The following is a 115,343-nucleotide window of genomic DNA, read 5'->3' on the forward strand; positions in this document are numbered from 1 at the left end:
ATTTTGGAATTGAAAAACAAGTTTCTAAACTAACACAAACCGATGGTTTCTACAAAAATGAATTGGTTAAAATTTTATTACCAGAAGAATTACAAAAGGTAGACAAAGGCTTAAGAGATATAGGTTTAAGCAAATTAGCAGACGAAGGCTTAAAAGCACTAAATAGAGCTGCAGAAGATGCTGTAAAAGAAGCTACACCCATTTTTGTTGATGCTGTAAAAGAGATAACATTTGCCGATGCTAAAAACATTTTATTAGGTAACGATAATGCTGCAACACAATATTTGAATAGCAAAACACAAACTGCTTTGTATGCTAAATTTAACCCTGTAATTAAAAATTCATTTAGTAAAGTTGGAGCCGATGAGATTTGGAAAAATCTAATTACCAAATACAACGCCATACCTTTTACTACAGATGTGAACCCAGATTTAACAGATTATGTTACAGGTGAAGCTTTAAAAGGCGTTTACACCATGATAGCTGTTGAAGAAAAAGATATTCGTAATAATTTAGCTTCTAGAACTACCGATTTATTGAAGAAAGTGTTTGCTCTTCAAGATTAATTATATTGAATTTTGGATTTAACAAAAATTAAAAATCTTACTGATGAACAACTCATTTCTCTTTTTAGAAATCCAACTATAACTGAAGAAATTAAAAAAAGAGTTTTAGAAGAAATAAAATTAAGAGAACTTAAAGAATTAAAATCTGTTGTTTCTAAAGACGAAATTGAGTTTTCTAAAAAAGAAATTCTTAAGTTAATATTTTTACCGTTTTCATATAGATTACATAGAAAGAACTTATTTGAAAAATCTTGGTCTGTAAAACGAGACAAACAATTTTGGAATTATATAACTTTGGGAATTGCTCTTTATACTATTCTATTATTTATTGTTTTATTTTTAAAAAATAACATATAATAATCATATTTTAAATTCAACTTTGACCAGATATTTATAAGATTCATTGAAGAAAGTGTTTGCTCTTCAAGATTAAAATCAATTGATTTTCACACTTGTTGAAAAAAATAGTTGAAAATTTTTCACATTTCTGAATAAAAAATGTATATTTAAATACTTGTTATTCAGTTATATACTATGAGTGTAAATGATATCATAAAAAATCGCCAAAACAAACTCAATGAGCGATACAAAGAGCTGATGGAGCAAGCCTACAACTTCCGTCAAACAGATTCTGAACTGAGTGATTTAGCTGAATTTCGCGCCATGCGACTGCTTAACAAATTAAACACGCTTCGTTATTTCTCAAGAAATCAATCAAAAATTTAATTTTTTATTGATTCTTTAACGGTTTCCTTACATCTAAAAAACCCAAACTCACGTACTTTATATAAAAACAAGTTATGAGTACACATTTTTGTAGAGTGGGAAAAATTAAACCCAACCTTAGTAAACTAATTAGCTTAAAAGAGTTTGAAACAATAATTTCAAACTTTGTAGATGACATTACTAAAGTTGATTATCCTAAAAATGTAATTTAAAGCACTATTTAGTTAAAATAGCTTGCATTTCTTGCTGAAGTTCTGTTGCTTTTTGCGCAGCTACTTCTGCAAAATCTTCATTATTTGATGCATAAATAATGCCTCTGGATGAATTTATAAGCAAGCCAACATTATCTGTCATTCCATATTTGCAAACGTCTTGCAAATTGCCACCTTGAGCACCAACACCTGGCACTAATAAAAAACTATTAGGTATTATTTTCCGAATATCGGCTAAATATTCTGCTTTTGTAGCACCTACAACATACATTAAATTTTCAGCGTTTTTCCAAGTTTTAGAGGTTTCTAAAACCTGTTTGTATAGCTCTTTGCCCTCAACGGTTTTTGTTTGAAAATCGAATGCTCCTTGGTTAGACGTTAATGCCAATAAGATGGTATGTTTATTTTCAAAAGCCAAAAAAGGTTCAACCGAATCTTTACCCATGTATGGCGCAACAGTAACCGAATCGAAGGCTAAATCTTCAAAAAAAGCTTTTGCATACATAGTGCTTGTATTACCAATATCACCACGTTTTGCATCGGCAATTGTGAAAATTTCTGGATGGTTTTCGTTTAAATAGTTGATTGTTTTTTCCAACGCTTTCCAACCTTTTAAACCATAAGCTTCATAAAACGCTGTATTGGGTTTATAAGAAACACACAAATGATGTGTTGCATCAATTATAGCTTTATTAAATGCAAAAATTGGGTCTTCCTCTTTTAAAAGATGTTGTGGTATTTTATTTAAATCGACATCCAACCCAATGCATAAAAAGGATTGTTTTTTCTTGATTTCAGTTATTAGTTGGGTTGTTGTCATATTTTACTGTGCCACGAATTCACGAATTTTCAATTGGTTTAATATATAGATTCCTGCTTTCGCAGGAATTTAAATCACATCACTATTAGCTTTCAATTTTTCGGTGTTTTCAGCTAATTGTAATTCGTCAATAATTCTTTGTATATCGCCATTTACTATGTTCGATAAATCGTATAGTGTTAAACCAATTCTGTGGTCGGTTACACGTCCTTGTGGGTAATTATAGGTTCTAATTTTCGCACTTCTATCACCCGACGAAACCATTGAACCACGTTTTGCAGCATCTGCTTCATTTTTCTTAGCCAATTCCATTTCGTATAAACGCGAACGTAATACTCTAAAAGCTTTTTCTTTATTTTTATGCTGGGATTTTTGGTCTTGACATTGTGCTACCAAACCTGTTGGTAAATGTGTTAAACGCACTGCTGAATAGGTTGTATTTACCGATTGCCCACCAGGTCCAGACGAACAGAAAAAGTCTATTCTTACTTCTTTTGGGTTAATTTCCACATCAAACTCTTCAGCTTCAGGAAATACCATTACGGTTGCTGCACTGGTATGTACACGACCTTGTGTTTCGGTTTGTGGAACACGTTGTACACGGTGAACGCCAGCTTCAAACTTTAAAGTTCCATACACATCTTCACCTGTAACTTCAAACTGGATTTCTTTAAAACCACCGTTTGTACCTTCACTAAAATCTACCGTATCAACTTTCCAGCCTTTACTTTCGCAATATTTGGTGTACATTCTAAACAAATCGCCTGCAAAAATACTGGCTTCATCACCGCCTGTACCTGCTCGCAATTCTACTACCGCATTTTTAGTATCTTCTGGATCTTTTGGTATTAAAAGAAATTTAATTTCGTCTTCTAATTTTGGTATGCGTTCTTTGGCTTCTTCATACTGCATTTTAGCCATATCTACCATTTCTGGATCGCCACCTTCTGAGATAATATCTTCAGCTTCTGCTAAATTGTTGGTAACTTCAATATACTCATCGCGTTTACCAATAAGCACTTTAAGGTCTTTATATTCTTTATTTAACGCAATGTAGCGTTTTTGGTCGGTCATAATATCTGGTTGGATAATTAAATCGCTAACCTCATCAAAACGCTGTTTTACTATTTGTAATTTATCTAACATCTGCCTTTTTAAATTGTGGGGCAAAAATACGATAATTTATGAAATTTCAATAGCTGAAAGTTTCCTAATGAGAAGTATGTTGAGAATGTGATTTAAACTAAAATTTAGCGCGTTTTATAAGTTATAAAATTTGACTTTGTAAGAAAAAATAAATAACTTCGTTTGGCTGTTGAAATAAAACATTAAAACTATTTAATATCATTAAAGTTAGCATTAATTAAAAAATGACATACAGAATAAAAGGAAAACTATCTGAATTTTGGAAAAAATTGTCTGAATTTGAGATAAAGGCAGACGATATTATAAAAACTCAAAATATTTCAAAAACAGAATCAGAAAAATGGGTTGACCAAATTATTGCGTTTGTCTCTGAAAAAATTAATCCAATTCCTGAGAGTATAATTGAAAAATTTAAATATTCTCACGATGAACAAGCTGATATGTTTTTTCAAATCGGAGGTTTTACAGATAAAACTGAAGAAGACATTATAAGGCATAGAATAAATCAATTCAAGTTTAAATTGAATGAATTTAGAAAGCTTCGTGATTATTTATCTGTTATAAATAGTCTGCAAGACAACAAAGAAAATGTGCCTATCGAAATAAATTCAATCAAAGAAAAATTGGACTTTATTCTGGAGAAACTCTATATCCTATATGGAGATAATTATTACTCTGTTACTATACTATTAGAAACAAATAACATTGAAACAAGAGAAGATGAACCAATTGAAATTTGTAATAGCTTAGACAAAAAAGGCTATATAATTAGAGAACAAACATACTCAAATAAAGATTCTATTAAATTATCGCTTAAAGGAGCAGAATATGTTGAACGAAAAAAGAGATTAAATAAAAATAAACAGAAAAAGAAAACTAATTTAAAAACGAATGAAAAAATTGACAAAGTTTTAAAAAAATTAGAAGAATTAGGTTTTGGTCAAGAAATTATATTTAACGAAATAGAAGAATTGAGAGGTCTTTCTAAAAAACTGAATAAAAAAACTTGGTCTCAAGTAATAAAAGGAAAAGTAATGGATTTGGCCTTATCAGAACTTATAAGCAAAGATATAGCTACTTTTATTTATGAATCTTTAGTTGATGAAAAAATTAAACTTTTGAAATAATAACTAATGCTAGCACCCGCTTCGCAAAGTCTCCCGACTTAGCGGAATAATATAAAAAGCAATTAAAAGTAGAAATTAAAACTAAAAAATAGAAAGCCGCAAAGTCAGGAGACTTTGCGAAGCTATATTTACTTAGCATAAGCTTAAAACAAAAAAGGAAGCCAACTTAAAAAATCAGCTTCCTTTTTTTAATATTATAAAAATGGTTATCCACATTTAGAAGAACCACAATCTTTACAAGTTAAGCAACCTTCTTGGTATATTAAATTTTCAGATTTACAGTTATCACATTCATAACCTTTGGCTTGTGTACCATCTTCAACATAACGTTTTAGAGCACGACCAACACCGTTTTTCCATGAGTTTATAAACGCACTATCTAGCTGTAAACTATTAATTAAATCTACAACTTTATCAATTGGCATACCATGACGTAGTGTGCTTGATATAAGTTTGGCGTAGTTCCAGAATTCTGGATTAAATTTATGCGATAAACCTTCAATGGTGGTTTTGTAACCTCGCGTGTTTTTATATTGAAAATCGTAACGCGATGTGCCATCTTCATTTCTGTTTTTAATAATTACACCTTCATTAACCCAACGTGGTATTAAAATACCATCTTCATCATCGGCTAATCCTGTAAAAATCTCATAAGGTTTACCATCTATTAAACCTATAAAAGCAATCCACTTTTCTTTGCTGTTTTGAAAACGAACTACATCTGCCTCTAGGGTTTGTGGTCGCTTAATAGGAAATGCCGTTAAACCGTCTTGTTGCTTTTCTTCTTTTTCATCATTGGCAATTAAAACACCTGAACGTGAACCATCACGATATACGGTTACGCCTTTACAACCTACTTCCCAAGCTTTTAAATACAAATCTCCTACCAAATCTTCACTTACATCGTTAGGCAAATTAATAGTTACACTAATAGAGTGATCTACCCATTTTTGAATAGCCCCTTGCATGCTTACTTTGCTCATCCAATCTACATCATTGGATGTTGCTTTGTGGTAAGGCGATTTTTTAATGAGTTTATCAATTTCTTTTTGTGAATAGTTTTTTGTTGTATCAATACCACTTACTTCCATCCATTGTTTAAAACGGTGGTGAAACACTACGTATTCTTCCCAAGAATCACCTACTTCATCAACAAAATCTACACGTGCTTCCTTATCATTTGGGTTTACTTTGCGTCTACGTTTGTAAACTGGTAAAAACACAGGTTCTATACCCGATGTTGTTTGCGTCATTAAACTAGTTGTTCCTGTTGGTGCAATGGTTAATAGGGCAATGTTTCTTCTGCCATATTCCAACATTTCGTAATATAGCTGGCTATCAGCCTCTTTTATACGTTGAATAAACGGATTGTTTTTTTCGCGTTCAGCATCAAAAACTAAAAACGAACCGCGCTCTTTTGCTAAATGTACCGAACCTCTATAAGCTTCAATAGCAATGGTTTTATGCACTTCCAAAGAAAATGCATTACCTGCTTCACTACCATATTTAATACCTAAAGCCGCTAGCATATCGCCTTCGGCAGTAATACCAACACCTGTACGTCTGCCTTCTTCAGCTTTCTGTTTTATGTTAATCCATAAATTGCGCTCGGTTGCTTTTACCTCATCCAATTCTGGATCTTCATTAATTTTAAGAAGAATATTGTCAATTTTTTCTAATTCTAAATCGATGATATTGTCCATAATACGTTGCGCTGCTGCTACATGTTTTTTGAACAATTCGAAATTAAACTTAGCGTTTTCAGTGAATGGATTTTCAACATACGAAAACAAATTGATTGCTAACAAGCGACAAGAATCATAAGGACATAACGGAATTTCACCACATGGATTTGTTGAAACGGTTTTGTAACCTAAATCGGCATAACAATCTGGCACAGACTCATTGATAATTGTATCCCAAAACAAGATACCTGGTTCGGCAGATTTCCAAGCGTTATGAACTATTTTTTTCCACAAGCCGTTTGCATCTATCGTTTTTGAAACTTTTGGGTTACTACTAAAAATTGGATATTTTTGAGTGTATTCGGTTCCATTTTTAACAGCTTTCATAAATTCATCATCAATTCGAACCGACACATTTGCACCTGTAACTTTACCTTGTTCTAATTTCGCATTAATAAAATCTTCAGAATCTGGATGATTGATGGAAACCGATAACATTAATGCACCACGACGACCATCTTGCGCAACTTCTCTGGTAGAATTTGAATATCGCTCCATAAAAGGCACAATACCTGTAGAAGTTAATGCAGAATTTTTAACAGCAGAACCTTTTGGACGAATGTGCGACAAATCGTGACCAACACCTCCACGACGCTTCATTAATTGCACTTGTTCTTGATCAATTTTCATGATGCCACCATACGAATCGGAATCGCCAGCATTTCCTATAACAAAGCAATTTGAAAGCGATGCTATTTGATACGGGTTGCCAATTCCTGCCATTGGACTACCTTGCGGCACAATGTATTTGAAGTCTTTTATTAAATCGAAAATAGTTTCTTCAGAAAGAGGATTTGCATATTTTTTTTCAATCCTTGCTAATTCTTTAGCAATTCTGCGATGCATATCGTTGGGTGTTAGCTCATAAATATTACCTTCAGAATCTTTTAGCGCATACTTATTTAACCAAACACGTGCAGCAAGGTCATCTTGATTAAAATAGTTTAAAGAAGCTTTAAAAGCTTCGTCTTGTGTATAGGTTTTTGGATGTGTTTTGGTAAGTTCAGGATTCATTTGTTATTTTTATTTATGGTAATTGGATTGAAACCATAAAATAACAAAAAAAATAACACTTAAAACATGATAAAAATCATAAAGTTTACACTAAAAACAGGTTAAAAAATTGATTTTCAGTATTTTAAAAATTTATCAACATAAAAAAGTTAACAAATTTATTTAACAACAAGAGAAGTAATTAATTAAAAATCTACAGCAAAACCAATACCTAAAAATTGTTTCCATTGTACTTTTGCACCTGCTTCATCAAACTCGCCATCAATTGTAGTTGATGGTTTTGTTGTTTTCACATCGTCATCATATCTTAAATGAGACCCAAGTGTTGCTTTCACAAAACTATTCACTTTAAAATCAAAATCTAATCTCCAATCAACATCAACATTTCCAAAATTATGTACATAATCTGAATACAAACTAACTTGTTGTTTTACTTTAATATTGGTTGCAACTTCCATTTCGTAAGTGTTGTTTATTAAAATACCTAGTTCTTTTCTAACACGATCTCCAGGTGTTATAATATTTCCTGCATCATCGTAAACTGCTGGCGTTACCCCAAATTTACCTGCATTTGCTAAATCTTCATCCAAAACAAAAGTGGCTTTTAATGTTAACGGTGAGAAATAAAAAGACAGTTTATCTATATTCTTCCCATACTCCATACCGCCACCAAAAAACAAATAACCAGGTGCTAACAGTCTGGAAATAGGCGTACTTTTATCAGGATATTTATAACCATTAGCCATTTGGGTTCTAAAATTAAGTTTTGCAGAATAAAACCAATTGGTAATGCTATCTGGTTTAAAACCTATATCAGAGTTTAATTCAAACAAATCATCGGTTTTTCGCAATTCTCTATCTTGCTGTTTATTAACACCGTAACGAATTAATACATTATTTCGCCATGTAAAATATTTATCGGTATAATTAGCTGAAGATTCCATTCCTAAAAGTCCTGAAATAGAATTACTACCACCTGAATTCCAGTTAACAAAAGCAACTTCGTTTAAATTTACAGAAGCTTTATTTTTTTGAATCCATTCAGGACCATCATATTTTGGTGCTTTTGTTTTTAAAAATAGCGTATCTGGTTGCGCTTGTGTGAATTGAAAAAAGAAACAAACAATTAGTAAAGCAACATACTTCATAATTACGTAAGGTTGGTTTTAATAAATTACATTTTTAATCAACAATCGTTCCATTTAAACGAAAATGATGAAAATTTAATAACTAAACTCTCCAAACTCACTTTTTATTGTAAGCTTTTTAGTTTTTGATGCTTCAACGCGACCTATTATTTTAGCATTTACGTTGAAAGATTGCGATATTTTAATAATGTTTTCTGCTATTTCTGGTGAAACATACAATTCCATTCTATGACCACAATTAAATACTTGATACATTTCTTTCCAATCGGTTTGACTTTGCTCTTGTATTAATTTAAAAAGTGGTGGAATTGGAAACATATTATCTTTTACAATATGAAATTCATCAACAAAATGAAGAATTTTAGTTTGTGCACCACCAGAACAATGAACCATACCATGAATTTGCTCACTTGTATATTCTGATAGTATTTTTTTTATGATTGGTGCATAAGTACGCGTTGGCGACAATACTAATTTACCAGCATCTATTGGAGAATCTTTTACAGCATCGGTTAATTTTACATTTCCAGAATACACTAAATCTTCTGGTACCGACGCATCAAAACTTTCAGGGTATTTATGTGCTAAATAGGTATTAAACACATCGTGACGCGCCGAAGTAAGGCCGTTACTACCCATACCGCCATTATAACTTTTTTCATAAGTAGCTTGACCAAAACTTTCTAAACCTACAATAACATCGCCTACTTTAATATTAGCATTATCAATAACATCGCTACGTTTCATTCGTGCAGTAACTGTAGAATCGACTATAATGGTTCGCACTAAATCGCCCACATCGGCAGTTTCACCACCTGTAGAATGAATGGTTACACCGAAATTTTTTAATTCTGAAATCAATTCTTCAGTTCCATTTATGATAGCTGAAAGCACTTCACCAGGGATTAAATTTTTATTTCGTCCGATAGTTGAAGACAGCATGATATTATTAGTAGCGCCAACACACAACAAATCGTCAATATTCATTATTAAAGCATCTTGCGCTATGCCTTTCCAAACGGAAATATCGCCAGTTTCTTTCCAATACATATAGGCTAGTGACGATTTTGTTCCTGCACCATCGGCATGCATTATTAAGCAGTAATCATCATCATTTGTTAAATAATCTGGAACTATTTTACAAAATGCTTTAGGAAATAATCCTTTATCAATGTTTTTTATAGCGTTGTGTACATCTTCTTTTGATGCTGAAACACCACGTTGCGCATAGCGTTTAGAAACTTCTTGACTCATAGTATTGTATTGTGGTGCAAAGTTAAGGATTTACGATTAACGATTAACGAATTTTGATTAACGAATTTGAAAAACTCAGACTATGACTATCACTGAAACTTATTTACCTTGTAAAAAGAAGCTCTCTGTATTTTGTTAATGGCCAAATTTCATCATCTACAAGCAACTCCAATTTATCGCAATGCCTTCTAATATCATCAAACAAAGGTTTAACGTTGTTGCAGTATGCAAGTGCCTTTTGTTCTAAATCTTCAATGGTATTTGCTTTTCTACGTGCATCGGTCATTTTAGTTACATTGGCGTTTATACCTTCAATATGACCTGAAATTTCTTCGATTAAGATAATTTGTTCTTGAGAAACCGTTTTGTATTTAGCTTCAAAAATTTCTTTTAAACCTTTAACATTTTCAATTAAAATGTTTTGATATTTAACAGCTGTTGGCACAATGTGATTGCGAGCTATATCTCCTAATACACGTCCTTCAATTTGAATGTGCATTATGTAAGCTTCCATTTCAATTTCGTAACGTGCTTGCGATTCAATTTTACTCATCACATTCATGTCTTCAAACAATGCAATAGATTTTTTTGAAATTTTAGCTTTTAAAGCTTCTGGTGTTGTTTTGTTATTACTCAATCCGCGTTTTTTAGCTTCATCTTCCCAAGCTTTTCCATACCCATTACCTTCAAATAAAATAGCTTTGGTAGATTTTATATATTCTCGCAACACATTAAAAACCGCTTCATCTTTTTTTAAGCCTTTTTTATCAATTAGAAGATCTACTTCCTTTTTAAAATCTATTAATTGTTTTGCTACAATAGTATTTAAAACCGTCATTGGATTTCCGCAATTTGCTAAAGAACCAACAGCTCTAAACTCAAATTTATTACCTGTGAAGGCAAATGGCGAGGTTCTATTTCTATCGGTATTATCAAGTAACACATCTGGAATTTTACCAACTACATTAAGTTTAAGTTCTGTTTTTTCTTCTGGCGACAGTTTCCCTTTGGTTACACCTTCTAGCTCTTCCAAAACCTTGGTTAGTTGCTCGCCAATAAATACGGACATGATAGCTGGTGGCGCTTCGTTTGCACCCAATCTGTGGTCGTTACTTGCAGAAGCTATTGAAGCGCGAAGCAACTCCTCATTTTCGCGCACTGCTTTTATAGTATTAATGAAAAACGTTAAAAACTGAAGGTTGCTCATTGGTGTTTTTCCAGGTGATAATAAATTTACACCTGTATCTGTAGAAAGCGACCAATTATTATGTTTACCAGAACCATTTATACCCGCAAATGGTTTTTCGTGTAATAGCACTTTAAAGTTATGTCGCGATGCAACTCTACCCATAATATCCATTAATAAAGAGTTGTGATCTACAGCTAAATTAGCTTCTTCAAAAATAGGTGCTAATTCAAATTGGTTAGGCGCAACTTCATTATGACGTGTTTTCACCGGAATACCCAAAAGCATACACTCGGTTTCTAATTCTCGCATAAAATTTAATGCTCTATTAGGTATCGAACCAAAGTAATGATCGTCTAATTGTTGTCCTTTTGCAGATGAATGCCCTAGTAACGTTCTACCCGTTAAGGTAATATCTGGTCTACTAGCAGCTAACAACTTATCAATTAAAAAATATTCTTGTTCCCAACCTAAAGACGAGGTTACTTTTTTTACGTTTTTATCAAAATATTTACAAACATCGGTAGCAGCATTATCAACCGCATTTAAAGCCCTTAAAAGTGGTGTTTTATAATCCAACGCTTCACCTGTATACGCTACAAATATGGTTGGTATACAAAGTGTTGTACCATAAATAAATGCTGGCGATGTTGGATCCCAAGCGGTATAACCCCTTGCTTCAAACGTATTTCTAATACCACCACTAGGAAAACTAGATGCATCAGGTTCTTGCTGCACCAATTGGCTACCACCAAACTTTTCAATTGCCATACCATTTCCTATAGTTTCAAAAAAGGCATCGTGTTTTTCAGCAGTTGTTCCTGTTAATGGTTGAAACCAGTGTGTATAATGTGTAACGCCTTTTGATAACGCCCAATCTTTCATGGAAGATGACACTTGATCTGCAATATTTCTGTCAATTTTTTTACCAAATTGAATAGCATTCATAACACCTACAAAAGCATCTTTAGTAAAGTATTGACGCATGGTATTTTCATTAAAAACATTTTTACCAAAAAGATCTGAACGACGTTCTTTTTCCTCAACTAAAATGGGTTTGTTGGTAAATGATTCTTTGATTGCGTGAAATCTTAAAGTGGACATTGGCTGTAGATAGTTAAGTTGTTATTTTTTTTTACAAAAGTAACAATTCTAGGAATAATCTGTTTTATTTTAACATTAGCATTTTTTCAATATTTATATAAAATAATATACTTTTTTTAATATATACCCTAAAAAATTGGGGGATAAATAAAAATATGTTGCGTTTTTATATAATCACCCTAGCAAATACGTAGTGTGTAAATAAAAATATATATTTGTTGGAATATTATTAATTCTTTTATTTATAAAATATTTATTATGGCAAAAATTAAATTAGAATACATTTGGTTAGATGGGTATTTCCCAACTCAAAATATGAGAAGCAAAACCAAAGTTGAAGAGCATGAAAACTTTAAAGGTACGCTTGAAGAAATTGGAAATTGGTCTTTTGATGGGTCTTCTACAAGACAAGCTGAAGGAGGTTCTTCAGATTGTTTATTAGTACCTGTTGCTATTTATCCAGATCCAGAGCGCATAAACGGATGGTTAGTAATGACTGAAGTTATGAATGCTGATGGAACACCTCACGTATCTAATGGTAGAGCTACTATTGATGATTCTGATGATGATTTCTGGTTTGGTTTTGAGCAAGAATATTTTATAATGGATACAGCAACACAATTACCATTAGGTTTCCCTGTTGGTGGTTACCCTGCTCCACAAGGTATGTACTACTGCTCGGTTGGTGGAAAAAACACACACGGTAGAGATTTAGTTGAAGAGCATGCTGATTTATGTATTCAAGCAGGTTTAAACTTTGAAGGTATAAACCAAGAAGTTGCTTGTGGACAATGGGAATTCCAATTATTCGCAAAAGGCGCTAAATTAGCTGGTGATGAATTATGGATTGCTAGATATTTACTTGACAGATTAACTGAAAAATACGGATATTATATTGAATACCACCCAAAACCACTTGGAAAAGATATGGATTGGAATGGTTCTGGTATGCATGCTAACTTCTCTAATTCAACTTTAAGAACTTGTGGAGATAAAGCTACTTACGAAAAAATATGTGAAGCATTCCGTCCTGTTGTAAAAGAGCATATTGCGGTTTATGGTGAGTTTAACGATCAACGTTTAACTGGTAAACATGAAACAGCTTCAATTAACGATTTCTCTTATGGTGTTTCAGATAGAGGTGCTTCTATACGTATTCCATTAATCGCTGTTACTAAAGGCTGGAAAGGCTGGTTAGAAGATAGACGTCCTGCTTCAAATGGTGATCCATACAAAATTGCAGCAAGAATTATCAAAACTGTTAAATCTGCTAAGATTTAACACTACATAATTTGTTCATAATAAAAAAGGGTTTGCAATTTGCAAACCCTTTTTTATTTGTGTTTAAGCAAAACTACTTACCATTTGTGAATAATAACGCCATAAATATGCCATAACAAAAAACTAGCAAAAAACCTTTAGCTCTATTTATCTCAAACTTTTTACCAAAAAATACTAATGGAAATAATATAAATGCAAAACCTAACATCCAAAAAATATCACTTGTTAATATTGTAGGTTCGGTTACAGGAATAGGCTTTATTATGGCTGTTAAACCTAAAACCGAAGCAATATTAAAAATATTAGATCCTATTAAATTACCTAATGAAATGGCTTTTTCTTGTTTTGCAGCAGCAATAACCGATGCTGCCAATTCTGGAACACTTGTACCAATAGCTATTAATGACACACCTATTACAGCTTCGCTTACCCCAATTGAAAGTGCTATGTCTTTTGCACCCATTACCAACCATTCACTACCAAAATACAATGCTGCTGCACCAATAAGTAACCACAAACCAATTTTAAAATTAGAAACAACCGCCAAAGTTTCATCAACTTCTTCAACTACCGTATCTTTTTTGGTGTTTTTTATTAAAATGATTAAAAATACTATGATGCCTAAAAATAGAATAGCGCCTTCAAAAACAGAAAGCATATTATCGTTTTTAAGAAAATAATATAATACTATTGAAAACACCATCATTACTGGCCAATTTAGTTTATAAAAGGCTTTATCTACCGCAATAGTACCAACCATTGCCGTAATGCCTAATACCAAACCTATATTGGCAATGTTTGAGCCTACTACATTGGTAATTGCTATAGCTGGCGAACCTGATAATGCTGCTTGAAGACTTACCAATAATTCGGGTGCAGAAGTTGCGAATGAAACCACCGTCATTCCAATTACCATTTTAGATATGTTAAACTTAAATGATAATGCTACAGATGAACGCACAAGAAACTCACCTCCTATTACCAACAATGCAAATCCTAAAACTACCCAAATAATACTCATATTTATTTTATTTTTTGCGAAGATAAATGAAAGTTAAAGGTTAAAAAGTTAAAAATTAAAAGTTTTTGTTTTAGCTATAAAAGCCTTTGTGTCTTTTTGAACAAAAACTTAAATTTAAGTTAAATAACTAAATACATAGTTGTATAACTATAAAAATAGTTATATGTTTGTTTTGCGTTAGGGGTTGCAGTGAAAAGCCCACAGCGAGGTACGAGCGAGGACTTGTAACGTAAAACCCGACCCTTGTGGTAACGCCCAAAATGATAAAAGAGATGGAAAAATTAACAAACAAAGAAGAAGAAATAATGCACATTTTATGGAAGCTTGAAAAGGCTTTTGTGAAAGATGTGTTGGCTGAAATAACGGATGAAAAACCACACTATAACACACTTTCTACCATTATAAGAAACCTTGAAGAGAAAGCCTACGTAAGTTATAATGCTTACGGAAAAACGCATCAATACTACCCTATTGTGAGTAAGGAAGATTACAAAAAACGGTTTATGACGGCGGCAATTGACAACTATTTTAATAATTCGTACAAAAACGTAGTATCCTTTTTTGCGAAGGAAGAAAAGATAAGTGTTGACGATTTAAAAGAGATAATTGCTTTAATTGAAAACGGAAAATAACCATGGAACATTTACTAAAAACTAGTGTTATTATTGCCATTTTTTATGTGTGCTACAAACTATTTTTACAACGCGAAACTTTTTTTGAGCAGAATAGATGGTTTTTACTAGCTGGTTTAATAACGGCATTTTTATTGCCTTATGTGGTTATTCCTATATATGTTGAAGCAACACCTTTAAACTTAGATAATTTGGTTTTTAATACTACCATTCCTGTTGAAAATATAGAAAAACCATTTAGTATATTAGATTATTTACCAATAATATATGGCATTGGTATTGGTATATTTTTTATAAGGTTTTTAATTCAGTTTGCTTCATTGGGTTTGGTTATTTTTAAAAATAAAGGTGAAAAAGTTGGTGGTTATACTTTTATTAAAACAAGTGATGCTATTTCGCCATTTTCATTTTTTAATTGGATAGTTTATAACCCTAACCAGTTTAGCGATACTGAATTAAACCAAATTATTACACACGAAAAAGTACATGCTAGCCAAAAACACTCATTCGATATTTTATTAACACATATAAGTTGTATTCTGCTTTGGTTTAACCCTTTTGTATGGTTTTACAATAAAGATTTAAAGCAAAATTTAGAATTTATAGCCGATAAAGTTACCGCCAACAAATCGGATTGTAAAAAAAGTTATCAATACACATTACTTAAAACAAGTATGCCATCTCATCAAATGGCTTTAAGTAATCCTTTTTATAATTCATTAATCAAAAAACGAATCGTTATGTTACACAAATCAAAATCAAACAAAATCAATTTAATTAAGTATGCTTTAGTAATACCTGTTTTGGGCTTATTTTTAATGAGCTTTAATACAGAAACAGTTTATGTTAGTAAAAATACAACTCAAGAAACACTGGCTAAAAAAGACATTATTGTAGTAGTTATTACTAAAATTTTTAGCGAAAACGACTTTGATAAACTAAAAACAAAACTCGAAACAGAAGGTTATACTGCTAAATTTAAAGGCATTAAAAGAAATTCTGAAAATGAAATTATTGCTATCAAGATTGAAGTAACCTCAAAAACATCCAATGCTAATTTTAATTTAGATGGCGATGAAGCAATAAGCCCTATTAAAATAGCTATTGAAGATGGCGAAATTTCTATAAGCAATAGCAGTTCTTCAAAAGAAAAACATGTCGTTTTTATAACCAAAGATGGGGAAACACATACTATGAATAATTCTAATTCTGAAAGTAATGTGCTAATTTTTAAATCAGGTGATAGTGATATTACTTCTGAAGAAAAAATTATTATAAAAAATGGCGATACTCTTCATGTTGAAAAAAGCTTAAACAAAAAGGCTGTAATTCTTGATATAGATGATGAAGGTAAAAAAGTACATAAAGTTGTAAAAATTAGAAATAATGCAACTAATAATAATGCTTCATGGATATCATCGGATAAAGAAGATGAAAAAGTAGTTTTTAGCAGTAAAACTGGCTCTAAAGTAAAAATAATTTCAACCGACGAGAAAGCTCCTCTAATTATACTTGATGGTAAAGAAATTGATAATGATGAAATGAATAGCATAAACCCAAATACAATTGAAAAAGTTGATGTTTTAAAAGGTGAAAATGCTATAAGAATACATGGTGATAAAGGGAAAAATGGTGTTATTTTAATTACTTCTAAAAATGATTCATCAAAATATACTGTTAAATTAAGTGGTGAAGCATTATACAAAATAGATGGAAAAGAAGTTAAAAAAGAAGATGTTGATAAGCTAAACCCAGACGATATTGCATCTATAAATGTTTTAAAAGATGAAACTGCTACCAAAAATTACGGTGAAAAAGGTAAAAACGGTGTTATAGAAATAACAACTAAAAAGAAAATGTAACCTATTTTTTATAAAACTAAAAACCCAAACATAACTTTTATGTTTGGGCTTTTTTTATGAATTAATTTTTAATTAATTACAATTTTTTCTGTTTTTGTATTGCCTTCATAATTTACCCGAAGCAAATACAAACCACTTGACACATTCAAATTTATTTCAGAATTTTCATTCAATAAAAAGCTCTTAATTTTTCTACCTTCAATAGTAAATACTTCTAAAGTAGCTTTATTATTAAGTCCGTTTACAAAAATTTTACCTGTTGTTGGGTTAGGAAAAACTTTAATTGCCAGCATGCTATTCTGCTGTGTTGTTAATGGTTGGTTCCAAATTTGCCCTACCATGTTTCCCCATAAATATTCAACCAAATCTGGGTAATCAATAAACGGGTTTCTATTAAATTGCCAAGTGTAAACAATGTTATTTCTGTTCATTTCAAAATCGTCTGGCGGATCATTTCTATGCCAATTTAAAAGTGTTGCCAAATCGCCAAATTGCCCAACAGTAGTTTCTGGGTAACCGTTAACAACATCTAAACCATTATAACGTACTGCCATATAAAAAATGCTTCTCGCAACATCACCTTTAAACTTACCTAAAGTACCTGATGGTCCATTATATTGCCCATAAAACAAGTTACCTCTACTACTATTTTCTGGTCCATCTGCAGCTCGCAATGCATGTGCATCAGAATTTCCATGACGTAGAGAATCTTTAGTAGTATTCCAAAATATATCTTTTCCGTTAGCAGTATCATCAGCTTTTATACTATTAAAACCACCTCTAGAACGCGGAAACGTATGTTCTCTATTCCATTTACCTATATTACTAGAAGTTATTTGGTAATCAAGCTTTGCACGTCCAATTTCTTTATACACTAACCAAACCTGATTGCTATTTGCAGGGTTTTGGTCGGCTTCTTTTAAAATATCGATAATATCTGCATAGGTTTGCGCCCTAACAACACCTTCTTCTGCTATAATATCTTGCATAGCTTGTTTTAACGACGCATTTGATTTTGCATCAAGACTGTTATAATAACCAACAGGTTGTGTGCTATTTACATTGCCGTAGGTTGGATTTATTGGTGTTCCAAAAGGTGCAATTTGAAAATCATTATCAACAACTCTAATCTTTAAATTATTATTTAATGAATAATTTGGTGATACTAAACCCGTTAATTTGATTAGCATTTCCTCATCACCTTCATCAAAAGTATCGTCAACTAAAGTAATGGTAGTTGATGCTGTTTTTGTACCGTTAGGAATGGTTATTGAAGTGTTTCCTGTAAAATCGGATGTATTAAACGTTCCGTTATTGAGTGTTAATGTAAAATTTAAATCTGTTGTTACATTTTGTTCTGAAGTGAAATTAATATCAAACGCATCACCCTCATCATAACTTGTTTGAGCAATTGTTATTGAAATTCCGTTTAAAACAACACCGCTACCATCATTTAATTGTCTTGGGGTTGGTGGTTTTACAGTATAAGTGCCGTCGTTATTTCTTTGAATTGAGTTTGTATTATTGGTTGTTCCTTCAGTAATAATTTGAATACTTGGGTTGAATGCTGAAAAAATAGGAACAAATTCTGTACCATCCGATTGTGTGGTTCTGTAAATTAAAACATCAACAAGTGTATCATCAACATGAGCTTTTACAGGTTCTTCAAAATCTAAATCATCTGCTCTATAAATTGCTATAGCATCAACGCCATTTTGTATAATATTTGAAGGTATAATATATTGAGGAAATGGTGATACATTAACACTTCCAATTAATAATATACCGTTAATATCGGTTTCATAACCATCTAAATCTAATGCCAAATAACTAGTATGCTGACCGTTGGTTGAACCATTGAAAAATACTAAAACATATCCATCTAAAGGAAAATTTGGTGTTTCAGATAATAGTTCAACAAATTCTAAATCATCTGTTCCAGCCGTATCACAATCTAATTCGTTAATAACAATTTGACTGGAAACTATTTGAAAGACTAAAAAGAACAGACATAAAATTGTATTTTTCCTCATAAAAACTACATTTTTTACAAATGTACCGTTCTCAAATTGTTTTTGCTGTTATTAGCTAAAACTTTAACGAAACTTAATATTGAGGTTGCACATTATCGATAAAATGGCGCATAAACTTATTAAAACACCGTTTAAACTAAGTTTATTACTTTTGTATAATGAAAAAACAATTTTTTAAATTTTTAGCAAAACTGAATAAAATTATGCTTCCAAGTTATTCTAAACAACAGTTAGATTTAACAAAAGCAAGCAAACTACAAATGGCCATTATTGGTTGGAGATGGCTTGTTACAAAAAATGCTTTAGACTAATTTAGTGTATAAAAAAAGACTTTCAATTGCTTGAAAGTCTTTTTTGTTTTTGTGACCTCGACTGAGGTCTGTTCCAAAAAATTCTATATTTTCTTAATAAGAACTGTTTTATGAAAGGCCATTCTACTTTGCCCCGTCCTGAATAAAGGCTACATAATTTTAAACATTATTTATAAAACGATACGACACAGAAAGTTGATTGAAATAATAATAAAAAACGGACGGACTGGATTAGTGCTCCGTTGATAGGGCGGTGCAGTTTGAAAGGAATTTATTTTGTTTTTTCTCCCCCAGCGCAAAGACAAAGAAACTTCACCGCACAAAACAGCACATTTGCAAACCCCACTAGCCAACTCGCAAACCAAAGTTTGCAAAAGAACTGTTTTTTCCAACACGACATAGTCAACTGGTTTTTTATTAATTTGGGCTTTTTTATTTTTATGCACTTGTGATGACTAGGACTAAACTTCAAATATTACTTATATGCTGTCTTTTTTCAAGCATTTCTTCTATCGCTCAATCGTTAGTAAATACTGAATACAAAAACACAAAGCAACTACCAGTTGCACAGATATTTCGAACTTTTCAGGATTCCGAGGGTTTTTTGTGGTATGGAACTCAGGGAGGTGGATTGTGTAGGGATGATGGTTATTCTGTCAAAATTTTCCGTTCGGATTGTAATACACCTGATTTATTAAAAAGCAATTGGATTACTTGTATTTCAGAAGATTTACATCATAAAATCTGGTTTGGCACAAAACGAGGTTTATATGTTTTAGATAAAACCACCTATGAAATTCATCAAATAAAAGACCCTGACATTCAAAACTGGAGTATTGATGCTTTATGGGCATCTACAGAAGGTAATATATGGGTATCAACAGCAGATTTGGTCATTAAATATGATTTATTTGAGCAAAAACTAGACACATACCATTCATTGTGGAAAGGTGAATCAAAAAGTGTTTCTCAAATTTATGAAGACCGTGATAAGAATATTTGGACTGTTCAATGGAACGGTGGGATACATAAATATAATCCAGCAACAAATGAATTTATTCCAATTCCATGGGAATTTGAAGAAAGCCCAACGAGTATAATTCAAGATACCGACTTAAAGAAATATTGGATTTCAACATGGGGGCAAGGTATAGTAGAGTTTAATCCCAATATTACAGGACAGACATGTTTTACGTTACACAATTCCACAAAGGGAAGTCGGGATGATTCAAAAAGATATATTTTAAATTTAACAACAGACACTGTTTTAAATTACATTTGGGCAGCTACTGTAGATAACATTTATGCATACAGCAAGAGTCAAGACCGCCAATTAACCAATATTAATATTGACAAGTACTTACCCTCAGGTAAGTTATTAGTGAACCAAATAATAACTGACAAACAAGGGAATATAAAAATATCAACCGATTATCCTCATTCTTTCACTCTATCGTTTAGACAAAAAAACTTTCTGGCAGAAAGCATTAACCAAGATGTAAACACTTTTGGCTTACCAATTGCTCCTGTCGTTTTTTCTAACAGCAAAAATAATTATTGGTTTTGGCAAAAACGCCAAGGACTCTTTCTTTATAACACAAAAATTGGCAAACTAATATCACTATCTGGATTACCAGGGCTGAATGGTAGAAAGAAATCCATCCTTATAAAAAAGGCAACGGATGATGATGGCATATACACTGTATTAGATGATACAGTTGTCGTAAAACTTCATCCATCAGGAGCAGGTAACGTAACATTGGAAAATGTTATCGAAATTCCTTCTTCAGAACGGATTCATAGCCTCTATCAAGACCAAAAACATAACTTATTGATTGGGACACAAAACACCCTGTTTTATTACAACTTTGCCATCCGAAAATTAACAAAGAGTTCTATAAACGTTGGTGTTATTAATGACATAACAACAAGCAATGGATTAGTATTCTTAGCAACAGAACAATCAGGATTGTGCATGATTGATACAACCGGTAGCATTCATGAAATTGTTATGGACAAAAATTTTTCGTCAATTGCAAATGCTTCCAATCGGCTTATATGTTCTGGAACTGAGCAAGGCGAAGTGTTTTTCTATGATGTTTTAAATAATAAAATATCACAGATAAAGGAACTTTTAGGCTTAAACGGTGATGCAATCATTGATTTAGAAGTTGACAGCTCAGGTTTAATATGGATTTTAACCAACCAAAAAGTTATTATTTACAATCCTGAACAAAAAACAACAAATTCCTATTACAGTTCTGAAGCTGATATTTCAATGAATAATTTTTATTCATTAGGCAAAGATGCAAAAGGTCAGATTATTATTGGCGGCATGGGTGGTTTTCGTCGTTTTGTATCACATAGTAGTTTGAAAAATGAATCAAAAACACAACACGTAAAGCTTACTTCATATTCAATTAATGGGAATCATAAACTAGTTGGAATTGAAAATAATAGAATAGAATTACAACCGAATGAACTAAATTTAGTACTAAATTTTTCCACATTTGACCATCTTTATACTGGGAAAATACGTTTCGCTTACCGTTTTAAAAATCAACACAGTAATTGGCAATACTTGCCTGATGGCATTAATAGCTTGTCATTAACCGGACTCTCGAAAGGATTATATCAGTTGGAGGTAAAAGCAACAAATGCAACAGGTCAGTGGAGCAACAAAACATCATTTTTTACATTAAAAGTTTTACCATACTGGTACGAATCAATTATAGCTTATATCGTTTATTTGCTACTGCTAATTGCATTCATCGCATTATCCATTCATATCTACTTAAACCGTAATAAGCAAAAGTTAGCCAATGAGCAAATTCGAAATAGTGCTTTAGATTTAAGAGATTGGTTGTATCAATTATCTGGTGAAATGGTTTCATCTGAATCTTCAGAACCTAATTTAAAATCTTTGCTTTTAGATATCAAAAAACAGCTTCAGAATCAAAAAACAGATAATAAGGGTAATGAGCAACAAGCCTCCACTTCTAATCTTTCAGCCTCCGATGAAAAATTCATCCAAAAAGCACTTCATTTTGTTGAGTCGAATATCGATTCTACTAACTATTCGGTAGAACAGTTAAGCAAAGATTTAGGAATGGACAGGACAGGCTTATACCGGAAACTTATAAGTATTATTGGTAAATCTCCTACCGACCTTATTAAATCCACTCGATTAAAACGTGCGAAAAAACTATTGAAAGAAGGTTATACAGTATCAGAAACAGCCGACTTGGTAGGATTTGGCACTGCCAGCTATTTTAGCAAATGCTTTAAAGATGAATTTGGGGTAAAACCTTCGAGATATATTGACAACCAAAACAATACATAAAGCATATAACAAATCAAAATCAACCATTTTACAGTTTTTTTCAACCATTTTACACGACTAGCGAGTCTACATTATATTGTTTTGTAATCGATATTATTAACAATATAAAACTTGGAAAAAGCAATGCAAAAAAGAGTTTGTTTTTTAATGATGACCGCAATAGTTTTATTCTTTCAATGGAGCTGTTCGCATAAATCATCTAAGAAAGAGCTATCCGAAAATGAGATGAAAGCCTACTTGCTGGTTTACTTTAAGGATAGCGACCATGCTTTACATATGGCACTCAGTTCTGATGGGTATTCATTTACCGATATAAATAATGGCAATCCGGTTATATCCGGAGATACTATTTCTATGCAAAAAGGTATTCGTGACCCACATATTATGCGAGGTCCCGATAACCTATTTTACATGACAATGACCGACCTGCATATTTATGCCCATCGGGAAGGATTGCGAAATACAGAGTGGGAGCGCCCCAGAAACGAGTTTGGTTGGGGTAATAACAGGGGATTTGTTCTAATGAAATCTACTGATTTAATTAATTGGTCGCACACCACAGCTGCAATCGATGAAACCTTTGCTGGTTATGATTCTATCGGTTGTGCCTGGGCTCCTCAAACAATTTGGGATGATAAAGAAGGGAAACCAATGTTGTATTATAGCATGCGCTTTTATGACGGAACAATTCGTTTGTTTTTTAGCTATACAAATATTGAGTTTTCAAAATTGGAGACAGAACCTAAACTTCTTTTTCAATATCCCAAAGACCAGACATACATTGATGGAGATATTACCAAAGCAAACGATAAATTTCATCTTTTCTATGTAGCCCATGATGGCACACCGGGCATTAAACAGGCTGTTTCTTCATCCATTAACGAGGGGTATTCATATGATTCTGTTTGGTATGATTCAGAAGCAGTAAAATGCGAAGCACCTAATATTTGGAAACGTATTGGTGAAGATAAATGGGTACTAATGTACGATATCTATGGATTAAAGCCTGCCAATTTTGGATTCAGAGAAACCTCCGATTTCAAAATATTCACCGATTTAGGACGCTTCAACGAAGGTGTTATGAAAGCAACCAATTTTCAAATACCCAAACATGGCACCGTAATACAACTTACTAAAAAAGAAGCTGAGAAGTTGGCCAAATACTGGCAATTAGAAATGACATTTGATAAACTTTAAAAGATTGGAATTATGAAACGAGCTATAAACGCACCTTTTCTTACAAATGATAATGACGACTGGCGAGTTCCATATGGCAATTAAAAACATTTTAGATATATGAAAAACATATTAATCATACTATTATTATTAGTGTTTAAGACAGGACTTATTCTTGCACAAAACTATCCACAGGTAATCCTTCGTGGCGATTACCCCGACCCAACTATTATCCGTGATGGAAGCGATTATTATATGACGCACTCAAGTTTTGTTTACAATCCGGGATTCCTGATTTGGCATTCAACGGACTTAATTAACTGGGAACCAATAGCCAGAACTATGACAATAATTAAAGGTTCGGCATATGCTCCCGATTTGGTAAAATACAATGGAAAGTATTACATCTATTATCCATCTGCCGGTACAAATTGGGTTATCTGGGCAGATGATATCAGAGGCCCTTGGAGTAATCCCATTGATTTAAAAGTGGAAAGAATTGACCCCGGACATGTTGTCGATAAAAAAGGGAACCGATTTTTACATTTAAGCAAAGGTATTGTTGTACCATTAACAAAAGATGGACTTGCTACTAAAGGTGACGTTACCCAAACGTATGATGGATGGGAATATCCCAAAGAATGGGCAACAGAGTGTTTTTGTCTTGAATCACCCAAATTAAATTATAAGGATGGTTATTATTACCTTACCAGTGCCCAAGGTGGAACGGCTGGTCCGGCAACCAGCCATATGGTTGTGTCAGCTCGCTCTAAAACACCTGTCGGTCCTTGGGAGAATTCTCCTTACAACCCCATTGTGCATACATGGTCGGCATCTGAAAAGTGGTGGTCAAAGGGTCATGGTACTCTCATTGATGATACTGCTGGTAACTGGTGGATTGTTTATCATGCATATGAAAACGGGGCTTATACATTAGGTCGTCAGACATTAATAGACCCTATAAAGTGGACAGATGACGGATGGTATAAGTTAGACGAAAACCGGAAATCTCTTCCATCAAAAAATCCTCAAATAGGTATGAAACTTTCCGATTCTTTCTCAACGAATAAACTTGACATTCAGTGGACAACATGGGGTGGTTATAATGACGATGATATCTCGTTTTCCAATAGCAGCCTGTTTTTAAAAGGGAAAGGTGATACTCCGGGATATGGTCGTAAACTGCTCATAACTATACCTGACAAAAATTACCAAATAGAAAGTGAAATCACGCTAAATGAAGGTGGTTCTGGAGGTTTAATTTTATTTTATCGTGAAAATGCTTTTGCCAGTATTACCTCTAATGGGGAGTCTTTTACAATAAACGATAGGAATAAAGAAGTTGAAAACATAGTTTCTGAATTTGGCGACCATTTTTTTCTAAGAATTATTAACCAAGCCGATTTGTGTACCATTCAGGCAAGTAAAGATGGAAAAATATGGAAAACATTAAAGGAACATCTTGATGTTTCAGGTCTGCACCATAATAATTATAGAGGATTTTATGCTTTAAGAGCTGGTTTAGTAGCAACACACAATGCAAAAGTAGAGTTCAAATATTTTAATTATACTGCCGGTAAATTAGCTCCAAAGCCAGTATTTCGTGACCCAGTTTACGATGGTGCTGCTGACCCGGTTGTAATTTGGAATCCATTGGTTCGCAAGTGGTGGATGTTTTACACCAATCGTAGGGCTACTGAAACTGAATTGCCAGGTTATAGTTGGGTGTTTAAGACACCTATCGGGATTGCAGAATCTGCCGATGGTGCCAATTGGGATTACGTAGGAATTGCGAATTTTCCAAATCTTCCACCAGAAGCAGGTGGCGATAGTGCAACATTATGGGCACCGGATGTTATTTACGGTGAAGATGGTAATTGGCACATGTTTTTAAGTATTCAAGCTGGTATTGCCGAACATTGGGGTAAAGTACCAGGGTATATCGACCACCTAACAAGCTATAACCTTCGGGATTGGCAATATAAAAAACGCTTCAATCTTCCGGTTGGTAGCTACGATGCCGATGTAATTAAAATGCCTGACGGTAAATGGCGTATGTATTTCAAAGACCCTTCTAACCATTCATCAACCTTCTATTATCTTGAAAGTACCGATTTAAACAACTGGTCAGACCCTATAAAAGTGATGTCAACCAAAGGTGAAGGGCCAGCCGTTTTTTATTGGAAAGATTATTACTGGATGATAATTTGTGACGGAATGGGTTTCAAAACATTTCGATCAAAAGATGCTACCGAATGGGAATATCAACCAGGAGGCCCTTTAATGCCCGAAGGTTCTGGAACTGGTGCAGACGATGTTGCAACCGCACGCCATGGTGATGTTGTTATTAGCAATGGTAGAGCATATTTTTATTATTTTACCCATCCCGGTCAGGTTGGAGAAAACAGAAAAAAAGATGGATTTGACCAACGTCGCTCATCCATACATGTTGTTGAATTCAAATTACAAAATGGATGGATAATAGCAAATCGAGATGAACCAACTTTTATTCAATTGGAAAATCCTTAATAAAGATTGCCACGTCTATTTGTAAGCACATTGGCAAGTCTAGACTTGATACAAAAAAATTGGACAATTAATTGCGAGATTTAAGATGCTAGATTTTGGTTATACATTTCCATTTCAAATTCGTTAATAGTTTTATACCCTATAGTTGAGTGTATTCTTCTTTTGTTGTACCAAGTTTCTATCCAAGAAAAGATGGATAGTTCTGCTAATTATATTTATGTAGGTACACTCATTCAGTTTTTAAGCTCTTAAAAAAAGATTCTGCTACGGCATTGTCCCAACAGTTCCCCTTTCTACTCATGCTTTGTATTACTAATCCATTATAGTTTTTGATAATATCAGTAAACAAATAGCTGGCATACTGAGAACCTCTATCGAAATGGAAGATAAGTTCTTCCGTAATTACATTGGATTTTACTGCCATATTCCATGCATCTAATATAGTATCCTGCGTTGTTAAATTATCTCTCTTAGACCAGCCTATTACCTTTCGGTTATATAAATCAATAATTACCGTTAAATACATCCAGTCTTACTTGGTTTCAATATAAGTGATCTCGGATACCCAAACTTGATTTACTCTAGATACTTTAAAATTTTGATTTAAGATATTATCGGGAATACGATATTAGTGGTTACTATCTGTTGTTGTTCTAAACTTGTGTTTCCTTCTGGCAAATAAACCATATACCTTTATAAGTTTCTCCACACGTGGTTTGGAAACATAATATCCTAGTTTTTCCAATGCTTTTTTTATACTTTTCGCACCATAACTTTCATAGCTATCTTTAAAAATAGTTTAATCAACTCAGACAATTTTTGATTATACAGCCAAAACTTTGAGAGCTTAGCTTTTAACCAATTATAATAACTACTGGAATTAACTTTTTAAACTTTACACATTTTCTCGACTGAAAACTTAAATTTATGATGTTTTATAAACCTCAATTTTTCTTGTCGCCCTTAGAGATTTGATATTAAAAGGAGAAAACACTGTTTTCGGGTATTTGGCTCACCACCTTTTTTAATATCTCATATTCCTCCGATATATCCTTTAATTGTTTCTTTAATAGGGCGCTATTTCTTTTTGTCCATATGTTAATTTTGGAACGCCTCTACCTGGAAAACTGTTCTTACCATAATCTTGGGATTCACGTCGCCAACGATGTAATAGGAGTAAGTAATGTCAATTCTTCACAAACTTATTTAACATGACCTCGGGTATAGCTTAATTCTACTGCCTTTAGCTTAAATGATGCTCTATAATTTCTGTTTCTTTTTTTCATAATTCAAAGTTTATTTATGTAACTCTAAATCTCACAACTTTTTGTTCAGTACAATATAGTAACTCCAAACCAAAAAACGCTCGAAATTACTCCAGTTAAATAAAATTAAGGTTTGCAGAAATGTGAGCCTTTTTTTAACTCATATATTTAGTGAGTAAAGCCACAGATAAACCACTATAAATAATGCGAGCCTAAAAATAGGCTAATTCTTAAAAAGTGGGCAAATTGTGGGCAAATGATAAAAACAAAAAGGGCTTCAATCTCTTGAAACCCTTGTAAACATTAGTGACCTCGACTGGATTCAAACCAGTAACCTCTTGAGCCGTAATCAAGTGCGCTATTCAGTTGCGCCACGAGGCCATTTTTGTGGGTGCAAATATAGTATTTTTATTAAAACTTCACCAATTTTTTTTAAAATTTGTAATTCATTACTTTTACAACCTCTAAGCTAATTATTTACACATAAATAAGCATGAATTATCTTTTAAATCCATGGCCATGGTATGTTTCTGGACCACTAATCACGCTTGTTATGGCGTTATTACTTTATTATGGTAAAACTTTCGGAATGTCTTCAAATTTAAGAACTATGTGTACCATAGCAGGAGCTGGTAAAGTTTCCGATTTTTTTAAATTTAACTGGAAAGAAAACTCTTGGAATTTAGTTGTAGTGGTTGGTGCTATTCTGGGTGGCTTTATTGGTAGTCATTACTTATCAAATGATAGTGTTACAAACTTGAACCCTAAAACCGTTGAAGAAATTAAAAACCTAGGCTTTAATAATATAGGTGCACATTTAGTGCCAACAGAAATCTATAACTGGGAAGTTGTTTTTTCTATAAAAGGCTTATTAATATTACTAGTTGGTGGATTTCTAGTTGGGTTTGGAACGCGTTATGCTGATGGTTGTACTTCCGGACATGCCATTAGCGGACTTAGTAGCCTACAAAAACCATCGTTAATGGCCGTTATTGGTTTTTTTCTTGGTGGATTACTAATGACTAACTTTATTTTACCTCTCATTTTTTAACTATGAAATATTTAAAATTTTTACTAGTTGGTATTTTTTTCGGAATAATCTTAGTGAAATCTGAAGCAGTTTCTTGGTATCGTATTTACGAAATGTTTCGATTTCAATCGTTTCATATGTACGGCATTATAGGAACTGCTATTATAACTGGAATTATATTTCTTCAAATTTCAAAAAGAGGCATCATAAAAGGCTTTGAAGGTGCCGAAATATTTGTTCCTAAAAAAGAAAATGGCTTTGTTCGTTACATTATAGGTGGCACTATTTTTGGGCTTGGTTGGGCGTTAATAGGCGCTTGCCCTGGTCCGTTATATATATTATTAGGCACTGGCGTTTTTAGTATGCTTATCGTTATTGCAGCCGCTATGTTAGGAACGTTTGTTTATGGTATTTTAAGAAAAAAACTTCCTCATTAATTGATTTCCATAGAACTTAATTTTACGAATGTGACAAAAGTCACAAAACAACATATTTTGATTTTGTAATTTTGAAATTACAGATTGTTTAAACTAAAAATTGGGTTTTATGAAAAAAAACATGGGTTCTACCGATAAAGGTATTCGAGTAATTATTGCAGTAGTTTTAGCATTATTATATTATTTTAATATAGTTGAAGGTACTTTTGCCTATATACTTATGGCATTCGCTATTGTGTTTTTACTAACTAGTTTTATTAGCTTTTGTCCACTTTATGCACCTTTTGGAATAAATACTTGCAAAACAAAAAAATGAATACAATACTAGTAATTCAAAATTTAAAATGCCATGGTTGTGCTAATACCATAACTAATAAATTATCAAATTTAGAAGGCATTAGTGATATTGTAGTAAATAATGAAACCGATAGTGTTTCCTTTAATTATGAAAATGAAGCATGCTTATTAGAAGCAAAAACATTACTTCATAATTTAGGATATCCTGTAAATGGCGAAAAAAATGCTTTAACTACCAAAGCAAAATCGTTTGTTAGTTGTGCCATTGGAAGAATGAATGGTTAAACTATTTCAGCACTTAAACCTGCTTCTAGTAACATACTGCAACGTGGTTTTAAGTCGTCTAGCAAACCTGTTTTAACAGTACATTTTCCTTTGTAATGCACAAGTAAAGCACATTGTTCAGCTTGTTCTGCTGTATGCTCGCATGCATAGATAAGTGTATTTATAACATGGTCGAAGGTGTTAATATCATCATTATGTAACACAATTTCATTTTGAGTAAGTACTTCTTCTTGAAGTAGTACTTCTTCAGATGTTTTTTCTCTAGTACTCATTTGCAAAAGTTTTTTACTAATTTAAAAATTTTAAAGCAACCCAATGGTTTCTTTCCAATTTTTCATCAAATTTTAACAAATACTTTTCGCACACGTCTTGTATAACAGGAATATCATCGTTGTAAAATCCGCTTAAAAACAAAAGTCCTTTTTGGTTTAAACAAGACACATAAGTTTCCATATCGTTTAGCAAAATATTACGATTAATGTTTGCTATAATAATATCATATTTTCTACCAGACAAAACACTGGCATCACCTTCAATAACTGTTATGTTTTTGCAATTATTGCGTTCTACATTTTCAATACTGTTTAAATAGCACCAGTTATCATAATCTACAGCATCAATAGGTTTTGCGCCTTTCATTTCTGCTAAAATGGCTAAAACACCTGTACCACAACCCATATCTAAAACCGATTTATTTGTGAAATCATTTTTTAGAATATGTTGAATCATCATGTGAGTGGTTTCATGATGCCCAGTACCAAAACTCATTTTTGGTTCGATGATGATATCGTATTGGGTATTTGGTTTTTCATGAAATGACGCGCGCACCGAACATACATCATCAACAATTATAGGATTGAAATTCTTTTCCCATTCTTCGTTCCAGTTGGTTTGTTCTATTTCGTTGAACTCATATGCTATTTTGAATTCTTCGGAATTTAGAATTTGAACATCATCAAGTAGCGATTCATTCCATTCGTCTTTTTGAATGTATGCTGTCACGCCTTCTTCGGTTTCCACAAAGCTTTCAAAACCTGCATAACCGAGTTCTGCTATAAGAATTTCAACGCCTGGTTGTAATGGTGTTACTTTAAATTCGTAACCTATATAAATGATGTTTGACATGGTAACTATGAAATTATAATTGTAATCGCCATTCATAAGTGCGTTAGCGATAGAAACGGCATCCTTTTTGGCACCCTAAAGTGCCAAAAAGATACAGTGTATAGCGCGACCCTTGTGGTAACGCCAAAAAAATTATGTTATTAAAATGCGTTTACAATCGCAAAAAAGTCGTCTGCATTAAGTGCTGCACCTCCAATTAAACCACCATCTACATCTGGTTTTCCAAAAATTTCCTGTGCATTGTTTGGTTTAACGCTACCACCGTATAAAATGGATACGCTGTTTGCTACATCGGCACCGTATTTATTGCTTAGGGTTTTGCGGATGAAGGCGTGCATATCTTGCGCTTGCTCTGGACTTGCGGTTTCGCCAGTTCCAATGGCCCAAACAGGTTCGTAAGCCAACACAATGTTTTTAAAGGCTGAAGCTTCTAAATGAAACAAGGCGTTTTTTATTTGGCTTTCTACTACGGCTTCGTGGTTTCCAGATTTTCTATCGGCCAACACTTCTCCAAAACAGAAGATAACACGTAATTCGTTTGCCAAAGCTGCATCTACTTTTTTAGCTAAAATTTGATCGGTTTCACCAAAATATTCACGACGCTCGCTGTGTCCCAATATAACGGTTTCAACACCCACACTTTTAAGCATACTTGCACTGATTTCGCCTGTGTAAGCGCCATTGGCAGCAAAGTGCATATTTTGTGCTATTACTTCAATTTTGCTATCCTTTAATGCTTGGTATGCTTGAAATAAATTTGTAAATGTTGGCGCAATCATTACTTCTGCATTAGATGTTTTTGTTTGCGATTTTAAAGATGTAATTAATGATTCAGTTTGTGCTAAATCGTTATTCATTTTCCAGTTTCCGGCTACTATTTGTTTTCTCATTTTTTTAATTTACCCTTTTTTAATGAAGGGATTTTTATTAAATTTTTAATATGTTTTTTATGTTTTTATCGTCTGCTTCAATAGCTTTAAATAATTTTATTTCTCCATTTTCATCAACCACCATGTATCTTGGTATCCAATCTAATTGAATGAATTCCCCAAAAGGACCTTTCCAACCAGATTCCATAAAGTAATTTTGACCGTTTACATTATATTTTTCAATACCTCTTTTCCAAGCATCTTGCGTTTTATCTAGCGACAAAAACACATATGTTGCATTTGGAAATTTATTTTGCAATGCTTTTACTTTTGGCATACCGCCAATGCAATCTTTACACCACGAAGCCCAAACATCAATCACAATAGTTTTACCTTTATTTGCTTCCAAAATGGCTTTGAATGTTATTGGTTTTCCTTCAAGTGTTACAAACGTATCATTTAATGCTGCTTTTGAAAATTGTGTTGGTGCATCTTGCGCTTTACAACTTAAGATGCCTAGAAACAAGATTTCTATATACTTTATTTTCATTTGTTTAAAATTTTATTTCTTAGAAACCGCAAATTTACTGAAGTTTTACTTTAGGGTCTAACCAAACATAAATTATATCTACAAAAATATTGATAATGATGAATAACAAGGCGATTATTAAAACGGAACCCATAATTACAGGTAAGTCTAGTGTATTTAAGGCGTTTACAATTTCTTTACCTAAACCATTCCAACCAAAAATATACTCTACAAAAACCGCACCTGCAAGCATGGAAGCAAACCAACCCGAAATAGCTGTTACTACTGGATTCAAGGCGTTTTTTAAAGCATGTTTTTTTATAATTTGAAACTCACTTAAGCCTTTTGCTCTGGCGGTACGAATATAATCTTGATTAAAAACTTCTAATAACGAATTTCGCATTAATTGGATAACAACTGCCAACGGACGAATACCTAAAACGATTGCTGGAAGTATGAGATTTTTTAGTTTTAAGTGATTTGATTCTCCAAAATTATCCAATTCATAAAGACTTCCTGTCATTTCTAAATTTGTGTATTTATGCAATACAAAACCAAAAAACCACGCGAATAAAATGGCACTGAAAAACGATGGTATACTCATTCCAAAGGTGCTGAAAATTTGGATGGTTTTATCAAGCCATTGGTCTTTATACAATGCAGAAACAATGCCTAAAACAATACCTATAAACATGGCTATTATAATGGCTGAAACTGCCAACACAAAGGTATTTGGCAAGGTTTCACCCAAAACATCGCTCACTTTTTTTCCTTGTTTGGTGAACGATTCGCGTAAATAGGGCACTTTTAAAACGGTTGTGGTATTTCCTATTGAAAATAGTTGTACTGCTGAATATTTTCCTTTTTTCAAAAAGGTATAATCGGTTTCAGTTTTTGAATGAAAAGATAGCGGCAATAAATCATTCAAATAGTAAAAATACTGTGTGCTAACAGGTTTATCAAAACCATATTTTTTTTTTACTATGGCTAATTGCTCGCTGCCTTCGTTTTGCCCTAACATCATTTGTGCTGGATCGCCAGGAAGCACATTGAATAAAAAGAATATAACAGTTACCACCCCAAATAATGTGAGTAATGCGTATGTGATTTTATTTAGGATATAGCTTATCAAATAATTTTTTTGATTTTTGGGTTATAGTTGATTGTTAAAGCTACTTTTAACTTTTAACTTCTAACTTTTAACTTTTAACTTTTAACTTCTAACTTTTAACTTTTTTACTTTATAACTTCAATTCGTCAATATCATTCCAATGTACTTTTTGTTTGATAGTACCTTTATCTAATTCTAAAATTCCAGGATTAGAACGAACTATTGTTTTTAGTGCTTTTTCATCACACAAGTAAAAGTCGAAATTTAATTGATATTGTTTCTTTGTTTTTTGTTTTACATCTTCAGCAGAAGCTGTTAAACCAATTACTTTATAGCCTTTTTTTAATGCCGCATCAGACATGGTTTTTAATTTCTTTGCGCCTTCTTTTTCCATTGTTTCTAAATTGTATGCTACAACAATAATTAGGTTTTCTTCTGAAAGAAATTGTTGCGTTAAATCATCACCATCAGAACTTTCTATAGAAAAATCGACTACTGGTGGTTTATAACCTTCATCTATAACTTTGGTATCAACACTTACAAAATCGCCTGCAACATCAGGATACGAACCATTGGTGGTAATTATTTTTTCTTCACCATTAACTTTAAATTTCCAATAATATTCAACAACTGGTTTTGCTGCATTTTCTGGAATAGACATGCCTTCTAAAATGTTATTTCCTATTTTATAAGCCCTAAAATCTACCACTGGTAAATGCATAAGTACATGATAGGCTAACCAAAAACTAAAAATAAAACTTAAAAGTGCTAAAATGGTGGTTTGCAAATTACTGAATACTGGCTTTATGTGTTTTACACCTACAAATAATATGAGGATTAAAACTAGCAATACAACATCTTTTGTAAAACTTTCCCATGGTGTTAGTTTTAATGCATCTCCAAAACAGCCGCAATCTTTAACTTTATCGAAATATGCTGAATAGAATGTTAAGAATGTGAAAAACACAATCATAGCCAACAAGCTCCAAACAGTAAATTTTGGTTTGTAACCAATAATTAAGAATACACCCAAAACCACTTCAAAAACAACTACTAATACAGAAATTATTAAAGCATAAGGTTCTAAAAAGGGTATATTTAAAACATCTGGACTAAAGTATTCTTGTAATTTATACGAAAACCCAAGTGGATCGTTTAGCTTTATTAATCCGGAAATAATGAATAAAATACCTACTAAAATTCTTGATATACTTACTAATATTTTCATCTTATTTACTTAAATGTATCATTGCAAAAACTGCATAGTTAATCATGTCTTGATAATTGGCATCAATTCCTTCACTTACTAGCGTTTTGCCTTTATTGTCTTCAATTTGTTTTACGCGCAATAGTTTTTGTAAAATCAAATCGGTTAAACTACTTACACGCATATCGCGCCATGCTTCGCCATAATCGTGGTTTTTATCTTCCATCAATTTTTTGGTAATAGCTACATGTTTTTCGTATAATTTGGTAGCTTCATCATTAGATAAGTCTGGTTGTTCAACAACACCTTTTTCCAATTGAATTAACGCCATAATACTATAATTTATAATGCCAATAAACTCACTTTCTTCACCTTCATTTACTTTTCTAACAGCGTTTTGTTGTAATCCGCGAATGCGTTGTGCCTTAATAAAAATTTGGTCGGTAAGCGATGGTAAGCGTAAAATGCGCCATGCACAACCGTAATCGGACATTTTTTTTATGAATAAACTTTTACAGGTAGCTATAACGGCATCGTATTGTTTGGAGGTATCTTGCATGAAAACTGGTAATTTTGTGTAAATTTCGCTTAAATTGTTCAAAGTTCAAAGTTCAAAGTTCAAATGTTTTTCAAAGTTACCACCAATACACAAATAATTGTTTTTATAACTCAAAATTGACTTTGAATAACTAATTTTGAAATGTTTATTCTTTATTAAAGAAACAAAAAATATTTAGTGTATTAGTGGTTAAAAAATTATGACTATAAACTGCAAAGGCAACCTCATCAATTTATCATCACCCAAAGTAATGGGTATTTTAAACATTACTCCTGATTCTTTTTTTGATGGTGGTAAACATAAAAATGACGCTTCTATTTTAAAACATGTTGAATTAATGCTTAATGAAGGTGCTACTTTCATTGATATTGGAGCTTATAGTTCAAGACCAAATGCAGAGCATGTTTCGGAAGCTGAAGAATTGCAACGCATTTTACCTATTGTAAGTTTGATTTTAAAAGCATTTCCTGAAACATTAATATCTATTGACACCTTTAGAAGCAACGTTGCAAAACAAACCATTGAAGCTGGCGCAGCTTTAATTAATGATATTTCAGCAGGAAAACTAGATGAAAACATGCTACCAACCATTGCCAATTTGCAAGTACCTTATATAATGATGCACATGAAAGGCACGCCACAAACCATGCAGCAACGCACTGATTATAAAAACATTACAAAAGATATTCTACTATATTTCTCTGAAAGAATTGCCTCTGCAAAAGCTTTAGGTATTATTGATACAATTATAGATCCTGGTTTTGGTTTTGCTAAAACGTTGGAACAAAATTATGAATTATTAAATCATTTGGAATTATTTAAAATGATTGAAAAACCTCTTTTAGTTGGTGTTTCAAGAAAGTCTATGATTTATAAAAAACTTGAAACTACAGCCAACAACGCTTTAAATGGCACAACCGTTTTAAACACTGTTGCGTTACAAAAAGGCGCTTCTATTTTACGAGTACACGATGTAAAAGAAGCTATGGAAACCATCACATTAGTAGAATCGTTAAAAGCTTAACAATGAAATTTATATCATTATTACTGGTATCATTATTTATTTTTTCCTGCGGAACGGATAAAGTTATTCAGCTTCCTGAAATTAGTCATTCCGATATTTCAGAAATTAATGATGTTTCTGCTGCCTATTTATTTTATGATGAAACCCAACCTGATAGTTTAGAACTTAATAGAAAAAACTTAATTAGCACCACAAATTGGCTTGTTAATGTTGATAAACGTTTAACCTTAAAACAAGCTATTCCTAAAATAAAATTTCTTCAAGACAAAAAGCGTAATGCCGAAATGCATAAAAATGAAAATGCTAAAAATTATTTTACTTGTAATGATTTAAGTAGAAAAAATTTAGGATTTATTGAGTTTACAAATATTTTTTATCATCAAAACAAAAATCCTTTACTACGCACAGAAGGTAAACTTTTAAAAATAAATTTTTTTAGCATAAATGATATTTCCATAACCACTCCTTATGAAACTATTTCAAAGTTAAATAAAGCTAATTTTATAACTGTTTTAAAAAAAGCTACAAATAAAACTGAAAAAACATTAATATGTTGTTTCAAAGAACATCTAACTTTTCAAGATTACATAACATTAAAATCATTGCTTTTAAATTCAAATTTAAAGAATGTTCTAATAGCTAAAGATGAATTCATTTTTAATTAACCATATTTTACTAAATTTACCAAAACCCATGTTACCTTGGAAATTTTTAATGACCTTTTAAAATTCTCAGTAGTTGATGTTATAGATGTTATTCTTGTAGCACTCCTACTCTACTACATTTATAAACTTGTAAAAGGCACTGTTGCCATTAACATTTTTATTGGCATCATTATTATTTATTTGGTTTGGCAACTTACCAATTTTTTAAACATGGAATTGCTTTCAGGCATTTTTGGTGGGTTTATGAAAGTAGGGATTATTGCTTTAATAGTCGTTTTTCAACCAGAAATCAGGAAGTTTTTACTCATGGTTGGTTCAACCAATTTTAGTAAACGCGGTAAACTTTTCAAACAATTTAAATTTTTAAAAACCGAAACTACTGATGAAACCAATGTAGATGCCATTTTATCGGCGTGTATAAAAATGGGAAATACAAAAACGGGCGCTTTAATTGTTTTGGAGCGTAACAATAACTTAGATTTTTTAAGTACTACGGGTGATGAAATGAATATAAAAGTAACCCAACCCATTATTGAAAGTATCTTTTTTAAAAATAGTCCGTTGCACGATGGTGCTATTATTGTAAGCAATAATATAGTTAAAGCAACACGCGTAATTTTACCTGTAAACAACGAAAAAACCATACCAAAACGTTTTGGTTTACGCCATAGAGCCGCTATTGGTGTTACTGAAAAAACAGATTCTTTAGCTTTGGTTGTTAGTGAAGAAACAGGCCATATATCATATTTTAAAGATGGTGAATTTGTTGTTTTTGACGATGTTACGCAATTAAATTTGATGATCAAAAAAGATTTAGCATAATATGACTTGCAAAAATTGTAGTACTGATTTGGTTTCTGAAAGCGACTATTGTTACAGTTGCGGCGGAAAAGTAATTAGAAACCGACTAACTGTTAAAAACCTTTTTGAATACTTTACGGAAACGTATTTTAACTACGATAATAAATTTCTTCAAACCATAGTATCGCTTTTTAAAAAACCCGAAGAGGTTGTAGACACTTACGTGAATGGTACTCGTAAAAAATATATTGACCCTATAAGTTTTCTTGCTATTTCTTTCACCCTTTCTGGTATATATTTATTCTTTTTTCAGGATAAAATGCAGGAAGTCATGTCGTTTTCAAACTTCAACACCTACCAACAACAAGAAAAACTTAACCAAGCTATTTTTAACTTAACGTTTGAATATAATTCGTTTCTCTATCTAATTATAATACCAGCATTGGCTGTAATTTCGTGGATTGTATTTTTAGATAAAAAATACAACTTTACAGAACATGTTATTATTTACTTATATAGCATGTCTTTCACATCAATAGTTTCAAGTTTATTATCTATACTTTCGTTATTGTTATTTCCAAAAAACTATATGGTTTCAATTACTGTAACGTTTTTATTTATGTTTGGGTTTCATTTTATGCTTTTAAAACGCCTTTTTGCCTTAACAATAAAACAATTAGCCATTAAAACGCTATTGTTTTTACCACTATTTTTTGTTTTTTACTTAGCAAGTTCAATAGCAATAATATTGCTAGTTATACTTACTGGAGATATTTCTTTTAAAGATTTAATTCCTCAAAAATAAAATCTACTAAATAGTTTCTTCTTTTAAAAACTGTACTTCATACAAGTTTTTATAATAGCCGTTTTCTTTTTTAAGAAGTTGTGCATGTGTACCTTCTTCTACAATTTTACCGGCATCCATAACAATGATTTTATCTGCTTTTTTAACGGTTGCAAGTCTATGTGCAATAACAATAGATGTTCTACCATTTGTCATTTTATCAGTTGCATTTTGAATAAGTTGTTCAGAATGTGAATCGACAGAAGATGTTGCTTCATCCAAAACCAAAATACTTGGGTTTGTTACATAAGCGCGTAAAAACGAAATAAGTTGACGCTGACCAGAAGACAACATAACACCACGTTCCTTCACATTATAATGATAGCCTTCTGGTAAACTCATTATAAAATTATGAACACCAATGTCTTTAGCAGCAGTTTCTACTTGCGCTTCAGTTATATCTGGATTATTAAGCGTGATGTTGTTTAAAATAGTATCGGCAAATAAAAATACATCTTGTAAAACCACAGCAATTTGAGTGCGTAAAGATGCTAATGTAACTTGCTTAATATCCATCCCATCAATAGAAATAACACCATCTTTTATTTCATAAAAACGGTTTAACAAATTGATAATAGTCGATTTTCCTGCACCAGTAGCTCCAACAATAGCAACAGTTTCCCCTGGTTTTACATCAAACGAAATGCCTTTTAAAACAGGTTCATCTTCAACATAATTAAAAAACACGTTATTAAAGTTGATATTTCCTTTAAAATTTTCTGCAATATGTGTTCCAGTATCATCAATTTGCGAAGTTGTATCTAAAATTTTAAACACACGGTTTGCTGCAACCATACCCATTTGCAACGTATTAAAATTATCAGCCATTTGACGTAACGGACGAAATAACATAGGTATAAACATTACAAACGCAATTAAATCTCCTTGCGAAACTTCTGTGCCTTTTAAAACAATGTTTAAACCACCATACCAAGCTACTAAACCAATACTTATAGATGACACCAAATCTGCTAAAGGAAAGAAAATAGAGTTATACCAAACTGTTTTTAACCATGCTTTTTTATGACGTTCATTAATTACTGTAAAGTTTTTATAATCAATAGCCTCACGCGTAAACAACTGCAAAATTTTCATACCTGTTATACGCTCTTGCACATACGAATTTAAATTAGAAACTTCATTTCTAACCTCTTCAAAAGTGACTTTCATGTATTTCTGAAAAATTCTGGTAGCATACATTAACAATGGTAGCATGATGAAAACAATTAAGCTCAATCGCCAATTAATATAAATCATTACACCAAAAACAACCACCATAGCCAGTAAATCTCTAAAAATGGTGAATAAGCCTTGTCCAAAAATATCGGCAATACGTTCCATATCGGTTACTGCTCTGGTAATTAGCACACCAACCGACGATGTATCATAATACTTCATTTTAAAACTCAGCAAATGGTTAAAAAGTTTTACACGCACATCTTTCACCAAATTTTGCCCTAACCAAGCCGCATAATAAATAAATGCCAACTGAAAAATGGTTTGCAAAATTAGAACCACAAACATAATTACTACATAAAACAAAAAGCTTTTAGGTTGTTTAACTGCAATACTATTATCAATGGCGTATTTGGTAATGTAAGGCGTTGCAGTAGTTAAAATAGCCAGTAAAACAACCAAAACCAGTAAACCAAAAAAGATACCTTTATAGGGTTTTATGTATTGAAACAGGCGTTTAAATAATGTGAAATCGAAAATATTTTCCTTCTCTTTAGTCATTATAATTTTATATTGTTGGGGTATTCTACTTGAGTTAAATAAAGTGCATGTGCTGGTACCGAAAAACCAGCTTCACTTCTGTTTTTAGAATTTATAATAGTATGCAAATCATCAACCTCCAATTTACCTAAACCTATTTGAACCATTGTACCAACAATAGCACGAACCATATTTCTTAAAAATCTGTCTGCTTTAATTACAAAATGAAGCTCGTCATTTTCAAAAAACCACTCGGCTTTCATAAGGTTGCAATTAAAGGTTTTAACATCGGTATTTACTTTTGAAAAACATTGAAAATCGGTGTACTGAAACAATATTTTTGAAGCTTCTTGCATTTTTTTTATATCTAAATCCTGCTTCACAAAATATGCATTATCAAAATTAAATACATTTTTTTTAAGCGCAATGCGATACAAATACGTTCTACTTAAAGCATCAAAACGTGCATGTGCTGTATCTTTAACTTTAAAAATGGCATCAATGGCAATATCTTTTGGTAAAAACGAATTTAATTTATAGGTTAAATTAACTTCATCAAAAACAACATCGGTATCAAAATGCGCAAACATTTGTTTAGCATGAACACCTGTATCGGTTCTGCCAGCACCCATAATAGATACTGTTTCTTTTAATAGTACCGACAAACCTTTTTCAATAACTTCTTGTACCGATATAGCTTTGGGCTGGTTTTGCCACCCATGATATGCACTACCATTATAAGAAAGTTCTATAAAATATCGCAATTTGTTTTTATACTTTTGTTGAAATAGCAAAGATAAACACATTTACGATTTTAGATTTACGATTAACATTTTATATGACAAAAATATTACTCCTTTCTGATACACACGGTTATATAGACAATGACATTCTTAAATATGTAAAACAAGCCGATGAAGTTTGGCATGCGGGGGATATAGGCGATTTAAGTGTTACCGATGCTATAAAAAGCCTAAAACCATTGCGAGCTGTTTATGGTAATATTGATGATGCAAAAATACGTGGTGAATTTCCTGAAAACAATAGGTTTATTTGTGAAGATGTTTCTGTTTGGATAACCCACATTGGTGGTTACCCAAATGCGTATAACATGCTTGTTCGTGAAGAAATTAAGCGCAATCCGCCAAAACTTTTTATTTGTGGGCATTCGCATATTTTAAAAGTGATGCCCGACAAAAATTTGAATTTACTACATATGAACCCTGGTGCTGTTGGTAAACATGGTTTTCATAAGGTTAGAACCATGCTTCGTTTTACTATTGATGGTTCAAAAATTGATAATTTAGAGGTTATTGAGTTTGAAAAACGCCATTGATACCATCATTTTTTAAAAACTAATTTTTATTGTTTATTAATTTGCGTTAGGGATAGAAGTGAAAAGCCCACAGCGAGGTACGAGCGAGGACTTGTAACGTATAGCCCGACCCTTATCCTGAACTTATTTCAGGATAAGGGTAACGCCAAAATAAAAAACCCAAAGCTTTCACTTTGGGTTTTTAACGCACTAATACTACTAAGATATTAGGTTTTATCGCAATCGATCTACAGATTTTACGAGATCTTCATCCTTCTTGATGGCCTTATTGGCAAGGGCCAAAAATACGATAGAAACAATAGGAAGAAGCATCCCAATACCTTTCTCAGAAACCGCCGTTTCTCCAGATATATTTAGAGATTGATACACAAAAAATCCTAGTAAAATAAAGTTTAATATCATGTTTAGTCGCCCCAACATAAATTGAGACTTCCTGTTTTTATACTTAAATATTGATACTATTGATAACATGGCAGATGCTAAAAAAAGCCCCAAAAACAACATATTATCTTTAGCATACACTACAACATCATTATTTGTTACCCATAAATGTAGCACAAAAATTAACCCCGCAGATGCGATGGCTGCTAGTAAAAGGTAAACCGTTTGGATGCGTTGTAACATATATTTGTAAAATACTTGAACGCAAAAATAATAGTTTCTTTTAAAAAATAAGCGTAAAAAATTAAAATAAAGTTGTATAATTGCATTATAATTCTCAACACCCACAAGTAGAGGTTGTTAATTCTTCAGAATAAAAATTCATTTTTTTTCAGAACAACTCAAATTATATTCAAAACACATATTCAAATAAACATTTATGTTTGAAATTTCACAATTAAACGAAAAAAAGCTATCTGACTTACAAGAGATTGCACAAAAATTGAACGTTCCAAAATACCGTTCTTTAAAAAAATCTGATTTAGTTTACCAAATACTAGATCATCAGGCTACAAACCCAAAAGCAGTTGAAGCAGTTATTGAACCAACACCACAACCTACAGCAACTCCAGAAAAAAAAGAAGCAAAAAGACCAAGGCAACGTGTTATAAAACCTGTTAAAAACACGCCCGTAAAACAAGAAAATAAGGTTGTAAAAGAAGCTGAAGTAGCTCCTACTGAAGTAACAAATACCCCTAAACCAGAAACTAAAGAGGCGCAAAAACCGCAAAACCAACCTAGAGAAAAAAACCAAAACGAGCGTACTAACGATAACCAACAAAAACAGCCTCAAAAAAGAGACAATAATAACCAACAACACAAAAACCAAAACCAACATAAAAACCAAAAAAATGGTAATGTGGATGCTGGTAATAAAGACACTAGAAACCGTTACCGCGAACCAGATTTTGAGTTTGATGCCATTATTGAAAGTGAAGGTGTTTTAGATATTATGCAAGATGGTTATGGTTTTTTACGTTCATCGGACTACAACTATTTATCATCACCAGATGATATTTATGTATCACAATCACAAATCAGATTATTTGGTTTGAAAAAAGGAGATACTGTATTAGGTAATGTAAGACCGCCTAAAGAAGGTGAGAAATATTTTCCATTAATTAAGGTTATTAGAATTAATGGCCAGAAACCAGAAGTGGTTAGAGACCGTGTTTCTTTTGAACATTTAACACCACTTTTCCCTAAAGAAAAATTCAATATTGCCGAAAAACAAAGCACTATTTCTACGCGAATTATGGATTTGTTTTCTCCAATTGGTAAAGGGCAACGTGGTATGATTGTATCGCAACCAAAAACGGGTAAAACCATGCTGCTTAAAGATGTTGCCAACGCTATTGCTGCCAACCATCCTGAGGTATATTTAATGATTCTATTAATTGATGAACGTCCGGAAGAGGTTACCGATATGCAACGTAATGTACGTGGTGAAGTAATCTCATCAACCTTTGATAAAGAAGCACACGAGCACGTTAAAATTGCCGATATCGTTCTTGAAAAAGCAAAACGCTTAGTAGAATGTGGGCACGATGTAGTAATACTATTAGATTCTATTACCCGTTTAGCACGCGCTTACAACACGGTACAACCTGCATCTGGTAAAATATTAAGTGGTGGTGTTGATGCCAATGCGCTACACAAACCAAAACGTTTCTTTGGTGCTGCCAGAAATATTGAAAATGGTGGTTCGTTAACCATTATTGCTACAGCTTTAACTGAAACCGGTTCTAAAATGGACGAAGTTATTTTTGAAGAATTCAAAGGAACAGGAAACATGGAGCTTCAATTAGATAGAAAAATATCAAACCGTCGTATTTTCCCTGCTATCGATTTAACATCATCAAGCACGCGTCGTGATGATTTATTATTAGACGAAAACACCATACAACGTATGTGGGTAATGCGTAAATACCTTGCGGATATGAACCCTGTTGAAGCTATGGAATTCATCAACGAACGTTTTAAACAAACTAGAAATAACGAAGAGTTTTTAATCTCAATGAACGGTTAAAAATCAATTTTTATAAACATCAAAAAGCCTTAATCTAACAGTTAAGGCTTTTTATTTTTATTAAAACTTGGGCGTTACCACAAGGGTCGCGCTATCCGCTATATCTTTTGTTTTTTTACAATCCTGAAATGGCAAAACCATCATAAAAATTTAGCTTATACCTAAGTATATTCCAACTCAAAGCAAAACAAAAGGATGCCGCTACTATCGCTAACGCACCTAACCAAACAACACAATTTTCAACAAAAATACTGTCACATATCCAAAGTCAACGCAAAAAAAAAAGGCTGCAAGTGTGCAGCCTTTAAGTTTTTTTAAAACTAATAATAATTAAAATGCATTTAAAAGATCTCTGTATGCTTTTAAATCAGCAATGTTAATTTTATTATTTAAGTTTCTTGTAAGTGCTATTAAATATTTTAAACTTTCAACAGGTTCATTTTCTACTACAACTGCTTCCTCAGCGTCATCATCCTCAAGCATTGGTATTAAAAACGAGTCGTTTTCTTCAATATGTTCATAAGTAAGTCTAAGAACTTTAACAACTAAAGGTATTTGCGCTTCCAAAGCATAAGTTCTTAATTGTTTAATATCGTCAATTAAAGTATCTGTATTAATACCTGTTTTATCAAGATTAACCAGAATTTTGTCTATTAATTTAAGTGCTGCTTTATTTTCCAAAAGGGTAATATTATGTGAATAATTAACTTTTTTATAATTGCAAATTTAATTTTTTAGAAATCAAAAAAGGCAATTTATTTAATGATTTTTTAGCTTTTATTTTTTCAATTTAAAACAATTACTCAATCAAGCGTCCATAAAAAAAGCTTCTCAAAAAAAATTGAGAAGCTTTTAAATATTTTTTTTAAAATGCTTGTCTTAAAGCGCAGCGATATGCTTAGCTAAACCAGATTTAAGGTTAGCCGCTTTGTTAAAATGAATAACATTTTTCTTAGCTAATTTATCAAGCATAGAAACAACAGAAGGAAATAACGCTTCAGCTTCTTTTTTATCAGTTAATTCACGTAATCTTTTAATTGCATTACGAGTTGTTTTATGCTGATATTTATTAACTAAACGTTTAGCTTCGTTACTTCTAATTCTTTTTAATGCTGACTTATGATTTGCCATTTTATACTTTATATTTTTTTAAAAAATTGTAGCCCGTAGGGGAATCGAACCCCTCTTACCAGGATGAAAACCTGGCGTCCTAGCCGATAGACGAACGGGCCATTTGTTTTGAGTGCGCAAAGATAAATTTAATTTTTAAAACTACAACTTAAAAATTAAAAATTTGCTTCACTATTTTCAAATAACTTACAACGTTTCCATTGCGGATGCAAAAATACAACTATTTTTAAATGTCGCAATAGCTGTGCAAACTTTTTTTAAAAAATTTTAATTAATATGCTTTCGCAAATAATACCCTGCCTTTTGAAGGTTTTCCTGAGTACACACAAACACCTTCTTCTGGCTTCATTTCCAATGGAATACATCTAATAGTTGCTTTTGTAAGCTCTTTTATTTTTTCTTCAGTTTCATTAGAGCCATCCCAATGTGCCGAAATAAATCCTGTCTTTTTCTCTAAAACATCTTTAAATTCTTCAAAAGAATTCACTTCTGTAATATGGTTATCTCTAAAATCTAATGCTTTTTTAAATAAAGTATCTTGAATTTCTTTTAATAAATTCTCAACAGTACTTGTTAAATCATTTAATGCAACTACAGATTTTGTTAATGTATCACGTCTGGCAAGTTCTACAGTGCCATTTTCTAAATCTTTTGGACCAATAGCAATACGCAATGGCACGCCTTGTAATTCATGTTGTGCAAATTTGGCTCCTGGGCGTTGTGTGTCTCTATCATCAAACTTAACAGTAACACCTTTGACTCTTAAATCTTTTAAAATACCATTTGCAACTTCAGATACTGCTGCAAATTCTTCATCACTCTTATATATAGGAACAATAACAACTTGGTTTGGTGCTAAACTTGGTGGCAATACCAACCCGTTATCATCGCTATGCGTCATAATTAAAGCACCCATTAAACGTGTAGAAACACCCCATGATGTTGCCCAAACGTAATCTTGTTTTCCTTCCTTGTTAGCAAACTTAACATCGAATGCCTTGGCAAAATTCTGCCCAAGAAAATGTGATGTTCCTGCTTGAAGCGCTTTCCCATCTTGCATCAACGCTTCTATACAAAAGGTTTCATCGGCTCCAGCAAAACGCTCGCTTTCGGTTTTAACTCCTTGCACTACCGGAATTGCCATAAAATTTTCTGCAAACGTAGCGTATACATTATTCATTAAACGTGCTTCTGCAATGGCTTCCGCTTTTGTTGCATGTGCCGTATGCCCTTCTTGCCATAAAAATTCTGCGGTACGCAAAAACAAACGCGTACGCATTTCCCAACGTACCACATTTGCCCATTGGTTTATTAATATAGGTAAATCTCTATAAGATTGAATCCAGTTTCTGTAGGTATTCCAAATAATAGCTTCACTAGTTGGCCTTACTATAAGTTCTTCTTCTAGTTTAGCCTCAGGATCAACACGTAATTTTCCTGGTTTATCTGGATCGGCTTGCAATCTATAATGTGTTACAATAGCACATTCTTTTGCAAAGCCTTCAGCGTTTTTTTCTTCCGCTTCAAATAAACTTTTTGGTACAAATAATGGAAAATACGCGTTTTGATGTCCTGTTTCTTTAAACATTCTATCTAATTCTGCCTGCATTTTTTCCCAAATAGCATATCCGTAAGGTTTAATTACCATACAACCACGAACCGCCGAATTCTCCGCTAGGTCTGCTTTCACAACCAATTCGTTATACCATTTAGAATAATCTTCCGTCCTACTAGTAAGTTTTTTGCTCATATTGTTATTTTGGCACAAATATTGCGACTATGTTAAATATAAAAATAGTTTGGCAAAACTAACTATTTTTGTTATGTTCAACAATAAAAATCAAGAGATATGCAATTAAAAACCTACTTTATAAAAAAAATGCCATTCTTGGCTATTCTTAGCTTAGTATTTGGCTTATACTCATGTGGTTCTTATCAATATGTTGGCGTAGATAATGATGGTATTTACGGAGAAGCTCCAAGAACTGTTCAGTATGAAGAAGCTGTTGTTAATACCAACACAAAATCAAACAACAATTACTACCAAAATTATTTTAAAAACAAATCATTAGAATCGGAATATATGATGGGCAATGGCGAAATTTTCACCGACATAGATTCTTATGAAAGTGATGATTATGCTCAAAATGATACTTTATATAATGATTACCAAGGTTATGCTGGTTGGGGACAAAGTAATTCTAATGTTACCATAAACATTCATTCAGATTATGGTTGGGGTTTTAACAACTATTGGTGGAACAGACCTTATTTTAACCGTTGGGGTTACTATAATGGCTGGAACAATTGGGGTTATGGATACGACCCATATTGGAATGCTGGTTTTTATGGAGGTTATTATAATAATTGGGCATTTGCTAGCCCATGGAGTTATGGCTACTACGGAAACCCTTATAGATATTACGGAAACTATGGTTACAATAATTACTATTATGGTAACGGTGGTTATTACAACCGAGGTAATGTTGCTTATAGTGCTACCCGAAGAGGCAGTAACTATGCAAACAACTCTGGAAGTATAAACAATAATGCTTACAGTACATCGAGAAGAAGCAACACTACATATAATAGCAATGTTTCAAAATACAATACAGCTAGAAGAAGTAGTGTAAATTCAAGCACTTCTAATTCTGCTTACACTACAAGACAGTATAACTCAAACGGAACACGCGTTTATTCTGATACTCAAAGAAGAACTACATATAGTACGCCTTCAACTAATTCTACTTCAAGATCATCATCGGCAGTTAGAAGAAGTTCAAGCACAATATATACGCCTTCAAATAGTAACAACTCTGGAAATTATTCAAGATCTTCATCTTCATCTAGCAATTCTACATATACACCAAGTAGAAGTTCTAGCTCAAGTTCTAGTTCATCTTCAAGTAGTTCAAGATCTTCAAGTGGAAGTTCAGGAAGTAGTAGAAGTTCTGGTTCTTCAGGTGGTGGCGGCAGACGTGGATAATTCTTAAAAAATTAAAAAAATACTAATGAAAAAGTTAAACCTACTATTTATAGGCATGCTATCTGTATGCGCTTTAAATGCGCAAGATATATCGGATGCGCTACGTTATTCACAAGACAATATACAAGGAACTGCTCGTTTTAGAGCGCTAAGTGGTGCATTTGGAGCCTTAGGCGGCGATATGAGTGCCGTTAGCCTTAACCCTGCTGGTGCTGCTGTTTTTAGCCAAAGCCATGCATCATTCACTTTATCAAATGTTGATAATAGTAATGACACACAATACTTTAATGGTTTTACTACTAGTAGTAATTCTAATTTTGATGTTAACCAAGGTGGTGCATCATTTGTATTTGCTAACAGAAGTAATTCGCCTTGGCGTAAATTTACTGTTGGAATAGCTTATGAAAGAACTAATAATTATGATGATAATTGGAATGCTCGAGGAACAAACACCAACAATCAATCCATCGATTTATATTTTTTAAATTACGCTGATGGCAAACGATTAGATGAAATTTCAGCTTTTGATGGCGAATCATACAGCGAAGCTTATCAGTACATTGGTAATAATTTAGGTTTTGCAAATCAACAAGCTTTTTTGGGTTATGAATCTTTTATTTTAGAACCAGATGCTGATGATGATGCAAATACGTTGTATTCATCAAATTTAGCTAATGGTACGTTTAATCATAATTATTCTTATGCTGCTACGGGTTACAACGGAAAAATATCTTTCAACATGGCAACTCAGTATGACGATAATTTATACTTAGGCTTAAACCTAAACTCACATTTTATTGATTACCAAAAATCAACTCTTTTATTTGAAAATAATTCTAATAGTGGCTCGTTAGTAAATAGTATTGAATTTGACAATACCTTAGCTACTACTGGTAATGGTTTTTCTTTTCAACTAGGTGGTATACTTAAACTTAGCCCAGAATTTAGAGTAGGTTTAACATTCGATTCGCCTACTTGGTACACAATTAAAGAGGAAACAACACAATATTTATCTACAGTACATAACTATTTTGGACCAACTGAAACTCAAGTTATCAATCCACAAATAGTCAATATTTATCCTGAATACAAACTACAAACGCCTTCTAAAATTACAGGAAGTTTAGCGTATGTATTTGGAACACAAGGTTTGTTAAGTTTTGATTATTCTAAAAAAGATTATAGCAAAACAAAATTCAAACCCGTAACAGATTCTTTTTTTGCTGACCAAAATGCAATAATGAGCGACGTTTTAACCGATGCTGCAACCTATAGACTTGGTGGCGAATACAAAGTAAAACAATTTAGTTTTAGAGGTGGTTATCGTTTTGAAGAAAGTCCTTATAAAAACGGCATAACAGTTGGCGATTTAACAGGTTACTCATTAGGTATTGGCTACAATTTTGGAAACACAAAATTAGATATTACCTACGATCAAGCTAATCGAACAGATGAAACACCGTTATACAATGTTGGTTTAACCGATACAGCTGTTATTGATAGAACAAACTCTAATTTAACTCTAACTTTAAGCTTCAACATTTAAGCTTAATTTTTTATAAAATACTTAAAAGCTTGAATAGAACTATTCAAGCTTTTTGCTTTATATGTAATTTTATTACTTTTTAGCAGACAAACACTAAAAATTATTTGTTGAATAATACAAAACATAAGAAAAGTGTTTTACTTATCTTTGCAGACTAAAATTGAGACTTAGCTGATACATGAAACGAGCGTATTCTAAATATTATTACCCATCGGCATTATTAAAAGCGAACAGCATGTGATCAAAAAAAACAATAAAAAACACACATGAAAATTGAAAATAACATAGAAGAATTTGAATCGTTAGGAGACGACCATGTTGGAACATCCTCTGATACGCCATTAAGACCTGATGCTTTCAAACTTTCAAATGAAGAAAAAATAGAAATCATTAAAGATGATGTGCGTCACATCATGGAAACTCTTGGACTAGATTTAACAGACGATAGTTTAAACGGCACACCAAACCGTGTAGCTAAAATGTTTGTTAAAGAAATTTTTGGAGGCTTAGACCCAAATAGAAAACCAAGTGCTTCAACCTTTGATAATAAATATAAATATGGTGAAATGCTTGTTGAAAAAAACATCACCGTTTACTCAACTTGCGAGCATCATTTACTTCCTATTGTTGGAAAAGCACATATTGCTTATATTTCAAACGGTTCGGTGGTAGGTTTATCTAAAATGAACCGCATTGTAGATTATTATGCAAAGCGTCCACAAGTTCAAGAACGCTTAACTATTCAAATAGTAAAAGAGCTTCAAGCAGTTTTAAACACACAAGATGTAGCATGCGTTATAGACGCAAAACATTTATGTGTAAATTCAAGAGGTATTCGCGATATTGAAAGCAGTACAGTTACTTCAGAATTTGGCGGAAAATTTAAAGAAGAATCAACTCGCAGAGAATTTTTAGACTATATAAAATTAGATACTAAGTTCTAAAATGTAAGCTGTTTAGTTGTGAGTTGTTTAGTCGAAACACATAATTAACTTCACAACTAAACGACAAACAACTCAACGACATTCGACTTAACAACATACAACAATGCATGCTTATTCATTTGAAAAGTTAGATGTTTGGAAAGAAGCTATAAAACTAAGCACTAATATTTATAAAATCACCCAAACTTTTCCTGATAATGAAAAATTTGGGTTAATTTCTCAGATGCGTCGATGTTCTGTTTCAATTTCGTCAAATATTGCTGAAGGCACAGCTAGATTAACAAATAAAGATAAAGCGCACTTTATGACTTTATCTTATAGTTCTATCCTAGAATTTTTAAACCAAGCTATTATTGCAAAAGAACTTGAATTTATTTCTGAAGAAAACTATAAAATTATTAGATTTGAAGTTGAATCTATATCTAACAAAATTAACGCTTTACGAAATCATTTTCTCAAATCATAGTCAACAACTTAACAACTCGCGACTTAACAACTCACGACACAACTAATCATGCAGTTATTTAAAGACCAACATATCAAAATATACAACTCACTTACTGGCACAAAAGAAACATTCACACCTATAAATGATGGCTATGTAGGCATGTATGTTTGTGGACCAACTGTTTACAGCAACGTACATTTAGGAAACGTTCGAACGTTTATGTCTTTTGATATGATTTTTCGTTACCTAAAGCATTTAGGCTACAAAGTGCGTTATGTTAGAAACATTACAGATGCTGGTCATTTAGAAAATGATGCTGATGAAGGTGAAGATAAAATAACTAAAAAAGCACGTTTAGAACAAATTGAACCTATGGAAATTGTGCAACGTTACACTGTAGATTTTCATAACATACTAAACACATTCAACTTTTTACCACCAAGTATCGAGCCAACAGCTACTGGTCATATCATTGAGCAAATTGAACTTATAAAAGATATTATAAATAACGGATTTGCTTATGAAGTTAACGGATCTGTATATTTTGATGTTCATAAATTTAATGAAACCAACGATTACGGAAAGTTAAGCAAGCGTAAGCTAGAAGATTTAATTCACAACACTCGCGAATTGGACGGACAAAGTGATAAAAAAAATCCACAAGATTTTGCACTTTGGAAAAAAGCCGAACCGCAACATATTATGCGTTGGCCATCGCCTTGGGGTGATGGGTTTCCTGGTTGGCATTTAGAGTGTACAGCAATGAGCACCAAATATTTAGGCGACCAATTTGATATTCATGGTGGCGGTATGGATTTAAAATTTCCACATCACGAATGTGAGATTGCACAAAACGAAGCCGCAAAAGGACAATCGCCCGTAAACTATTGGATGCACGCCAATATGTTGGAATTGAATGGACAACGCATGTCTAAATCTACCGGAAACACTGTGAATCCTGATGAATTATTATCAGGAAACAACACATTTTTTAGTAAAGCATTTGCACCAAGCGTTATCAGGTTTTTTATAGCACAAGCGCAATACAGAAGTGTACTCGATTTAACAGATGAAGGTTTATTGGCAAGTGAAAAAGGTTTTTACAGATTGATGGATGCCATTAATTTATTAGATGGTATAAAAACATCTGAAACATCATCTGTAGATGTTAAAATATGGAAACAAGCATGTTATAATGCTATGAACGACGATTTTAATTCACCTATTTTAATCGCCAATTTATTTGAAGCTGTAAAATACATCAATCAAATTAAAGATGGTTTTGCAACTATTTCTGCTGAAGATTTAGCAATTTTAAAAGAAACCATAAAGGCTTTCGCTTTTGATATTTTAGGCTTAGAAAACGTAACCAAAAAAGAATCAGGAACCGATAAACTTTCTAGTGCTATAGATATTTTAATAAAATTACGACAAGAAGCTCGAGCAAATAAAGATTTTGCCCTTTCAGATAAAATTCGTGATGAATTGGCTGAAGCTGGTATTTTGTTGAAAGACGGAAAAGAAGGCACAACTTTTAGTTTGTCGTAATTTAGTAAGTCGTAAAGTTGTAAGTCGTTAACCTGATTGGTTTACTTCGACTTAACAACTTAACAGCTTAACAACTTAACAGCTTAACAACAATGAAGCTACTCATAGCACCGTTTTTATTTTTGATAAAAGTGTACCAAACATTGATATCGCCATTAACGCCTGCAACGTGTAGATACCAACCCACCTGCTCGCATTACACCAAAGAAGCCTTACAAAAACATGGTTTATTTAAAGGCGGTTGGCTTGCCATAAAACGCATTTTTAGTTGCCATCCTTGGGGTGGTTCTGGGTTTGATCCTGTACCGTAATGCAATTATTAATAACCCAAACTTCATTTATATTTTCACTTGATTTTGTAAAATTTTTCAGCTACCTTCGTTTACCATTAGATATTAAACATTAAAACGATTTCATATCAATTTGTTAGCGGTCATTGTAAACCGACATCCTTCAAACATTGAACGACAAACCAAATGCAAGAAACAAAAGGACTTTTAAATGATATAAAACTGCACGAAAAATTAACGATTAGAGTTAGTTCAAATGCTGATGCCAACTTGCCAAAAGAAACGTTAGACAAACTACTTAAAACACATAGAAAGGCATTCTATTTTTTCCTTTTTATGATGAAAGGCAATTCAACGCACAAGGTCGACCTTAATGAACAAACTGTTTTGGAAGGACAAATACTTTTTGTTTTACCCAATCAAATTCACACACTTCCACAGCGTAAAGATGGAGATGAGTATTTTAAAATAAGTTTTGACGAAAACTGTTTGGCATTACTTCCACAGCAATTTTCATTTTTAATCAATCCGTTAAATACTCAAATTATTGAATTTGACAATGCTTCAAAGCAAAGAGTAAAATCACTTTTTGAAAATTTAAACCAGCTGTTGCATTCTGACAATGAACAAAAAAATGCAACAATTATTTTGGCTCATCTCAATTCGTTAATGACAGAATTTGACATCTCTTATTTCAAAAGTGTAACAAAAGAAAACGCACAATCAACCAAAATTCAGAAATACATTGAATTTAAAATTGCTGTTGAAACACATTTGACAGAGCAACATTCTATAAATACCATTGCAGACAATCTCTCTGTTACAACAAACAATCTTTATAATATTGTAAAAGAGTTTTCTGGAGTTTCGCCAAAAGAATTTATCACAAATCGTCTAATGTTAGAAGCTCAACGAAAGTTACATTACGAAAAAACATCTATAAAAGAATTGGCTTACAAACTTGGTTTTAATGACCCTGATTATTTTTCTCGTCTTTTCAAAAAAAGTACAGGAAAAAGTGTGAGCAGTTATTTAGCAGACATTCAAGATTTGTGAAGCACATAAAGTGATTAGTCCTGCCCAACTATATATCTCTGAACGAACTTTGCAGTTCATTAAAATATATAGAAAATGAAAACAACATTAGTAACAGGAGCAAATAAGGGTATCGGTTTTGAAGTAGCAAAACAACTTTTACAAAACAACGTGTTCGTATATTTAGGAAGCCGTAATTTAGAAAACGGACAACAAGCAGTTGACGAACTTAAATCAGCAGGTTTCAACAACGTTGAAGCAATTGAATTAGATGTAACAAATGACCAATCTGTAAAAGAGGCAAGGAAAACAATTGGCGAGAAAACTAGCGTTTTAGATATTCTCATCAACAATGCAGGTATTAGTGGCGGACAACCGCAAACATCACTTTCGGCAACGATGCAACAATTTCACGACGCTTACGAAACCAATGTATTTGGTGTAGTTAGGGTAACGCAGGCGTTTATTGACTTGATGCAAAAATCTGACCAACCAAGGATTGTGAATGTAAGTTCAGGACAGGGTTCTATTACATTAGCCTCTGACCCTACTTCTGCCTATTATAATTTTAAAGGTGCGGTGTATCAATCGTCAAAATCAGCTGTAAATATGTACACAGTTGTATTGGCTTTTGACCTTAAAGACACACTTTTTAAAGTGAATTTGGTTAGTCCAGGCTTTACAAAAACCGACTTTAATGGCAATCGTGGTACAGGGACAGTAGAAGACGCAGGGAAAAGAATTTTGAAATATGCGTTTATCGGACAAGACGGACCAACAGGAAAATTCTTTTGCGAAGAAACAAATCCACTAACAGGCGAAATTCCTTGGTAAAAAATTAATAACGACAGAAGACAACGAACCGCTAACAAGGGTTTTTCGTTATTGGGGCTGAAGTACAAACTTCAGCTTTTTTTCATTAAATTAGCATCAGTTAAAGGCTGAACTTTTGTGCTTCGATTGCCCCAACAACGCAAAGCCCCAAAACGTTAAACGAGCAATTCCAAAAAATCTATTTCTTCTCAGGAATATGCTTCAAAATTTCCAAAACAAACTTCCAATATTTTTGTACTGATGAAATTTGCGCACGTTCGTCGGGTGAATGTGCGCCTTTAATATTGGGTCCGAAACTAATCATATCCATATCTGGATAGTTCTTTCCTAAGATACCACACTCCAATCCTGCATGACATGCTGCTACATGTGGTTTTTCACCAGTTAAATCTTCATACAGTTGCGTCATTATTTTTAAAATGGGCGATTGCATATTTGGTGTCCAACCCGGATAATCTCCTGAAAATTCTACTTCACAACCTGTTAGTTCAAAAGTTGCTCGAAGCATATTCGCTAAATCCATTTTAGAACTCTCAACCGATGAGCGCGTTAAACACCCAATTTTTATTTTACCCTTTTTAACCACTACCCTAGCAATGTTATTTGAGGTTTCAACCAAATTTGGAATATCGGCACTCATACGATACACACCATTTTGCGCCGCATAAATTGCTCTAGTTAACCCTTCTTGCACACCTAAATCCATAATAGTTTTAGGTGTTTCACATTTAGAAATTTGAATTTCTAAATCGGGTTCCATGGTTTTTAGTTCTGCTTTTATGGTTTCTGCGTGTTCCTTCATTTCTTTTAAAAATGTTGCTTCATGGATCGCATCAATAGCTACAATTGCTTTACTTTCTCTTGGGATGGCGTTACGCAAACTACCACCATCAATTTCTGAAATTCGCAATCCGAAGTTTTCAAAACCATCAAACAACAAGCGATTCATTAGTTTATTGGCATTACCCAAACCTTCATGAATTTGCATTCCAGAATGACCACCTTGTAAGCCTTTAACTTTAATAGTGAAACCTATTTTAATCTCGGGTGTTTCTTCTTCATTATAAGTTCTAGTTGCTGTAACATCAATACCACCAGCACAACCAACACCAATTTCATCATCTTCTTCAGTATCTAAATTTAAAAGTATTTTTCCTTCAAGCAAACCACCTTTTAAGCCTTTAGCACCCGTCATACCCGTTTCTTCATCAATAGTAAAAAGGGCTTCAATGGCTGGATGTTGTATGGTTGTACTTTCTAAAATTGCCATAATGGTTGCAACTCCTAACCCATTATCGGCACCTAATGTTGTTCCTTTAGCGCGCACCCAATCGCCATACACATACATATCAATACCATCTGTATCGAAATCAAAAACTGTATCGTTATTTTTTTGATGCACCATATCTAAATGCGATTGCATAACAATAGGTGTTCTAAGTTCCATACCTGAGGTGGCTGTTTTTTTTATTATAACGTTGCCAACTTCATCCTCAATGGTTTCTAAACCAAGGTTTTTACCAAAATCTTTCATAAAAGCTATAACGCGCGCTTCTTTTTTTGAGGCACGAGGTATGGCATTTAAATCGGCGAATTTATTCCAAAGTTGTTGTGGTTTTAGTTGTCTAATTTCTGAACTCATAGTATTTTTTCTTGTTTTCAAAGATAATAAAAATGCTTTGACAATGGCTTCTACTCCTGATTGAAGTGTTATCCTTTTTAAAAAAAATACACATAAATTCTGGATTTAAAAAATGTGATATTATATTGCCTTACACTTAATTTTTGCATCAATGTTTTAAAAAGATATAACGGAAAGCAGGAAGAAACAATAACAAATATGCAATTGCAATAGGGTACAAATTTTTATTACTTTTGGTATATGTTTAAAAAGGTAAAAACTTGGGTTGCTCTATTGCTACTTCCGCAATATCTGTTGATTAATTGGCTGGCTAATTACCCTGAATTGGTAGAGCGATTTTACAGTAATGGTTTTTATCCTATCATATCAAAACTTTTTAGGTACACATTGGGTTGGTTGCCTTTTTCGTTTGGCGATTTTGTGTATGCTTTTGCTATCATTTATATTTTTAGATGGTTTTTTGTGAATTTTAAACGCTTAAAAACTGATACTAAGCAATGGTTTATTGATGTTTTTTGTGCAGTTTCAATTGTTTATTTTACGTTTCATGTGTTTTGGGGTTTGAATTATTACCGATTGCCTTTACACACAAGTTTGAATTTAAAACCCGATTATACTACCGAACAACTTGTTAAGGTTACTAAAAAATTGATTGCAAAATCGAATGCGTTATACACCGAAATAGCTGGCGATGATACTTTAAAAATTGATATCCCGTACAGCAAAAGCGATATTTTAAACCTTGCTCCAATTGGTTATAACAACTTAAAGAATATGTTTCCTAATTTGGAATACTACCCTAAAAGCGCAAAAAAATCCTTATTTAGCTACCCATTAACGTATATGGGTTTTAGTGGCTATTTAAATCCGTTAACAAACGAAGCCCAGGTTGATGCGTTGATTCCTGTTTATTTATTTCCTACAACAACATCGCACGAAATGGCACATCAATTGGGTTATGCTGCGGAAAATGAAGCAAATTTTATTGGTTGTTTAGCAGCTATTAACCATGATGATGTTTATTTTAAATATTCTGGTTACACCTTTGCATTGCGCTTTTGCCTTAATGAAATAGCAACACGCGATGAAGTTCTGTTTGAATCGCTATATAAAACCGTAAACATGGGTATTTTATACAATTTTAAAGAAGCACGCGATTTTTGGGATGGCTACGAAAACCCATTTGAACCACTATTTAAAAAAACATACAGTTCGTACCTAAAAGCGAATAAACAAACCAAAGGCATGGAGAGTTATAGCTATGTTGTAGCTTTGATTATTAATTATTTTAATGAAAAAAAATTATAATTTATTTTATAAAAAAACACTCTTTTCAGAGTGTTTTTTTACTAACTAACCAAAAACATGAATTTGCTCTTTCAATTTAAAGTAACCACTCAATAAATTTTATTATTAAGAGCTTTCTTTTTTTTGAAAAACAACTATCGTGCCAAAAAAATATTCTAATGTTTTTTAAGCATAAAAAACTGAAATTCATTTTAAATTCAAAAAAACAAAAGCAATTAGTATTTAAATGATAATTATAAGATATTTGCTTTTCAAAATAATAATTTAATACATGAAAAAAATTTCATACTTACTATTTGCATTATTAATTATTGCTTGTAGTAAAGACCAAGGTAATTTAACTGTAAAAGTTAATGTTAAAGGCTTAAAAAAAGGTGTTCTTCATCTAAAAAAAGTAAAAAATGACAACCTAATTACTGTAGATACTGTTGCAATAAATGGTATTTCTGAAGTTGAGTTACATGCAAATTTAGAATCTCCTGAAATGTTTTATTTATTTCTAGATAAAAACAGTTCTGAAAAAGATCGAATTATGTTTTTTGCAGATAAGGGCATAACAGAAATAAATACTTCGCTTAAAAATTTTGGTTTTGATGCGAAAATAAATGGCGCGCCACAACAAAAAACATTTGAAGAATATAAACTAATGATTTCTCGGTTTAACGAACAAAATCTTGATTTAATTAAAGAAGATTTTGAAGCTAAAAAGAAAGGCGACACAGTAAAATCTAACCAGGTTATAAAAAAATCTGAAAGCAACTTAAAAAGACGCTACTTATTTACAGTAAACTTTGCTTTAAATAATAAAGACAGTGAAATTGCACCTTACTTAGCTTTAACTGAAATTTATGATGCTAACATTAAACTATTAGACACCATTAATAAATCGTTAACACCAAAAGTAAAAGCATCTAAATACGGTAAAGAATTACAACTATATGTAGATAAAATAAAGAAAGCAGAAAAATAATATTGTAATAGTATAAAACAAAAAAAGACCTTTCGTTTGAAAGGTCTTTTTTTTGTTTTTAAAGAGCCGATGGAGGGACTCGAACCCACGACCTGCTGATTACAAATCAGCTGCTCTAGCCAGCTGAGCTACATCGGCGTTTTTACGGGTGCAAATATAATCGCAAAAATTAAATTTGCAAGCACTCCAGTAAAAATTTTATCCTAATTTATTAATTTTTTCAATTAACGCATTTCCTTTAGCTTCAAGTTCTGTACTAATTGCTTTAAAATGAGCTTTTGGATTCTCAATATTTTTAGCGTTTACTTTTGCTATTAAAGCATCAAAAGCTTCTATAGCTTCATCAACAATAGCTTCGCTTTTTTTGTTGTCTTTACTTGAGTTTGTTAATTCCCAAACATAAGCTGCTTCAATAATATCGCCTAAAACATAATTAATATCTTTTTTTAGGTTTCTAACATTTGCCATAATTCAAATAATTTATTTTGATGCAAAATTACATTAATCCTAAACAAAAATCACATAAAAGCATACTAATTTCTAAAATATTACTATATTTGATCTAACATGAATGCAATAAAGATGTCATATAACCAAATTTGTAACCGAAACTTCCAACAGGATAAGTCGGCATCACTTGTTATGGTTAAAACCAAAATACATAGGCATCTTGAATAAACGTTAAATTACACAATTACAACTATATACAATAAGGTGCTTTTTTAAAAAGGCACCTTTTTTATTTTAAACCCTTTAAATTTTAAAAATTATGAAAACATTAAAATCGATTAAACAAGAAATTCAGCTTTTAGCAACTGTTTGTACACATGTGATGTTTAGTACCTATCACAACTACAATTTAACACCATTATTATTATACCCATAAACAAAAAAACATGAAAACGCATATAAACACAAACGTTCCTTTTTTAGTAACAAAAGATATAAGTAATGCTAATGGTTTTTTATTACCACATGCACTTTACGAAAAAATAAAAACCGTTGCCACCTATCCGATAAAAGAATTTTATTTGCAAGACATTCCTGATATTGGAGATTTCAAATTTAAGATGTACAAAAATGCTTTTTTAAACGATAAATTAACTATTCAAGCCCAACTTGTTAAACAAGATAAAGATGGCTATTGGGTAAATATTACCGTTACAAAAGCTAAAAACACTACAAACCATCAAGAACGGATTTGTAGCGCTTTATTTGATTTTCCTTTAGAATCCAAATATTATAAAACAAACCGAACTGCTTGTTAAATAAAATTCCCAAGGTAATACTTGGGATTTTTTTTATACGTAAACTTCTAGAAGCGTTGCGTTTTTTGAAGCTATTTGATAGTTTTCAATACTAGCTGGAAGTAAAATGGTTTCTCCTTTTTTTATAACTTCTGAATAGCCATTTGCTGAAATTTCAACTTGACCATCAACACACATGTAAATAATGAAGGAATCGTGATGATTTTCCTTTTGTAGCGTTGTATCAACCTTTAAATAACTTGTTGTAAAATATGGGCAACTAACCATTTCGTTCGATTGGTTTTTGGTTTTATCATAAGTTACCCTAAAATTATCTGGCATGTTAAAATTGAAGGCATCAATAGCTAAATCGTTGTGTAATTCACGTTCATTACCATCAGCATCTACCCTATCCCAATCGTAAACTCTATAGGTTATATCACTTGTTTGTTGAATTTCGGCAACCATAACACCTGCGCCAATAGCATGTATTCTTCCTACTTCAATAAAATAAGTATCTCCAGTTTTTACTTTATCAAAATTTAGAATTTGAGTAAGTGTTTTTTCTTCAAGATGTTTTAAATATTTGTTAGGTGTCATATCTTGATTGAAACCTACTATAAGATTAGAATTTTCATCGGCCTGAAACACATACCACATTTCTGTTTTTCCAAAGGAATTATGGCGTTTTGCAGCTAATTCATCATTAGGATGTAATTGAATAGATAAATCTTCCTTTGCATCAATAAATTTAATAAGTAATGGAAATTTATCTTTAAAAATCCGATAGTTTTGAAGTCCAATTAAATTTTCCTTATAGGTTTCTATAAGTTGTTTTAACGATTGTCCTTTTAAACTTCCGTTTGAAACTATAGACGTATCGCCTTCAACATCGCTAATTTCCCAACTTTCACCTATATTTGGCAAATCGCTTTTTTTGTTAAGCAATGTTTTAAGTTTTTGTCCGCCCCAAATTTTATCTTTTAAAATAGGTGTAAATTTAATTGGATATAAAGTGTTTAACATGATATTATTTTCCTGTATAGGTTACAAAATTTCGTGGTGTTTCAAAAAGTATTATTTCTAAGTCTAGCTTAGCATCAATTTTTGGCTTTATTTTATTGTATATAACTACAACTATATTTTCGGCGGTTGGGTTTAAATTTTCAAATTCGGGTACTTCAAGATTTAAGTTTTTATGGTCGAAAGCATCTTCAACTTCATCTTTTATAATGTCTTTTAAAACTTTCATATCTATTACATAGCCCGTTTCATTATCAATATCACCTGTAACACTTACAATTAATTCGTAATTGTGCCCATGAAAATTTGGGTTATTGCATTTGCCGAAAATTTCATCGTTTTTTTCGTGCGCCCAATCTTTTCTGTACAATCTATGAGCCGCATTAAAATGGGCTTTTCTACTAACTTTTACCTTCATTTTGATATATTTATATGTTCGTAGAATTTATCAAAAATGATTTTAAACCATTCGGTATATAATTCTGGTTGTTTTAAAATATCTTCCTTAACTGTATCTAGCGGCATCCATTTCCAACTGGCTACTTCGTCTGCATTTATTGCTGGTATTCCATTATAATAACCTATTAAAACATGGTCAAATTCATGTTCTGTTAAGCCATTATCAAAAGGCGCTTTGTATATAAACGAGATTGTATCTTCAAGTTCAACAACAAAACCCATTTCTTCCATTAAACGGCGTTTTCCTGCCTGTACATTGGTTTCTCCAACTCGTTGATGACTACAACAAGTATTTGTCCACAACAACGGCGAATGGTATTTGTGTGCCGCACGTTGCTGCAACATCAATTCATTTTTATTATTAAAAACAAATACAGAAAATGCACGATGTAGTAAGGCTTTTTCGTGCGCTTCCATTTTAGGCATCGTACCTATTTGTTCATCGTTTTCGTTTACAAGAATTACTTTTTCTTCTTCCATAGCATAGCAAAAATACCAAGTATAATATTAATATAATAATTCTAGCTATAAAATATAAAAGTGAATTCTGAAATCATAAATTATAAAGTATCTTTGCAACCAATTTTGCAAGATTATTATGAGTTTTATTAAAGAGATAAACAGAAGAAGAACATTTGGAATTATTTCACATCCTGATGCTGGTAAAACAACATTAACCGAAAAACTTTTACTTTTTGGCGGTGCGATACAAGAAGCTGGTGCTGTAAAAAGTAATAAAATTAAAAAGGGTGCAACTAGTGACTTTATGGAGATTGAGCGTCAGCGTGGTATTTCGGTAGCTACTTCGGTTTTGGCTTTTGAATATAGTGGAACAAAAATTAATATTCTTGATACACCAGGACATAAAGATTTTGCAGAAGACACCTTTAGAACACTTACAGCTGTTGATAGCGTAATTGTTGTAGTTGATGTTGCCAAAGGTGTTGAGGAACAAACTGAAAAATTGGTTGAAGTTTGCCGCATGCGAAACATTCCTATGATTGTTTTTATTAATAAAATGGATAGAGAAGGTAAAGATGCCTTTGATTTATTGGATGAAATTGAACAAAAATTAGGATTAAAAGTTGTGCCTTTAAGTTTCCCGATAGGTATGGGTTACGATTTTAAAGGAATTTACAATATCTGGGAAAAAAACATTAATTTATTTAGTGGTGATAGCAGAAGAAATATTGAAGAAACTATTGAAATTTCAGACTTAGAATCGCCAGAATTAAATAAACTTATTGGTGATAAAGCTGCCAAAACACTAAGAGATGAGATAGAATTGGTTGATGGAATTTACCCTGAATTTGACAAACAAGAATACCTAAACGGGCATTTGCAACCCGTATTTTTTGGTTCTGCATTAAATAATTTTGGTGTTCGCGAATTGTTAGATTGTTTTATTGAAATTGCACCAAAACCAAGGCCAAAACAAAGTGAAGAACGCTTAGTTGAACCAAATGAAGATAAGTTTACAGGCTTTGTATTTAAAATTCATGCGAACATGGATCCAAATCATAGAGACCGTTTAGCTTTTGTTAAAATTGTATCTGGTACTTTTGAAAGAAATAAACCATACCTACATGTTCGACATGGAAAAAAATTAAAATTCTCAAGCCCCAACGCTTTTTTTGCTGAAAAAAAGGAAATAGTTGATATCTCCTACCCTGGTGATATAGTAGGCTTACATGATACTGGAAACTTTAAAATTGGTGACACACTAACTGAAGGTGAAAACATAAACTACAAAGGAATTCCAAGCTTTTCACCAGAACACTTTAGATATATCAACAATGCCGATCCATTAAAATCGAAACAATTATTTAAAGGCATAGACCAATTAATGGATGAAGGTGTAGCACAATTATTTACTTTAGAACTAAATGGAAGAAAAGTAATTGGAACCGTTGGTGCGCTTCAATATGAAGTAATTCAATACCGTTTAGAGCATGAATATGGTGCTAAATGTACTTATGAAAACTTAAACGTTTACAAAGCATGTTGGGTAGACCCAAAAAATTCTAAAACCGATGAATACAAAGAATTTATACGTGTAAAGCAACGTTATTTAGCAAAAGACAAACAAAATCAGTTGGTATTTTTAGCAGACTCTGCCTTTTCTTTACAGATGACGCAACAAACATATCCAAATATTAAATTCCATTTTACATCTGAATTTTAGCAATTCATCGATTTTTTTATTAAATTAATAATTATAAAGACAAAATAATGCTACATTATTTTTTTTAAAAACGATATTTTACTATTTTAATAAAGAAAACAAAGACAAATTCATAATCCCAAATATGAACCTTATGAAAACCTACAAAAATGAATTCAGTAATAATGATATTACCGTAACCTACGAACCATCTACTTGTATTCATGCAGAAAAATGTGCTAAAGGATTATCTGATGTTTTTAGAACCAGTATTATTCCTTGGATAAATTTAGATGGCAGCGAAACAAACCGAATTATAAATCAAATAAAAAGATGCCCTTCTGGTGCATTAAAATTCCATAAAAACGTTAATAATAAAAAAGCTTCATAATTATAAACAAAAAGTCCCATAAAATTACTTTAATGGGACTTTTTGTTTTTTTAAGCTTGACCTGTAGGCCCAAAATTTAAAGGGATTGGAGGTTGTTCATAATCTTTAATTTCACCATGAGCCTTTTCAAACCTAGCAACATTTTCACCTAAAGCATGTAGTAATCTTTTTGCGTGCTGCGGTGTTAAAATAATTCTTGCTTTTACTTTGTTTTTAGGTACACCTGGCATAATATTTACAAAATCTACTACAAATTCTGAAACTGAATGATTTATAATTGCCAAATTAGAATATGTGCCTTCGGCTACCTTTTCATCTAATTCTATGTTTATTTGACCTTGTTTAGGATTATCTTTTTCGTCTGACATAATTTTAATTTTTTAAATTAAAAAAGCCTTCAAGTTAATAACAAGAAGGCTTTTATTTTCTATTTCCTACCTAAAGGAAAAAACATTTAATTATAATTTAATTCTTGCTTTACTTGCATCATTTGGTCAAACTCTTCTTTTGAACCAACAATAATATCAGCATATTTTCGCATACCTGTACCTGCTGGAATTCTGTGTCCAACAATTACGTTTTCTTTCAAGCCTTCTAAACTATCAACTTTACCAGCTACTGCTGCTTCGTTAAGTACTTTAGTTGTTTCTTGGAACGATGCTGCAGAAATAAACGATTTTGTTTGAAGCGATGCTCTAGTAATACCTTGTAATATTGGTGTAGCAGTTGCAGGTTTTGCATCTCTAGCCGTTACAAGGTTTTTATCTTCTCTTCTTAAAATAGAGTTTTCATCTCTTAATTCACGAGGCGTTACAATTTGACCTGCTTTAAGATTAGAAGAATCACCTGCATCTTCAACAACTTTTAATCCGAAAATAGCATCATTTTCTTGGATGAAATCATCTTTATGAACTAATTGATCTTCTAAGAATAGTGTATCACCAGAATCAATAATTTGCACTTTACGCATCATTTGTCTTACAACAACCTCAAAGTGTTTATCATTAATTTTTACTCCTTGTAAACGATATACTTCTTGTACTTCATTCACTAAATACTGCTGAACTGCTGAAGGTCCTTTAATATTTAAGATATCGTCTGGTGTAATAGAACCATCTGATAAAGGCATACCTGCTTTAACGTAATCATTTTCTTGAACAAGAATTTGATTTGATAATTTAACCAAGTATTTTTTAACTTCACCTAATTTAGATTCTACAACAATCTCGCGGTTACCACGTTTAATTTTTCCGAAAGAAACCACACCATCAATCTCACTTACAACAGCAGGATTAGAAGGGTTTCTAGCCTCGAATAACTCGGTTACACGTGGAAGACCACCTGTAATATCACCTGCTTTAGCAGATTTACGAGGTATTTTAACTAAAATCTTACCTACACTAATTTTCTCTCCATCATTTATCATTAAGTGAGAACCAACAGGTAAGTTGTAAGAACGAATCGTTTCTCCACTTGCATCTTCGATATGAAGTGTAGGGATTAACTTCTTGTTTCTTGATTCTGAAATTACTTTCTCTTGGAAACCTGTTTGTTCATCTATTTCAACTTGGTATGTAATACCTTGTTCGATGTTTTCGTATTTAATTTTTCCAGCAAATTCTGAAATAATTACACCGTTATATGGATCCCAAGTACATACAACATCGCCTCTATGTAATTCTTGACCGTTTTTAATCAATAAAGTAGAACCGTAAGGAATATTATTTGTGCTTAACGTAATGCCAGTTTTCTTATCAACTAATTTAAGTTCTGATGTACGTGAAATAACAATATCAATATCATTACCTTCACTATCTTTACCTTTAACAGTTTTTAAATCTTCAATTTCGGCAATACCATTAAATTTAACAATAAGTTTGTTTTCTTCAGAAATGTTACCTGCAATACCACCTACGTGGAATGTACGAAGTGTTAACTGTGTACCAGGCTCACCAATAGATTGAGCAGCTACCACACCAACAGCTTCACCGCGTTGTACCATTTTACCTGTAGCCAAGTTACGACCGTAACATTTAGCACAAATACCCTGTAACGCTTCACAAGTTAATGCTGAACGTACTTCTAAACTATCAATAGGAGATGCTTCAATTGCTTTAGCAATATCATCTTCAATTAATTGTCCTGAAGCAACTAATAATTCATCAGTTAATGGATCATAAACATCATTCAATGCTACACGACCAACAATTCTTTCTTCTAAAGTCTCAACAATCTCATCGTTTTTCTTCAATGGTTCAACTTCAACACCTCTTAATGTTCCACAATCTTCAGTATTGATAATAACATCTTGAGAAACGTCAACCAAACGACGGGTTAAGTAACCTGCATCAGCCGTTTTAAGAGCCGTATCCGCAAGACCTTTACGAGCACCGTGCGTAGAGATGAAGTATTCTAAAATTGAAAGTCCTTCTTTAAAGTTAGAAAGAATTGGGTTTTCAATAATCTCACCACCACCAGCATTCGATTTTTTAGGTTTCGCCATTAATCCACGCATACCTGTAAGCTGACGAATCTGTTCTTTCGATCCACGAGCTCCAGAATCAAGCATCATAAACACCGAGTTAAATCCTTGTTGGTCTTCACGGATACGTTTCATAGACAATTCTGTCAATTCCGCGTTTGTTGAAGTCCAAATATCAATAACTTGGTTATAACGTTCGTTGTTAGTAATAAGTCCCATATTATAGTTACCCATAATACCATCAACTAATGTATTTGCTTTATCAATCATTCCTTGTTTTTCTGGTGGAATGATAATATCACCTAAACTGAATGATAATCCGCCTTGGAATGCAAACTTAAATCCTAAATCTCTAATAGAATCAAGGAAATCTGCCGTTTCAGGAACTGATGTGTATTTTAAAATACTTCCAATAATATCTCTTAAAGATTTTTTAGTAAGAACCTGATTAATATATCCAGCTGCTTGTGGCACTTTTTGATTAAAAAGTACACGACCAACAGTGGTTTCAATAATCATTGGTTCTAACTTACCATCTGCATTGATATCCAACGTTCTAACTTTTATACCCGCATTCAAATCTACTTTCTTTTCATTGAAAGCGATTTCAACCTCTTCTGGTGCATAAAATGTTAAACCTTCACCTTTAACAGGAGCTTCTGGTGTAGACTTACGTAGTTTGGTCATATAGTAAAGACCAAGTACCATGTCTTGAGAAGGTACTGTTACTGGCGAACCATTTGCTGGGTTTAAGATATTGTGAGATGCCAACATTAATAATTGACATTCTAAAATAGCTTCTGGTCCTAATGGTAAATGTACCGCCATTTGATCCCCGTCAAAATCCGCGTTAAAAGCCGTACATACTAATGGGTGTAATTGAATTGCTTTCCCCTCAATTAATTTTGGTTGGAATGCTTGAATACCCAAACGGTGTAACGTAGGAGCACGATTTAGTAATACTGGATGTCCTTTAAGAACGTTCTCCAAAATATCCCAAACCACTGGTTCTCTTTTATCTATAATCTTCTTAGCAGATTTTACTGTTTTTACAATACCTCTTTCAATTAGTTTTCTAATAACGAAAGGTTTGTAAAGTTCTGCTGCCATGTTTTTTGGCAATCCACATTCGTGTAATTTTAATTCTGGTCCAACAACAATTACCGAACGTGCCGAATAATCCACACGTTTTCCTAAAAGGTTTTGACGGAAACGTCCTTGTTTACCTTTTAATGAATCTGATAACGATTTTAATGGACGGTTAGAATCGGTTTTTACAGCAGAAGATTTACGTGTATTATCGAATAACGAATCTACAGATTCTTGTAGCATACGTTTTTCGTTACGTAAAATTACTTCAGGTGCTTTAATCTCAACCAATCTTTTAAGACGGTTGTTTCTGATAATTACACGACGATATAAATCATTTAAATCAGACGTTGCAAAACGACCACCATCTAACGGCACTAACGGACGTAATTCTGGTGGGATGATTGGAATAACCTTCATAATCATCCATTCAGGACGATTTTCTCTATTTTGGTTTGATTCACGTAACGATTCTACAACTTGTAAACGTTTCAAAGCCTCTGTTTTACGTTGTTTAGACGTTTCAGTATTTGCTTTATGACGTAATTCGTATGATAAAGACTCTAAATCAATTCTAGCTAATAATTCAATTAAACATTCTGCTCCCATTTTAGCAAGGAACTTATTTGGATCATTATCATCTAAATATTGATTATCTTGAGGAAGGCTATCAAGAATATTTAAATATTCTTCTTCAGTTAAGAAGTCCATCTTTTCTAATGGTTCACCATCTTCATTTTTAGCATTACCTGGTTGAATTACTACATAACGTTCGTAGTAAATAATCATATCTAATTTCTTAGAAGGTAAGCCTAATAAATAGCCGATTTTATTTGGTAACGAACGGAAATACCAGATATGAGCGATTGGCACCACTAAATTGATGTGACCAACACGATCTCTACGTACTTTCTTTTCTGTTACTTCAACACCACAACGGTCGCAAACGATACCTTTGTAGCGAATTCTTTTATATTTACCACAAGCACATTCATAATCCTTTACTGGACCAAAAATACGCTCACAGAATAAACCATCTCTTTCTGGTTTATGAGTTCGATAATTGATAGTTTCTGGTTTTAAAACTTCACCTCTTGACTCTGCTAAAATAGACTCTGGTGATGCTAAACCAATCGAGATTTTGTTAAATCTTCTTACTGTATTCTTATCTTGTTTTCTTGCCATGTTCTTTTAGTATTCAGTCTCAGTTTTAGTATTCGGTTTATTTAAATGTAAACCGAATACTGTAACTGCATACTTTTTTTATTCCTCTAATCTGATATCTAAACCTAAACCTTTTAATTCATGCATTAATACATTGAAAGATTCTGGTAGTCCTGGATCTGGCATTGGTTCGCCTTTTACAATAGCTTCGTACGTTTTAGCTCTTCCAATAACATCATCAGATTTTACTGTTAAGATTTCACGTAGTGTACTTGATGCACCGTATGCTTCAAGTGCCCAAACCTCCATCTCACCAAAACGTTGACCACCAAATTGTGCTTTACCACCAAGCGGTTGTTGTGTAATTAATGAGTATGGTCCTATAGAACGTGCGTGCATTTTATCATCAACCATGTGTCCTAATTTCAACATATAGATAACGCCTACTGTTGCTGGTTGGTCGAAACGTTGTCCAGTTCCACCGTCATATAAGTAAGTATGTCCGTATCTTGGAATACCTGCTTCATCAGTTAGTTCATTAATTTGGTCTATTGTTGCACCATCAAAAATTGGCGTTGCATAGGTACGACCTAATTTTTGACCTGCCCAACCAAGTACCGTTTCATAAATCTGACCGATGTTCATACGAGATGGTACACCAAGTGGGTTTAACACAATATCAACAGGCGTTCCATCTTCTAAGAAAGGCATATCTTCAGCTCTTACAATACGAGCAACAATACCTTTATTACCATGACGACCTGCCATTTTATCACCAACTTTAAGTTTACGTTTCTTAGCAATATAAACTTTAGCTAATTTAATGATACCCGCTGGTAACTCATCACCTACAGAAATAGTGAACTTCTCACGACGTAAAGAACCTTGTAAGTCGTTTTCTTTAATTTTGTAGTTGTGAATTAAATCGGCCACAAGTTGATTTGTATGATCATCAGTTGTCCATTTTCCAGCAACTAAATGCGCATAATCATCAACAGCATTTAACATTTTTTGAGTGAATTTTTTACCTTTTGGTAATACTTCTTCACCTAAATCGTTATAAATACCTTGAGCTGTTTTACCATTTACAATGTTGAATAATTTTTCAACTAAAACTTCTTTTAGCTCATCAAATTTTCTATCGTAAATACCTTCTAACTGCGTAATATCGTCTTTATCTTGAGCACGTTTACGTTTATCTTTAACGGCTTTAGAGAATAATTTTTTATCAATTACAACACCATTTAATGAAGGAGACGCTTTTAACGAAGCATCTTTTACATCACCAGCTTTATCACCAAAAATAGCACGTAATAATTTTTCTTCAGGTGTTGGATCAGATTCGCCTTTAGGTGTGATTTTTCCTATTAAGATATCACCAGGTTTCACTTCAGCACCAATACGAATCATTCCGTTTTCATCTAAATCTTTAGTAGCTTCTTCAGAAACGTTAGGAATATCATTGGTTAACTCTTCGTTACCTAATTTTGTATCTCTAACTTCTAATGAATACTCATCGATATGAATAGATGTGAAAATATCTTCGCGAACAACTTTTTCAGAAATTACAATTGCATCCTCAAAGTTATACCCTTTCCAAGGCATGAAGGCTACTTTCATATTTCTACCTAAAGCTAACTCCCCTTTTTGGGTTGCATAACCTTCACATAAAACTTGTCCTTTTGTTACTTTATCACCTTTAACCACAATAGGTTTTAAGTTGATAGAAGTTCCTTGATTCGTTTTTCTAAATTTGATTAATTGGTATGTTTTAACATCACTATCAAAACTTACTTTCGCTTCATCTTCAGTACGATCGTATCTAATTTGAATTTCATTTGCATCAACGTAAAGTACTTCACCAGTACCTTCTGCATTAATTAAAACACGAGAATCTGATGCTACTTGACGCTCTAAACCAGTACCAACAATTGGTGCTTGAGGCAATAATAATGGAACAGCTTGACGCATCATATTCGATCCCATCAAGGCTCTATTCGCATCATCATGCTCTAAGAACGGAATCAACGATGCTGATATAGATGAAATTTGATTTGGTGCAACATCCGTATAATGTAATCCTGTTGGATCCATTACCGGGAAGTCACCTTCCATACGTGCAATTACTTTATCATGTAAAATTTTACCGCTTTCATCTACTTTTACTGTAGCTTGCGCGATTAATTTACCTTCTTCCTCTTCTGCACTTAAATATACTGGTTGGTTTTTAATATCAACCACACCATCAGTTACAGGACGGTAAGGAGTTTCAATGAATCCCATTCCATTCACTTTAGCAAATACTGAAAGTGACGAAATTAAACCAATATTTGGTCCCTCAGGAGTTTCAATTGGACATAAACGACCGTAGTGTGTATAGTGAACGTCACGTACCTCGAAACCTGCTCTTTCACGAGATAAACCACCTGGGCCAAGTGCAGATAAACGACGCTTATGAGTAATCTCAGCTAACGGATTTGTTTGATCCATAAATTGAGATAATTGGTTTGTTCCAAAGAATGAATTAATAACAGACGATAAAGTCTTAGCGTTAATTAAGTCGATTGGAGTAAACACCTCATTATCACGAACATTCATACGCTCACGAATGGTACGCGCCATACGCGCTAAACCAACACCAAATTGTTGCGATAATTGCTCTCCAACAGTACGTACACGACGGTTAGATAAGTGGTCAATATCATCAATCTCAGCTTTAGAGTTGATAAGCTCGATTAAATATTTAATAATGGTAATAATATCTTCTTTGGTAAGCACTTGCTTATCCATTTCAATATTAAGACCTAATTTTTTGTTCATTCTGTAACGCCCAACTTCACCTAAAGAGTAACGTTGATCACTGAAAAATAATTTATCAATGATGCCACGTGCGGTTTCCTCATCTGGCGGTTCTGCATTACGTAATTGTCTATATATATGCTCAACAGCCTCTTTTTCTGAGTTTGTTGGATCTTTTTGAAGGGTGTTGTGAATAATGGCGTAATCACCTTGTTCAGCGCTTTCTTTGTGTAAAAGAATTGCCTTCACATCAGCTTCAATAATTTCTTCTATATTGTCTTTATCTAAGATAGTATCACGATCAAGAATAATTTCATTACGCTCGATAGATACTACTTCACCTGTATCCTCATCAACAAAATCCTCATGCCAAGTATTAAGTACACGAGCCGCTAATTTTCTACCTTGATATTTTTTTAATCCAGTTTTAGAAACTTTAATTTCTTCAGCTAAATCGAAAATCTCTAAGATATCTTTATCACGTTCAAAACCTATAGCTCTAAATAATGTAGTAACAGGTAATTTTTTCTTTCTATCAATGTACGCATACATTACCTGGTTGATATCAGTAGCGAATTCAATCCAAGAACCTTTAAAAGGAATTACCCTAGCTGAATATAATTTTGTACCATTTGCATGGAATGATTGACCAAAGAAAACCCCTGGTGAACGGTGTAATTGAGATACTACAACACGTTCTGCACCATTAATAACAAAAGTACCACTTGGTGTCATGTAAGGTATAGTTCCTAAGTACACATCTTGAACAATGGTTTCAAAATCTTCATGTTCAGGGTCTGTACAATATAACTTTAACCTTGCCTTAAGCGGAACGCTATAAGTAAGACCTCTTTCAATACACTCATCAATAGCGTAACGTGGAGGATCTACAAAGTAATCTAAAAATTCTAAAACAAATTGATTACGAGAATCGGTAATTGGAAAGTTCTCCATGAAGGTATTGTATAAACCTTCATCGCCTCTTTCATCAGACTTTGTTTCTAATTGGAAAAAATCCTGGAAGGATTTAATCTGAATATCCAAGAAATCTGGGTATTCTGTTCTATTTACAATAGACGAGAAATTTAATCTTTCAGCTTGTGTTGATAACATCAATGGACGGAATTTTGATTAAAAAATAATAGTTATGGCGTATGTAATTATTATATACGCAAAATGGTTTAGGTCTTGAAGGTTATACTCCAGACCTAAACCTTTATGTTGTTTGGTAGCTAAGCTTATTTAAGCTCAACCTCTGCTCCAGCTTCTTCTAAAGATGCTTTTAATCCTTCAGCTTCGTCTTTAGATACTCCTTCTTTAATGTTACTTGGAGCACCATCAACTAATTCTTTAGCTTCTTTTAATCCTAAACCAGTTAATTCTTTAACTAATTTAACTACACCTAATTTAGATGCACCAGCAGCTTTTAATACAACTGTAAACTCAGTTTGAGCTTCAGCAGCATCATCACCACCTGCAGCAGGACCAGCAGCAACTGCTACAGCAGCAGCAGCAGGCTCAATACCATACTCATCTTTTAATATTGTAGCTAACTCATTTACTTCTTTAACTGTTAAGTTAACTAATTTTTCTGCGAAATCTTTTAAATCTGCCATTTTCTATCGTTTTTAATAAATTTTTAATTTGTAATATAATTGTAATATAGTGCGTACTGTTTAATTCTATCCTTCTTTTTCAGATAGTGTTTTAATAATACCAGCCAGTTTACCACCACTTGATTTAAGTGCCGAAACAACGTTTTTAGCAGGCGATTGTAACAATCCTACAATCTCTCCTAATAACTCTTCTTTAGACTTGATATCAACTAACATGTCTAATTGGTTATCGCCAATATAAACGCATTCCTCAATAAATGCACCTTTTAACAAAGGCTTCTCTGATTTTTTGCGGAAGGTTTTAATTAACTTCGCTGGTGCATTACCTGTTTCAGAATACATAACAGATGTATTTCCTTTTAAAACTGATGGAAGATTTCCGAAATCTCTATCAGAAGCTTCCATTGCTTTTTCAAGTAATGTGTTTTTAACTACTGCTAACTTTATGTTTGCTTTAAAGCAAGCACGACGTAATTCTGAGGTTGTTAATGCATTTAATCCTGAAATATCTGCTACATAAATGTTAGCATTACTGGCTAATTCTGCAGTTAAGTCCTCAATTACTTGTGATTTTTCTTCTCTTGTCATAATAAAAGTATTTAACTAATTAACCAACTTTAGGATCAACAGCAACACTAGGACTCATAGTACTAGAAAGGAAAATACTTTTTACGTATGTACCTTTTGCAGTTGTTGGCTTAAGTTTTATTAATGTTTGAATTAATTCTGTTGCATTACCAGCAATTTTATCAGCACTAAAAGATGCTTTTCCTATTGCAGCATGCACGATACCGGTTTTATCAACTTTAAAGTCAATTTTACCAGCTTTAACTTCAGTTACAGCTTTAGCAACGTCCATAGTTACTGTACCAGTTTTTGGGTTAGGCATTAAACCACGAGGACCTAATACACGTCCTAAAGGACCTAATTTACCCATTACACTTGGCATAGTAATAATTACGTCAACATCTGTCCAACCATTCTTGATTTTTTCAAGATAATCATCCAATCCAACGTAATCTGCTCCAGCTTCTTTAGCTTCTGCTTCTTTATCTGGAGTTACTAATGCTAATACTTTCATGTCTTTTCCAGTACCGTGAGGAAGTGAAACAACACCTCTTACCATCTGGTTAGCTTTACGTGGATCTACTCCTAATCGTACAGCGATATCAACTGATGCATCAAATTTAGTACTAGTTATTTCTTTTACTAATACTGATGCTTCATCAAGAGAGTAAACTCTCCCTTTTTCTATTTTTGCTAAAGCTTCTTTTTGCTTTTTTGTTAATCTTGCCATTTTTTAATGTCTTTAATAGATTACTTTGGTGCGTTTCCAGTCACGGTTATACCCATAGACCTTGCGGTACCAGCTATCATACTCATAGCAGATTCAATAGTAAATGCGTTTAAATCTACCATTTTATCTTCTGCTATTGTTTTGATTTGATCCCATGAAACTTTAGCTACTTTTTTTCGGTTTGGTTCTCCTGAACCACTTTTTAACTTGGCCGCTTCTAATAATTGTACTGCAGCCGGAGGTGTTTTAATAACGAAGTCGAAAGACTTGTCTTTATATACAGTGATAACCACAGGTAAAACTTTACCTGGTTTATCTTGAGTTCTAGCATTAAATTGCTTACAGAACTCCATAATGTTAACCCCAGCAGCACCTAAAGCGGGTCCAACCGGTGGCGACGGATTCGCAGCACCTCCCCGAACTTGTAACTTAACTACTTTACCAATTTCTTTTGCCATTTTTAATAATTTAAGTTGATACGCCTCTCTGTTGGAAGCAAAAGAGCATATCTTTTATATAGTGTGTAACAATTATTATACTTTTTCAACTTGCATATAACTTAGCTCTAATGGTGTTTTTCTTCCAAAAATTTTCACCATTACTTCTAGCTTACGCTTTTCTTCATTTATTTTTTCAATTGTACCATCAAATCCATTAAATGGTCCATCTATAACTTTTACTGTTTCACCTTTTGTAAATGGTATTGCTACTGTTGCGTTTTCTTCAACAGTTAACTCATCTACTTTACCTAACATTCTGTTTACTTCAGATTGTCTTAACGGCACAGGATCACCACCTTTTGTTTCACCTAAAAAACCAATCACATTAGTAACCGATCTGATAATGTGAGGAATCTCACCTGATAAATTTGCTTGAATCATTATGTAACCTGGAAAAAACACCTTTTCTTTATGAATCTTTTTTCCGTTACGTATTTGAATCACACGTTCTGTTGGAACCAATACTTGATCTACATAATCTTGAAGACCTAAACGAGTAATTTCGTTTTCAATATAAGTCTTAATCTTATTTTCTTGACCACTTACGGCTCTAACAACATACCATTTTTTCTCACTTACTTCAGACATAGACTATATTTTAACCGTTAATCCATTGAAAGTAAAACCCAATGACTTTACTGAATACCGTATCTATTCCCCAAATTGCTAAGGAAAATATAATTGAAAATACAGCAACTAAAACAGTTAAACTTTGTGCTTCTGCCCAAGTCGGCCAGCTCACATTATTTTTAAGTTCGCCAAATGATTCTTTTACGTAATTTACAATTCCAGCCATTTATATGTTTTTTCAACAGATTAAAAATTTCTGTCATTCAATTTTATAATTGATTAAAGTGAAATTTTTATTTCTTAATTCATTATTAAGAAGCCTATAATAAAATATTCTTCTACTATGCACGGGTTGAGGGACTCGAACTCTCGACACCTGGTTTTGGAGACCAGTGCTCTACCAACTGAGCTAAACCCGTAAACATAAGTCAAGGTATTCCGAAAACGGAATACCTTAGCTTATTTTATATTAAACTGATTAGTCTAAAATTTCAGTTACTTGACCAGCACCTACTGTACGACCACCTTCACGGATTGCGAAACGTAAACCAACGTTCATTGCAATTTTTTGAATAAGCTCTACAGTAATAGTTAAGTTGTCTCCTGGCATAACCATTTCAACACCATCAGGAAGCGCAATGTTTCCAGTTACGTCAGTTGTACGTACGTAAAACTGAGGACGGTAATTGTTGTGGAATGGTGTATGACGACCACCTTCTTCTTTTTTCAAGATATAAACCTCTGCTTTAAATTTAGCGTGCGGTGTTACTGAACCTGGTTTAACAATAACCATACCTCTAGAGATTTGAGTTTTATCAATACCTCTTAATAAGATACCTGCGTTATCACCAGCTTCACCTCTATCAAGGATTTGACGGAACATTTCGATACCAGTAATAGTAGATGTTAATTTCTCAGCACCCATACCAATGATTTCAACTGGATCTCCAGTTTTAGCAATACCAGTTTCGATACGACCTGTAGCAACAGTTCCACGACCAGTAATAGAGAATACGTCTTCAATTGGCATTAAGAAAGGCTTATCAACTTCTCTTAAAGGCTCTTCAATCCATGAATCTACTGCTTCCATTAATTGCATAACTGTATCTACCCATTTAGCTTCACCGTTAAGTGCACCTAAAGCAGAACCAGCAATTACAGGCCCATTATCTCCATCATATTCGTAGAAAGATAATAAATCTCTAATTTCCATTTCAACTAACTCTAGTAACTCCTCATCATCAACCATATCCACTTTATTCATGAATACAACCATACGAGGAATACCTACTTGACGTCCTAAAAGGATGTGCTCACGAGTTTGTGGCATTGGACCATCAGTAGCAGCAACTACTAAAATAGCACCATCCATTTGAGCAGCACCAGTAACCATGTTCTTTACGTAATCCGCGTGACCAGGACAGTCAACGTGAGCGTAGTGACGATTAGCTGTTGCATATTCAACGTGTGAAGTATTAATTGTAATACCTCTTTCTTTTTCTTCTGGAGCGTTATCAATCTGGTCGAATGATTTCGCTTCTGATAAACCTGCATCAGCTAATACTTTAGTAATAGCAGCAGTTAAAGTTGTTTTACCGTGATCTACGTGTCCAATTGTACCAATATTTAAGTGTGGTTTTGAACGATCGAAAGTTGCCTTTGCCATGTTTTTTAAATAATTTAATCTTAGTTATATAATAATATTAGTGTATTCTAATTTTTTTTTCAATAAATAGAGCCAATGACGGGAATTGAACCCGTGACCTCTTCCTTACCAAGGAAACGCTCTACCCCTGAGCTACACCGGCTTAAATATTAGAGCGGGAGACCGGGTTCGAACCGGCGACATTCAGCTTGGAAGGCTGACGCTCTACCAACTGAGCTACTCCCGCAATTATTTAATTCCTTTTTAAGTAAAATGTGGGGAGAGCAGGATTCGAACCTGCGAAGACGTAGTCAGCAGATTTACAGTCTGCCCTCGTTGGCCGCTTGAGTATCTCCCCAATTAACTTATTTCACTCTTTTAAAGAACTTAAAACGAAAAACAAATTCGTTTTTTTATTTTTTTGAGCCGATGGAGGGACTCGAACCCACGACCTGCTGATTACAAATCAGCTGCTCTAGCCAGCTGAGCTACATCGGCGTTTTTACACTTTTTACGCATAAAAAAAGCCCGCTATTTCTAACGGACTGCAAATGTATAGATTTATTTTTTTAATCAAAACATTTTTTGAGAAATTTTATTATAAATGTTCTCTTAATTTTTCTTTTCTCTTTTTTAGCTGTCTTTCTAATGACGCTGCTGCCATATCTGCTCCTTCCTCAAAACTTTTGCATTGTTTTTTTACAACAAAACTATCACCAGGCACACTTACTCTTGCTTCAAATATTTTATTTTCTTTATCGCTTGTGTTTTCAACTTTTAAAAAAACATCCGAATGGATTACTTTATCATAGAACATATCTAATTTATCCATTCGCTTTTGAATGAAATTTATTAATTTTTTGTCTGCATTAAAATTAACTGATTGAGTGATTACTTTCATACTTTGTAATTTTTGGTTAAACAATACTCTCAATACTATTTTTTACTTCTTGGGTGTGCGTTTATGTGCACCTTTTTCAACTCGGCTATACTATTGTGTGTATAAACTTGTGTTGCTGCTAAACTTGAATGACCAAGAAGCTCTTTAACAGCATTTAAATCGGCACCTTGGTTTAGTAAATGAGTTGCAAATGAATGCCTTAATATATGCGGACTCTTTTTTACCTTAGTAGATGCTTCACTAAAATAATCATTTATTATTCTATAAACAAGTGTTTCATATATTTTAACGCCTTTTTGTGTTAAAAATAAATAATCATCATCTAATATAGTTTCTAACTTATTTCGCTCTTTTATATATAGGTGAAATGTATTTAGTACTGAATTTAATAGCGGTATTATGCGTTCCTTGTTACATTTACCTAATACTTTTAACGTGCTATTTTCTAAATTAAAATTTAATAGTTTAAGTTCAACTAGCTCTATTCTTCTTATACCTGTTGAATAAAATAGTTCGATTATTAATTTATTTCGAATGCCTTCAAAATCGTTTTCAAAGTTAAAATCATCAAGAACGTTTGCCACTTCTGCTTCTGAAAAAGGGATTTGTATTTTTTTACTTGTTTTTAAGGCTTTATGTTTTACTAATGGGTTTACTTCTATTGTTTTTGTTTTTAGAAGAAATTTGTAATAGGTATTTAATGATGATATTTTTCTGTTGATACTTCGGTTTGAAAGGCCATTTTCAACTAATGAAACAATCCAACTACGAATTTGAGCATAGTTTATTTGAGTAATGCTTTCAACTCTATATTCAGCATTTGCAAATTTTGAAAAACTTTCTAAATCTTTCTTGTAAGCATTAACCGTTAATGCTGAATAATTTTTTTCTAACAACAGGTAATCTGTAAATGAATTGAAAGACATTTTTTAAGTTTAAGGTTTAAAGTTAAAAGTTAAAAGTTTAGAACACAACTTTTATGATGGTAAAAATGTTAAACAAAAAAAATCCCGCTAGTTGCGGGATTTTAATTTTATATAAGTTACAGATTATATGTCTTCTGCATCTCTTAAACCTTGAATGTATTGTGCTTTTTGTATTTGCGCTCTACGTTCTACTGAAGGCTTTGTAAATTGTTTGCGAGTTTGTAACTGACGCTTAATGCCTGTTTTATCAAACTTTCTTTTAAAACGCTTTAGCGCTCTATCTATATTTTCTCCTTCTTTAATTGGTATTATTAACATAGTGTCTTAACCTCCTCTCTTTTAGATTTTGTGGGTGCAAAAATAAAAATAATTATTAATTAACAATTATCAAATGTAAATTATTTTATGTTGCTGGTTTATATTCTTTTTTATCAATAATAATTTTAGCGATAATCTCTCTTAAAATTTCTGAAGTTCCACCTCCAATTGGGCCTAACCTGCTATCTCGAAGCAATCTAGCCATTGGATAATCTTCCATATAGCCATAGCCTCCTAAAAACTGTAAGCATTGATAAATAACTTCATCAGCCATTTTTGTTGACTTCAATTTAGACATGGTAGCGTGTTTAACTACATATTCTCCTTTATTTAGTCTATATGTAACAGAATAATTAAATTCTTTACAAATTTCCATTTCTGTGTATAAATCTGAAATTGTGTGTCTTAGTGCTTGAAATTTATTGATTGATTTACCAAAAGCTTGACGTTCGGACATGTATTGCAACGCGTATTCTAAAGCAAATTCTGCTCGTGCATGTGCATTAACCCCCATAATTAATCGCTCTAACGCAAAATGCTGCATGATATAAGAGAAACCTTTATTTTCTTCTCCCAAAAGATTACTTGCTGGTATTTTTACATTATCGAAGGCTATTTCTCCGGTATCTGAAGCTCGCCAACCTAATTTATTTAATTTGGTAGCAGACAAGCCTACTTCTGTTCTATCAACAAGAAAAATACTAATACCTTTATTGCCTGAATCTGGAGTTGTTTTTGCCGCTACAACCAAATAATCGCTATAAACGCCATTGGTTATAAATGTTTTTGAACCGTTTAAAATGTAATGATTTCCTTCTTTTATTGCTGTAGTTCGCATACCTGCCACATCACTACCACCAAAAGGTTCTGTTATACATAAACAGCCAATTTTATCACCTGATATACTTGCGGCTAAATAGTTTTGCTTTATAATTTCGCTTCCTTCAGCGTTTAAATGCGTCATTGCCAAATATACATGTGCCCAAATTGCTGCTGCAAAACCACCTGAGTTTATTTTTTGCAGTTCTTCTAAAAGGATAACCGTATAGAACAAATCTAGGTTTAGACCGCCATAAGTTTCTGGGTAATTAATTCCGAAGAACCCCATGTCTCCAAATTTCTTCCAAATAAACCGGTCTATCGTACCTGTTTGTTCCCAAGTTTCAATGTGAGGAACGACTTCTTTTTGTAAAAAATCTTGAAGACTTTTTCTAAAAAGATGATGTTCTTCAGTGAAGTACATACTACTCATTTATTTTTTCTTTTTCAATCGAGCGACAAATATAATTTAATTATATCGATTTTATTTACAGGAAAGTCTTTTACTTTTTTTAATTCATCTAAGGATTTAAAACCTTCTCTTAACTGCCGTTGTTCTACTATACGAAATGCTAAATTGTAATCTATGTGTTGTATAGTAACCAATTCGTCTATAGATGCTTTGTTTAATATTATTTTTTTGATGGTTCGCGGAGTTTTTACAGCAAATTCGTTATTAATGCGTTCAATAACCTCGGGTGTTAAACCATACACATCTTGCAGTTGTACAACATCAATAAAACCACCTATAAACTTATTTCTAAGCTTAATTATCCGTTCAGAAAGCACTTCGCCTATGCCGTTTACTTTTTGTAATTCTTGAGCAGTTGCTTTATTTAAATCTATTTTTTGATTGAAGGTTTTTGGCGTTTTGTTAAACGAATAACTAGATTTTTCGAATGATTTTGTTGGATTGGTTGCCCATTCTGGAAACTTGAAATATGGTGATATTGCATTTAAAAATGAATCGGAAACTTTGGTAACTTCTTGAAATTGCTTTGTTGAGTTTATCCATTTATCTTGTTTTCTAAAAGCTAATAATCTATCTATTTCCTCATTGGTCATTCCTAATGAAGCACCTTTATAATCGGTTATAAAATTTGGATTGAACGGATATATTTTGGGTTTCCGTTCTTCAATTTCTACTAATCGAAGTGAATCGATTTCTTTCTGAAATGCTGCAAGTTGGGTTTGGTTTACATTAATTTCTTCAGAAGAAAAGTTAATATAAAAATATATACACTGCAGAAGTATAATGAGTAGAATTAATAAAAAAATCCCATTCCGTTGGTTTTTTGTAAACTTGAAATGGGATGCTTTTAAAAAGTTCATTTGTAATAATTACATATGTTTGGTAACATCTATTGCACCATCTTCAATAGCTTCTTTTTTAATAGCTATGGCACTTAAATAACGTGTTAATTCTTGTTTCACCTTTGGGAATAAGAAAAATAAGCCTATCATGTTTGGGAAAACCAGTGCCAAAATCATCGCATCTGAAAACTTAATTACGGCATCTAAAGTTGCAGCAGCTCCAATTACAACAAATAATAAGAATAATACTTTGTAAACCATATCGGCAGTTTTTCCTTTTCCAAATAAATATTTCCAAGCTTGTAAACCGTAATAAGACCAGGAAATCATGGTTGAAAACGCAAACAATACAATGGCGATTGTTAATACATACGAAAAGTGCGGTATTACAGAATCAAAAGCCAAAGATGTTAAATCTACACCACTTATTGGAGAATCGGTAGATTTTAAAATAACACTACTACCATGTTCTGCTGTATAATTAAATACCGATTGTGCATCTGTACCATTAATATTGAAAAATATAATTACTAAAGCTGTCATTGTACAAATAACAACAGTATCTATAAATGGTTCTAAAAGTGCAACAACACCTTCTGATGCTGGGTATTTTGTTCTCACAGCAGAGTGTGCAATTGCAGCAGAACCTGCGCCAGCTTCATTTGAAAAGGCTGCACGTTGAAAACCAACTATCAATACACCTACAAGACCACCTAAGCCTGCCATTGGTGTAAATGCGCCATCAATAATTAATGAAAAGGCTAAACCAATATCGCTAATATTTGCAAAAATTATAACTAAAGAAGCCAAAATGTAAAGACCAGCCATAAAAGGCACTATCTTTTCTGTAATTTTAGCTATTCGTTTAATACCGCCAATTATAACTACACCAACAAAAAATGCTAGGAAAAGTCCAATAATTACACCGTTTGATCCACCTTGTAAATTTAATAATGTACTAATTTGTACTGCAGCTTGGTTTGATTGAAAAGCATTACCACCACCAAAAGAAGCTCCAACACATAAAACAGCGAATAATACACCTAGTATTTTCCCTAATTTACTAAAGCCAATTTCTTTAAAACCTTTTGCTAGATAATACATTGGACCACCATATACAGTTCCATCCTTTCCTATGTCTCTATATTTTACACCTAAAGTACATTCTACAAATTTGGTTGACATACCTAATAAACCACAAATAATCATCCAGAAAGTTGCTCCTGGACCACCTAAACCTATAGCAACAGCAACACCAGCAATATTTCCTAAACCAACTGTTCCTGAAACCGCAGTTGCTAAAGCCTGAAAATGAGACACTTCACCATGAGCACTTTCATCTCTAATGGTATCTGCGATATCTTCTTCGGCTAAAGCTTCATCATTATTATATAATTTATCAACACCATGTTTCTCAATATCAACATATTTACCTCTTACCGTATTAATTGCAGTTATAAATTTTGTAATACTTGGGAATTTAAAATAAATGGTGAAAAACGTAGCACCAAAAACTAATAGCAACACTACAAACGGAATTTGGTATTCGCCTATTGGTACTTTGGTTAATATAAAACCTTCCCACCAAGTTGCTACTGGCATGAATGCATCATTTACTTTCTCATCTAAGCCTTTTTGTGCTTCTTGAGAAAATGTTACTATAGGAATTAATAATGTAAGTACAGGGAGAAGATATTTCTTCATAAGAGAATATTTTGGTTTTTTTGTTATTTCTATTGAAAGATTCTTATTAAAAGTCGGCAAGATGCTAAAAAAAAATGATTTTTTAAAACATTTGCTGTTAAAATCAAAATGCCCTATTAAATATTATATTCTGAATTTAGTGCGTCTATTTGTTCTGGCCTTCCTAAAACAATAATTTTAGACTTTGGTGCTAATTCTAACTCTGCTTCAGGATTTACTATATACTCGCCATTTTCATCTTTGTAACCTATTATGGTACAACCTGTTTTTTTTCGAAGGTCTAAATCTTTTATCGTTTTTATATCTTCTTTTCTAAAAAGTTTTTCAACGGCAACTTCTTCAACATTAATACCCGATTTCCCTACAATTGACAAGTTATCTAAAAATTCCATTAAACCAGGAACGACCACTAAAGATGCCATGTGGTCGCCTCCAATTTTATCGGGCAAAATCACATTGTTTGCACCTGCAAATTTTAATTTATTGTATGACGATTCGTTTGAAGCACGACTTATTATATTGATATTCTTATTTATTTGCCTTGTAGAAAGTACCACAAATAAATTATCTGCATCATTTGGTAAAGCTGAAATAAAACTTGAAGCGCGATCAATTCCTGCTTGCATTAAAACATCATCTTCATTTGCATTTCCTATAACGTATGGAACATTATCTAACTGCAAACGTTCTTCAATTTCTTTATTTTTTTCAATAACTACAAATGCCTTTTTATGAGCTAACAATTTTATTGCTGCTTGTTTTCCATTTCTACCATAGCCACAAATAACTACATGGTTTTTAAAACTATTAATCTCTTTTTGCATCTTTTTGTGTTTTAAATCTTCAATATTATTTTTACTTAATATGTATTCTGTAATTATAGAAAGTGCATAACCCATGATTACAACACTTGATAATATTAAAAAAATTGTGAATATTTTTGAATTATAATCTAGCGGTATAACTTCACCAAAACCAACCGTTGTCATGGTTATTACCGTCATATAAACAGCATCTAACCATGAGTAATTAGAAATAAATTTATACCCAAAAATACCCACCATTAGCATAATAACCAACAAAAAAACGGCGGTATAAATTTTAGTTCTAAAAAACTTAATAAGTGGGTTCATATATATTATAAATCGAAAACCGAAGACCGTTTGGTGTAAACTAAATCTTTTATACGCATCCAAAATGCTAAAAACAAATACAATGCAAACCCAAAACCAAGCGTTACAAAGGTTAAATACATAAACGTTGTTCTAACTACTTTTGTACGTATACCCAAGCGTTCTGCAATACGCTGGCAAACGTAATAACCATGCTTTTGAAAAAACAATAAGGGTTTGTAAAAAATGCTCATGCTGCAATTTAGTATTAAGTTTAAAAGTGAAAAAGTTTATTTGTTTAAAAGTTTTATAAAAAACAAAATTACTTAATTAATTGACTTCCTACAGCGCACTGCAAACAGTTATTTTTATTGCAATATTCGGTTTTAAGTTGAATAAGTGCTTGCGAATGTAGTGATGTTTTTGATGTTTTTTTAAGCTTATTAAACGCATCAACTATACTATTTTTTTCTGAAGTAATTTCAGTAGCAATATTTAAAATAATGTTATTAATATCATGTCCGTTTTGTTTTGCGTAGCAAAATTTAATTGGCACTATGGTATTAATAAGCAATAAATCTATAAACGGCTTGGTTAACTTTTTTGTTGACGTTTTCGACGCTTTTCCAAATGAAAAATGCGTTTCCCAATATAAAGAAGTAGTTACATCAAAAAGTTTATAAAATTCATCTAAATTATTTAGCGCTATAATTTTTGAAAACAGGTTTTGGTTATTAAAATACAAACCAGCCAATTGCGAAAGCCTAATGGTTGGAAAATTTGGAGGTCGTAACCTAAAAAACTGTGGCGAAATTACATGCTTGTTTTCTAGTTTAAATTTTTGTTTTAAAAAGTGATACTCCTTAATTAGCATTGAATAATAACCATCTTCAATATCTTGTTCTAATAAACCTGCTTGTCCAAACAACAAGGCTTCCAATGTTTCTTGGTTTGATTGCACTTTTCTAACTATTGAAAAATCAACCGATTTTGCAATACTAAAAAACGATTCTCCGTTTACTTTTAGTCCAAAATTTTTAGTAAGCATCACAAATAAAACAGCTTCCCAATCGTTTTTTGTTTCTTCTAAAAGCTTTTGAATTTCTAATGATTTTCGTTCTAACCTTTCAAAATACAAACGTTCAAGCCAATTGTTAATCAAAAAATCATCAACCGAGGCAAAATCATTTTCACAATTAATCCATTTTCCACTTTTAGAAAACAATTTTTCATAATTGTTTAAAATAACATTACTAACAACATCTTTTAATTGTAGTGTTGGAATTGGCGTATTATTTTTTCTAAATATATCCGTATCGTGTTCCCAAACAACGTGTAAAATCACGTTATCATATGCCTTGTCTACTTCATGATTATGCAAAAACCAGTCGGATGATTTTACATGAATTTCTACATTGCCAGCCCAAAGTTGTTCACCAATTTTAAGTTGTGCATTAAAAAAATCAGGACCAGCATTAAAATTATGTTGCCCCACAGAAGTAACCAAAACAGCATCACCTTGTGTTGTTTTTAATTGATTTACTTCAAATTTTTTATGTTTCCAGATGTAATGTAAAAAATCTTCTTGCATTCAACGAATGTAAAAAATAAATTGAATCAAAATATACCCTCAAAAAACTTTAAAGTTGTTAAATTTGGGTAAATTCTTAAAATGGAAGATTTAACACTTACTACACCTGCAGTTCTTTTTTCGGCAATTTCATTAATAATGCTTGCTTATACCAATCGGTTTTTAGCTTATGCTGCTACTATTAGAGATTTGCATAGCAAGTATAAAAAGAACAAAGACAAGGTTTTAATGGCGCAAATACAAAATATAAAACAACGCTTATACCTAACGCGTAGCATGCAAATTTTTGGTATATCAAGTTTATTACTATGCGTATTAACCATGTTTTTAATTTACGTGCAACAACATACTTTAGCTATTTGGGTATTTGGTGCTGCCCTTATTTTTCTAATTATATCGCTTGCATTATTAATTATGGAAATTCAAATTTCAGTGAAAGCTTTAGAGCATCATATTAGCGATATTGAAAATAATTAAACCATTACTAAACTAAATAACCACCTTTATGTCTTTAAAAATTACTGTTTCAAAAAAAGTTTTATTCGCTTGCTTTGTAATTCTTTTAAGTCTCAATTCGTTTTCTCAAAAATTTGAAAAATTCTTCCCAACTAAAGACCTTACAACAGTTGGTGTTTACTACTATCCTGAACATTGGAACCCACAACAATGGGAACGCGATTTAAAAAACATAGCTGAAATGGGTTATGAGTTTACCCATTTTGCAGAATTTGCTTGGGCAGAATTAGAACCCCAAGAAGGTATTTACGATTTTAAATGGCTTGATAAAGCTTTAGAACTTGCAGCAAAATACAAGTTAAAAGTAATTATGTGTACTTCTACAGCTACACCTCCTGTTTGGTTAGTACGCAAACATCCTGAAGTACTTGCAACAAATGAAGATGGATCAAAAATGGATCATGGCGCACGCCAACATGCTACATTTTCAAGCAATTATTACCGCAGCTATTCTATGAAAATGATAGAACAACTAGCTAAAAGATATGGTAATGATAAACGCATTATTGGTTGGCAACTTGATAATGAACCTCGCCGTTTTCTTGACTATGGCAACGATGCACTTTTGCGTTACCGCGATTGGCTAAAAGAAAAATACAAAACCATTGCTACTTTAAACGAAGCTTGGGGAAACAATTTTTGGAGTGGAACGTATACTAATTTTGATGAAATAAATCTGCCTCTTCATCAACAATGGGGCATGAATTTACATTCACAATTAGATCATTATCGTTTTGCTGATTATGAAACTGCTTCATTTCTTGATGAACAAGCTTTGGAAATCAAAAAACACGCCAGTAAAAACCAATGGATAACATCTAACTACATCCCTATGTACGATGTTGGTTATATAGGTATGAGTAAAGAATTAGACTTTGAAGCTTACACACGCTATATGGTATATGGTAGTGATAAAGGCATAGACACCAACGGGTATCGTGTTGGCGAATACTCAAGAATTGCTATGGCAAACGACTTTTTTCGCCCATTAAAAGGTATGTATGGCGTTATGGAATTACAACCTGGGCAAGTTAATTGGGGTAGTATCAACCCGCAACCATTACCTGGTGCTATGCGTATGTGGTTATGGCATGTTTTTGCAGGCGGCAGTAAATTTACCTGTACCTACAGATACCGCGCTCCTTTATATGGCTATGAACAATACCATTATGGCATTGTAGGTCCTGATGGTGTTACACAAACTACTGGCGGTAAAGAATTCAGCCAGTTTATAAATGAAATTAATTTATTAAGAAAAAAATATAATGCTAAGGCTAATTTACCCGAAGCCTATTTAAAACGTAAAACAGGTATATTGTTTAATACTGATAATGTGATGGGTATAAACCTAAATAAACAAACCAACCAATGGCAAACCGAAGACCATTTTTTAAAATATTATAAAGCTGTAAAAGCCTTTGGAGCACCTGTAGATTTTATTCGCGATACAACTAACTTTTCAAATTACCCTGTTTTAATAGTGCCAGCCTACCAAATGATTGATGAACAAATGATTGCTAAATTAACCGCTTATGCTAAAAATGGTGGTAATTTAGTATTAAGTTGTCGTTCAGGAATTCAAAACAAAAAAGGTCATTTATGGGAAGCTAAGTTTTATGAACCTATGTGGAAATTGATAGGTTCAGAAATTGAATCATACGATTTATTAATGCCTCATGCACCAGGAAAAATTAAATTCAATAACAACGATTTTGAATGGACTAGTTGGGGCGATTTATTAAAACCATATAAAGACACTGAAACTTGGGCAACTTATAACTCTGAATTCTATTCTGGAACTTCTGCAATTATTTCTAGAAAACTAGGTATAGGCACTGTTACTTATATTGGTGTTGATTCTAAAAATGGTGATCTTGAGAAACAAGTATTAATCAAATTATACAACCAACAAAACATTCCTGTTGAAAACTACCCAGAAGGCGTGATAGTTGAATACCGCGATGGTTTTGGTATTGCAGTAAATTATTCAAACAAACCATATACCATGATTTTACCTCAAAACACTGAAATTTTGATTGGTAGTACTACTTTAAAAACCGCCGATGTTTTGGTTTGGAAATATTAAAAATTTAAAAACATAAAAATGATAATTGACGTACACACACATATAAACAACTACCATGAAGACCGTGTTGTTTCTTTAGATGATTGCTTAAACAAGCTAACGGACACCATGTTAGAAAACAACGTAGATTACTCCCTAGTGCTTTCATCTTACAAAGTAAACGAACACAGACCAAGTACAAAACAAGTAGTTGAAGCTATAAGCGACCGAGATAATTTAGGTGTTGTAGCAGGCATTAGCTATCTTAACTACACACACAGAGATTTAAAAGAAATTAGCGACTTTTTAGAAGCTGGACTTATAAAAGGCCTGAAGTTCTATCCAGGTTACGAACCTTTTTATCCTAATGATATTAGATTTAAAGTGGTTTACGATATGGCTATTGAATTTGATGTACCCGTCATGTTTCACTCTGGCGATACGTATGCACCAACTGGAAAAGTAAAATATTCGCACCCTTTACATATTGATGATTTAGCAGTTGATTATCCCGATTTAAAAATAGTAATTTGCCATGTAGGCAACCCATGGATTAAAGATTGCATGGAAGTTGTTTACAAAAACAAAAACGTACATGCCGATATTTCTGGATTGGTTCTAGGCGATTTCTCCGATAAATTTGAACGCTACATGAAAACCGAAATTGAAGAAATGATAACTTATGCTGGCGACCCAAAATATTTACTTTATGGCACAGATTGGCCAATAAGTAATATGAAATCGTATTTAAAATTCATGGATCAACTAGAGCTTCCTCAAGAAAAAAAGGAATTAATTCTTTGGAAAAATGCTGCTGAACTTTTTAAAATTGATGTAACTAAACTTTAAAAAAACCATAAACTAAATTCATTACATATGTCTTCTTTAAAAAACCTTTCTATCCTAATTGGCTTAACTGTAGCTTCCTTGGGCTTTTCTCAAAACCCTTTAAGTTTTGGAAGTGATATTCTTACTGCCGACCCATCGGGTCATGTTTGGGCAGATGGTAAAATGTATTTGTATACTTCACATGATGAAGAATGTCAAGAAGACTTTTGGATGAAAGATTGGCACGTATTTTCGTCTAGCGATTTAATAAACTGGACCGACCATGGCGCATGTTTAAGTGTTGACGATTTATCTTGGGCCGATAATTATGCTTGGGCTCCAGATGCTGCCTATAAAAATGGTAAATACTATTTCTGTTTCCCAGCTGGAACAGGTTTTAAAGACCGCGTAAACCCAAAAAACAGTACCAAATGGATGGGTATTGGCATGGCAGTAAGCGATTCGCCAACCGGACCATTTAAAGACCCTATTGGAAAACCACTTTGGACAACACCTTATGCAAACGACCCTTGCCTGTTTTTAGATGATGATGGCGCAGGCTATATATATTTTAATGGTGGTGGCGATTATTATGTTGCAAAGTTAAATGATGATTTATTGAGTGTAAAAGGCGACCTAGTTGCCATGGATATGGGTGGATACAAACCCAAAAGAGAAGGTCCATGGGTATTTAAAAGAAACAATATTTATTATTACACCATGCCAGAAGACAACCGCATACTAACCTATTATACAGCAAGCACTCCAATTGGTCCATGGAAATACCAAGGTGTTATTATGAAAGCTGAAGGTGAAAGCAATAACCACCATTCTATTGTTGAGTTTAATGGTAAATGGATATTATTTTACCACCGTTGGCTTGAAAACGATTTAGATTGCGAAAAAATACAACGTAAAGTATGTGCTGAATTTTTACATTTTAATGATGATGGTACTATAAAAGAAGTAGAACGTACCGATGCTGGTGTAAGCCATTAAAAAACTTTCAGTTTTTATATATTCTAATTTAATTTTTTTTAAAGTGCCATGACTATTTTCAATTTTAAAACGACGACTAATATCACTAATTGGAAGACAATAAATGATGTGGTTATGGGTGGTAAATCTAACAGCAGTTTTAATTTAAACGATACTGGTTTTGGTGTTTTTAGTGGTAAGGTTTCTTTAGAAAATAATGGTGGCTTTTCAATGGTTCAATATAATTTTGACGCTAAAAGCGTATCTGCTTTTTCTACAGTATGCATTAAAGTAAAAGGTGATGGCAAAACCTATCAATTCAGAACAAAAAGCAATACAGATGATAAACATTCTTATGTTGCTAGCTTTAGTGCTAAAAAAGAATGGCATACCATAGAAATTCCTTTCAATACAATGTATCCTGCTTTTAGAGGCAAACTATTAAAGTTACCAAACTATCCTGGTGAACAAATGACTCAAATAGCGTTTTTAATTGGAAATAAAATAGAGGAATCATTTAAACTAGAAATTGAGTCTATTACACTTAAATAAAATGTATTTCTAGTTACAAAATTTATAGTAAATCAAACCTTCATATGCATTGCATTTTTTATAGATAGTAAAAAACAAACTTTAATTTTCATTATACCATCTATAACTATAACTTTGCACAAAATGGGGTGCTTGTTTTTTAACAGGCTGAGATGATACCCAAGAGTTTTTAAGCTCGATACCTGATCTGGGTAATGCCAGCGTAGGGATTTTATGGACAAAGCTTCATAGCTATATTTCCATTATTGGTTCATCTCCGTTCTTCATTCGTTTAAAAAACAATAAAACAATGACTGCGGATTTTTTTTCACCAATTAGCATCTTTCAATGGCTTGGTACTGCTTTTGGAATTACCCAAGTACTTCTAGCTCGAAAAAATAACATCAACAATTATTTATTTGGCATCGTATCCATTCTTATAGGTATGTGGGTATTGTATGCTTCAAAATTGTATGCCGACATTCTACTAAACCTGTATTACTTAGTTATGAGTATTTACGGATGGTTTTATTGGAAATACGGCACACAAAAAGAAGAAGTACCTATCTCCTACGCTACTTTTGCAGAGCATTTTAAAGCTATTGGTATTGTGGCTGGTTGTTTCATTATTATGTCGTATTGGTTAGTTTTCCATACAAATTCCGATGTACCTTATTGGGATGCTACCACAACCGCTTTTGCTTGGGCTGGTATGTGGCTTATGGCAAAACGAAAAATGGAAAATTGGATTTATTTAAACATTAGCAACATCATTTCCATACCATTACTTTTTTACAAAGACCTTTATATTTACGCAGGTTTAACCATATTCTTGTTTGCTGTTGGCACTTCAGGGTATTTTAAATGGCGAACTATTATTTTAAATGAAAGAAGCAATGCATACAAAACAGCTTAGTCCCGTTTACAAAGAAGCATTCGTATTTCCAACAAATACGCTGGAATGGATTTCCCAAAACAACCTATGGCGTTTATGGGTACCAAAAGCATATAACGGTTTAGAACTTTCACTTACCGAAGGTTTACAAAAACTACAAACTTTAGCAAAAACAGATGGTAGTTTGGGTTGGACAATTACCCTATGTAGCGGTGCAACTTACTTTATTGGTAATTTACAACCCGAGGTTGCCGATGCTATTTTTTTATCAGGCAATAACCAAATATGCTTTGGTGGTAGTGGCGGTGTTTTTGGCGTTGCCGAAAAACAAGGTGATAATTATATCATTTCTGGAGAATGGCGTTATGCCACAGGTGCGCCATACTTAACACATTTTACTTTGAATGCCAAAATAATGGATAATGGCAACATGGTTTTAAAGGATGATGGCACACCGTTAGTCTATTCATTTGTTATTCCTAAAAATGATGTTAGCATTATTTACGATTGGCAAGCTATGGGTTTAAAAGCCACCGCTACCCATAGTTTTAAACTACACGAGGTAGTAGTACCCAAAACTCATGCGTTTGTGTATAACACCTTTTATTTACCACAACCCATTTTTAAAATACCCTTTACTGTATTTGCCGATGTTACCCTGTTTGCAAACTACTTAGGTATGGCTACCCATTTTTATGATGAAGCCAGCAACATAGTAAGCACAGAACACACACTACAACTACAAAACGTATTACAACAGGCTAACCAACTGCTATATACTATTGCAAACACTATAGATGCCTACACCAACAACCAAACACCTATTACCGAAGCCTACACAAATACCATACACACCACCACAAGCAATTTAGTAACCCAATTAACAAACGCTATTATAACCTTATACCCAAAACTAGGCATTAAAGCTTGTAGCGAACCACATATACTAAACCGTATTTTTAGAGATTATTTTACAGCTACTCAACATCATAATTTTGTTGGGCGATAATTGAAGTATTTAATTATTTACTGTACTGTTTATACTTTTACAACAAACGCTTTAAATAACTTTAGTCTTGTTATAATTTGATTTATCTACCTTTTCTTTATACATTTTTAAACCAGCAATTTGTTCAGCTGTTTTGTTTTCAGTTGATTCCAATTTATCTATAAATGATTGAGGTAATTTTAAATGATTATTCATTACATGAAGTCCAGTAATATTCGGATTTCGAGAGTAATTTGTTTTCTTGTGACTGATTTTATAGTCATTAGTAATAATCTCTAAAATCTGAGGAATTTTACTTTTAAAATCCAGTGCCGATGAAAAAGTCATATCATCAACAAATGAAGTAAAAGTCGCGTTATTTTCTTTAGAGAATTCTTGTAAAATATCTCCAGTTTTGATAAAAACTAAATTAGCTAATGTGGAGGAAGTTGGTGCTCCTTGTGGAATTTTCCCTTTATAGGTGGTTAGTTTAGTAAGAAGACTCGAAACTTCAGGGGAAAAACCTTGACTAACAAACATCTTAAAAACAGCTTTATTAGTTATTGATGGAAAGAAATCTTTTAAATCAGTTGTAAATTTATATCTTTTTCCTTGATGTTGTTTAGCATTGTCAAGGTTATCTTTTCCTTTTACAGCACCAAATGCATAACTTGGCATTTCAATTTGGTTTAGAATATTTCTATGTATTCTAGTTTGGATTACTTTTAATCTTTTTGTACTTGGATTTATTATCCTTTTTTTAGGTTCTCCTTTTGCATCTAATTTTGGCTTATCAAATTTGTCTTTTTTGATTTCAATTTTTTCTCTATAGAAATTGTCTATATTTTTTATGATTGACTGTATTTCTTTGATATCAACTTTTAAAGCATAAGCTAGATGTTTAGGTGTATTAATCATTGAATAGTAAAAAATTGGTTTATCAATGATTTTACTGAAGGTGCAATAATGTTGAAAGCATCTTCTTTTTCAGGACTGATGTCATTACTATCTATTGAAAGAAAAAATAGTATAGGTAAAGGTGTTTCCAATTTATTCGATATAGTTTTTAATGTCGAAAGATTTGGTTCCTTATTATTATTCTCAATCTGTGATAAGTAAGCTTGAGTAATATCACAGAGTTCCGCAAATTGGTTTTGTTTTAAACCTTTTTGTTTTCTAATTGATTTTATTGCTAATCCTAAATTCATACGTAGTGTATTTGAAAAAATTTATGGGGTGTCAGGTCAGAAAATGTTCGTAAAATCATCGAAATTGGTAATTACTCTGTAGAGTAAATCAATTCCTTTGAAAACTAAACTCCAATCTATAGGCTTTGTATCGCTTTCTTTTTTAGAGTTTTGTAAATACCTAATTGCATTAGATAGGAGAACTTTTTCATCATCTGAGAATGAACAACGGTTCTCAGAAAGGATAGTCCTTATACCAAGTATAAGACCATCAACGTGTTGATAATTGTGTTTTTGACGCATATCTTTAATGTATTTAATTATAAGGCAATATCGCCTTGCTACATTTACAATACGCTTGTAATTAAATTCAATATGCGTTGTTCACATTATCACCCCAAAATTATTCCTTGCTACTTAAAATAAATGTGTCTATTATTACTTTTTACTTCATAGCAAGTTATTAGTTTTATTCATTTCAGGTTTACTTCAAGCGTTTTTAGGGGTTTTCCCAAATGCATCTTTTCAGCTCTCCTTACTGAATGACTTCGCGTTTTCGGCGTTTGCCTAAACCGAGTTTCAACGTTGCTTTCTTTTCAGAGCGCTACGTGTCGTCGCCAATAGAACCATAATTGGTTGTGTAACTTAATACACTTTAGTAGTTTGAATTTTAATTACTACAATTTTCAATACTCTTTCAAAGAACTTATGATGCAAAGATAAAAGTTATTTTGGATTTACCAAACAAAAAAGCAAAAAATATAACTATGGGTATAAAAATAATACTTAAAAATATTCTTAAAGAAATATAAATATTTATATTTATGTTAAAAAGAGTAACTGTTACTTGAAAAATATATACTCATTTTAGCCATTAGTCGATTAATTACAGGTGCTTTTTAGGGGTTTTGTTCGAGTGTTGTTCGACATTCCTTCGAGTCTCCTTCGTAAAAACCCTTATTTTACGAAGGAATGTGGGAGAATCCTCGAAGGAATGTCGAACCTGATATGATGGGTATTCATGTATTTCATCGATTATTTATTTGTTTTCTTACGTCATTGCGAGTGAAACGAAGCAATCTGTTTATTGTTACTACTGTATCATAAGATTGCTTCGTTTCACTCGCAATGACAGTTAAAAAGATATAGCTAAAGGCATCTCCTTGATGCTACTCAAACCTTATGGCCTTTACGGGCGATATTTTGGTGATGATGTACGAGGGTATTAATAGCATAAGTAAACAAAGTATTAGCGTACCTACATTTAAGGCAATAATGTAACCCATACTTATGTACACTGGTGCTTCGGTTACGTAATACACACTAGGGTCTAACGGAAATAGTTTAAAGTATTTTTGTGCAAATAAAATGCTTAAACCTATTAAATTACCCCAAAAAAGACCTAGTAATATTAGGTAACTAGCGTTGTATAAAAACAGTTTACGAATGCTCCAGTTGTTACTACCTAAGGCTTTTAAAACACCTATCATTTGGGTACGTTCTAATATTAATACCAGTAGTGCGGTTATCATGTTTATACCTGCCACTAGTATCATAATACCTATGATGCCGTATATGTTTTTATCAAAAATGTTTATCCACTCAAAAACCGATGCGTATTTATCTGTTATGGCTTGGGTATTAAAAGTTGATGGTGTGTTGTGGTATATTTCAATGCTTTTTGTAGAAAGTTGGTCGTAATCGTCTATAAACACTTCAAAATTGCCAATTTGGTCGTCTTTCCATTTGTTTATACGTTGAATATGGCGGATATCGCCCAAAACGTATTGTGCATCTAAGTCTTGAAAACCTGAATTGTAAATACCAACAATGTTGTAAGTTATTATGTTTGGCAGCTTTTCTGGGTCGTCTTTTGGGAATACCATTTGAAAGGTTTCGCCCACTTTAAAACCAAGTCTATTGGCTAGGTATTGCGATATTAATACATCTTCATTTCTGCCTTTGGTGTAATCTGGCAGTTTACCTGCTACTAGAAATTCTTTAAAATACGTCCAATTATAATCGGCGCCAACGCCTTTTAAGTAAGCACCTTCAAAATCTGTTTCGGTTCGTATAACACCAAATTTTGAAGCAACGGCTTGTATGTGATTTACACCTGCTACCGCTGTAAACTTTGGGTAAAACTTTTGTTTTTTTGATATGGGCGATATGCTTTCTTGCGATGCATTACTATCAAAACTTGAAATAGTTATGTGCCCATTAAACGCCACTACTTTATCGCGTATTTTTTGTTGCAAGCCAATACCCGTAGCTATGGCAACTAGCATCACCACTATACCAATAGCAATTGCTGCAATGCCAATTTTTATTATTGGTGCCGATATACTACTTTTATACGCTTTACTACCAATAATGCGTTTAGCTAAAAAAAACTCGTAATTCAAAATACCGTATGCAATTTAAAGTTTTCAAAAATACAGTTTTATTATTTGTTTTGGTAATGATTTCTTGTGGAAACATTTCAAAGTCTGAAGACGGAAGACAGAATAAGGAAACCAAGAATCAAAAATCAAGAATCAAAAATCAAGAGCCAAATACCCAAAACCCTAAAATGCTTGTAGCTGCTAACCAAACGGATGCTTATTTACCTTTGCTAAAAGGAAAACGTGTTGGTATTGTTGCAAACCAAACAAGTGTAATTTTTAAAGTAGGAAGTAATAAAGTTAAAGGTAATTATACGCATTTGGTTGATTCATTAATAACTTTAAAGGTAAATATTAAAACCGTATTTGCACCCGAACATGGTTTTAGAGGAACAGCCGATGCTGGCGAACATATAAAAGATGGTATTGATACTAAAACAGGCGTGCCTATTGTATCGCTTTACGGTGATAATAAAAAACCTAAACCTGAACAGCTTAAAACAATTGATATCATGGTTTTTGATATTCAAGATGTTGGCGCACGGTTTTACACCTATATTTCGTCGTTACACTACGTTATGGAAGCTTGCGCAGAAGCCAATATACCTTTGTTGCTTTTAGATAGACCAAACCCAAACGGGCATTACATAGATGGTCCAATTTTAGAAATGGAAAACAAAAGTTTTGTTGGTATGCACCCAATTCCTGTAGTTCATGGCATGACAATTGGCGAATATGCTAGCATGATAAACGGTGAAAAATGGTTAAAAAATGGTGTACAATGTGAATTGAAAGTCATTCCTATTAAAAATTATTCACACCAAATGGCGTATAGTTTACCTATAAAACCAAGTCCGAATTTACCAAACGACACTTCTATAAATTTATACCCTAGTTTGTGTTTTTTTGAAGGCACAAACGTAAGCGTTGGTAGAGGTACAAACACACAATTTCAGGTTTTTGGAAGTCCGTTTTTAGATAAAACAACATTTAAATATACCTTTACCCCAAAACCAAATGAAGGTGCAAAACAACCGCCTTTTCAAGATAAGATGTGTTATGGCATGAATTTGGTTAATGCTAAAAACTTAAATAGTGTAAATTTAAATTGGTTAATTTCAGCATATAAAAACACTAAAAACAAAGCAGAATTCTTCAACGCCTTTTTCACTAAATTAGCCGGCACAAAAAAACTACAACAACAAATTGAAGCTGGTTTAAGTGAAACTGAAATAAAAGCTACATGGCAACAAGGCTTGGATGCATTCAAAAAAACTAGAAACAACTATCTTATTTATAAATAACATAATGAAACGAATTATTGCTTCTATAATGCTACTTTTAAGTGCTATAGGATTTACCCAAACCACCGAAAACCCAAACCTAGCAAAAACAAAAACTGCAAAAAAACTAGCCAAAAAATTTTTAAGAAAACATGGCATTATGGGCATGTCTATTTCTGTTTCTAAAAAAGGCGAACTAATATGGTCTAAAGGTTTTGGCTTTTCAAACAAAAAACCAAGAACACGTGTAAAAACAGATACAACTGTTTTTAGAATTGCTAGTATTTCCAAATCTATTACAGCAGTTGCTTTAGCTAAATTGGTTGATGAAAAAGCCTTAGAACTAGACGCTAGTATTTACAAATATGTACCCGATTACCCAAAACAAGATTATGATATTACCGTGCGCCAACTAGGTGGTAATATAGCAGGTATTAGGCACTATAAAGATAATGACGAATATGCCTTAAACAAAAAAATGAGTATTACCGAAGGTTTAGATTTGTTTAAAAACGACCCACTTTTATTCAAACCTGGTACGCACTATAACTACAGCTCGTTTGGATTTGTTTTGTTAAGTGAAGTAATGCAAAAAGTTAGTAATACACCTTTTGATGCTTATGTGTACGATGCTATTTTTAAACCGTTAAACATGACACATTCCTTAATGGATGTATCGGATGCTACAGTGCCAAACTTAACCCAATTTTATAGAAGTTCGGTATTAAAACACCCCGTAATTGCAAAACCTGTAGCTAATGAATATAAAGTTGCAGGTGGTGGTTTTTTATCTACTTCAGAAGATATTGTAAAGTTTGGTAACGAGCTTATATATCCTAAAATAGTATCAAAAGAAGCTATAAACGAAATTACAACCTCTCAACGCTTAATTACTGGTGAAAAAACAGGATATGGTATTGGGTTTTCTTCTGAAACTTCAAAAAATGGTACGCCTAAATACTATCATACGGGTGGTGGCGTTGGTGCTTCTTCTATATTATTAATTTACCCTGAAGAAGAAATTGTTATAACCGTTTTAACCAATTTAACAGGTGTTTCTATGACCGATTTTGGCAATGAACTTGAAAATGTGTTTTTAGATTAGTTGTTAGTAAAATTAACTTTTTACTTTTAACTTTTAACTTAATCAACAATAGTAGGCTTTTTATACTTTTGAAACGGTTGCTTCAACAAATCTTTAATATTGCTATTTTCTTTTTCATCTGGAAACACATCAACACCATAAACTAATTGGTTTCTATCTAAAGTCATGTACGTTCCAAATAGTCTATCCCAAACCGAAAATATATTGCCGTAATTTGAATCGGCATAAGGTAGTACGTGATGATGATGTACTTTATGCATATCTGGAGACACTAATACATAACTTAAAGCAGCATCAACCCTTTTAGGCAGTTTAATATTGGCATGCGTAAACTGTGTAGCTACTACCGACATAGATTGGTATAATAGCACAATACCCATAGGCGCACCAATAACCACAACACCAAGTAGTGTAAATGCAAAACGAATAACACTTTCTAAAGGATGATGGCGGTTTGCTGTTGTTGTATCTACCTTATGGTCTGAATGATGCACCAAATGTACCATCCAAAGCACTGGTATTTTATGCTCTGTAAAATGTGGTAAATAGGCTCCAAAAAAATCCATTAAAAAAACACCTAAAATAATATACAACCAAAGTGGCATATCTGGTAGCCAATTAAGAATACCAAAATTGTTTGCCATAACCCAACTAGCCGATTCAAACAATAAAAAAGCCAATATAAAATTGATTATAATAGTGGTTAATGTAAAAAACAAATTAGGAATAGCATGTTCCCATTTTTTATAATTGAATTTGAATAAAGGAACCGAACTTTCTAATAGCCAAAAAAAAGTAAGTCCGCCAACTAAAATTAAGCTTCGGTGTGCAGATGGTATGGTTTCAAAATAATTTAGAAGTGTTTCCAATTGATGTGTTTTTTTGAATTAAATATAACTAAAAAGCTTCAAAGTTTTATAGTTACTACGCATAGACTGCAAAACAGCAACAATAAATTAAACTTTAATACGCTTCTTCATTTCCTCTACAATATTATAAGCTGCAGGACACATTTCAACATTCTTCAAGGTTAAATTAGATATTTGCTGAAACTTTTTTCTATCGGTATGCGGAAATTCTCTGCATGCTTTTGGTCGTACTTCATAAATAGAACAATAATTGTCTGCGCCTAAAAAAGTACATGGTACACGTTGCAGCACGTAATCATTATCTTCATCAATTCGCAAATATTGAGCTATAAACTGCTGTGTTTTCATTCTAAAATGCTTTGCAATACGCTCAATATCTTTATCGGTAAATAATGGTCCGGTAGTTTTGCAGCAATTGGCACAATCCAAACAATTGGTTCGCTTAAACTCTGCATCATGCAATTCTTGCATAACATAATCTAAGTTTTTAGGCGGTTTACTTTTTAGCTTCGCAAAGAATTTTTTGTTCTCGTTATGCTTATCTTTGGCGAGCTTTGGAAGGTTTTTTAGAAATTGTTCCAAGTTGTTTGTTTCAGGTTTACACATCAAAAATATAACTTTTAAACCTGAAACTTTTTAAACTTTAAACTTTTTATTTTGAAAGATTTATTTGGAAAAGCGTTGTTAGATTACCAAAACGGAAACTATACCGAAGATATCATCACATCTACCAACATATCTGAAGAAGATGAGTTACCACTTCCCTACTTATTTCGTAGTTTTAAAGATATGCCTAAACTGGAACAAAAAGCATTAAAATTAACAAAAGGCAAAGTATTAGATGTTGGTTGTGGTGCTGGTAGCCATAGTTTGTACTTACAAGAAAAGGGATTTAAAGTAAAGGCTATCGACATATCAAAAGGTGCTATTGAAGTTACTAAACAACGTGGTGTTTTACATGCCGAAGTAAAACACATTCTAAATGAAACCGAAACCTTTGATACAATTCTTTTATTAATGAATGGCACAGGCATTTTTCAAGAATTAACGCAAGTTTCGAAATACTTAAAGCACTTAAAAAGTTTGTTGCAAACTAACGGACACATTTTAATAGATTCCTCGGATATTAAATACATGTATGAAGATGAAGATGGTGGTTTTTGGATGGATATGAATTCAACTTACTATGGCGAACTTGATTACTTTTTAAGCTATAAAGGTGAAGATGAAAACCCAATGAAATGGTTGTATCTAGATTTTGAAAAACTTCAACTAGCTTGTGAAACTGTTGGACTTAAATGCGAATTAATTGCTGAAGGCGACCATTTTGATTATTTGGCTAGATTAATTCCTGCGTAGGCAGGAATCTTTTTGAATTGATACTTAATTTTTAAAACGATAATGTCCAATAATCTTAAAATTGAACAAACAATCTTCTAAAACTTGACCTGCACCAATATTATGAACAATCAAATGCCGCTTTCCGTCATTAGATTTTTTGTTCACTACAATTCCAATATGTGTTATCGCACCACCTAAATTCCAGCAGACTATATCACCAGGTATATAGTTTTTAGGATTGTTCGTTATTGGTTTATCTGCCTTTTTACGTTCAAAATAAGTCATTAAATTAGGAACGCGTCTATGGTCAATATTCTTATCGGTAGTTTTTAGTCCCCAAATTTTTGGATATAAACCAAAGTTGGCTTTCATATCTTCGTGTACTTCTTTTTGTAAATCTATACCCATTTTTCTGTAAGCTCTAATAACCACATCTGTACAAACACCTTTGTTTGATGGCACATCACCGTTTGGATATTGAATGGAAAAATAACTTGAGTCATAAATAACGTCCTGTTTTGTTAATTCTAAAGCAGCATCTGAAAGTGTTAAACTCTGAATTCCGTTTTGTGAAATACAAAAATTAAAACAAAAACATAGAACTATAAAGAATAACCTTTTCATTGAATATGCATTTCAATTTGAAAGATTCCTGCTTTCGCAGGAATTTATTTTAGAAATCAAACTTATAAGTAGCTCCAGCTAAAAACTGTGCACTTTGTACTGGGTAATTTTGCCATTTTTGATAACCTTGATTTGCCATATTATTTGCCTTTGCAAAAATAGACAGTTGGTTATTTACATGATAGCCTACGTGTACATTGGCATCAAAATAGCTATCTAAATCTATTTCTGTAGATACAATTCCCATAATATTATCATCTACACTTAATAAATCTTTACGCTTGCCTACATAAAATAAATTAGCACCTGCAAACCACTTTTCGCTTATTTGATAATCTAAAAACATAGAGCCTTTAAAATCTGGTAAATTCCATGCTTCAGCTTGGTCGTCGGTTGTATAACTAAATGTTTCGCCTTTTAATGCCAACTTAAAATTTCTGTTCACATCTACATTTATTTCACCTGAAAGTCCTAAAGTTTTAACATCATCATACACAACGCCAAATGAGTTTCCGTATTGATAATCTTCAGCATTTAGCATATCAAAGGATGTTATATTATTTATAAACAAGGCTTTACTTCTATCGGCTAAATAACGTCCACTAACGTTGTAACTTACATTACTGGTAACTTTTCCTTTTAAGCCAACGTATGCATTATAAAGTTGATCTGTTGGTGTAATAGACAGTGTTGGCGACACAAACGGGTTTTCATTAGCAAAACCATAGTAAGAATTTTGTTTTAAATCACCTTGAATACCACCATAGGCAATTAACACATCGTTCACCAATCTGTAGGTTGCTGTAATGTTTGGGTATAAATAAATTTTACTATCGTTGGCTTCTCTATCATTCATATAAAATAATGAAACGCCTAATTGTAGGGTTAAATCATCTTCAATCAATTCATAAGTTGGTGAAATGCCTACTTGAATATTACCATAATTTATTTCGGAATTTGTATTATAACCATTTGCAAAACCGCCACCTAAATAATCAACAACTACATTTGTTGCAATTTCATAATCATTAATTGGCACATCTACTTTACCTTTAAAAGTAAATCTGTTTTCGCCCGAACCTTGATTATCGCCAAAGCGTCTAAACAAAAAACTTGCTGAATTAATATAAGTGTCTTCAAAAGTAATATCGCTACCAAAATGGGCATCAAAAAAGGAATGATTAACATCTAAAGTATTTGTAAATGCTTCATTATTGGCATAATTTTCTGGAAGTCCATACCAATTATAACGTTGGTATCCAAAACCAGCTTCGGCGTTCCATGATAAATCGCGTAAACGTGATGCGTAGTTTATATTTATTTTTGAATCTGAAAAATTATCATCTAAAAGCACATTTTCAATACCACCGCCAGAGGAATGATGACTTATGTAAGTTCCAAAACTTTCATTACGGTTAATGGCATGATTTAAATATACATCGCCCAAAATGGTAGTGTAAGTACCAACACCTAACGTTGCATAATTATCATATAACTTGATGGGTTTTGCTTTATCAACAGTTGCTGCTTTTCCTTTTGCTGGTGTGAATGTAGAAGCTACAGGAAACGAAAAAATATTGTATTTAATTTCTTTTTTTGCTTGCGTAGTTTCATCATTTGTTGATGGTACTTCTTTCACTTTAAAAGCATCGGAAATGGTTGGCGTGTATGGTTTTACAACGTCTATTACACCTGTATTTATAGTGTCATTCGATTTTTTTTGAGAAAAACCAAAAGCTACACTTAGTACAAAAATTGCTGATATTATATTTTTTATGTGCTTACGCATATTTCTTTATTTAAGATTTTAAACAATTGATAATTTTCAATTGACAATTGTCAATTGTTAAATTAATTTCCTCCTGCTTGAATAGACGAATTGGTTTTAGCTTCTTGTGTTTTAATTTTATTTAATTCTGCTTTAGCTTCGGTAACTACATCATTAAACTCTGTGAAGTTTTGAATAACACTTTCTAATATATAAGTTGCTTGAAAAGCATCTTTCAATGCATAAAAATTCTTTGCCATAAGTACCAAACCTTTGGCGCTGTAATATTTATACCCTGAAAAATCTTTAGCTAATTTTTTAATAGCTGTATTTGAAGCTTCAAATTTTCCATCCTTATTTTTAAAATACGCATTGTAATACAAAGCTTCTGCAGCAGTTTCGCCTGTAGCTACACTTTCTACTTTTGCGTAGGCTTCTTTAGCTTTTGTTTCATTGCCTGTTTTTATAGCAGAACGTGCAATAATAACATTGGCATCAGCTTTAATTTTATTATCAATACTTGCACTTGCTAATACTTTTTCAGCGTAGGTTACGGCTTTATTGTAGTTTTCTAATTGGTAATAAGCTTTCATTAAATTAGATTGTGCAAATACAACGTTTTGCGGAAAATTAGCTTCGTCTTCCAAACGCTCTAACAACGGAATGGCTTTATTCCAACTTTTACTTTCTAAATAAAATTGTGATAAACGCGATAAGGCTTCTTCTGTAAATTCACTTCTAGAAGTATCAACCACATATTTATAATGTGGTGCAGCATTATCCATCAATCCCTTTTTGTAATACATTTGCGCCAAGTAAAAATGCGATTGTAAGGCATGTAAACCGTTTGGAAATTGATTTATATAGCCATTAAATTGTGTAATGGCTTTATCTGTATTATTATCTAGATATTGCTTTTCGGCAGCTTCATAGGTAGCGTTGTCTAAATCGGCATCGGTAACTTCTACATATTTTAAAGTTTTCACCCAAGATGCATACTCATTAACACGACCTAAATCGATATAAATTAAACGTGCTGTCGCTACTGCTTGTACTGCTTCTGGCGTTTCTGGATAGTCGCTTGCTACTTGTTTAAACTTGGTTAAAGCCTGTTCATTTTTACCACTGTTGTAATATACCAAACCTTGTCTTAAATGCGATTTTGGTACAAATGAGCTCATTTTATATTCAGAATTTAAACGATTATACATTTGTACAGCTTTATCTGTATCGCCATTTTTTACGTAGGTATTTGCTAATTCGTACATGGCATCATCACGAAGTTTAGATTTTTGATACTCTGAAATAAACTGCTCTAATTCTTTTATTTTTTTTGAATCTTGCCCAATATAGCCTGCACTTATTGCTTTTTGAAAGAAGGCATAATCGGCATCAAGTGTACTTAACTTTATAGCATTTTCATAAGCATTGATAGCACTTTTATAGTCGCTTGACACAAAATACGCATCACCCAAACGCAAATATGCATCATTTAACCTTGTATTATCAGAACCCGTTCTTTTACTTGAGGCTATATATTGGTTGAAATACTGTGCTGTTTGCGAATAATTCTTCAACTTAAAATATGTATAGGCCAAGTTATAATCGATGTTTTTATATTCAGGTGTAGATGCTGCTACCGATTGCTGCTGAAACTGTTTAAAACTTAATAACGCATCATTATAATTACTTAAATTATAATCGGTTTCGGCTTTCCAAAAAGTTGTTCTTGCTGTAAAAGTTGCATCGCGTGGTTCTTTTAATGATGCATCAAAAAGAATTTTAGCTTCAGCATATTTACCTTCATTGTACAACTCTAAACCTCTATAAAATGCTACCTTTTGGTAAGCTGCTTTATTTTCAAAACTTTTTTTACCTTCCAATAATTTAAGCGCTTCTTTATAGTTTTTTGAAGTGATATACGAATCTATTAACAAAGTTTCAATTTCTTCTCTGTAGGTTGTTTTTGGGTATTTATCTAAATAACCTGCTAAAACTTGTGGTGCCGATTGGTATGGATTTCCAATATCGTAACTAATTTTGGCATAGTTTAAATAAGCATCTTCCTGAATTTTTAAATCGAAATCCATTTCCGAAGCATTTTTAAACGCATTTAAAGCTTCTTGTTTTTTACCAAGTTTAATATAACTTTCACCTAAATGATAATAGGCGTTTTGTGCTATTGAATTTGTACCACTTATAATTTTATTAAATTCTGAAATAGCTTTTTCAAAATGTCCTTGTTTATAATGTGCGTAACCAAGTTGATAAAAATCGGTATTACTCCACTTGCCTTTTACACCTTTATAAGCTTCTAAATACGGAATAGCTTCATCATATTTTTTTAAATTGAAATAACTTTCACCTATAATTTTTGATAGTTCTGAAACTTCATTAGCATCGCTACTTTTTAATTTTGCCTTCGCCAATTGAATTGCTTTTTCAAAATTTCCTAGTTTAAAATTCAAATCGGCTTGATAGTATGATAGTTTTTCTTTGTACTGCTCTTGGTTGCTTACTTGGTCAAAATACTTATTAGCGCTTTCATAATCATCACCTTCATAAGCCATAAAACCTATATAATATTTGGCTTGCGAACCGTATTCTTTAGAGTTTTCAACACGCGTTAAATATTGCTTCGCTTCCTTATATTGTTTACTTGAAAATGCAGAATAGCCGTTATTGAAATAAAATTTTTCTTTTTCATTTCTACCTAAACCGCTTTCATCTACTTTATCATACCACTTTCTGGCATGCGCATATTTCCCATTTTCAAAATAGTAATCGGCTACATCTACATAGGCCGTATTTCTTTTGGTACTTGTTGGGTATTCTTTTACAAAATCTTCCACCAATTGGTCGGCATTTTGTTGGTTTAAACGCACGGCGCAATTTGCTATGTAATAAGCACAATCAGACAACAAAACGGTTTCTTTAGTTTCTTTTTTTGTTTCACGAAACATGGTTTGTGCCGCAAGATATTGCTGGTTATTGTAAAGCGATAAAGCTTTTTGATACGTTGCTAAATTACTGGTGTAAGTAGCCGATTGCTGTGCCATAATTTGAAAACCAAGACTTACGGCAACCAAAAGGGAAATACTGCTTTTTAGAGTCATTAACAATTTATTTAATATTAGAATCAAAGATAATTTAATATAAACCCTATAACGCAACAATCGTGCTATAATTATAAACCGACTTATTAAAAGTTAAAAAAAGACTGAAGTTGGTTGGTAAAGAACTACGTTTTTAGAAATCTAATCAAACTTTTAACTTATAACTTTTAACTTTCAACTTTTATATAATACTTTTACAGCACATAAATTTATTTTACATATGCCTACTCCAATTTTAGAATTAAAAAACGCTTCGATATATCAAGGTGATAGTTTGGTACTTTCTAACGTGAATGTTGAAATCAACAAAGGTGATTTTGTTTATTTAATTGGAAAAACAGGAACTGGGAAAAGTAGCTTTATGAAAACACTTTATGGCGATTTACCTTTAACTGAAGGTGAAGGACATATTGTAGATTTCGATTTAAAAACTTTAAAAGAAAGTGAAATACCTTATTTAAGACGAAAATTAGGCGTTGTTTTTCAAGATTTTAAATTACTACCTGATAGTAATGTAAACGAAAATTTATTGTTTGTTTTAAGAGCAACTGGTTGGAAAGATAAAATTGAAATGAACATGCGTGTTGAAGAAGTTTTAAGTAAAGTTGATATGAAAACCATGGGTTATAAATATCCGCATGAACTTTCGGGTGGCGAGCAACAACGTGTTGCCATTGCTAGAGCCTTACTTAACAACCCAGAACTTATACTTGCCGATGAACCTACTGGAAATTTAGACCCACAAACCAGTATTGAGGTTATGGAGGTTTTGCAAGAAATAAACAAAAACGGCAACACCATTTTAATGGCAACACACGATTATGCTTTACTATTAAAATACCCAAGCAAAACCTTAAAGTGCGATGATAGTCAGGTTTTTGAGGTAGTGCAGCGCAAAGGGTAATTTTAATTTTCTTTTTTGTAAATATGAGGGTTTTTACGAATGCCTTTTTTAAAAATTTTACGTACCAACATTCTTAAATTAGCATCGAGGTCTAGTAGTATGTTTTTAAAAGTATCTTCTGGTCGTCCTCTAAATTTAGTAACATGAAATTTATCAGTTTCCTTCAAAGCTTCATCACTAAAATAATAATTTGAAATACAGCATCTACTTCTATCAACGGTTACTTTATTTACCGAATGCCAAGAAGCATCATGAGTTGCCATAACCACTAACCTATTAAACTTACTCTCTATTACAACGGGCTTCTTTTTCGGACCATTAGGCCACAATTCAAGATGTCCGCCATTTTTCAATTCCCAATCAGGAGTAATATAATAAAGTAAGTTAAGCACACGCCAACGTGCTCGTTCTGCATCATGGGAATTATCTAGATGTGGATTTAAAAAATTATTTTCTGCCATTAGCGAAAGTCCGCCTGCGTACAAAGACTCATCGGCATAAAGCGATTTTATACCACATATTTCTCCTATTAAACTCACCACTTTTTCATCTTGAAACGCATAAATAACTTCTTCTAAAAGTTTATCATGCTTATCCATTTGAGCAGAGACACATTTAAATTCGCGAATGCTTTTTAAAACACGCATTTCTGTTTTATCTGGAAATACATCAAAACAGGCTTGAGCTAAATCTTCAGGCAATAAATTATCAATATAAAAAAATCCTATTTGATTTTTAGATGCTGAATAAGATACCTTTAGTTCATCTTTTACACTATCAATTTTATCTACTATTAAATTTGAAATCTCTTTGGATGTTAAACAAGTCATAAGCCTATTATTATTCATTGCAATTTATAACCTTTTAAGCTAAAAGTTAAATTAAACATTTTAAAAATGTATTTTTATACTTTATCACAACCACCTATGCTATCTATTTTAATTCCAACTTTCAACTACAACATTGTTCCTTTAGTTAAAGAAATTTTTGAACAGGTTTCAAAATGCAACATTGTTTTTGAAATTTTAGTTTATGATGATGGTTCAAATTCTAAACTAAACATTAAAAATCAATCAATTAAACTTATTGAAAATTGTTTTTTTAAGGAATTGCCCCATAATATTGGAAGAAGTGCTATTAGAAACCTTCTTGGTACTGATGCCAAATACAAGACTCTATTATTTATAGATGCTGGAACATTTCCAAAAGAAAAAGACTTTATAAAAAATTACATTTTAATTCATAACAAGGAAGTCATTATAGGAGGCATGACCTATGGTGAAAAGCCACTTGAAAAAAAATATAAATTAAGATGGATTTACACAAAAAAAAGGGAAGCCACCAAAGGATTACATTCTTCTAATTTTTTAATTAAAAAAAGCTTATTTCAATTAAACTTATTTGATGAAACCTTAAAAAAATATGGTTGTGAAGATGTACTTTTTTTTAATAACCTACTTAAAAAAAATATAGAAATAATTAAAATAGACAACCCTGTAATTCATGAAGCAGATGATGATTGGAATACTTTTATAAAAAAAACAGATTACGCCATTGAAAATTTAATACAGTTAATTGATGAAGGCAAACTAAGTATTTCAAATTATAAAATATCCAAACTTTACATGCAACTTAGTCAATTGGGTTTAGATAAATTTGTTTCTTTACTGTTTAAATGGCTAAAACCTTTGTTGCTTAAAAATTTCAATTCTAATCACCCTTCAATATTTTTGTTTGATTTTTACAGATTAAGCTATTTTTGTTTTATAAAAAATAAGAAATGACTCCTTTTTTATCGATAGTAATTCCGTTATACAATAAAGAAACTTTTATTGCAAACACTATAAAAAGTGTTTTACAACAAACGTTTCAAGATTTTGAAATTATTGTTGTAGATGATGGCAGTACAGATAACAGTTATCAAATAGTTTCTAGTTTAGACAATGAAAAAATTACTTTAATTAAACAAGAAAACCAAGGCGTTTCGGTTGCAAGAAACTTTGGTATACAAAAAGCTAAAGCTAATTATATTGCATTGATCGATGCTGACGATATTTGGTATCCAAACCATTTATTTGAATTAAAAAAACAAATGGATTTATTTCCTGAAGCTGGACTTTATTGCAATAATTATGAAGTTTTTCATAATGAAAAAGTTTGTAAAAAAGCAGCTTTCAATTTTAGCTATGATACTGAATGTTTAATAGTGGAAGACTATTTTAAAGCCAGTATTATAAATTCTGTCGCATGGACATCGGCAATTGGCTTTTCAAAAGAAAACTTTACAAACTTGGGAGGCTTTAACACGAATTATAAAACAGCACAAGATTTGGATTTATGGATTCGGTTTGCATTAAATTATAAGGTAAGCTTCAATCCAACTATAACCATGAGCTACAAATTCTATATTGATAATAGCTTATCAAAAAACGAGAAAAACTATAATTACATTAGATATGATTTTATTAACAGCTATAATGAAGAAGCTCAAAATAATCCTTCATTAAAATTGTATTTAGATGTAAATAGGTATGCACTTGCTTTGCGTAGTAAGTTAAATGGAGATAAACAACTTTATTTAAAGGTTAAAAAAGATATTGATTTTAGTAATTTGAATTTGAAACAAAGAGTAGTTTTAATCGCTCCAAAAAGCTTACTTTTTACAATTAAAAAACTACAAATTTTCCTTTTAAAAAATCATATTTATTTAACAGTTTACAAATAGTTTAAACTCATCAAAATCTCTAATATAATCTTGTTCATCAAATACATTAGAAGCTAATACTAAGCATACTGAGCCTGATGAAAAATTATCAATTTCTCGCCAAATTCCAGATTCTACCAACAAACCCTTATTTGGTTTGTTTAATTGTATCGTTTCTGCTTCTTTTCCATTTTTAACATGCACTTCAAAACTTCCGCTTAGAGCTATTAGCAATTGATACAAGTTTTTATGAGCATGTCCTCCTCTAAAGGCATCACTTGGCACATCATATAAATAATAAACACGCTTTATTTGAAACGGAATAACGTCACCTTCAATAATTCCTAAATGCCCTCGTGGATCTGAAATTTTTGGAATATCAATAATTTTTACACCTCTCATATTTAATCAATTATTTTTCTCCATTGCATTCCAATGGTTTCTATTTTTAAATGGCTAATACTATTTACTGTATTTTGTTTTATATAATTATATAATTGTTCATTTTCAACAAGTTCATTCATGGCGTCAGATATTGCAGATTGGTTGTAATTTTCAACCAGCAAACCATTTTCCCTATTCTTTATTACTTCGCTTGGACCAGAATTACAATCTACCGAAAGTACTGGCGTGCCACAAGCCAATGACTCTATTAAAGAGAGTGGAAACCCTTCATATCTACTGGTTAAAACCGTAAATAAGGCATTTTTAACATACGGGTATGGATTTTCTGTAAACGACAAGAAAAACACATGACTTATTAATGAGGCTCTTTTTACCCTTTCTTTAATAAGTTTAACATCCTCCCCACTTCCTAAAATCAATAGCGAAATATTCTTTTTTGCTAATTTTGAATTTTTGTAAGCATCAATCAATAGGCTTAAGTTTTTTGATTGATCTTGAACTCTTCCAAAAAACAATATATATTTGTTATTTTTTCTAAAAAAAATAGGTTCATTTGCCTTTTTCATAATCCAATCAAAATCAACAGGATTATAAATAGCAATTACATTTTTCAAATCATACTGTTCTCTAATTTCATTTTTAATTTTTTTGCTTACGCAAACAATACGATAAATATCAGCATATAAAACCCTTGCTAAAAACCTGTTGTTAGGAATATAGTTTTTTATATTATAGCTATGTATTATTGGCAAAATTTTTTCCGCTTTAAATAAATACTTATAAATTATGTATTCCTTAAAGAAGACACTTCGAGGTCTGTTATCTATTATTACATCAAACTTATTTTCTTTAAAATATTGTTTTAATAACCGTAGTTTTTTTAAACCATTTTTAGAACCATTTAATGTCAATTCCACATTAAAAAGCTTACCAGCATATGTATATTTCACTACGTTTTTTGTAGTAAGAACATGAACATCGAAATTTAATTGGTCGAGTATTTGAGAAAGCATACCGCTAAACCGTTCTGCTCCACCTCTACCCAGTGAAGTTGTTACGATGCATATCTTCTTCATTTAATGGTTAGGACTTTAAATTAATTAAATACATTTGCATCAAAACTAATCATTTTAATGAAAATTTTATTGATAGGAGAATATAATTCATCTCATTACACTTTAAAAGAAGGTCTTGAAGCTTTAAATCACGAAGTTTTGGTTGTTGGTATGGGCGATGGATTTAAAAAAAGAATGGTTGATATAAACCTAAAATGGTACTTTAGAACAGGGTTTTTATCTATTATTAAAAAAATTATTTTCAGGGTTTTTCGTATTGATTTAGCTTCTGTTTTAACCCAAATACAATTCAACCATCATAAAAATAAATTCAAAAATTTTGATGTTGTACAATTAATTAATGAAAGTCCCTTTTTAACTGTTACCAAGACAGAAACTACATTATTATCATTTATTTTTAAACACAACCCAAACGTTTTTTTATTGTCTTGCGGCACAGACTATATAAGTGTTAATTATGCATATTTAAAAAAGTTTAGGTATTCTATATTAACTCCCTATTTTGAAAGTAGAGTTTCTAAAAAAGATTTTCAACATATACTAATGCGTATTGAAAAGCCTTATAAAAATTTACACGATTTTGTCTACAAAAACATAAAAGGCATCATTGCGTCCGATTTAGATTATCACATACCTTTAATTGAAAACCCAAAGTATTTAGGATTGGTACCCAACCCCATACAAATTAAAAAATTAAAAAAAATTAATTTAAATATTAATGGTAAAATTGTAATCTTCCATGGAATTAATAGAGAAAATTATTACAAGAAAGGAAATGATATTTTTGAAGCAGCACTACATATTATAGAACAAAAATATAGCAATCTTATAAAAATAATTACTGTAGAAAGTTTGCCATATAATGAATACATAACCAAATTTGATGAAGCCCATATTTTATTAGACCAAGTATATGCTTACGACCAAGGTTTTAATGCATTGGAAGCCATGGCTAAAGGCAAGGTGGTTTTTACTGGAGCTGAACAAGAATGGCTAGATTATTATAATTTAAAGGAAGATACTGTAGCCATAAATGCTTTGCCTGACGCACAAAAAATTGCCGAAAAATTAGAATGGCTACTGCTAAATCCCAATAAAATTTTGGAGATATCTAATAATGCTAGAGAATTTATTGAAAAACAACATAACTACATTGATAGTGCTAAGCTATACCTAGAAAAATGGCAATCTAAAATTTAGTTTTCCAGTTTTGGAAATCTTAATTCTAAAGCTACCCTAGTTATATTATCATTTAAATTAACTCCTGCTCCATGAATTAAATAGGGAGTAAAAATTAAAACTTCCCCCTGTTTTGGATTAGGTCTTAGCATTTTAATAGGTCTGTTTTTTGTTTCTAAAATACAGGGTACATAATAAGTGTTTCCATTTATTTTAGCACCTTTACTTTCTGTTCTTAAAATATTGTTTTCAGGAATCAAATGACTTTTAGGAAAAACGGGTAATGACGATTTTTCGTTGCAGCCAGCTATAGGCATCCAAACATTTATTATATTTTCCCAATAACTTAAATAACCATCTCTATGCGGCGGATTAATGTCTAAAGAATTTGGTCTACTAATTCTAATTTGGAGGTGTGACTTTTTTAGTTCTTCTACCCAAGATGTTAATTTATAACCCAAGATAGCACCTAATCGTTCTGCCAAAACATCAATATCAAAATCAAAATTCTCGTTTTCAAGGCTTCGAGTTACTTCTATAACTTTGTTGTGTTCTTCGTTTGTAGTTACAAATTCATGGTAATTTTCAAGTGTGAAATTCTCTTCATCAAATTCAATATTTTGCTGTTGTAAGGCCTTGATAATATTTTCTTCAATAGATTTTTTCAATTTCAAAAACTCGTCTGCTTGAAATAAATTCACAACAGCATAGCCATCTTGTTTCCATGGCATTTTGGAAATAACATTCTCTTCTTCTTTATATAAAAGCCCTTCATTTCCCCAAAAAAAATTTCCTTCTACTTGAAATTCAAATAACTTATCATCAATATATAACTTGCATATTTTATTCATAACCAAGGTTGTTTTTTTGTCTTTTAAAATAGTTCCAAACTGCTAATATTACAATAAAAAAATAAATAATGTATCTATATAAATGTGCCATCACTACACCTTCGGCTCCATAAACCACTACCAAGTATCTAGCTAATACGTAAAATAACCCCAAAGACAAAAATTCGGTAATTATAAAAGTTTTTACCATTTTTTTAGCTAAAAATTGATGCGATACTACCAATGCTGCCAACCGAATAAAATCTCCTATTAGCTGCCATTTAAACAAGGGTTCTAAGCCTAAAAAGTTAGGATAAACAACTTCTATAACCAGTTTTCTAAAAAAATAAACCAATAACATACCTAACCCAAAAAGCGGCAATAAGGTTTTATATATATATATTACTTCTTTTTTAAACACGCTACCTTCATGAATTCGAGCAAATTTTGGAATTACATACAGTGTAAATAATCCAGATGAAAACACCATGTAGTTTTTGGAAATAAAAGTCATGGCAGTCCAATAACCAGCTTCATTGGCGCTTATTTTATTAGTTATGGTTGTCCTAATATCAAGCTCTACATAATTCAATAATATGGAAGACACGAACGACATCAGGGTAAATCCTAATATTTCTTTAGCGAATGGAATTTCAACTTTTAAATTTTTAACATTAATATGTTTTTTTATAGTACTTCCAAAAATATATAAGATTACAAATAGGTGTAGAATAGGTGTTAAAATAATAGAAAACAAAACGCCTTTTAATTGATAATTGTACAAAAAAACTAACAATAGCAAGGCTGAAAGCAAATAACTGACTAACTCAATTTTAGCATATTTTTTATAATCGGACAATCCGTTAATGAGTCCACCAAAAATCATATTAATTGCTATAACGGGTGGTAAAATGGCTAAAATTTTTATCAGCTCAAGAAAATCCAAATTGCCAAACAATGATTGAGTAATCCAAGAAGCTCTAAAGAAAATAATGGTTGCCGACAAAAATGAGCCTATAAAACCAAAAACAAATGCTGTATTAAAAAACCTATTGAGCTTTTCTTTTTTTTCGGTAAATTCTGAAACATATTTTACGATTCCATTAAAAGTTCCTAATGAAGCAGTACTGGTTATAATTTGCATTAAATTTCTAATCTGCCCTATTTTTGCAATACCCACTTCACCAAAAGAAACTGCCAATACCCGTTGTATAATCAATGAAATTACAAGCCTAATAGCTATAACAATAGTATTTAAAGAGGTAATCTTTAGAATAAGGTTGCTTTTCAAAATTCTTTTAAAATTTTTCACAAAAGAGTACAAATTTCAATTTATGAATAATTGTTAATTGTTTTTATAACTTTTTCCACCTCTTTTGATGTCATTACTGGACTTATAGGAATGCTTACTATTTGATGGTGTATCATTTCCGTAATTGGCAAGGCGCTTGCTTTTAAATGTGAAAAGGCTTGCTGCTTATGTGGTGGAATGGGGTAATGAATTAATGTTTCAATATTATTTTTATAAAGAAAATCTATAAAACTTTGTCTATTTTCTACCATAAGCACAAACGCATAAAATACATGATTGCATGATTGATTATAAAAAGGAAGTTTTACTTTTTTATTTGTGATTCCTGATAAATAATGGTTTGCAATTTTGCGCCGTTTACTGTTATCTTCATCTAAACATTTTAATTTTATGTTTAAAAACGCTGCTTGAATTTCATCGAGCCTGTTGTTATTGCCAATAAAATCGTAAACATATTTAGAAGAAGTTCCGTAATTTCTCAGCTTAATAATGGTATTGTTTAAAAGTTCACTGTTGGTAGTAATTGCACCAGCATCACCTAATGCACCTAAATTTTTACTTGGATAAAAGCTAAATGCTGCTGCATTTGAAAGATTTCCCGCTTTTATACCTTGTTGATTTTTGGCACCATGGGCTTGCGCTGCATCTTCAATAAGCAATAAATTATTTTTTTTTACAACGCTGCTTATTAATTCCATTTCTGCAAGCATTCCGTACAAATGCACCACTAAAATAGCTTTTGTTCTAGTAGTTATGTGCTTTTCAATTTCTAAGACTGACAGTGTATAGATGTTAATGTCTGGTTCTACCAAAACAGGTTTTAAACCCGTTTTTTC

Annotated in this window: 108 protein-coding genes, 8 tRNA genes, 1 pseudogene and 1 riboswitch (2 of these 118 only partly in view); of the genes and pseudogenes, 49 read left to right on the forward strand and 68 right to left on the reverse strand. The window is 32.3% G+C overall.

Annotated features, from left to right (window positions below; genetic code table 11):
• From ACFQ1R_RS14575 to ACFQ1R_RS14590, 4 genes are all read left to right on the forward strand, one after another.
• A protein-coding gene (locus ACFQ1R_RS14575) for a DUF4197 domain-containing protein (RefSeq protein WP_379927011.1) crosses the window boundary here: on the forward strand, positions 1-566 show its 3' portion. 145 nt of this gene lie to the left of the window's left edge; only the last 566 of its 711 coding nucleotides appear in the window; its start codon lies beyond the left edge, outside the window; the stop codon is at positions 564-566.
• A gap of 12 nt (positions 567-578) precedes the next feature.
• Positions 579-923: a hypothetical protein gene (locus ACFQ1R_RS14580; RefSeq protein ID WP_379927012.1), complete on the forward strand. Its 345-nt coding sequence runs from the start codon at positions 579-581 to the stop codon at positions 921-923.
• A 177-nt stretch (positions 924-1,100) separates the two neighbouring features.
• A complete protein-coding gene (locus tag ACFQ1R_RS14585) occupies positions 1,101-1,292 on the forward strand; it encodes a Lacal_2735 family protein (protein ID WP_379927013.1) in 192 nt (63 codons plus the stop codon).
• Between the two features lie 74 nt (positions 1,293-1,366).
• The gene (locus tag ACFQ1R_RS14590; protein ID WP_379927014.1) at positions 1,367-1,504 is read left to right on the forward strand and encodes a hypothetical protein; all 138 of its coding nucleotides are present in this window, start codon (positions 1,367-1,369) and stop codon (positions 1,502-1,504) included.
• Positions 1,505-1,508: 4 nt separating this feature from the next.
• Here the strand turns inward: ACFQ1R_RS14590 and pyrF are convergent, their stop codons facing one another.
• Complete coding sequence (gene pyrF, locus ACFQ1R_RS14595) at positions 1,509-2,324, reverse strand: orotidine-5'-phosphate decarboxylase (RefSeq protein ID WP_379927015.1); 816 nt, start codon at positions 2,322-2,324, stop codon at positions 1,509-1,511.
• Between the two features lie 69 nt (positions 2,325-2,393).
• Positions 2,394-3,470: a peptide chain release factor 1 gene (gene prfA / locus ACFQ1R_RS14600; protein WP_379927016.1), complete on the reverse strand. Its 1,077-nt coding sequence runs from the start codon at positions 3,468-3,470 to the stop codon at positions 2,394-2,396.
• A gap of 224 nt (positions 3,471-3,694) precedes the next feature.
• On the opposite strand from prfA, the gene ACFQ1R_RS14605 reads away from it, so the two are divergent.
• Entirely contained in the window at positions 3,695-4,597 is a 903-nt protein-coding gene (locus ACFQ1R_RS14605; RefSeq protein ID WP_379927017.1) for a hypothetical protein, read from the forward strand.
• A gap of 206 nt (positions 4,598-4,803) precedes the next feature.
• Here ACFQ1R_RS14605 and ACFQ1R_RS14610 read toward each other — a convergent pair whose 3' ends face one another.
• The 4 genes from ACFQ1R_RS14610 to ACFQ1R_RS14625 all read right to left on the reverse strand — a co-directional run bounded on the left by ACFQ1R_RS14610 (position 4,804) and on the right by ACFQ1R_RS14625 (position 12,048).
• Positions 4,804-7,356, reverse strand: a complete 2,553-nt coding sequence (locus ACFQ1R_RS14610; protein ID WP_379927018.1) for an adenosylcobalamin-dependent ribonucleoside-diphosphate reductase — start codon at positions 7,354-7,356, stop codon at positions 4,804-4,806.
• A 185-nt stretch (positions 7,357-7,541) separates the two neighbouring features.
• Positions 7,542-8,504, reverse strand: coding sequence for a DUF3078 domain-containing protein (locus ACFQ1R_RS14615; protein ID WP_379927019.1), 963 nt, complete (start codon positions 8,502-8,504; stop codon positions 7,542-7,544).
• Positions 8,505-8,579: 75 nt separating this feature from the next.
• Positions 8,580-9,758 (reverse strand): AIR synthase related protein, encoded by a 1,179-nt coding sequence (locus ACFQ1R_RS14620; RefSeq protein ID WP_379927020.1) that lies wholly within the window; start codon positions 9,756-9,758, stop codon positions 8,580-8,582.
• Between the two features lie 103 nt (positions 9,759-9,861).
• Positions 9,862-12,048 (reverse strand): glutamine synthetase III family protein, encoded by a 2,187-nt coding sequence (locus ACFQ1R_RS14625; protein WP_379927021.1) that lies wholly within the window; start codon positions 12,046-12,048, stop codon positions 9,862-9,864.
• A 258-nt stretch (positions 12,049-12,306) separates the two neighbouring features.
• On the opposite strand from ACFQ1R_RS14625, the gene ACFQ1R_RS14630 reads away from it, so the two are divergent.
• Entirely contained in the window at positions 12,307-13,329 is a 1,023-nt protein-coding gene (locus ACFQ1R_RS14630; RefSeq protein WP_379927022.1) for a glutamine synthetase beta-grasp domain-containing protein, read from the forward strand.
• A gap of 73 nt (positions 13,330-13,402) precedes the next feature.
• Here ACFQ1R_RS14630 and ACFQ1R_RS14635 read toward each other — a convergent pair whose 3' ends face one another.
• Complete coding sequence (locus ACFQ1R_RS14635; protein WP_379927023.1) at positions 13,403-14,350, reverse strand: calcium/sodium antiporter; 948 nt, start codon at positions 14,348-14,350, stop codon at positions 13,403-13,405.
• 272 nt (positions 14,351-14,622) lie between these two features.
• Between ACFQ1R_RS14635 and ACFQ1R_RS14640 the strand changes: the two genes are divergently transcribed.
• Together ACFQ1R_RS14640 and ACFQ1R_RS14645 are read left to right on the forward strand one after the other, a co-directional pair.
• Positions 14,623-14,982 (forward strand): BlaI/MecI/CopY family transcriptional regulator, encoded by a 360-nt coding sequence (locus ACFQ1R_RS14640; RefSeq protein ID WP_379927024.1) that lies wholly within the window; start codon positions 14,623-14,625, stop codon positions 14,980-14,982.
• Between the two features lie 2 nt (positions 14,983-14,984).
• Entirely contained in the window at positions 14,985-16,844 is a 1,860-nt protein-coding gene (locus ACFQ1R_RS14645; RefSeq protein WP_379927025.1) for a M56 family metallopeptidase, read from the forward strand.
• Positions 16,845-16,912: 68 nt separating this feature from the next.
• Here the strand turns inward: ACFQ1R_RS14645 and ACFQ1R_RS14650 are convergent, their stop codons facing one another.
• Positions 16,913-18,877, reverse strand: coding sequence for an endonuclease (locus ACFQ1R_RS14650; RefSeq protein WP_379927026.1), 1,965 nt, complete (start codon positions 18,875-18,877; stop codon positions 16,913-16,915).
• 158 nt (positions 18,878-19,035) lie between these two features.
• Between ACFQ1R_RS14650 and ACFQ1R_RS14655 the strand changes: the two genes are divergently transcribed.
• The 4 genes from ACFQ1R_RS14655 to ACFQ1R_RS14670 all read left to right on the forward strand — a co-directional run bounded on the left by ACFQ1R_RS14655 (position 19,036) and on the right by ACFQ1R_RS14670 (position 26,236).
• The gene (locus ACFQ1R_RS14655; RefSeq protein WP_379927027.1) at positions 19,036-19,188 is read left to right on the forward strand and encodes an SsrA-binding protein; all 153 of its coding nucleotides are present in this window, start codon (positions 19,036-19,038) and stop codon (positions 19,186-19,188) included.
• Between the two features lie 451 nt (positions 19,189-19,639).
• A complete protein-coding gene (locus ACFQ1R_RS14660; RefSeq protein WP_379927028.1) occupies positions 19,640-22,531 on the forward strand; it encodes a ligand-binding sensor domain-containing protein in 2,892 nt (963 codons plus the stop codon).
• A gap of 276 nt (positions 22,532-22,807) precedes the next feature.
• Positions 22,808-23,728, forward strand: coding sequence for a glycoside hydrolase family 43 protein (locus tag ACFQ1R_RS14665; protein ID WP_379927029.1), 921 nt, complete (start codon positions 22,808-22,810; stop codon positions 23,726-23,728).
• A 99-nt stretch (positions 23,729-23,827) separates the two neighbouring features.
• Positions 23,828-26,236 carry a family 43 glycosylhydrolase gene (locus tag ACFQ1R_RS14670; RefSeq protein WP_379927030.1) on the forward strand — a complete coding sequence of 803 codons (2,409 nt, stop codon included), beginning with the start codon at positions 23,828-23,830 and terminating at the stop codon, positions 26,234-26,236.
• 80 nt (positions 26,237-26,316) lie between these two features.
• Here the strand turns inward: ACFQ1R_RS14670 and ACFQ1R_RS14675 are convergent.
• Positions 26,317-27,522 (reverse strand): annotated as a pseudogene (locus ACFQ1R_RS14675) (IS3 family transposase).
• Between the two features lie 286 nt (positions 27,523-27,808).
• Positions 27,809-27,882 (reverse strand) — tRNA-Arg (locus ACFQ1R_RS14680).
• A 112-nt stretch (positions 27,883-27,994) separates the two neighbouring features.
• Between ACFQ1R_RS14680 and ACFQ1R_RS14685 the strand changes: the two genes are divergently transcribed.
• From ACFQ1R_RS14685 to ACFQ1R_RS14700, 4 genes are all read left to right on the forward strand, one after another.
• A complete protein-coding gene (locus ACFQ1R_RS14685; protein WP_379927031.1) occupies positions 27,995-28,552 on the forward strand; it encodes a YeeE/YedE family protein in 558 nt (185 codons plus the stop codon).
• 2 nt (positions 28,553-28,554) lie between these two features.
• Positions 28,555-28,968 (forward strand): DUF6691 family protein, encoded by a 414-nt coding sequence (locus ACFQ1R_RS14690; RefSeq protein WP_379927032.1) that lies wholly within the window; start codon positions 28,555-28,557, stop codon positions 28,966-28,968.
• Positions 28,969-29,077: 109 nt separating this feature from the next.
• Positions 29,078-29,284: a YgaP family membrane protein gene (locus ACFQ1R_RS14695; protein WP_379927033.1), complete on the forward strand. Its 207-nt coding sequence runs from the start codon at positions 29,078-29,080 to the stop codon at positions 29,282-29,284.
• Entirely contained in the window at positions 29,281-29,550 is a 270-nt protein-coding gene (locus tag ACFQ1R_RS14700; RefSeq protein ID WP_379927034.1) for a heavy-metal-associated domain-containing protein, read from the forward strand. Before ACFQ1R_RS14695 ends, ACFQ1R_RS14700 begins: the two co-directional genes overlap by 4 nt.
• Here ACFQ1R_RS14700 and ACFQ1R_RS14705 read toward each other — a convergent pair.
• From ACFQ1R_RS14705 to ACFQ1R_RS14735, 7 genes are all read right to left on the reverse strand, one after another.
• Positions 29,547-29,822: an ATP-dependent Clp protease adaptor ClpS gene (locus tag ACFQ1R_RS14705; RefSeq protein ID WP_379927035.1), complete on the reverse strand. Its 276-nt coding sequence runs from the start codon at positions 29,820-29,822 to the stop codon at positions 29,547-29,549. The genes ACFQ1R_RS14700 and ACFQ1R_RS14705 overlap by 4 nt on opposite strands.
• Before the next feature lie 16 nt (positions 29,823-29,838).
• Entirely contained in the window at positions 29,839-30,675 is an 837-nt protein-coding gene (gene prmA, locus ACFQ1R_RS14710) for a 50S ribosomal protein L11 methyltransferase (RefSeq protein ID WP_379927250.1), read from the reverse strand.
• A gap of 140 nt (positions 30,676-30,815) precedes the next feature.
• Entirely contained in the window at positions 30,816-31,565 is a 750-nt protein-coding gene (gene tpiA / locus ACFQ1R_RS14715; RefSeq protein WP_379927036.1) for a triose-phosphate isomerase, read from the reverse strand.
• Positions 31,566-31,602: 37 nt separating this feature from the next.
• The gene (locus ACFQ1R_RS14720; protein ID WP_379927037.1) at positions 31,603-32,094 is read right to left on the reverse strand and encodes a TlpA family protein disulfide reductase; all 492 of its coding nucleotides are present in this window, start codon (positions 32,092-32,094) and stop codon (positions 31,603-31,605) included.
• A gap of 34 nt (positions 32,095-32,128) precedes the next feature.
• The gene (locus ACFQ1R_RS14725) at positions 32,129-33,205 is read right to left on the reverse strand and encodes an ABC transporter permease (RefSeq protein ID WP_379927038.1); all 1,077 of its coding nucleotides are present in this window, start codon (positions 33,203-33,205) and stop codon (positions 32,129-32,131) included.
• 109 nt (positions 33,206-33,314) lie between these two features.
• Positions 33,315-34,412, reverse strand: coding sequence for a BT_3928 family protein (locus ACFQ1R_RS14730; protein ID WP_379927039.1), 1,098 nt, complete (start codon positions 34,410-34,412; stop codon positions 33,315-33,317).
• 1 nt (position 34,413) lies between these two features.
• Positions 34,414-34,950 carry a DUF1599 domain-containing protein gene (locus ACFQ1R_RS14735; RefSeq protein ID WP_379927040.1) on the reverse strand — a complete coding sequence of 179 codons (537 nt, stop codon included), beginning with the start codon at positions 34,948-34,950 and terminating at the stop codon, positions 34,414-34,416.
• Between the two features lie 199 nt (positions 34,951-35,149).
• Here ACFQ1R_RS14735 and folP point away from each other — a divergent pair, with 199 nt between their 5' ends.
• The 4 genes from folP to ACFQ1R_RS14755 are packed head-to-tail and all read left to right on the forward strand — an operon-like array spanning position 35,150 to position 38,245.
• The gene (folP, locus tag ACFQ1R_RS14740) at positions 35,150-35,974 is read left to right on the forward strand and encodes a dihydropteroate synthase (RefSeq protein ID WP_379927041.1); all 825 of its coding nucleotides are present in this window, start codon (positions 35,150-35,152) and stop codon (positions 35,972-35,974) included.
• Positions 35,975-35,976: 2 nt separating this feature from the next.
• Positions 35,977-36,639 carry a hypothetical protein gene (locus ACFQ1R_RS14745; protein WP_379927042.1) on the forward strand — a complete coding sequence of 221 codons (663 nt, stop codon included), beginning with the start codon at positions 35,977-35,979 and terminating at the stop codon, positions 36,637-36,639.
• 36 nt (positions 36,640-36,675) lie between these two features.
• A complete protein-coding gene (locus ACFQ1R_RS14750; RefSeq protein WP_379927043.1) occupies positions 36,676-37,461 on the forward strand; it encodes a diadenylate cyclase in 786 nt (261 codons plus the stop codon).
• Position 37,462: 1 nt separating this feature from the next.
• Positions 37,463-38,245 (forward strand): DUF3667 domain-containing protein, encoded by a 783-nt coding sequence (locus ACFQ1R_RS14755; RefSeq protein WP_379927044.1) that lies wholly within the window; start codon positions 37,463-37,465, stop codon positions 38,243-38,245.
• 6 nt (positions 38,246-38,251) lie between these two features.
• On the opposite strand, the gene ACFQ1R_RS14760 is transcribed toward ACFQ1R_RS14755, so the two are convergent.
• Together ACFQ1R_RS14760 and truA are read right to left on the reverse strand one after the other, a co-directional pair.
• Positions 38,252-40,021 (reverse strand): ABC transporter ATP-binding protein, encoded by a 1,770-nt coding sequence (locus tag ACFQ1R_RS14760; protein ID WP_379927045.1) that lies wholly within the window; start codon positions 40,019-40,021, stop codon positions 38,252-38,254.
• The gene (truA, locus tag ACFQ1R_RS14765; protein ID WP_379927046.1) at positions 40,021-40,764 is read right to left on the reverse strand and encodes a tRNA pseudouridine(38-40) synthase TruA; all 744 of its coding nucleotides are present in this window, start codon (positions 40,762-40,764) and stop codon (positions 40,021-40,023) included. Before truA ends, ACFQ1R_RS14760 begins: the two co-directional genes overlap by 1 nt.
• Positions 40,765-40,838: 74 nt before the next feature.
• On the opposite strand from truA, the gene ACFQ1R_RS14770 reads away from it, so the two are divergent.
• Positions 40,839-41,336 (forward strand): metallophosphoesterase family protein, encoded by a 498-nt coding sequence (locus ACFQ1R_RS14770; protein ID WP_379927047.1) that lies wholly within the window; start codon positions 40,839-40,841, stop codon positions 41,334-41,336.
• Between the two features lie 213 nt (positions 41,337-41,549).
• Here ACFQ1R_RS14770 and ACFQ1R_RS14775 read toward each other — a convergent pair whose 3' ends face one another.
• Complete coding sequence (locus tag ACFQ1R_RS14775; RefSeq protein ID WP_379927048.1) at positions 41,550-41,960, reverse strand: DUF4293 domain-containing protein; 411 nt, start codon at positions 41,958-41,960, stop codon at positions 41,550-41,552.
• Between the two features lie 196 nt (positions 41,961-42,156).
• Here ACFQ1R_RS14775 and rho point away from each other — a divergent pair, with 196 nt between their 5' ends.
• Positions 42,157-43,806, forward strand: coding sequence for a transcription termination factor Rho (gene rho / locus ACFQ1R_RS14780; RefSeq protein WP_379927049.1), 1,650 nt, complete (start codon positions 42,157-42,159; stop codon positions 43,804-43,806).
• A gap of 330 nt (positions 43,807-44,136) precedes the next feature.
• Here the strand turns inward: rho and ACFQ1R_RS14785 are convergent, their stop codons facing one another.
• The 4 genes from ACFQ1R_RS14785 to proS all read right to left on the reverse strand — a co-directional run bounded on the left by ACFQ1R_RS14785 (position 44,137) and on the right by proS (position 46,687).
• Positions 44,137-44,487 (reverse strand): hypothetical protein, encoded by a 351-nt coding sequence (locus ACFQ1R_RS14785; protein WP_379927050.1) that lies wholly within the window; start codon positions 44,485-44,487, stop codon positions 44,137-44,139.
• 198 nt (positions 44,488-44,685) lie between these two features.
• Positions 44,686-44,937, reverse strand: a complete 252-nt coding sequence (rpsT, locus tag ACFQ1R_RS14790; RefSeq protein WP_379927051.1) for a 30S ribosomal protein S20 — start codon at positions 44,935-44,937, stop codon at positions 44,686-44,688.
• A 29-nt stretch (positions 44,938-44,966) separates the two neighbouring features.
• Positions 44,967-45,038: transfer RNA gene (locus tag ACFQ1R_RS14795), tRNA-Glu, on the reverse strand.
• A gap of 170 nt (positions 45,039-45,208) precedes the next feature.
• On the reverse strand, positions 45,209-46,687 hold the full coding sequence (gene proS / locus ACFQ1R_RS14800) for a proline--tRNA ligase (RefSeq protein WP_379927052.1): 1,479 nt from the start codon (positions 46,685-46,687) through the stop codon (positions 45,209-45,211).
• A gap of 99 nt (positions 46,688-46,786) precedes the next feature.
• Here proS and ACFQ1R_RS14805 point away from each other — a divergent pair, with 99 nt between their 5' ends.
• The 8 genes from ACFQ1R_RS14805 to ACFQ1R_RS14840 all read left to right on the forward strand — a co-directional run bounded on the left by ACFQ1R_RS14805 (position 46,787) and on the right by ACFQ1R_RS14840 (position 54,568).
• Entirely contained in the window at positions 46,787-47,923 is a 1,137-nt protein-coding gene (locus ACFQ1R_RS14805; RefSeq protein WP_379927053.1) for a hypothetical protein, read from the forward strand.
• 25 nt (positions 47,924-47,948) lie between these two features.
• Positions 47,949-49,469, forward strand: a complete 1,521-nt coding sequence (locus tag ACFQ1R_RS14810) for an OmpP1/FadL family transporter (protein WP_379927054.1) — start codon at positions 47,949-47,951, stop codon at positions 49,467-49,469.
• A gap of 266 nt (positions 49,470-49,735) precedes the next feature.
• On the forward strand, positions 49,736-50,413 hold the full coding sequence (gene folE, locus ACFQ1R_RS14815; RefSeq protein ID WP_379927055.1) for a GTP cyclohydrolase I FolE: 678 nt from the start codon (positions 49,736-49,738) through the stop codon (positions 50,411-50,413).
• 103 nt (positions 50,414-50,516) lie between these two features.
• Complete coding sequence (locus ACFQ1R_RS14820) at positions 50,517-50,879, forward strand: four helix bundle protein (RefSeq protein WP_379927056.1); 363 nt, start codon at positions 50,517-50,519, stop codon at positions 50,877-50,879.
• A 48-nt stretch (positions 50,880-50,927) separates the two neighbouring features.
• Positions 50,928-52,409 carry a cysteine--tRNA ligase gene (cysS, locus tag ACFQ1R_RS14825; protein ID WP_379927057.1) on the forward strand — a complete coding sequence of 494 codons (1,482 nt, stop codon included), beginning with the start codon at positions 50,928-50,930 and terminating at the stop codon, positions 52,407-52,409.
• A 92-nt stretch (positions 52,410-52,501) separates the two neighbouring features.
• Positions 52,502-52,720: a membrane protein insertion efficiency factor YidD gene (gene yidD / locus ACFQ1R_RS14830; protein WP_379927058.1), complete on the forward strand. Its 219-nt coding sequence runs from the start codon at positions 52,502-52,504 to the stop codon at positions 52,718-52,720.
• Between the two features lie 165 nt (positions 52,721-52,885).
• Positions 52,886-53,755: an AraC family transcriptional regulator gene (locus tag ACFQ1R_RS14835; protein ID WP_379927059.1), complete on the forward strand. Its 870-nt coding sequence runs from the start codon at positions 52,886-52,888 to the stop codon at positions 53,753-53,755.
• A gap of 75 nt (positions 53,756-53,830) precedes the next feature.
• A complete protein-coding gene (locus tag ACFQ1R_RS14840) occupies positions 53,831-54,568 on the forward strand; it encodes an SDR family oxidoreductase (RefSeq protein ID WP_379927060.1) in 738 nt (245 codons plus the stop codon).
• 178 nt (positions 54,569-54,746) lie between these two features.
• Here the strand turns inward: ACFQ1R_RS14840 and ACFQ1R_RS14845 are convergent, their stop codons facing one another.
• Complete coding sequence (locus ACFQ1R_RS14845) at positions 54,747-56,210, reverse strand: aminoacyl-histidine dipeptidase (RefSeq protein WP_379927061.1); 1,464 nt, start codon at positions 56,208-56,210, stop codon at positions 54,747-54,749.
• A gap of 240 nt (positions 56,211-56,450) precedes the next feature.
• Here ACFQ1R_RS14845 and ACFQ1R_RS14850 point away from each other — a divergent pair, with 240 nt between their 5' ends.
• Entirely contained in the window at positions 56,451-57,518 is a 1,068-nt protein-coding gene (locus ACFQ1R_RS14850) for a DUF3810 domain-containing protein (RefSeq protein WP_379927062.1), read from the forward strand.
• A 271-nt stretch (positions 57,519-57,789) separates the two neighbouring features.
• Entirely contained in the window at positions 57,790-58,488 is a 699-nt protein-coding gene (locus ACFQ1R_RS14855; RefSeq protein ID WP_379927063.1) for a DUF4369 domain-containing protein, read from the forward strand.
• 64 nt (positions 58,489-58,552) lie between these two features.
• Here the strand turns inward: ACFQ1R_RS14855 and ACFQ1R_RS14860 are convergent.
• Positions 58,553-58,626, reverse strand: a tRNA-Thr gene (locus ACFQ1R_RS14860).
• A gap of 60 nt (positions 58,627-58,686) precedes the next feature.
• On the reverse strand, positions 58,687-58,956 hold the full coding sequence (locus tag ACFQ1R_RS14865; protein ID WP_379927064.1) for a hypothetical protein: 270 nt from the start codon (positions 58,954-58,956) through the stop codon (positions 58,687-58,689).
• 428 nt (positions 58,957-59,384) lie between these two features.
• Between ACFQ1R_RS14865 and ACFQ1R_RS14870 the strand changes: the two genes are divergently transcribed.
• Positions 59,385-59,756: a hypothetical protein gene (locus ACFQ1R_RS14870; RefSeq protein ID WP_379927065.1), complete on the forward strand. Its 372-nt coding sequence runs from the start codon at positions 59,385-59,387 to the stop codon at positions 59,754-59,756.
• Between the two features lie 33 nt (positions 59,757-59,789).
• Here ACFQ1R_RS14870 and ACFQ1R_RS14875 read toward each other — a convergent pair whose 3' ends face one another.
• The 3 genes from ACFQ1R_RS14875 to idi are packed head-to-tail and all read right to left on the reverse strand — an operon-like array spanning position 59,790 to position 61,697.
• Positions 59,790-60,761, reverse strand: coding sequence for a type I phosphomannose isomerase catalytic subunit (locus ACFQ1R_RS14875; RefSeq protein ID WP_379927066.1), 972 nt, complete (start codon positions 60,759-60,761; stop codon positions 59,790-59,792).
• A 4-nt stretch (positions 60,762-60,765) separates the two neighbouring features.
• A complete protein-coding gene (locus ACFQ1R_RS14880) occupies positions 60,766-61,176 on the reverse strand; it encodes a 6-pyruvoyl trahydropterin synthase family protein (RefSeq protein ID WP_379927067.1) in 411 nt (136 codons plus the stop codon).
• A complete protein-coding gene (gene idi / locus ACFQ1R_RS14885) occupies positions 61,173-61,697 on the reverse strand; it encodes an isopentenyl-diphosphate Delta-isomerase (protein ID WP_379927068.1) in 525 nt (174 codons plus the stop codon). The genes ACFQ1R_RS14880 and idi overlap by 4 nt, the downstream gene beginning before the upstream one ends.
• Before the next feature lie 118 nt (positions 61,698-61,815).
• On the opposite strand from idi, the gene ACFQ1R_RS14890 reads away from it, so the two are divergent.
• Both ACFQ1R_RS14890 and ACFQ1R_RS14895 read left to right on the forward strand, forming a co-directional pair.
• Positions 61,816-63,402, forward strand: a complete 1,587-nt coding sequence (locus ACFQ1R_RS14890; protein ID WP_379927069.1) for a peptide chain release factor 3 — start codon at positions 61,816-61,818, stop codon at positions 63,400-63,402.
• Between the two features lie 133 nt (positions 63,403-63,535).
• Entirely contained in the window at positions 63,536-63,772 is a 237-nt protein-coding gene (locus ACFQ1R_RS14895) for a (4Fe-4S)-binding protein (RefSeq protein WP_379927070.1), read from the forward strand.
• 50 nt (positions 63,773-63,822) lie between these two features.
• Here the strand turns inward: ACFQ1R_RS14895 and ACFQ1R_RS14900 are convergent, their stop codons facing one another.
• From ACFQ1R_RS14900 to ACFQ1R_RS15015, 24 genes are all read right to left on the reverse strand, one after another.
• Positions 63,823-64,140 carry a DUF3467 domain-containing protein gene (locus tag ACFQ1R_RS14900; protein ID WP_379927071.1) on the reverse strand — a complete coding sequence of 106 codons (318 nt, stop codon included), beginning with the start codon at positions 64,138-64,140 and terminating at the stop codon, positions 63,823-63,825.
• An 86-nt stretch (positions 64,141-64,226) separates the two neighbouring features.
• Entirely contained in the window at positions 64,227-68,528 is a 4,302-nt protein-coding gene (gene rpoC / locus ACFQ1R_RS14905) for a DNA-directed RNA polymerase subunit beta' (RefSeq protein WP_379927072.1), read from the reverse strand.
• Between the two features lie 78 nt (positions 68,529-68,606).
• Positions 68,607-72,419: a DNA-directed RNA polymerase subunit beta gene (gene rpoB / locus ACFQ1R_RS14910; RefSeq protein WP_379927073.1), complete on the reverse strand. Its 3,813-nt coding sequence runs from the start codon at positions 72,417-72,419 to the stop codon at positions 68,607-68,609.
• Positions 72,420-72,544: 125 nt separating this feature from the next.
• On the reverse strand, positions 72,545-72,922 hold the full coding sequence (rplL, locus tag ACFQ1R_RS14915) for a 50S ribosomal protein L7/L12 (protein WP_379927074.1): 378 nt from the start codon (positions 72,920-72,922) through the stop codon (positions 72,545-72,547).
• A gap of 66 nt (positions 72,923-72,988) precedes the next feature.
• A complete protein-coding gene (gene rplJ, locus ACFQ1R_RS14920) occupies positions 72,989-73,510 on the reverse strand; it encodes a 50S ribosomal protein L10 (protein ID WP_379927075.1) in 522 nt (173 codons plus the stop codon).
• Positions 73,511-73,529: 19 nt separating this feature from the next.
• On the reverse strand, positions 73,530-74,219 hold the full coding sequence (gene rplA / locus ACFQ1R_RS14925; protein ID WP_379927076.1) for a 50S ribosomal protein L1: 690 nt from the start codon (positions 74,217-74,219) through the stop codon (positions 73,530-73,532).
• Positions 74,220-74,239: 20 nt separating this feature from the next.
• Positions 74,240-74,677: a 50S ribosomal protein L11 gene (gene rplK / locus ACFQ1R_RS14930; protein WP_379927077.1), complete on the reverse strand. Its 438-nt coding sequence runs from the start codon at positions 74,675-74,677 to the stop codon at positions 74,240-74,242.
• Positions 74,678-74,752: 75 nt separating this feature from the next.
• The gene (nusG, locus tag ACFQ1R_RS14935) at positions 74,753-75,307 is read right to left on the reverse strand and encodes a transcription termination/antitermination protein NusG (protein WP_379927078.1); all 555 of its coding nucleotides are present in this window, start codon (positions 75,305-75,307) and stop codon (positions 74,753-74,755) included.
• A 10-nt stretch (positions 75,308-75,317) separates the two neighbouring features.
• Positions 75,318-75,515, reverse strand: a complete 198-nt coding sequence (secE, locus tag ACFQ1R_RS14940; RefSeq protein WP_379927079.1) for a preprotein translocase subunit SecE — start codon at positions 75,513-75,515, stop codon at positions 75,318-75,320.
• Positions 75,516-75,635: 120 nt separating this feature from the next.
• Positions 75,636-75,708, reverse strand: a tRNA-Trp gene (locus ACFQ1R_RS14945).
• Between the two features lie 59 nt (positions 75,709-75,767).
• Positions 75,768-76,955, reverse strand: coding sequence for an elongation factor Tu (gene tuf, locus ACFQ1R_RS14950; protein ID WP_379927080.1), 1,188 nt, complete (start codon positions 76,953-76,955; stop codon positions 75,768-75,770).
• 70 nt (positions 76,956-77,025) lie between these two features.
• A tRNA-Thr gene (locus ACFQ1R_RS14955) sits at positions 77,026-77,097 on the reverse strand.
• A gap of 11 nt (positions 77,098-77,108) precedes the next feature.
• A tRNA-Gly gene (locus tag ACFQ1R_RS14960) sits at positions 77,109-77,181 on the reverse strand.
• 29 nt (positions 77,182-77,210) lie between these two features.
• Positions 77,211-77,292, reverse strand: a tRNA-Tyr gene (locus ACFQ1R_RS14965).
• Between the two features lie 66 nt (positions 77,293-77,358).
• Positions 77,359-77,432: transfer RNA gene (locus ACFQ1R_RS14970), tRNA-Thr, on the reverse strand.
• 100 nt (positions 77,433-77,532) lie between these two features.
• Complete coding sequence (hpf, locus tag ACFQ1R_RS14975; protein ID WP_379927081.1) at positions 77,533-77,835, reverse strand: ribosome hibernation-promoting factor, HPF/YfiA family; 303 nt, start codon at positions 77,833-77,835, stop codon at positions 77,533-77,535.
• 35 nt (positions 77,836-77,870) lie between these two features.
• Positions 77,871-78,761: a tyrosine-type recombinase/integrase gene (locus ACFQ1R_RS14980; protein WP_379927082.1), complete on the reverse strand. Its 891-nt coding sequence runs from the start codon at positions 78,759-78,761 to the stop codon at positions 77,871-77,873.
• Between the two features lie 123 nt (positions 78,762-78,884).
• Positions 78,885-79,079: a 30S ribosomal protein S21 gene (rpsU, locus tag ACFQ1R_RS14985; protein ID WP_379927083.1), complete on the reverse strand. Its 195-nt coding sequence runs from the start codon at positions 79,077-79,079 to the stop codon at positions 78,885-78,887.
• Between the two features lie 85 nt (positions 79,080-79,164).
• Entirely contained in the window at positions 79,165-80,331 is a 1,167-nt protein-coding gene (locus ACFQ1R_RS14990; protein WP_379927084.1) for an acyl-CoA dehydrogenase family protein, read from the reverse strand.
• A gap of 14 nt (positions 80,332-80,345) precedes the next feature.
• Positions 80,346-81,230: a ComEA family DNA-binding protein gene (locus ACFQ1R_RS14995; RefSeq protein WP_379927085.1), complete on the reverse strand. Its 885-nt coding sequence runs from the start codon at positions 81,228-81,230 to the stop codon at positions 80,346-80,348.
• Between the two features lie 9 nt (positions 81,231-81,239).
• Positions 81,240-82,916 (reverse strand): alanine/glycine:cation symporter family protein, encoded by a 1,677-nt coding sequence (locus ACFQ1R_RS15000; RefSeq protein WP_379927086.1) that lies wholly within the window; start codon positions 82,914-82,916, stop codon positions 81,240-81,242.
• Between the two features lie 116 nt (positions 82,917-83,032).
• The gene (locus ACFQ1R_RS15005) at positions 83,033-84,049 is read right to left on the reverse strand and encodes a potassium channel family protein (RefSeq protein WP_379927087.1); all 1,017 of its coding nucleotides are present in this window, start codon (positions 84,047-84,049) and stop codon (positions 83,033-83,035) included.
• 5 nt (positions 84,050-84,054) lie between these two features.
• Positions 84,055-84,282, reverse strand: coding sequence for a PspC domain-containing protein (locus ACFQ1R_RS15010; protein ID WP_379927088.1), 228 nt, complete (start codon positions 84,280-84,282; stop codon positions 84,055-84,057).
• 68 nt (positions 84,283-84,350) lie between these two features.
• Positions 84,351-85,619: a DUF2851 family protein gene (locus ACFQ1R_RS15015; RefSeq protein ID WP_379927089.1), complete on the reverse strand. Its 1,269-nt coding sequence runs from the start codon at positions 85,617-85,619 to the stop codon at positions 84,351-84,353.
• A gap of 81 nt (positions 85,620-85,700) precedes the next feature.
• On the opposite strand from ACFQ1R_RS15015, the gene ACFQ1R_RS15020 reads away from it, so the two are divergent.
• The 7 genes from ACFQ1R_RS15020 (at position 85,701) to ACFQ1R_RS15050 (ending at position 92,441) form a co-directional block, all read left to right on the forward strand.
• Complete coding sequence (locus ACFQ1R_RS15020; RefSeq protein ID WP_379927090.1) at positions 85,701-86,096, forward strand: DUF2721 domain-containing protein; 396 nt, start codon at positions 85,701-85,703, stop codon at positions 86,094-86,096.
• A gap of 28 nt (positions 86,097-86,124) precedes the next feature.
• Positions 86,125-88,221, forward strand: coding sequence for a beta-galactosidase (locus ACFQ1R_RS15025; RefSeq protein ID WP_379927091.1), 2,097 nt, complete (start codon positions 86,125-86,127; stop codon positions 88,219-88,221).
• An 18-nt stretch (positions 88,222-88,239) separates the two neighbouring features.
• Positions 88,240-89,049, forward strand: a complete 810-nt coding sequence (locus tag ACFQ1R_RS15030; protein ID WP_379927092.1) for an amidohydrolase family protein — start codon at positions 88,240-88,242, stop codon at positions 89,047-89,049.
• Between the two features lie 27 nt (positions 89,050-89,076).
• Positions 89,077-90,027 carry a family 43 glycosylhydrolase gene (locus ACFQ1R_RS15035; RefSeq protein WP_379927093.1) on the forward strand — a complete coding sequence of 317 codons (951 nt, stop codon included), beginning with the start codon at positions 89,077-89,079 and terminating at the stop codon, positions 90,025-90,027.
• 48 nt (positions 90,028-90,075) lie between these two features.
• A complete protein-coding gene (locus ACFQ1R_RS15040; RefSeq protein WP_379927094.1) occupies positions 90,076-90,558 on the forward strand; it encodes a CIA30 family protein in 483 nt (160 codons plus the stop codon).
• Positions 90,559-90,672: 114 nt separating this feature from the next.
• Positions 90,673-90,784: riboswitch (TPP riboswitch) on the forward strand.
• Positions 90,785-90,847: 63 nt separating this feature from the next.
• A complete protein-coding gene (pnuC, locus tag ACFQ1R_RS15045; protein ID WP_379927095.1) occupies positions 90,848-91,453 on the forward strand; it encodes a nicotinamide riboside transporter PnuC in 606 nt (201 codons plus the stop codon).
• On the forward strand, positions 91,422-92,441 hold the full coding sequence (locus tag ACFQ1R_RS15050) for an acyl-CoA dehydrogenase (protein WP_379927096.1): 1,020 nt from the start codon (positions 91,422-91,424) through the stop codon (positions 92,439-92,441). The genes pnuC and ACFQ1R_RS15050 overlap by 32 nt, the downstream gene beginning before the upstream one ends.
• 51 nt (positions 92,442-92,492) lie before the next feature.
• Here ACFQ1R_RS15050 and ACFQ1R_RS15055 read toward each other — a convergent pair whose 3' ends face one another.
• The 3 genes from ACFQ1R_RS15055 to ACFQ1R_RS15065 form a co-directional block, all read right to left on the reverse strand.
• Complete coding sequence (locus ACFQ1R_RS15055; protein ID WP_379927097.1) at positions 92,493-93,338, reverse strand: reverse transcriptase family protein; 846 nt, start codon at positions 93,336-93,338, stop codon at positions 92,493-92,495.
• Positions 93,335-93,628: a helix-turn-helix domain-containing protein gene (locus ACFQ1R_RS15060; RefSeq protein WP_379927098.1), complete on the reverse strand. Its 294-nt coding sequence runs from the start codon at positions 93,626-93,628 to the stop codon at positions 93,335-93,337. Before ACFQ1R_RS15060 ends, ACFQ1R_RS15055 begins: the two co-directional genes overlap by 4 nt.
• A 1,148-nt stretch (positions 93,629-94,776) precedes the next feature.
• Positions 94,777-96,012, reverse strand: coding sequence for an ABC transporter permease (locus ACFQ1R_RS15065; protein WP_379927099.1), 1,236 nt, complete (start codon positions 96,010-96,012; stop codon positions 94,777-94,779).
• Between the two features lie 8 nt (positions 96,013-96,020).
• Between ACFQ1R_RS15065 and ACFQ1R_RS15070 the strand changes: the two genes are divergently transcribed.
• The gene (locus tag ACFQ1R_RS15070; protein ID WP_379927100.1) at positions 96,021-97,295 is read left to right on the forward strand and encodes an exo-beta-N-acetylmuramidase NamZ family protein; all 1,275 of its coding nucleotides are present in this window, start codon (positions 96,021-96,023) and stop codon (positions 97,293-97,295) included.
• Positions 97,296-97,299: 4 nt separating this feature from the next.
• The gene (locus ACFQ1R_RS15075; protein WP_379927101.1) at positions 97,300-98,379 is read left to right on the forward strand and encodes a serine hydrolase domain-containing protein; all 1,080 of its coding nucleotides are present in this window, start codon (positions 97,300-97,302) and stop codon (positions 98,377-98,379) included.
• Between the two features lie 38 nt (positions 98,380-98,417).
• Here ACFQ1R_RS15075 and ACFQ1R_RS15080 read toward each other — a convergent pair whose 3' ends face one another.
• Positions 98,418-99,248 (reverse strand): sterol desaturase family protein, encoded by an 831-nt coding sequence (locus tag ACFQ1R_RS15080; protein ID WP_379927102.1) that lies wholly within the window; start codon positions 99,246-99,248, stop codon positions 98,418-98,420.
• Between the two features lie 87 nt (positions 99,249-99,335).
• A complete protein-coding gene (locus ACFQ1R_RS15085) occupies positions 99,336-99,854 on the reverse strand; it encodes a YkgJ family cysteine cluster protein (protein ID WP_379927103.1) in 519 nt (172 codons plus the stop codon).
• Between the two features lie 51 nt (positions 99,855-99,905).
• Between ACFQ1R_RS15085 and ACFQ1R_RS15090 the strand changes: the two genes are divergently transcribed.
• Positions 99,906-100,607, forward strand: a complete 702-nt coding sequence (locus ACFQ1R_RS15090) for a class I SAM-dependent methyltransferase (RefSeq protein ID WP_379927104.1) — start codon at positions 99,906-99,908, stop codon at positions 100,605-100,607.
• Positions 100,608-100,631: 24 nt separating this feature from the next.
• On the opposite strand, the gene ACFQ1R_RS15095 is transcribed toward ACFQ1R_RS15090, so the two are convergent.
• From ACFQ1R_RS15095 to ACFQ1R_RS15105, 3 genes are all read right to left on the reverse strand, one after another.
• Positions 100,632-101,213: a DUF1287 domain-containing protein gene (locus tag ACFQ1R_RS15095; RefSeq protein ID WP_379927105.1), complete on the reverse strand. Its 582-nt coding sequence runs from the start codon at positions 101,211-101,213 to the stop codon at positions 100,632-100,634.
• Between the two features lie 49 nt (positions 101,214-101,262).
• Positions 101,263-103,002 (reverse strand): TonB-dependent receptor, encoded by a 1,740-nt coding sequence (locus tag ACFQ1R_RS15100; protein ID WP_379927106.1) that lies wholly within the window; start codon positions 103,000-103,002, stop codon positions 101,263-101,265.
• 62 nt (positions 103,003-103,064) lie between these two features.
• Complete coding sequence (locus ACFQ1R_RS15105; protein WP_379927107.1) at positions 103,065-106,097, reverse strand: tetratricopeptide repeat protein; 3,033 nt, start codon at positions 106,095-106,097, stop codon at positions 103,065-103,067.
• A gap of 220 nt (positions 106,098-106,317) precedes the next feature.
• Here ACFQ1R_RS15105 and ACFQ1R_RS15110 point away from each other — a divergent pair, with 220 nt between their 5' ends.
• Positions 106,318-107,001: a cell division ATP-binding protein FtsE gene (locus ACFQ1R_RS15110; RefSeq protein ID WP_379927108.1), complete on the forward strand. Its 684-nt coding sequence runs from the start codon at positions 106,318-106,320 to the stop codon at positions 106,999-107,001.
• 2 nt (positions 107,002-107,003) lie between these two features.
• Here ACFQ1R_RS15110 and ACFQ1R_RS15115 read toward each other — a convergent pair whose 3' ends face one another.
• Positions 107,004-107,831 carry a 2OG-Fe(II) oxygenase gene (locus tag ACFQ1R_RS15115; protein WP_379927109.1) on the reverse strand — a complete coding sequence of 276 codons (828 nt, stop codon included), beginning with the start codon at positions 107,829-107,831 and terminating at the stop codon, positions 107,004-107,006.
• 66 nt (positions 107,832-107,897) lie between these two features.
• Here ACFQ1R_RS15115 and ACFQ1R_RS15120 point away from each other — a divergent pair, with 66 nt between their 5' ends.
• Together ACFQ1R_RS15120 and ACFQ1R_RS15125 are read left to right on the forward strand one after the other, a co-directional pair.
• Positions 107,898-108,785 carry a glycosyltransferase family 2 protein gene (locus ACFQ1R_RS15120; protein ID WP_379927110.1) on the forward strand — a complete coding sequence of 296 codons (888 nt, stop codon included), beginning with the start codon at positions 107,898-107,900 and terminating at the stop codon, positions 108,783-108,785.
• Positions 108,782-109,726, forward strand: coding sequence for a glycosyltransferase family 2 protein (locus ACFQ1R_RS15125; protein WP_379927111.1), 945 nt, complete (start codon positions 108,782-108,784; stop codon positions 109,724-109,726). The genes ACFQ1R_RS15120 and ACFQ1R_RS15125 overlap by 4 nt, the downstream gene beginning before the upstream one ends.
• Here the strand turns inward: ACFQ1R_RS15125 and ACFQ1R_RS15130 are convergent.
• Both ACFQ1R_RS15130 and ACFQ1R_RS15135 read right to left on the reverse strand, forming a co-directional pair.
• Positions 109,709-110,107: a sugar 3,4-ketoisomerase gene (locus tag ACFQ1R_RS15130; RefSeq protein ID WP_379927112.1), complete on the reverse strand. Its 399-nt coding sequence runs from the start codon at positions 110,105-110,107 to the stop codon at positions 109,709-109,711. The genes ACFQ1R_RS15125 and ACFQ1R_RS15130 overlap by 18 nt on opposite strands.
• A gap of 2 nt (positions 110,108-110,109) precedes the next feature.
• Positions 110,110-111,186, reverse strand: coding sequence for a glycosyltransferase (locus ACFQ1R_RS15135; RefSeq protein WP_379927113.1), 1,077 nt, complete (start codon positions 111,184-111,186; stop codon positions 110,110-110,112).
• A gap of 57 nt (positions 111,187-111,243) precedes the next feature.
• Between ACFQ1R_RS15135 and ACFQ1R_RS15140 the strand changes: the two genes are divergently transcribed.
• Positions 111,244-112,386, forward strand: coding sequence for a glycosyltransferase (locus tag ACFQ1R_RS15140; protein ID WP_379927114.1), 1,143 nt, complete (start codon positions 111,244-111,246; stop codon positions 112,384-112,386).
• On the opposite strand, the gene ACFQ1R_RS15145 is transcribed toward ACFQ1R_RS15140, so the two are convergent.
• The 3 genes in view from ACFQ1R_RS15145 to ACFQ1R_RS15155 are tightly spaced (at most 41 nt apart) and all read right to left on the reverse strand, a layout consistent with a single transcriptional unit that may run on beyond the window.
• Positions 112,383-113,216 (reverse strand): phytanoyl-CoA dioxygenase family protein, encoded by an 834-nt coding sequence (locus ACFQ1R_RS15145; protein WP_379927115.1) that lies wholly within the window; start codon positions 113,214-113,216, stop codon positions 112,383-112,385. The two genes, ACFQ1R_RS15140 and ACFQ1R_RS15145, sit on opposite strands and share 4 nt — an antisense overlap.
• A complete protein-coding gene (locus ACFQ1R_RS15150) occupies positions 113,209-114,486 on the reverse strand; it encodes an O-antigen translocase (protein WP_379927116.1) in 1,278 nt (425 codons plus the stop codon). The genes ACFQ1R_RS15145 and ACFQ1R_RS15150 overlap by 8 nt, the downstream gene beginning before the upstream one ends.
• A 41-nt stretch (positions 114,487-114,527) precedes the next feature.
• Positions 114,528-115,343: the 3' portion of a DegT/DnrJ/EryC1/StrS family aminotransferase gene (locus ACFQ1R_RS15155; protein WP_379927117.1), read on the reverse strand. 288 nt of this gene lie beyond the right edge of the window; 816 of the gene's 1,104 nt are visible here — the last part of the coding sequence; its start codon lies off the right edge, out of view; it ends in the stop codon at positions 114,528-114,530.

Origin of the sequence: Mariniflexile jejuense, assembly GCF_042675665.1 — a bacterium.
GTDB lineage: Bacteria > Bacteroidota > Bacteroidia > Flavobacteriales > Flavobacteriaceae > Mariniflexile > Mariniflexile jejuense.

What these genes read in the sequence shown, in the direction of transcription:
- ACFQ1R_RS14590 (WP_379927014.1), top strand. Translation starts at nt 1,367, where the DNA reads ATGAGTACACATTTTTGTAGAGTGGGAAAAATTAAACCCAACCTTAGT.
- ACFQ1R_RS14900 (WP_379927071.1), bottom strand. Translation starts at nt 64,140, where the DNA reads ATGTCAGACGAAAAAGATAATCCTAAACAAGGTCAAATAAACATAGAA.
- secE (WP_379927079.1), bottom strand. Translation starts at nt 75,515, where the DNA reads ATGGCTGGAATTGTAAATTACGTAAAAGAATCATTTGGCGAACTTAAA.
- rpsU (WP_379927083.1), bottom strand. Translation starts at nt 79,079, where the DNA reads ATGTTAATAATACCAATTAAAGAAGGAGAAAATATAGATAGAGCGCTA.
- rho (WP_379927049.1), top strand. Translation starts at nt 42,157, where the DNA reads ATGTTTGAAATTTCACAATTAAACGAAAAAAAGCTATCTGACTTACAA.
- ACFQ1R_RS14610 (WP_379927018.1), bottom strand. Translation starts at nt 7,356, where the DNA reads ATGAATCCTGAACTTACCAAAACACATCCAAAAACCTATACACAAGAC.
- ACFQ1R_RS15030 (WP_379927092.1), top strand. Translation starts at nt 88,240, where the DNA reads ATGATAATTGACGTACACACACATATAAACAACTACCATGAAGACCGT.
- prfA (WP_379927016.1), bottom strand. Translation starts at nt 3,470, where the DNA reads ATGTTAGATAAATTACAAATAGTAAAACAGCGTTTTGATGAGGTTAGC.
- rpoC (WP_379927072.1), bottom strand. Translation starts at nt 68,528, where the DNA reads ATGGCAAGAAAACAAGATAAGAATACAGTAAGAAGATTTAACAAAATC.
- ACFQ1R_RS14745 (WP_379927042.1), top strand. Translation starts at nt 35,977, where the DNA reads ATGAAATTTATATCATTATTACTGGTATCATTATTTATTTTTTCCTGC.
- ACFQ1R_RS14990 (WP_379927084.1), bottom strand. Translation starts at nt 80,331, where the DNA reads ATGAGTAGTATGTACTTCACTGAAGAACATCATCTTTTTAGAAAAAGT.
- ACFQ1R_RS15115 (WP_379927109.1), bottom strand. Translation starts at nt 107,831, where the DNA reads ATGACTTGTTTAACATCCAAAGAGATTTCAAATTTAATAGTAGATAAA.
- ACFQ1R_RS15010 (WP_379927088.1), bottom strand. Translation starts at nt 84,282, where the DNA reads ATGAGCATTTTTTACAAACCCTTATTGTTTTTTCAAAAGCATGGTTAT.
- ACFQ1R_RS14820 (WP_379927056.1), top strand. Translation starts at nt 50,517, where the DNA reads ATGCATGCTTATTCATTTGAAAAGTTAGATGTTTGGAAAGAAGCTATA.
- ACFQ1R_RS14855 (WP_379927063.1), top strand. Translation starts at nt 57,790, where the DNA reads ATGAAAAAAATTTCATACTTACTATTTGCATTATTAATTATTGCTTGT.
- rplK (WP_379927077.1), bottom strand. Translation starts at nt 74,677, where the DNA reads ATGGCAAAAGAAATTGGTAAAGTAGTTAAGTTACAAGTTCGGGGAGGT.
- nusG (WP_379927078.1), bottom strand. Translation starts at nt 75,307, where the DNA reads ATGTCTGAAGTAAGTGAGAAAAAATGGTATGTTGTTAGAGCCGTAAGT.
- ACFQ1R_RS14615 (WP_379927019.1), bottom strand. Translation starts at nt 8,504, where the DNA reads ATGAAGTATGTTGCTTTACTAATTGTTTGTTTCTTTTTTCAATTCACA.
- ACFQ1R_RS15085 (WP_379927103.1), bottom strand. Translation starts at nt 99,854, where the DNA reads ATGTGTAAACCTGAAACAAACAACTTGGAACAATTTCTAAAAAACCTT.
- ACFQ1R_RS14865 (WP_379927064.1), bottom strand. Translation starts at nt 58,956, where the DNA reads ATGGCAAATGTTAGAAACCTAAAAAAAGATATTAATTATGTTTTAGGC.
- ACFQ1R_RS15005 (WP_379927087.1), bottom strand. Translation starts at nt 84,049, where the DNA reads ATGAACCCACTTATTAAGTTTTTTAGAACTAAAATTTATACCGCCGTT.
- rplA (WP_379927076.1), bottom strand. Translation starts at nt 74,219, where the DNA reads ATGGCAAGATTAACAAAAAAGCAAAAAGAAGCTTTAGCAAAAATAGAA.
- ACFQ1R_RS15105 (WP_379927107.1), bottom strand. Translation starts at nt 106,097, where the DNA reads ATGACTCTAAAAAGCAGTATTTCCCTTTTGGTTGCCGTAAGTCTTGGT.
- pnuC (WP_379927095.1), top strand. Translation starts at nt 90,848, where the DNA reads ATGACTGCGGATTTTTTTTCACCAATTAGCATCTTTCAATGGCTTGGT.
- ACFQ1R_RS15055 (WP_379927097.1), bottom strand. Translation starts at nt 93,338, where the DNA reads ATGATTAATACACCTAAACATCTAGCTTATGCTTTAAAAGTTGATATC.
- ACFQ1R_RS15135 (WP_379927113.1), bottom strand. Translation starts at nt 111,186, where the DNA reads ATGAAGAAGATATGCATCGTAACAACTTCACTGGGTAGAGGTGGAGCA.
- ACFQ1R_RS14690 (WP_379927032.1), top strand. Translation starts at nt 28,555, where the DNA reads ATGAAATATTTAAAATTTTTACTAGTTGGTATTTTTTTCGGAATAATC.
- idi (WP_379927068.1), bottom strand. Translation starts at nt 61,697, where the DNA reads ATGGAAGAAGAAAAAGTAATTCTTGTAAACGAAAACGATGAACAAATA.
- ACFQ1R_RS14645 (WP_379927025.1), top strand. Translation starts at nt 14,985, where the DNA reads ATGGAACATTTACTAAAAACTAGTGTTATTATTGCCATTTTTTATGTG.
- ACFQ1R_RS14890 (WP_379927069.1), top strand. Translation starts at nt 61,816, where the DNA reads ATGAGTTTTATTAAAGAGATAAACAGAAGAAGAACATTTGGAATTATT.
- folE (WP_379927055.1), top strand. Translation starts at nt 49,736, where the DNA reads ATGAAAATTGAAAATAACATAGAAGAATTTGAATCGTTAGGAGACGAC.
- proS (WP_379927052.1), bottom strand. Translation starts at nt 46,687, where the DNA reads ATGAGCAAAAAACTTACTAGTAGGACGGAAGATTATTCTAAATGGTAT.
- prmA (WP_379927250.1), bottom strand. Translation starts at nt 30,675, where the DNA reads ATGTCAAACATCATTTATATAGGTTACGAATTTAAAGTAACACCATTA.
- ACFQ1R_RS14840 (WP_379927060.1), top strand. Translation starts at nt 53,831, where the DNA reads ATGAAAACAACATTAGTAACAGGAGCAAATAAGGGTATCGGTTTTGAA.
- ACFQ1R_RS14625 (WP_379927021.1), bottom strand. Translation starts at nt 12,048, where the DNA reads ATGTCCACTTTAAGATTTCACGCAATCAAAGAATCATTTACCAACAAA.
- rpoB (WP_379927073.1), bottom strand. Translation starts at nt 72,419, where the DNA reads ATGTTATCAACACAAGCTGAAAGATTAAATTTCTCGTCTATTGTAAAT.
- ACFQ1R_RS14655 (WP_379927027.1), top strand. Translation starts at nt 19,036, where the DNA reads ATGAAAAAACAATTTTTTAAATTTTTAGCAAAACTGAATAAAATTATG.
- ACFQ1R_RS14720 (WP_379927037.1), bottom strand. Translation starts at nt 32,094, where the DNA reads ATGAAAATAAAGTATATAGAAATCTTGTTTCTAGGCATCTTAAGTTGT.
- ACFQ1R_RS14735 (WP_379927040.1), bottom strand. Translation starts at nt 34,950, where the DNA reads ATGCAAGATACCTCCAAACAATACGATGCCGTTATAGCTACCTGTAAA.
- ACFQ1R_RS14760 (WP_379927045.1), bottom strand. Translation starts at nt 40,021, where the DNA reads ATGACTAAAGAGAAGGAAAATATTTTCGATTTCACATTATTTAAACGC.
- ACFQ1R_RS14620 (WP_379927020.1), bottom strand. Translation starts at nt 9,758, where the DNA reads ATGAGTCAAGAAGTTTCTAAACGCTATGCGCAACGTGGTGTTTCAGCA.
- hpf (WP_379927081.1), bottom strand. Translation starts at nt 77,835, where the DNA reads ATGAAAGTAATCACTCAATCAGTTAATTTTAATGCAGACAAAAAATTA.
- ACFQ1R_RS14875 (WP_379927066.1), bottom strand. Translation starts at nt 60,761, where the DNA reads ATGTTAAACACTTTATATCCAATTAAATTTACACCTATTTTAAAAGAT.
- ACFQ1R_RS14660 (WP_379927028.1), top strand. Translation starts at nt 19,640, where the DNA reads ATGACTAGGACTAAACTTCAAATATTACTTATATGCTGTCTTTTTTCA.
- ACFQ1R_RS14880 (WP_379927067.1), bottom strand. Translation starts at nt 61,176, where the DNA reads ATGAAGGTAAAAGTTAGTAGAAAAGCCCATTTTAATGCGGCTCATAGA.
- ACFQ1R_RS15050 (WP_379927096.1), top strand. Translation starts at nt 91,422, where the DNA reads ATGAAAGAAGCAATGCATACAAAACAGCTTAGTCCCGTTTACAAAGAA.
- ACFQ1R_RS15000 (WP_379927086.1), bottom strand. Translation starts at nt 82,916, where the DNA reads ATGAAGAAATATCTTCTCCCTGTACTTACATTATTAATTCCTATAGTA.
- ACFQ1R_RS14700 (WP_379927034.1), top strand. Translation starts at nt 29,281, where the DNA reads ATGAATACAATACTAGTAATTCAAAATTTAAAATGCCATGGTTGTGCT.
- ACFQ1R_RS14835 (WP_379927059.1), top strand. Translation starts at nt 52,886, where the DNA reads ATGCAAGAAACAAAAGGACTTTTAAATGATATAAAACTGCACGAAAAA.
- ACFQ1R_RS14850 (WP_379927062.1), top strand. Translation starts at nt 56,451, where the DNA reads ATGTTTAAAAAGGTAAAAACTTGGGTTGCTCTATTGCTACTTCCGCAA.
- ACFQ1R_RS14980 (WP_379927082.1), bottom strand. Translation starts at nt 78,761, where the DNA reads ATGTCTTTCAATTCATTTACAGATTACCTGTTGTTAGAAAAAAATTAT.
- ACFQ1R_RS15015 (WP_379927089.1), bottom strand. Translation starts at nt 85,619, where the DNA reads ATGCAAGAAGATTTTTTACATTACATCTGGAAACATAAAAAATTTGAA.
- ACFQ1R_RS14605 (WP_379927017.1), top strand. Translation starts at nt 3,695, where the DNA reads ATGACATACAGAATAAAAGGAAAACTATCTGAATTTTGGAAAAAATTG.
- ACFQ1R_RS15145 (WP_379927115.1), bottom strand. Translation starts at nt 113,216, where the DNA reads ATGAATAAAATATGCAAGTTATATATTGATGATAAGTTATTTGAATTT.
- ACFQ1R_RS14665 (WP_379927029.1), top strand. Translation starts at nt 22,808, where the DNA reads ATGGCACTCAGTTCTGATGGGTATTCATTTACCGATATAAATAATGGC.
- ACFQ1R_RS15070 (WP_379927100.1), top strand. Translation starts at nt 96,021, where the DNA reads ATGCAATTTAAAGTTTTCAAAAATACAGTTTTATTATTTGTTTTGGTA.
- ACFQ1R_RS14845 (WP_379927061.1), bottom strand. Translation starts at nt 56,210, where the DNA reads ATGAGTTCAGAAATTAGACAACTAAAACCACAACAACTTTGGAATAAA.
- tuf (WP_379927080.1), bottom strand. Translation starts at nt 76,955, where the DNA reads ATGGCAAAGGCAACTTTCGATCGTTCAAAACCACACTTAAATATTGGT.
- ACFQ1R_RS14805 (WP_379927053.1), top strand. Translation starts at nt 46,787, where the DNA reads ATGCAATTAAAAACCTACTTTATAAAAAAAATGCCATTCTTGGCTATT.
- rplL (WP_379927074.1), bottom strand. Translation starts at nt 72,922, where the DNA reads ATGGCAGATTTAAAAGATTTCGCAGAAAAATTAGTTAACTTAACAGTT.
- ACFQ1R_RS15100 (WP_379927106.1), bottom strand. Translation starts at nt 103,002, where the DNA reads ATGCGTAAGCACATAAAAAATATAATATCAGCAATTTTTGTACTAAGT.
- ACFQ1R_RS15110 (WP_379927108.1), top strand. Translation starts at nt 106,318, where the DNA reads ATGCCTACTCCAATTTTAGAATTAAAAAACGCTTCGATATATCAAGGT.
- ACFQ1R_RS15075 (WP_379927101.1), top strand. Translation starts at nt 97,300, where the DNA reads ATGAAACGAATTATTGCTTCTATAATGCTACTTTTAAGTGCTATAGGA.
- ACFQ1R_RS14650 (WP_379927026.1), bottom strand. Translation starts at nt 18,877, where the DNA reads ATGAGGAAAAATACAATTTTATGTCTGTTCTTTTTAGTCTTTCAAATA.
- ACFQ1R_RS14770 (WP_379927047.1), top strand. Translation starts at nt 40,839, where the DNA reads ATGACAAAAATATTACTCCTTTCTGATACACACGGTTATATAGACAAT.
- ACFQ1R_RS14670 (WP_379927030.1), top strand. Translation starts at nt 23,828, where the DNA reads ATGAAAAACATATTAATCATACTATTATTATTAGTGTTTAAGACAGGA.
- ACFQ1R_RS14775 (WP_379927048.1), bottom strand. Translation starts at nt 41,960, where the DNA reads ATGTTACAACGCATCCAAACGGTTTACCTTTTACTAGCAGCCATCGCA.
- ACFQ1R_RS14630 (WP_379927022.1), top strand. Translation starts at nt 12,307, where the DNA reads ATGGCAAAAATTAAATTAGAATACATTTGGTTAGATGGGTATTTCCCA.
- ACFQ1R_RS14640 (WP_379927024.1), top strand. Translation starts at nt 14,623, where the DNA reads ATGGAAAAATTAACAAACAAAGAAGAAGAAATAATGCACATTTTATGG.
- ACFQ1R_RS14810 (WP_379927054.1), top strand. Translation starts at nt 47,949, where the DNA reads ATGAAAAAGTTAAACCTACTATTTATAGGCATGCTATCTGTATGCGCT.
- tpiA (WP_379927036.1), bottom strand. Translation starts at nt 31,565, where the DNA reads ATGAGAAAACAAATAGTAGCCGGAAACTGGAAAATGAATAACGATTTA.
- yidD (WP_379927058.1), top strand. Translation starts at nt 52,502, where the DNA reads ATGAAGCTACTCATAGCACCGTTTTTATTTTTGATAAAAGTGTACCAA.
- ACFQ1R_RS14730 (WP_379927039.1), bottom strand. Translation starts at nt 34,412, where the DNA reads ATGAAAATATTAGTAAGTATATCAAGAATTTTAGTAGGTATTTTATTC.
- rpsT (WP_379927051.1), bottom strand. Translation starts at nt 44,937, where the DNA reads ATGGCAAATCATAAGTCAGCATTAAAAAGAATTAGAAGTAACGAAGCT.
- ACFQ1R_RS14585 (WP_379927013.1), top strand. Translation starts at nt 1,101, where the DNA reads ATGAGTGTAAATGATATCATAAAAAATCGCCAAAACAAACTCAATGAG.
- ACFQ1R_RS15120 (WP_379927110.1), top strand. Translation starts at nt 107,898, where the DNA reads ATGTATTTTTATACTTTATCACAACCACCTATGCTATCTATTTTAATT.
- ACFQ1R_RS14695 (WP_379927033.1), top strand. Translation starts at nt 29,078, where the DNA reads ATGAAAAAAAACATGGGTTCTACCGATAAAGGTATTCGAGTAATTATT.
- ACFQ1R_RS15035 (WP_379927093.1), top strand. Translation starts at nt 89,077, where the DNA reads ATGTCTTCTTTAAAAAACCTTTCTATCCTAATTGGCTTAACTGTAGCT.
- ACFQ1R_RS14995 (WP_379927085.1), bottom strand. Translation starts at nt 81,230, where the DNA reads ATGAACTTTTTAAAAGCATCCCATTTCAAGTTTACAAAAAACCAACGG.
- ACFQ1R_RS14635 (WP_379927023.1), bottom strand. Translation starts at nt 14,350, where the DNA reads ATGAGTATTATTTGGGTAGTTTTAGGATTTGCATTGTTGGTAATAGGA.
- ACFQ1R_RS15060 (WP_379927098.1), bottom strand. Translation starts at nt 93,628, where the DNA reads ATGAATTTAGGATTAGCAATAAAATCAATTAGAAAACAAAAAGGTTTA.
- ACFQ1R_RS14705 (WP_379927035.1), bottom strand. Translation starts at nt 29,822, where the DNA reads ATGAGTACTAGAGAAAAAACATCTGAAGAAGTACTACTTCAAGAAGAA.
- ACFQ1R_RS14755 (WP_379927044.1), top strand. Translation starts at nt 37,463, where the DNA reads ATGACTTGCAAAAATTGTAGTACTGATTTGGTTTCTGAAAGCGACTAT.
- ACFQ1R_RS14685 (WP_379927031.1), top strand. Translation starts at nt 27,995, where the DNA reads ATGAATTATCTTTTAAATCCATGGCCATGGTATGTTTCTGGACCACTA.
- cysS (WP_379927057.1), top strand. Translation starts at nt 50,928, where the DNA reads ATGCAGTTATTTAAAGACCAACATATCAAAATATACAACTCACTTACT.
- pyrF (WP_379927015.1), bottom strand. Translation starts at nt 2,324, where the DNA reads ATGACAACAACCCAACTAATAACTGAAATCAAGAAAAAACAATCCTTT.
- ACFQ1R_RS15020 (WP_379927090.1), top strand. Translation starts at nt 85,701, where the DNA reads ATGGAAGATTTAACACTTACTACACCTGCAGTTCTTTTTTCGGCAATT.
- ACFQ1R_RS14870 (WP_379927065.1), top strand. Translation starts at nt 59,385, where the DNA reads ATGAAAACGCATATAAACACAAACGTTCCTTTTTTAGTAACAAAAGAT.
- ACFQ1R_RS15140 (WP_379927114.1), top strand. Translation starts at nt 111,244, where the DNA reads ATGAAAATTTTATTGATAGGAGAATATAATTCATCTCATTACACTTTA.
- folP (WP_379927041.1), top strand. Translation starts at nt 35,150, where the DNA reads ATGACTATAAACTGCAAAGGCAACCTCATCAATTTATCATCACCCAAA.
- ACFQ1R_RS15125 (WP_379927111.1), top strand. Translation starts at nt 108,782, where the DNA reads ATGACTCCTTTTTTATCGATAGTAATTCCGTTATACAATAAAGAAACT.
- ACFQ1R_RS15130 (WP_379927112.1), bottom strand. Translation starts at nt 110,107, where the DNA reads ATGAGAGGTGTAAAAATTATTGATATTCCAAAAATTTCAGATCCACGA.
- ACFQ1R_RS15095 (WP_379927105.1), bottom strand. Translation starts at nt 101,213, where the DNA reads ATGAAAAGGTTATTCTTTATAGTTCTATGTTTTTGTTTTAATTTTTGT.
- rplJ (WP_379927075.1), bottom strand. Translation starts at nt 73,510, where the DNA reads ATGACAAGAGAAGAAAAATCACAAGTAATTGAGGACTTAACTGCAGAA.
- ACFQ1R_RS15040 (WP_379927094.1), top strand. Translation starts at nt 90,076, where the DNA reads ATGACTATTTTCAATTTTAAAACGACGACTAATATCACTAATTGGAAG.
- ACFQ1R_RS14895 (WP_379927070.1), top strand. Translation starts at nt 63,536, where the DNA reads ATGAAAACCTACAAAAATGAATTCAGTAATAATGATATTACCGTAACC.
- ACFQ1R_RS15025 (WP_379927091.1), top strand. Translation starts at nt 86,125, where the DNA reads ATGTCTTTAAAAATTACTGTTTCAAAAAAAGTTTTATTCGCTTGCTTT.